This is a genomic window from Sporosarcina sp. FSL K6-1540, from assembly GCF_038620285.1.
GTDB lineage: Bacteria > Bacillota > Bacilli > Bacillales_A > Planococcaceae > Sporosarcina > Sporosarcina psychrophila.
This window is the reverse complement of record NZ_CP152018.1, coordinates 57,672-173,014: the sequence shown is the minus strand read 5'-3', so window position 1 is coordinate 173,014 and position 115,343 is coordinate 57,672. Positions and strand designations below refer to the sequence as shown.

Genomic DNA, 115,343 nt, shown 5'->3' with positions numbered 1-115,343 from the left:
AGATTAGCGGGACTGGTTGTCGATTCATTCATTGGGCAACAGGAAATTGTGTTGAAATCGCTTGGTAATTATTTGCAAAGTGTATTCGCGATATCCGGTGCAACGATTCTTGGAAATGGACAAGTTGCACTCATTGTCGATTGCAACGCATTGATTAAATAAGCGGGGGTGAAAAATATGACTGATAAACTCAATCAAAAAGAAATGAAAGTAATTGTTTTTCAATTGTTAGATATGGAATATGCCATCAGTGTCGATATCGTTCAGTCAATCGAAAAAGTGCTTTCGATTACCCGGGTTCCCAAAACGCCAGCTTATGTTAAAGGAGTTATTAACCTTAGAGGGATCGTTACGCCAATTGTCGACTTACGTGAGCGGTTTGGTCTCGCATCAAAAGAGATGGATGATAGTACAAGAATAATAATTGTCACTTTAGATGAATATGATGTAGGGCTGATTGTAGATGCTGCGAATGATGTACTCGACATTCCAGTTAATGCAATCGAACCACAACCAGAAGTCGTCGGTACTATAGAGTCAGACTTCATATCCGGCGTCGCTAAAGTGGAAAAACATCTTCTTGTTATGCTGAATCTAGATAAAGTTCTTGAGCCCGTGAAGCGGGTGGCATCAGATGAATTCTGATAATAAAATTACGGACATGCATCTTGATGTCTTGAAAGAAGTGGGGAATATTGGAGCGGCACACGCGGCAACTTCATTGTCACAACTGCTTAACCGTAAAATTGATATGCATGTTCCGAATGTCAAACTTGTGTCATTTGATGAGATGTTTGACCTTGCCGGTGGTGCTGAAACAATAGTAGCTGGAATCTTCCTCCGGATTGAGGGAGATTTGTCCGGCAGTATGTTTTTTGTACTACCCGTGGAATCAGCAAATCACTTCATTAGAAGATTAATTGAGGACGAGACATTCGATTTTGCCTCTCCTAATCTTCTTGAAATAGGAGTTTCCGCCATGCAAGAACTTGGCAATATTCTTTCAGGTTCATATTTGTCCGCACTGTCCGATTTTACGGGCTTGAAAATTTATCCTACAGTACCTTCGTTAAGTGTCGACATGGTTGGTGCAATCGTCAGTTTCGGGCTTATTGAAATCTCTCATTATAGCGATGAAGTCATCGTTATTGACACGCAGATTCGTGAGGAAGGTGAGGAAGGAATTTCAAGTGTAAACGGTCACTTTTTCCTGCTTCCGGACCCCCCATCTTACGTTACTATTTTCCGTTCACTAGGTGTAATGTGAGATGATGATTTTGAACGAGGTAATTCGGGTAGGAATCGCGGATATGAATATCGTCAAGGAACCGATGACAATTAGAACTTCAGGTCTGGGTTCATGTGTCGGAATTGTACTCTACGATGAGCGTAAAAAGATTGCGGGAATGGTACATATCATGCTTCCGGATTCCAGTCTTGGTAAATCGGATCGCATTAATGTCGCTAAGTTTGCGGATACCGGCATTTACGCGTTGATGGAATTGCTCAAGGCGGAAGGTGTCAGACCGATGGCTTTGAAGGCGAAAATTGCGGGTGGTTCACAAATGTTTCAATTCGGTTCAAGCGACACGATTCGCATTGGTCCGCGAAACGTTGAAGCCGTTAAACAAGAATTGAAACGATTGTCTATCCCAATTATTGCTGAAGACACAGGGGGCTCGAGCGGCCGTACAATTGAATTTAATCCTAGAGAATCAATGCTTAACATCCGAACAGTAAATTTAGGAACGAAGGAAATTTGAAGATAGAGCGGATGAATTCTTCCGCTGGATAATTAAGCATGGTGGCTGATTAGTTCAGTCGCCTTTTTTGCACCGAGAAACTATAAATCTCTTGGTCTATGTATAACCAGTGGAAAGTGCTAGTTTACGTCCAGTCCCCCAGCGTCTAGAGGGCCGGTTCATAAAACGCCTTTGAACAGGCACTTGCGCATTTTTTCTGTTTCTTTGCTATAATATGAGTAACTATGACGGAATCACCATGGAAAGTGAGGGATTCGATGTCGAAACAGGATTTGATGGAGGAAGCCGTATGTTGGGACCTGTGGATTCGTAATCGTGATCCCGAAGCAGGAGACATACTTGTCCGTAAGTACACGCCGCTTGTCAGCTATCATGTGCAACGGATTAGCTCTGGATTGCCCCGTAACGTTTCTCGTGACGACATAATGAGTCTAGGACTTCACGGTCTATTTGATGCGTTGACGAAATTCGATCCAGGCAGGGATTTAAAATTTGATACGTATGCATCTTTTCGTATCCGTGGCACCATTATCGATGGCTTGCGGAAAGAAGATTGGTTACCGCGTTCTTCTAGGGAAAAATCCAAAAAACAAGAAGAAGAAATTATGAAGCTTGAGCAAAAGCTGCAACGTCATGCTACACCAGAAGAAATTGCTGAGCACATGGGAATAAGTGTAGATCAGGTATATCAGACTGTCCATGAACATTATTTTTCAAACGTCCTTTCTATTGATGAGAAAGTCAATGACGATGACGATGAAGGACAAAAGTCGTTTATCATAAAGGATGAAGGTACAAAGACTCCTGAGCAGAAGACTATGATGACTGAATTGATTGGTGACTTGACCACTAAAATCAATGAACTAAATAAAAATGAACAGCTTGTATTGAGCTTTTTTTATACAGAAGAAATGACTCTTACAGAAATCGGTGAGATTTTAGGTTTATCTACGTCGCGGATTTCTCAAATTCACTCGAAAGCGCTATTCAAACTTCGCAAACTATTAGCAACTGAAATTGTTGATGGAGGGATCTTATGAGTTTGAAGGGGATTGAACTGCAAATTGCGATACCCAAGACCTTCGATGCGGGAAAAATCGCAGAACAAAAGCACCAACAAACCCAATTAAACTTAGATCATGCCAATTCACTTATGGAACGGCAAGCGTTAAAAGGCAAAGAAACTGTCTTGGAATCGGAAGAGGCAGCGAAGGCGGCGGCAGACGGACATCGACAGGAACATAATCAAGGAGAGTTGCAAAACGGAGACCACCAACAAAATGAAGAGGAAAAGAAGACGATACACCCCTATAAAGGTGCGTTTGTTGACTTTACAGGCTAATGACGATGATAACGATTTTTTTAGTGTTTCTATTCATCATACAAATAATAAGTTTTTACTTCCTAGCTTTGCTTTACACTAAAGTTACGAAGTTTGATGATCTCGAAAAAAAACAGCGCAAGCTTATGACTGAAATGGATAATTCGATTGTCGCATACTTGTCGGAGTTGAAAGACGAGAATGAGCGCTTAATTGAACAGCTTACAGTCCATGCTCAACAACCTGACTTCAAAAAAACAACTGTAAGTGCTTCACAAGAGTCTGCGGCATCAGAAGAAGTTCGACCAGTAATTCGTACCAGCATACCTAAAATGCCAGTTAATCTTGCTCTCAAGTCTTATAAGGCAGCAGGACAGGCCACTGAGGAGTCTAAGGCGCCAGTTGAAGCCGAGGATGCAAGAACACAGGTAATTAGACTGTACGACGCGGGGCAGTCCATAGAAGAAATTGCTAAGCAACTAGGCAAAGGGCGTACAGAGATAGAGTTAATCTTGAAATTCAGATGAAGTATATATGTTAAACAAATGAATACCTATATAAACTAAACGAAGGTGCCTTACAAGGGCAGTCGACGTGAATTTAATAGGATTCTTCAATATAAACTATGAAGGTTGCAATAAAGATAATCATATGGTATATTATCGAATGGTAATACTACACACGTGGACGGACGTCAGGAATGGTGCCGAGAGGTCGTTTTGGCGGATGAGGTGCACGGAGGGAATTAAACCAAAACAGGAGGAATACAAAATGTCAGTTATCTCAATGAAACAACTGCTTGAAGCCGGAGTACACTTCGGTCACCAAACACGCCGCTGGAACCCGAAAATGAAGAAATTCATCTTCGTGGAACGTAACGGAATCTACATCATCGATCTACAAAAAACGGTGAAAAAACTTGAAGAAGCTTACGCATTCATGCGTCAAGTTGGTGCTGATGGCGGTAAAGTTCTATTCGTCGGTACTAAAAAACAAGCACAAGATGCAATTAAAGAAGAAGCTGAACGCGCTGGAATGTATTATATTAACCAACGCTGGCTTGGTGGAACACTTACAAACTTTGGCACAATCCAAAAACGTGTTGCACGTATGAAACAAATCGAGAAAATGGAAGAAGACGGTACATTTGACGTACTTCCTAAAAAAGAAGTTGGACAACTTAAGAAACAACACGAACGTCTTGTGAAATTCCTTGGCGGAATCCGTGATATGAAAGCAATTCCGGATGTTATGTTCGTTGTTGACCCACGCAAAGAACGCATCGCGGTTGCTGAAGCAATCAAATTGAACATTCCACTAGTTGGAATCGTTGACACGAACTGTGATCCAGACGAAATTGACTACATCATTCCTGCGAATGATGATGCAATTCGCGCAGTACGTCTATTGACTAGCAAAATGGCTGATGCTTTGCTTGAATCAAGACAAGGCGAAGACGAAGAAGCGACTCAAGAAGAAACTGTAGCTGCAGAGTAAATCCAGTAAATGAAAAGACGATAAGCGGCTTATACCCTTATCGTCTTTTTTCGGAATTGATGGCATAAATAGGAGGAATGGAAAAAAATGAAAATTACAGCGCAAATGGTTAAGGAATTACGGGAAAAAACAGGTACAGGTATGATGGACTGTAAAAAAGCGTTAACAGAAACAAACGGTGACATGGAAGCGGCAATTGATTTCCTACGTGAAAAAGGTCTTTCTAGTTCTGCTAAGAAAGCGGATCGTATTGCTGCAGACGGTACAACGTATATTCATGTTGACGGTAACGAAGCAATTATTCTTGAAGTGAACGCAGAAACTGATTTCGTAGCTAAAAATGAAGGTTTCCAAACACTTGTAAACGATCTTGCTGTACACCTTCTTGCTACAAAGCCTGCTACAGTCGAAGAGGCAGTTGCATCTACATTGCCAAACGGATTGTCAGTAGCGGATCATATTTCAAACACTGTTGCTAAAATTGGTGAGAAAATTACACTTCGTCGTTATGAAATTCGTACGAAAACAGATAACGATGCTTTCGGACCATATTTGCACATGGGTGGACGAATCAGTGTTCTTACTATTGTTGAAGGTTCAACAGATTCAGATGCAGCAAAAGACGTTGCAATGCACATTGCAGCATTGAATCCGAAATACGTTTCACGTGACCAAGTTTCTGCTGAAGAAGTTGAGCACGAACGTAAAATCCTTACAGAACAAGCGCTTAACGAAGGTAAACCAGAAAACATCGTTGCGAAAATGGTTGAAGGCCGTATCGGTAAATACTTCGAAGATATTTGTGTACTTGATCAGGCATTTGTTAAAAATTCCGATCAAAAAGTTGGCGATTTCGTGAAATCAACTGGCGGTACATTGAAAGAATTTATCCGTTATGCAGTTGGTGAAGGTATTGAAAAACCTGAAGATAACTTCGCAGATGAAGTTATGAGCCAAGTTAAAGGTAACTGAGCCGTTATAGACTAACAAATGGGGAACACATGCGTGTGTTCCCCATTTTTCAAGAGCTAAGAAAGTATAAGTTTTTCAACATGGAACAGTGTCTAGCTCCAGGCGCCTAGGAGATTGGGGCATAAGCCAGTCCGGCTATGTGTGCAAAGAACGCCACGTCACCGGCCCATCTTATGCATGTCGTGGGCCACTACAGGCTGCGTTCATTTATAATAGGCGCTTGTGCTTTTCTTAAGAAAAAAGAATAGATGGAGGATACAAATGAGCAATCCAAAATATAAACGTATCGTCTTGAAATTAAGCGGAGAAGCACTTGCTGGTGATCAAGGTTTCGGTCTATCGCCAGAAGTTATTAAAAACGTTGCAATACAAGTGAAAGAAGTTGTTGACCTAGATGTCGAAGTTGCCGTTGTTGTCGGAGGCGGAAATATTTGGCGCGGTAAAGTTGGCAGTGAAATGGGAATGGATCGTGCGACAGCAGATTACATGGGCATGCTCGCTACGGTTATGAATTCCCTTGCTCTACAAGATTCACTTGAGAAAATTGGCGTTGAAACTCGTGTCTCTTCATCAATTGAAATGAGACAAGTTGCGGAGCCATACATACGCCGCAAAGCAATCCGCCATCTTGAAAAGAAACGGGTCGTCATTTTTGCAGCAGGTACGGGGAATCCGTATTTCTCAACTGATACGACAGCAGCGCTCCGCGCAGCTGAAATTGAAGCGGACGTCATTCTTATGGCGAAAAACAATGTGGACGGCGTTTATTCAGCTGACCCGGCTAAAGATAAGAATGCAGTTAAATACTTAGAACTATCGTTTTTGGATGTCATTAACCAAGGGCTTGAAGTAATGGATTCAACGGCTTCAACTCTATGTATGGACAACGATATCCCACTCGTAGTATTCTCTATTATGGAAAATGGAAATATTAAGAGAGCCGTCCTAGGTGAATCGATCGGGACGGTCGTCAGGAGGAATTTATAATGGCTAACGAAGTAATGGATCAAGCGAAAGATCGTATGGAAAAAGCAATTGGTGGATATACGAGAGAACTAGCTTCTATTCGTGCAGGACGTGCAAGTGCTGCAATGCTGGACAGATTAACTGTTGAGTATTACGGTGCTCCTACTCCAATATCACAGATGGCTGGTATTTCAGTACCTGAGGCACGTCTGCTTGTCATTCAACCCTATGACAAGACAATACTTGCTGATATTGAAAAGGCAATCATGAAATCGGATATCGGAATTACACCTTCTAATGATGGTAGCGTTATCCGCCTTGCTGTTCCAGCATTGACAGAAGATCGCCGAAAAGAACTTGTGAAATCTGTGAAAAAAGAAGCAGAGGAAGCAAAAATAGCGATACGTAATGTTCGTCGTGATGCGAATGAAGATTTCAAGAAACTTGAAAAAAGTAGTTCAATTACTGAGGATGAACTACACCGTTATGGTGAAGAAATCCAAAAGTTGACGGATTCACAAATCGTGAGAATCGATGAAATTGCAAAAGATAAAGAAAACGAAATCATGGAAATCTGATAGAAGAACTTTCTATATTCCGAGACGTCCTTATTTCAGGACGTCTTTTTCTTTGCTTAGGAAATTATAAAGTTCTTGGCTTGTGGATAATTCGTGAATGGTGCTATTCCACGTCGAGACACCAACGCCCCTGAACAGGCGTTTCCGCATTTGTTCTTTATGAACAGCAATAAAAAATGAAATTAACCGTCTAATTTGTTACGATAGAGTATGTACTTGCTCTGATAGTAGCTGAGTGGAGGAAACGATATGCTGGAAAAAATATTTGGGAAAAAAACTGTGGTGGCAGCTAGTTCAATTTCGGACCGAATGACAACTGTTAAAAGCAAGCATATCCCTGCCCACGTGGCGATTATTATGGATGGCAACGGCAGATGGGCGAAACGGCGTAATTTACCAAGAATTGCAGGTCATCATGAAGGGATGAAAAAGGTTCGTGTAATAACACGTATTGCAAATGACCTTGGTGTAAAAGTACTTACACTTTACGCCTTCTCAACGGAAAATTGGAAACGACCGAAACTAGAAATAGATTTCTTGATGAAACTTCCAGGAGAGTTTCTTAGTACCTACCTCCCCGAACTAATTGAGCAAAACGTGAAGGTTGAAATGATTGGAAACTTTGATATGTTGCCTGAACATACGAAAAAAGCAATTAGTAAAGCAATTGAAGAAACAAAGCACAATGACGGTTTAACATTGAACTTTGCCATGAATTACGGCAGCAGGCTTGAACTTGTCGAATCTGTCAAAGAAATTGTGGCACTGGTAGCGGACGGTTCAATTAATCCTGAAGATATTGATGAGTCACTCATTGGATCCCATTTAATGACAGCTCATTTACCGGAACCAGATTTACTGATCCGCACAAGCGGCGAAGTCAGGTTGTCCAATTTCATGCTATGGCAGCTCGCATATGCCGAGCTTTCTTTTACAGACGTGTTGTGGCCAGATTTTGATGAAATATGCATGCTGAATGCGATTGAAGAATTCCAATTGCGAAATAGACGTTTTGGTAGTGTAGAAGGGAATGGAGACGTTTGAAACAGAGGATACTAACGGCAATCGTTGCGCTTATCTTTTTCGTTCCACTAGTTGTAATAGGTGGGTTGCCCTTCACGATTGCAGTTTATGCAATTGCAACAATTGGGTTATATGAACTTTTACGGATGAGGGACATTCAATTAATTTCAATTGAAGGTATTTTGACATGGGTTGCGCTTGCAATATTACTTATGCCTGCCAATTGGAGCGGCACCGTCTTCGAAATGGTTGGTTATACAAAAATCGAAATGACATTTGCTATTGTCCTTATGCTATTGATTTATACAGTTGTTGTTAAAAATCGATTTACGTTCGATCATGCAGCTTTTTCTGTGTTGGGTGTGTTGTATGTCGGAATTGGGTTTTATTATTTGATTGAAACGAGATTATTCGGAATCGAATATGTCGTATATGCTTTGATGGTAATTTGGGTTACGGATTCCGGTGCCTATTTCACAGGTAGAAAAATAGGTAAGCGTAAATTGTGGCCGGAGATCTCCCCGAACAAGACAGTGGAAGGTTTTGTAGGCGGTGTATTGTCAGCTGTTGTTTTTGCTTGCATCTTCCAAATCTACTTCCCTATTGCTTCTACATATATCATACTTATTGTTGTGACGATTATTGCATCGATTGTAGGGCAATTGGGCGACCTTGTCGAATCGGCACTAAAAAGGCATTATGAAGTGAAGGATTCAGGAAAGCTCCTGCCAGGTCATGGTGGGATTCTAGACAGGTTCGATAGTCTCCTTTTTGTACTGCCATTACTTCATTTTCTACACTTTGTAGGATAAGGGAAAGGGTGTCTACATGACAAAGAAAATAAGTCTACTAGGGGCTACAGGCTCCATCGGTATACAGACACTGGATATCATTGGTTCCAACCCCGATAAATTTAAGCTCGTATCTTTTTCAGCTGGTTTGAATATCGATAGTGTAAGGGAAATTGCTTCAGCGTATCATCCACAAATGATATCTGTAATAAGATGTGAAGATGCCGAAATGCTGAAAACGGAATTTCCCGCTATCGAATTTGTTTACGGAGATGATGGCCTTGTTGAAGTTGCGGCACGTACGGGTGCCGATATACTGCTTAATGCCGTCATCGGCAGTGTTGGGCTTAAACCAACACTTGAAGCAATCCGCGCTGGGATAACTATCGCTATTGCCAATAAGGAAACACTTGTCGCAGCAGGAGAAATCGTTATGAGCGAAGCCCGTAAATACGGTGTACCGATTTTACCTGTGGATAGTGAGCATTCAGCACTTTTCCAAGCGTTGAACGGTGAAGATCCGAAACGTATTTCTAGGCTTATTTTGACGGCTTCAGGCGGAAGTTTCAGGGATCTTACCCGGGCAGAACTTGCAAACGTGACGCTTGAACAGGCTCTTGCCCATCCTAATTGGTCAATGGGCAATAAATTAACAATCGACTCGGCGACCATGTTGAACAAGGGGCTTGAAGTGATTGAGGCACATCATCTTTTTGCAATGCCTTATGAAAAAATTGATTGTTTGCTTCATAAGGAAAGTATCATCCATTCGATGATCGAGTTCGAAGACACAAGTGTCATGGCACAACTTGGTTCACCAGATATGCGCGTACCTATCCAATATGCTTTGACCTATCCAGATCGGATTCCGATGCAAAACGCGAAACCGCTTCGTCTCGAAGAAATTGGAATGTTGCATTTCGAGAAAATGGATCTAGTTCGTTTTAAGGCGTTGGGACTTGCATATGCTGCTGGTAAAGAAGGTGGTACAATGCCAGCTGCCATGAATGCTGCAAATGAAGTGGCTGTAGCGTTGTTTATGAATGGTCGTATTCCATTTGTGCAAATTGAAGACATCATTGAACGGGTAATGGAGGCGCATCGAACAATTCTAACTCCGAGTCTTGAAGCAATTTTGGAAACAGATTCGCTTACTCGAAAAATGGTGTATGCTATGGTAGAATGAGTTTTTTAGAAACGGCCAAAGAGGTCAGTGAAGGTGGTTTTTCATGGAAACCGTTATTTCGTTTATAATCGTATTCGGTACTTTGGTCTTTTTTCATGAACTAGGACATTTCTTGTTTGCGAAAAAGGCTGGAATCATGGTGCGTGAATTCGCAATAGGATTCGGCCCTAAAATTATTGGTATTCAAAAAGGTGAAACGTTATATACAGTTAGACTTCTGCCGCTTGGTGGTTATGTCCGGATGGCAGGGGAAGACTTTGATACGGTTGCATTACAGGCTGGTTATCGTGTAGGTCTATTAATTAATGCTGCGAATGAAGTTGAAAAGATTTACTTGAACCGCAATGTTGCGAATCCTGACGTTCTATTCCTTGAAACCGAGTCATCTGATTTGGAAAAGGAACTATTCATCGAAGGCTATGATGAAGAAGGGCAGCTTGTCCGTTACAATGTATCTAGAAAAGCGGTTATCTATGAGAAGGGGCAGAAAACACTTATTGCCCCGTATGATCGCCAATTCGAATCGAAGTCTCTCGGCGGCCGAGCAATGACTATCTTTGCAGGTCCATTGTTTAACTTTATTCTGGCGTTTTTCATATTCCTTACGATCGGACTGTTACAAGGTGTACCGACATATGAACCCGTTATTACAAACGTGGTTAGCGGTGATCCTGCACAGGTTGCTGGTATGAAAGATGGAGACTTCGTTAAAGTGGTCGATGGCAAACCCATCGAAACATGGCAGGAGTTTGCTGAAATCATTCAAAATAGTCCCGGTATACTGCTCCAGCTTGAAGTGGATCGTAACGGTGATTCGGTGATGATGGATGTTGTACCAAAGACACTTGAAGAAAAAGGTAAAGAATACGGCCAGATTGGCGTGAAGTATACAAGCCCAGTAGAGAAAGGTGCATTAAAAGCAGTTCAACATGGGGCGGAAGAAACAATTGTATGGTTTAAAAGAATAGCCGATTTACTCGGGCAGCTTGTAACAGGTCAATTGTCATTCGACGCCTTATCAGGACCTGTAGGTATTTACCAAGCTACTGGGGAAGTAGCGCAGCACGGTATATATAGTCTTATGAACTGGGCGGCAATTTTAAGCATTAACCTGGGGATTATGAACTTGTTGCCATTGCCAGCACTTGACGGCGGAAGGCTATTGTTCTTCCTGTTTGAGGCAATTCGTGGTAAGCCAATCGCCAAACAAAAAGAAGGAATGGTCCATTTCGTAGGGATTGTTCTGCTGATGTTACTTATGCTTATAGTAACCTGGAATGATATACAGCGCTTTTTCTTTTAAAGAAAAGCGCAAGGCGCCGTTTAGCCCCGACAAGCGCTGTAGGGCCAGTCGGAAAAGGCGTACTTTGCCTTTATCGACAGGACCGAAGCGACTTGGCTTAGGTCGGCACGTATCTCTGAGCGCCGTAGCGAAATAAATGGGATTCTTTATATTGACCTATATACCAAGGAATTCCAAAAACAATACTTAAGGTGGGAACATAGATGAAACAATCGCGAACATTCATACCTACGATGCGTGAAGTACCTTCTGATGCCGATGTAAAATCACATCAATTACTTTTACGCGCAGGTTTTATCCGACAAAATACAAGTGGAATTTATTCATTCCTACCTTTGGGAAAGAAAGTACTTCAAAAAGTCGAGACAATTATCCGTGAAGAGATGGAAGCAATCGAAGCTGTAGAAGTATTTATGCCTGCTATGCAACAAGCGGAACTGTGGCAGGAAACTGGCAGATGGTACTCATATGGTCCTGAGCTATTCAGAATGACTGATCGGCATAAAAGGGAATTCGCCCTCGGTGCGACTCATGAAGAAGTAATTACTTCACTTGTTCGCGATGAAGTGAAATCTTATAAGAAGCTACCACTGACAATGTTCCAAATACAGACGAAGTTCAGGGATGAACAGCGTCCACGTTTCGGACTTCTGCGAGGACGCGAATTCATCATGAAAGATGCGTATTCCTTCCATGCGACGGAAGAAAGTCTTGATGAGAAATACCAGGAAATGATGCAAGCCTATACGAATATCTTTACAAGGCTTGGGCTTGATTTCCGTGCAGTTATGGCAGACGGTGGATCAATCGGTGGTACAGATACACATGAATTCATGGCGCTGTCTGACATTGGTGAAGATACAATTGCATATAGTGATTCTTCTTCATATGCAGCTAACATTGAAATGGCTGAAGTGAATGTCAACTATGAAAAACTGGATGAAGCATTGCGGGAAGTAGAAAAAGTCGCAACGCCTGATCAAAAAACAATCAGCGAAGTTGCTTCATACCTGAATGTCGATGCAACTCGTCTTATTAAGACACTTATCTTCAAAGCAGATGATGAGCTAATCGCAGTCCTTTGTCGTGGAGATCATGAAATCAATGATATTAAGTTGAAAAATGTACTTGGGGCCTCAGAAGTTGAGTTCGCAGCTGAAGGTGATGTTACTGAGCTTCTTTCTTGTGGGGTTGGTTCAATCGGGCCAGTTAAACTTCCTCTTGATCTTAAAGTGATTGCAGATCACTCAGTCGCATCAATCGTCAACGGTGTATGCGGAGCAAACGAAGACGGTTTCCATTTGACAAATGTCAATCCAGAACGTGATTTTGCTGTGGATCGCTATGAAGATCTTCGTTTCATCCTCGAAGGAGACGCGTCTCCGGATGGCAAGGGTACCATTAAGTTTGCCAAAGGAATTGAACTTGGACATATATTCAAATTAGGTACGACATATAGTGAACCGATGGGCGGAACATTCCTTGATGAAAACGGCAGATCGAAACCGTACATCATGGGCTGTTATGGCATTGGCGTATCACGTATACTTGCAGCTGTTGCGGAACAGTTCAATGATGAGTACGGATTGAAATGGCCGAAGAAGATTGCGCCATTTGATGTCCATCTAATTGCCGTAAATCTTAAAGATGAAAGTCAGAAAGAATTGGCTGACGAATTATATAGTGTTCTAAAATCTTACAGATATGATGTCCTGTATGATGATCGTCCTGAACGTGCAGGGGTTAAATTCGCAGATTCAGATTTAATTGGTCTACCGATTCGCATTACAATCGGGAAAAGAGCTTCAGAAGGAATTGTCGAAATCAAATTCAGACAAACCGGGGAAACTGCTGAATGGCAAAAAGAAGAACTAACTGAAAAGTTACAAGCATTTTTCACAGCTGAATAACTATTGAGAAGGGAAGGCCGCATGTCGGTACTTCCCTTCTTTTTCGAAAGATTAAGAAAGAATGTGTTTTTTGACCTAGAACAGTGTCTAGCTCCAGGCGCCAGCCGCTCGGTCATAAGCAATCCAGCTATGTGGCAAAGAGCGCCACGTCCCTGGATCGACTTATGCCTGTCGCGTCCAGACGGCGCCTTGCGCTTTTCTTACTGATGAAGGATTGGAGAGGCTTATGGACGCTATAAATAAACTATATATCTTGCTGCAACAAATCGAGATGACAGATGATCAATATGTCATTCACTTTGAACATGCGGAACTTAACCGTGTGAACATTCACCGAAAATCAAGAGTGTGGCAATTTAATTTAACGCTCGACAAGCCATTACCAGTAGATGTCTATACAGTGTTTTCGCAACGTATCAATAAAACATTTGCGGCAATTGCGAGGGTTAAGCTTCATATTACATCCAGAAACCAGGAAGTAGATGGGCAATTACTAACGGATTATTGGCCATTTATCATCGAAGAGTTGAGTGATATGTCTCCGCCAATCAGAGAACTTCTTATTGGACAAAAGCCGGTCATGACGGGTGGTAAAATGACGCTTTCTTGTACGAATGATTTGGAACTACAAATGATGAAAGGCAAATATGCTGGACTCATCACGGATGTGTATACATCATTCGGATTTCCGCGGCCTGTCGTCGATTTCAAATTGACAGATGAAGATAGCGGAGCGGAAGCTGCCCGTGAAGCATTTATGGCGCAACGGCTAGCGGAAGAGGAAGCGTATGGTAAAAAAGCGCTTGAAGATTTAAAACTAAGGGAAACATCCCAGAAAGAAAGTGGCACTGTATCTGGACCATTCCGTCTCGGAACGCCAATTAAACCAGATGAGCCTATGCTCGAAATTCAGCAAATTCAGGACGAAGAACGTCGCGTGACAATAGAAGGCTATGTGTTTGATACGGATGTTCGTGAACTGCGGAGTGGACGCTCACTGTTGACGATTAAAGTAACAGATTACACGGATTCAATTCTTGTTAAAATGTTCTCGCGTGATAACGAAGATGCGGAAATGATGAAGGCGCTGAAAAAAGGGACATGGATTCGAGCCCGCGGCGGTATCCAAAACGATACGTTCGTACGGGATCTTATTATGATGGCTCAAGACGTTATGGAAGTGTCTCCTATTATCAGACAAGACAAGGCGCCGAAGGACCGAAAACGGATTGAACTGCATGCACACACGACGATGAGTCAGATGGATGCCGTTGTATCTGCATCTGCACTTGTTGAACAAGCGGCGAAATGGGGACACCCCGCAATCGCAATTACAGATCACGCGAACGTTCAATCATTTCCAGAGGCGTATAACGCTGGGAAAAAACATGGTGTGAAAGTCATTTTCGGACTAGAAGCAAATCTAGTTGATGACGGAGTGCCTATCGTTTTTGATGAACAGCATAGAAAGCTTGAAGATGATTCATTTGTTGTATTTGACGTTGAGACGACAGGGCTTTCAGCAGTGTATGACAGAATCATCGAGCTGGCTGCAGTCAGAGTGAAAAATGGTGAGATTATTGAGACGTTCGAAAGATTCTCAAATCCGCATCATCCGCTATCATCGACAACGACCAGATTGACGGGAATTACCGACGAAATGGTAAAAAATGCACCGGAAATTGAGGATGTCACGAAAGATTTCGTCGAATTTATTGGCGATTCGATTCTTGTTGCTCATAATGCGAAATTCGATATGGGCTTCTTTTATCAAGCATGTAAAAAGGCGGACTTGGAAGCCGCGGCCTATCCGGTTATCGATACGCTCGAACTGGCCCGCTTCTTGTACCCAGAAATGGGTAATCACAGGCTTGGTACGTTAGCGAAAAAGTTCGGAATCGAACTGACTCAGGCTCACCGAGCAATCTATGATACCGAAGCGACTGCACATCTGTTCCTTCGTTTGTTAAAAGATGCGGAAAGCAAAGGCATCGAATACTTGGATGACTTTAACCGCCATATTGGTGAAGGTGACGTCTACAAACGGTCCCGTCCATCGCATTGTACACTTTTAGCGGTGGATGATGAAGGATTGAAAAACCTGTTCAAACTTGTTTCGTACTCACATATGGATTATTTCTACCGTATTCCGCGTATTCCGCGTTCATTGCTAGTTAAATACCGTAAAGGGCTGCTTGTTGGCTCTGGTTGTGATAAAGGTGAAGTGTTCGAGGGGCTTATGCAGAAACCGATGGAAGAAGTAGAGGAAATTGCGAAGTTTTATGATTACCTTGAAGTCCATCCCAAACCAGTTTATTCGCATTTGCTTGAACTTGAATTGATTCGCGATGAGTGGAATATGGAAGACATAATGCGGAAACTAATCAAGCTTGGAAAAAAGGTTGGTTTACCCGTTTGTGCAACTGGAAATGTCCATTACATTGATGAAACGGATGCAACATTCCGCCAAGTACTTGTCAGATCACAAGGTGGAGCCAATCCGATGAACAGGCATTCGCTACCGGCGGTCCAATTCCGGACGACGGATGAGATGCTGGAAGAGTTTGCGTTTCTAGGTCAAGAAGTCGCGGAAGAAATAGTCATCGACAACCCGCATGCAATTTTAGAAAGAATCGGTAACGTAAAGCCAATCAAAGATGATCTTTATACCCCTACAATCGAAGGTGCGGATGAAGAAGTACGTGAACTGACGTATTCAATGGCGCACGGAATCTATGGTGAGCAATTGCCGGAAATCATCGAAGCACGTATTGAAAAAGAACTAAAATCGATTATTGGTCACGGCTTTGCGGTTATCTACCTTATTTCGCATAAACTCGTGAAGAAATCGCTAGATGAAGGGTATCTGGTTGGGTCTCGGGGGTCTGTCGGTTCGTCGCTTGTTGCTACGATGATGGAAATCACCGAAGTAAATCCAATGCCGCCACATTATATTTGTCCGACCTGTAAGGTAGCCGAGTTTTTCGATGATGGATCTGTCAGTTCTGGCTACGATCTTCCAGACAAAATGTGCCCAACATGCGAAACGCCATTCAAAAAAGATGGTCAGGATATCCCGTTTGAAACTTTCCTTGGATTTAATGGGGATAAAGTTCCCGATATTGACCTCAACTTCAGTGGTGATTATCAAGCACATGCTCATAATTATACGAAGGAACTGTTCGGTGAAGATTTTGTTTATCGTGCAGGGACGATTGGAACAGTCGCTGAGAAGACCGCCTATGGCTATGTACGCGGCTATATGAATGATAATAATTTGAACTTCCGTGGCGCTGAAATTGATCGACTGGTACAAGGTTGTTCAGGCGTTAAAAGGAATACGGGGCAGCATCCCGGTGGAATTATCGTTGTTCCGGATGATATGGATATATTCGATTTTACACCCATTCAGTTTCCGGCGAATGATTTGAATTCGAGTTGGAAGACGACTCATTTTGACTTCCATTCCATTGACAATAACTTGTTGAAACTCGATATTCTTGGTCATGATGATCCGACAATGATTAAAATGTTGCAGGATTTATCCGGCATTGATCCACTTACGATTCCACCGGATGATAAAGGCGTCATGGAATTATTCAGCGGTACAACTTCGCTTGGCGTCACTCCGGAGCAAATCGGTTGTAAGACGGGTACGCTTGGTGTGCCTGAGTTTGGGACAAGATTCGTACGGCAGATGCTTGAAGAAACGAAGCCATCGACGTTTTCGGAACTGATTCAAATTTCCGGATTGTCTCATGGTACGGACGTTTGGCTCGGCAACGCCCAGGAATTGATTCAGAACAAAACTTGCGAATTGAAAGACGTTATTGGTTGTCGTGATGATATTATGGTGTACCTGATCTATCAAGGGCTAGATCCGTCGATGGCCTTTCAGATTATGGAATTTGTCCGTAAAGGCCGCGGGTTGACACCGGAGTTTGAAGCGGAAATGAAAGCTCAAAGCGTACCTAACTGGTACATTGAATCTTGTAAAAAGATTAAATACATGTTCCCGAAAGCACACGCAGCTGCCTATGTATTGATGGCGCTACGCATCGCATACTTCAAAGTGCATCATCCAATTCTGTACTATGCAACATACTTCACAATACGGGCAACGGACTTCGATCTACTGACGATGACGAAGGGGTCTGCGTCGGTTAGAGCGCAAGTTAAAGAGATTAATGCAAAAGGGCTTGATGCAACGCCGAAAGAAAAGAGCTTGCTCACGGTACTTGAAATTGCGCTGGAAATGTGGGAGCGCGGTATTTCATTGGCAAGACCAGATTTGTATAAATCCGACGCAACAACATTCCTTATTGAAGGCGATACACTGATTCCGCCATTTAATTCAGTTCCTTCTCTTGGAACGAACGTTGCGAATTCAATTGTTGAAGCAAGGAAAGACGGAGAATTTCTTTCGAAAGAAGATTTCCAACAGCGCGGCCGTGTTTCGAAGACAATTGTCGAGTATATGGACGCATTAGGTTGTTTGGAAGGTATGCCTGATGCGAATCAGCTGTCCCTCTTCTAGGATTTTTGCTGGGTTTTTCGAAATACAATATGTAGCGTTGTTTAACATCTATTGTATAATCCCCGCAAAGGAAGCTGGAATTATGCAAACAAACCGAACTCTTCTTGTTCGGTTTGTTTGCACCAGCAAATATCGTATGGTATGATGGGAACAACTTTTGTAATAGTCTTGCGCAAAAAGAGTGGGATTTCCCGCTCTTTTCTGTTGTTCTGTACTGTTTTTTAATTTTATTTGGTAGAAGTTCAGGCTTTCATCAAATAAAGTTAGAGCCTCCGGCGGATGCCACAGATTTTGTAGTGAATTAAATCTACCTAATCTTGGCGCAAATACGCCGAGGCGTATTTGATTAATATTTCGGGAGGGCTAAGATGAGTAATATTACGGAAGAAGTCGCAAAAATCGCCGGTCCAATTGTAGAGGAACTAGAATTGGAACTTGTCGATGTAGAGTTCGTTAAAGAAGGAAGAGACTGGTTTTTACGGGTCTATATTGATACACCTAACGGAAGCATCGATATTGATCAGTGCTCTCAAGTTAGTGAAAAGTTGAGTGAAGAGCTTGACCGTACTGATCCAATTCCGCAAAACTACTTTCTTGAAGTGTCTTCACCAGGCGCAGAGCGTCCGTTGAAGAAGGAAGAAGATTTTCAAAAAGCGATTGGACAGTTCGTATTCATTAAAACGTACGAAGCCATTAAAGATATGAAAGAGTTCGAAGGTTATTTATTGGCATATGGTCCTGAAGGCGCTGAAGTTGAAATGCGCATTAAGACTAGAAAAATAAAAGTTGTAATCGAACTGGATAAAATCGCACTTGCCCGTTTGGCAATCGACTTTTCCGCATAATTGAATAGTAGGAGTGATTAACATGAGTAGTGATCTACTCGATGCATTGACAGCCTTAGAAAAGCAAAAAGGTATTTCTAGGGACGTATTAGTGGAAGCAATCGAAGCGGCACTTGTAACCGCATATAAACGCAATTTTAATCAGGCACAAAATGTGCGCGTTGACTTGAACCTTGATAAAGGAACAATGAAAGTTTATTCAAGAAAAGACGTTGTCGAAGAAGTCGAAGATGAGCGTCTACAAATCAGTCTTGAAGATGCACATAAAATCAACCCATCTTATGAACTTGAAGATGTTGTTGAAGAAGAAGTGACGCCACGCGACTTTGGTCGTGTTGCAGCACAAACTGCGAAGCAAGTTGTTACGCAGCGTGTGAGGGAAGCGGAACGTGGCATCATCTATGAAGAGTACGTCGATAGGGAAGATGATATCGTCAACGGTATTGTTGAACGCCTTGACGCACGAAATTTGTATGTTGGTCTTGGGAAAGTCGAAGCTGTTTTACCAGTAGGGGAACAGATCCCGACAGAAAAGTATCAACCCCATGATCGTATCAAAGTCTATATTACAAAAGTTGAACGTACATCACGTGGTCCGCAAGTGTTCGTATCAAGAACACATCCAGGACTTCTTCGCAGACTGTTTGAAGTTGAGGTTCCTGAAATCTTTGAAGGTATCGTTGAAATCAAATCGATTGCACGAGAAGCGGGAGATCGTTCTAAAATTTCAGTTCATACGAATAATGATGCAGTAGATCCGGTTGGTTCATGTGTAGGCGCAAGAGGTGCACGGGTTCAATCGATTTCAAATGAACTAAATGGCGAGAAAATCGATATCGTCGAATGGTCAGAGGATCCAGCTATATTCGTAGCAAATGCACTGAGTCCTTCAAAAGTAATTGACGTTCAGGTAAATGAAGAAGATCGATCGACAACGGTTGTTGTACCTGACTATCAATTGTCACTTGCTATCGGGAAACGTGGTCAAAACGCTAGACTTGCTGCCAAGATGACTGGTTGGAAAATCGACATTAAGAGCGAAACGGATGCACGCGAACTTGGGATTTATCCGTCAGCCACTAGTGCGTTAATCATAGAACAAGTCCAGTTGGATGGGGACGCGAACGAAAGCGACCCGTACTTCGTTGAAGATGAAGTAACAGAAGACGTTGGAACTGAAACAATCGATCTGTATACGGATACGGAAAACGAAGACTGAGAGGAAAGGTTGAGCACACATGACAAACATGAAAAAAATTCCTTTGCGTAAATGTGCGGCGACAGGCAATATGTTTCCCAAAAAGGAAATGATTCGCATCGTCCGCCCGAAAGAAGGGGAAGTTTCAGTCGATCTCACTGGCAAGAAATCAGGCCGCGGGACATATGTGTCAAAATCCGAAGAAGCAGTTGAATCCGCGCGCCGTAACAGATCGATTGAAAGTCAACTTGGAACGGCCGTACCTGAACAGGTATTTGAGGATCTTCTCCACGCGATCCGCCGGGAGGCATTAAAATGACAGATCCGAAAAAGATTTATCAAATGCTTGGCATGGCGGCGCGGGCAAGAATGCTTATTATGGGTGAAGATTTGGTTGTTCGGGAAATTCGTGCCGGCAAAGCACGTCTTGTAATTATTTCAGAAGACGCATCTAAAAATACATTGAAGAAATTAACTGATAAAAGTGCATTTTACAACGTTGAGAAGCATGTTTTCGGGACTCGAGAAGAGCTTGGACATGCAGTTGGAAAAGAGTCGCGAGTGGTGCTTGCGCTAACGGACAGCGGTTTTGCTAAAAAGGTGTCCGGGCTACTCAACGAATATAACCGGGGGTGGACTAATGACGAAAATACGAGTACACGAATACGCGAAACAAGTGAATCGGACGAGTAAAGAAGTTATTGATGAGCTTGGAAAGATAAATGTAAGTGTTACAAATCATATGTCGACATTAGATAATGATTCGATTACAAAGCTGAATAGTAAATTCAGTGGCAATGTCACTAAACCAAGTGCGCCAAAAGTAGAAACGAAGGGTGCTGAACAAAAAATGGCTCCAAAACCATCACAAGGTTCGACAGGCGGCAATCGCCCAGCGCAAGGCTCAACAGGCGGCAATCGCCCATCACAAAGCTCAACAGGCGGCAATCGCCCATCACAAGGCTCAACAGGCGGCAATCGCCCATCACAAAGCTCAACAGGCGGCAACCGTCCATCACAAAGCTCAACAGGTGGCAACCGTCCATCACAAAGCTCAACAGGTGGCAATCGCCCATCACAAAGCTCAACAGGTGGCAACCGTCCAGCACAAAGTTCAACAGGTGGCAACCGTCCAGCACAAAGTTCAACAGGTGGCAATCGCCCATCACAAAGCTCAACAGGTGGCAACCGTCCAGCACAAAGTTCAACAGGCGGCAACCGTCCAGCGCAAAGCTCAACGGGTAGCAATCGCCCAGCGCAAGGTTCAACAGGTGGCAACCGTCCAGCACAAGGCGCACCAAGTGGACAAGGCGGACGCCCAGGTGGCGGAGGTCCAAGTCGTCCAGGTGGCGGTCGCGGTGGACGTCCACCGGCACGTGGTATAAACCAAGGGCGTAGAAGATATCGTCCAGCGAACCCGATTCCAAAAGTGGAAAAACCGTTACCGGAAAAAATCACTTTCTACGAATCACTGTCAGTTGCTGAACTAGCGAACAAACTAGGCCGGGAACCGTCTGGAATCATCAAAAAACTCTTCATGCTTGGTATCATGGCTACAATCAACCAAGAATTGGACAAAGATGCGATTGAACTCATCTGCGCAGATTATGAAGTTGAAGTAGAAGAAGAAATTCGTATCGATGTAACTGATCTTGAAACGTACTTTGAGGAGCATGAAGAAACAGCTATTGCTTCAATTGAACGTCCTCCAGTCGTTACAATCATGGGGCATGTTGACCACGGTAAAACGACACTTCTAGACTCGATTCGTAATACGAAAGTTACACAAGGCGAAGCGGGCGGTATCACACAGCATATTGGTGCCTACCAAATCGAAGAAAAGGGCAAGAAAATAACATTCCTTGATACACCAGGTCACGCGGCGTTCACAACGATGCGTGCACGCGGTGCGAAAGTGACTGATATTACGATTCTTGTTGTAGCAGCGGATGATGGTGTTATGCCACAAACAATCGAAGCAATCAACCATGCGAAAGCGGCTGAAGTTCCGATTATCGTTGCAGTGAATAAGATGGATAAGCCTTCTGCAAATCCAGACCGTGTTATGCAAGAATTAACAGACCAAGGACTTGTTGCTGAAGCATGGGGCGGAGATGCAATTTTCGTACCAATCTCAGCATTAAAAGGCGAAGGAATTGACCAGTTGATTGAAATGGTTCTTCTTGTTGCCGAAGTCGCTGAACTAAAAGCTGATCCAAACATCCGCGCACGCGGAAGTGTTATTGAAGCTTCTCTTGATAAAGGTCGCGGTGCTGTTGCAACGCTTCTTGTACAAGACGGAACGCTTCGTGTAGGTGATCCAATCGTAGTTGGTAACACATACGGTCGTGTACGTGCGATGGTAAGTGACATTGGACGCCGCGTGAAAGAAGCTGGCCCATCTACACCGATTGAAATTACAGGGTTAAGCGATGTACCTCAAGCTGGAGATCGTTTTGTTGTCTTTGAAGACGAGAAAACAGCACGCCAAATCGGGGAAACTAGAGCTGGTGAAGCGCTGCAAGATCAACGCGTTGAGAAAACACGTGTAACACTTGATAACTTGTTTGATCATATGAAACAAGGCGAAATCAAAGAATTGAACTTAATCGTAAAAGCAGACGTACAAGGTACGGTTGAAGCGATGGCATCTTCACTTATGAAAATTGAAGTTGAAGGCGTCAACGTTAAAATCATCCACACAGGTGCTGGCGCGATTAATGAATCTGATATTTCACTTGCTGCTGCATCAAATGCTATCGTTATTGGATTCAACGTTCGTCCAGATGTCAACGCGAAACGCGCGGCTGAAGAAGAAGGCGTTGAAATCAGACAACACCGTGTTATCTATAAAGTGATTGAAGAAATCGAATTGGCAATGAAGGGTATGCTTGACCCTGAATACGAAGAAAAAGTTATCGGCCAAGTTGAAGTACGCGAAACAATTAAAGTGTCTAAAATCGGAACGATTGCGGGAAGCTATGTGACGAGCGGTAAGATTACTCGTGATTCAAGCGTTCGTATCGTTCGCGACAACATCGTCATCTTCGAAGGCGAAATAGATACATTGAAACGCTTTAAAGACGATGCAAAAGAAGTAGCAAAAGGCTATGAATGTGGAATTACAATCAAAAACTTTGACGATATACATGTAGACGACGTTATCGAAGCCTTCATCATGGAAGAAATTAAACGAGTATGATTGTCTATGCGGAATGTTCATTCTTCATTCCGGAGGCGGCTTCATTGAAAGAGAAGCGGTCTGTTTTAAAACGGATGACGGACAGAGTCAAAAATGACTATAATGTCTCCATCTCAGAACTAGATCATCAGGATCTGTGGCAACGAACAACAATCGCTCTTGTTGCTGTTGCCTCATCAAAAGATGCAGCTGAGCGTGAGGTTAGGCGGGCAATCCGACTTTTGGAGTCAAATCCAGAATGGGAATTGTCCAACTTAACGCTCGACTATTATTAAAACGGGATTGGGGTGACCATCCATGACAATGCGTGCTAATCGTGTTGCAGAGCAGATGAAAAAAGAGCTTGGTGAAATCATCGGTCAAAAAATTAAAGATCCACGAATCGGTTTTGTTACAGTAACTGATGTCGAGGTGACTGGTGATCTTCAACATGCAACGATTTACATTTCTGTTCTTGGAAAAGATTCGGAAAAAAAGGATACACTAAGAGGGCTGAATCAGGCGAAAGGATATATTCGTACTGAAATCGGCCAGCGAATCAGGCTTCGGATAACACCCGAACTTAAGTTCGAATATGATACTTCCGTTGCATACGGAACTCGAATCGAATCACTTCTTAAACAGGTGAAAAACGAAGACAATGAAGTAGAAAAAGAGTAGGGTGCCGCTAAGATACGACGGGCATAAAGTGGGCCAGCGTCGCGGGGTACTATCCGCAGAGCTGGACTGATTTATGACCCTAGCATCTGGTACCCGGGGTCTAGCCAGTGGAAAAAGAGTAGGGTGTCGCTAAGATGCTTTATGACCTTGCATCTGGTACCTGGAGACTAGCCAGTAACAAAAAGGAGGAAGTCGGTGTCCACAAGGACTTTCCGGCTTCCTCCTTTTTACATATAGTAAGAATTGTGAAGGTGGTGGCGTGTATGAATGGAATACTTCCCCTGTGGAAGGAAAAAGGAATGACTTCGCATGATTGTGTATTCAAGTTGCGGAAGATTCTCGGTACGAAAAAAGTGGGACATACCGGTACACTTGATCCAAGCGTAGAGGGCGTATTGCCGATTTGTCTAGGACAGGCAACAAAGGTCGCTGAATATATAACAGATTCTGGCAAAGAATATATTGCGGTTGTATCCATTGGGACTGCAACTGAAACGGAAGATGCGGATGGAGCAGTCGTAGCTTCGGATTTATCACCAAAACATATTACACGAACGGAAATTGAAGCAGCGCTCGCCAAATTGACAGGCGAAATCGTCCAAATTCCACCGATGTATTCTGCTGTAAAAGTGAATGGTAAAAAGTTATATGAATATGCTCGAAAAGGCATTGAAGTTGAAAGGCCTGAACGGAAAGTGTTCATTCGTGAAATCGAATTGTTGGATCCTGTACAATGGTATGAAGGTGAAACAGTTTCATTCCGCATCCGAGTTGCTTGCGGCAAAGGAACGTACATCCGCACGCTTGCAGTCCAGATAGGGGAGCTACTGGGTTTCCCGGCGCATATGGCCGCATTAGTCCGTACATCGTCAGGAACGTACGTGCAGGACGATTGCCGTACATTGGATGAAGTGAGGGCTCTTCAAGAAGAAGGGCAAATAGCCTCGATACTTCGTCCGCTTGAAGATGCACTAAGTGATTTTACTGCGATTGAAATCCCTGAGGAGCTTCTGGAGAAAGTAGAAAATGGACAAGTGTTGCCGGAGCATCCACTGCTGGACACGGAAGAGGCACTCGTGTTTATGAATGAAGGCAAGGCACTTGCAGTATACAGGAAGCATCCTACCAAGCTTGGTCTTATGAAGCCTGAAAAGATGTTTCCATTGAACAGGTAAGGGGCGATACTAATGGACATCTACAAATTGCATTATCCAGAAACAATTACGATTGACGATGATGCGAATTACTCCCTTGCGATTGGTTTCTTTGACGGCTTGCATAGAGGTCATCAGACAGTGATCAACGAAGCGAAAAGAAAGGCCGAAGAACTAGGTATCCGCTCGGCTGTTATGACATTCGATCCGCATCCCTCTCATCTATTTGGTGATGGTGAAAATAAGGTAGGTTATATTACGCAGTATAAGGAAAAAGCTAGGCTACTTAGTGCAATGGGGATCGATGCTTTGTTCATCGTAACGTTTGACTGGGCACTTGCTTCGCTTTCGCCTAAGCAATTCGTAGATATTTTCTTGAAGGAACTACATGTTTTGCATGTTACTGCAGGGTTTGATTTTACATTCGGTTCGAAGGGCGCGGGCACCATGGAGCAGATGGCTGCTTTGTCAGACGGGGCATTCGGTACAACTGTTATCGAAAAAGTAACAGATGATGAGCAAAAGATTTCCTCAACACGGATTCGTGAGCTTTTGTCTAAAGGTAATGTTGAAGAGACAGAATTGCTTCTTGGCAGACCTTTTCGGACAGTGGGTATAGTCGTTGACGGCGAGAAAAGAGGAAGGCTGCTCGGATTCCCCACTGCCAACGTTATGCCAGAGAAAAGTACAGTGTTGCCTGCAAATGGCGTCTATGCAGTGCGTTTTACTGTGGATGAACAAACATATGAAGGTGTGTGTAATGTTGGCGTTAAACCGACGTTCCATGATCCAAGTGATAGACAGGCCGTCGTAGAAGTGCATGTACTCGATTTTACCGGAGACCTCTATGGGAAAGAAGCATTTGTAGACTGGGTGGGACATATCCGCCCTGAGCAAAAATTCGGTTCCATTGATCTGCTTGTCGAACAGATCGCCAAAGACAAAAAAAGCGCACAAGAGATTCTAGCAGCACGCGGATGATTGTTGCATTTCCAAAATAGGCGTGGTACTATAAATACGTGCCAATGTGCACAAACCATTCCTTGGCATCGCGAATCACCAACGCTTGCTCGGGAACCGGGGATATCTTACTATATGGAGGTGAAGAAGATGGCTATCACACAAGAACGTAAAAATGAATTGATCAGTGAATACAAAATTCATGATACTGATACTGGATCAGCAGATGTACAAATCGCTGTCCTTACAGAAGAGATCAATAACCTGACAGAACATTTCCGTCTTCATAAGAAAGACAACCACTCACGTCGTGGTCTTTACAAAATGATCGGAACTCGTAAAAGACTTTTGAGATACTTACGAGACAATGAAGTTCAGCGTTACCGTGATCTTATTGCTAAACTCGGCCTTCGCCGTTAATAAGATGACTATCGAAAGTGGGCCTCGTGCCCGCTTTTTTTTGTACGTATTTTTAATTGCGTTTAACTCGTTATGACCGCCATGGGCCCTATTATGCTCGCCATGAACTTACTCGTAAAAAACCATGTCAATGCCTTTACTTTGAACATAAAGCACTACGACATGCTTATGCATTCACAGTGGCGTTGTATTAGTAGGTGGCAGTCTCCCGCCCTAAGACTGGCGGCGAGGCAGATTGCAGGAATTCTTTATGTCCTTTACTTCCGTGTTTCATTTCCTACAAAAAAGTCCATAACACCACTAATTTCGCCCATTCTATACTAGAAACCACAATAAAGTGGTATACTGTACAAATGTGCCATGATGACGGTTAATGATGATAAAAACTTGTGTTCACTGAGCGCTATCACTTACACTACTACTAAGTACATACACGTATACAGTCGAGGCTGGGATATGGAGAGGGGTTCAATTATGACCGAGAAAAAAGTTTATACACTAGATTGGGCAGGACGACCGTTGACAATTGAAACGGGACAACTTGCTAAACAGGCTAACGGAGCAGTACTTGTACGCTACGGGGAAACAACAGTACTTTCAACTGCAACATCTTCTAAAAATTCACGAGGATTAGATTTCTTCCCTCTTACAGTGAATTATGAAGAACGCATGTATGCTGTTGGGAAAATTCCAGGTGGCTTCATTAAACGTGAAGGACGTCCATCAGAAAAAGCGGTCTTAACGAGCCGACTAATCGACCGTCCAATCCGTCCTTTATTCGCAGACGGGTTCCGCAATGATGTACAAGTTATTTCACTTGTTATGTCAGTTGATCAAGATTGTTCATCTGAAATGGCAGCAATGCTCGGTTCTTCACTTGCATTGTCGATTTCTGACATTCCTTTCGAAGGACCAATCGCTGGTATTCAAATTGGATTAATCGACGGGAAATTCATCGTTAACCCAACACCGGCACAATTGGAGAAGAGTGAACTTGACCTTGTTGTCGCTGGTACGAAAGATGCGATCAACATGGTTGAAGCAGGCGCACAAGAAGTTGCGGAAGATATCATTCTTGAAGCAATTATGTTCGGACACGGTGAAATCATTAAACTGATTGAATTCCAAGAAAAAATCATTGCTGAAGTCGGCAAAGCGAAAACGGAAGTTGCACTATTCACATTGGATGAAACAATTATGTCCGATATTAAAAATAGCTGTGAAACCGATCTTGTTAATGCAATCCAAACTGTTGAGAAGCATGCGCGTGAAGATGCTATCAATGCAGTGAAAAACGAAGTAATCGAACGCTACAAAGAAAACGAAGCGGACGATGCGACGATGAAACAAGTAAAAGGCGTTTTGGATTATATGGTTAAAGAAGAAGTACGTCGCCTTATTACGGATGAAAAAATCCGTCCTGATGGCCGTGGCCTTGACGAAATTCGTCCACTTGCATCTGAAGTAGGCATCTTGCCACGTACGCACGGTTCAGGTCTCTTTACTCGCGGACAAACGCAAGCGCTTAGTGTTTGTACACTTGGAGCCCTTGGTGAAGTACAAATCATCGATGGTCTTGGTCTTGAAGAAACAAAACGTTTCATGCACCATTATAACTTCCCGAACTTCAGTGTTGGTGAAACGGGTCCAATCCGTGGACCAGGACGTCGTGAAATTGGGCACGGTGCACTTGGGGAACGCGCATTATCAGCGGTTATCCCGAATGATACTGATTTCCCGTACACAATTCGTCTAGTAGCTGAAGTACTCGAGTCAAACGGTTCATCTTCACAAGCATCGATCTGTGCGTCAACAATGGCCATGTTAGATGCGGGTGTTCCACTTAAAGCTCCAGTTGCGGGTATCGCAATGGGTCTTGTGAAAAAAGGGGACAACTACTCTGTTCTTTCCGATATTCAAGGGATGGAAGATCATCTTGGCGATATGGACTTCAAAGTAGCAGGAACTGACAAAGGAATCACTGCGCTTCAAATGGATATTAAAATCGATGGTCTTTCACGTGAAATCTTGGAAGAAGCATTGACACAAGCAAAAGTAGGTCGCTTGAAAATTCTAAACCATATGATCACAGCAATTTCAGGACCGCGTGAAGAGCTTTCAGAATATGCTCCGAAAATTATCGTTATCAAAATCAATCCAGACAAGATTCGTGACGTAATTGGGCCAGGCGGAAAAGTCATCAACAAGATCATCGAAGAGACGAATGTTAAAATCGATACTGAACAAGATGGTACGATTTATATCTCTTCTCCAAACAATGAAATGAATACCAAAGCGAAAGCGATGATTGAGAATATCGTTCGCGAAGCAAAAGTTGGCGAATACTATATGGCGAAAGTGAAACGCATTGAGAAATTCGGTGCCTTCCTTGAACTATTCCCAGGTAAAGACGGACTGCTCCACGTTTCTGAAATTGCAGAAGAGCGGACTAAAGTGGTTGAAGATGTCTTGAAAATGGGCGATGAAATGTTCGTAAAAGTAACTGAAGTTGATAACCAAGGACGCGTTAACTTGTCTAGAAAAATTGTCATTCTTGAAGAAAAAGAAGCAGCTGAAAAAGCGAATAGCTGAATCGACATACAGCACTAGAATGGAAAGCCCCTCTTCAAGTGAAGATGAGGGGCTTTTTCTTCATTGTCCAGTCTCTAGCGACCACACGCTCGGGTCATAAGTCAATCGGGAGGGATTGAACTGCATCCCTCCTTGTTGTCGCAGGACGCGGCGACTTTAGACTGCCTTCCTCTTGTGGTGAACTTAAGCTGAGTTCTCTAACTCGGTCCGCTTGCGCTTTTCTTCATCCATCAAATATACTATAAAAATAGAATAGAGTTTAAAAGGGGGATTCCAAGAATGATAGAAACACATGTATGCCGAAATGGCGTCAGAATCGTCCATGAAAAAATGCCGCATGTACGCTCGGTTGCATTAGGGATATGGGTAGGTGCAGGTTCAGGAGATGAGATGGAATCAGAAGCTGGAATCGCTCATTTTATTGAACATATGCTCTTTAAAGGAACGCCATCACGAAGTGCGCGCACGATAGCAGAGGAATTTGATCGGATTGGCGGAGACGTTAACGCCTTCACATCGAAAGAGATGACTTGTTATTACACGACGGTACTCGGACACCAGGCACCTCGCGCGCTATCCATCTTAACGGATATGTTTTTCAATTCGACGTTTGATGAAGTAGAAATTGAGAAAGAAAAGTCGATTGTCCTTGATGAAATTGCAGCAGTCGAAGATGCACCGGATGATGATGTAGACGAACGGTTATGGAGCGTTATGTTTCCAGAACAACCGATTGGTAAACCAGTTCTCGGTGATGAATCGACAATCAATACGTTCAACCGCAAAATGATAGATGACTTCATGGGTCGCACGTATACGCCTGATCAAGTTGTTATTTCAGTAGCTGGCAACTATGACAATCGATTAATACAGCTGATTGAAGTTCAATTCGGTTCATTCAAAAAGGACGAGAAGATTGAACGGGCGACACCAGTAGCGTTACCTGAATTCCACGGCGGTATTACGCTGAAAGAAAAAGATATTGAACAAGCCCATATCTGTCTTGGCTTTACAGGGCTTACTGTAGACGATAAACGAATTCCAGAGTTGATTGTGTTAGATAGCATAATAGGCGGCTCGATGTCCTCGCGACTATTTCAGGAAGTCCGTGAAGAACGTGGTTTGGCCTACTCAATTCATTCCTATTTCTCCGCGTATAAAACGACGGGTGCATTCATGATATACGGTGGAACTTCCCCAGAGAATCTCAGAGAATTGTCCGATACGATTGATGAAGTAATTCAATCGATATTGACGGCAGGCGTTACAGAAAACGAATTGCATAATGCGAAAGAGCAGTTAAAAGGCGGGTTCCTGCTAGGTCTTGAAAGTTCAGAAGCAAGGATGCACCGCAACGGTAAAAATGAACTCATTTTAGAGGAGCATAAATCAGTCGATGAAGTTGTAGCTCTTATCGATAATATCGAATTAAATCAGGTTTATAGAATGGCAAACGACATCTTTAGTGGGCAACGGGCAACATCCATCATCGCCCCAAAGGATGTTCTAAAAGAATTTAATAGATGATTGCTAGCGTTAGTCAGTTTTCCCGTGCTCATCTCATATGATGGATGGAGACGAAGGAAAGGGGAATGACGATGCTACTTTCAGAACTTGCTCAGAAGGAGCTTATTCAAGTTGAGGACGGGGTCCGCTATGGTTATTTGGCGGATACCGACCTTATTTTTAACGGGAGAACAGGGGATATTATCGGATTTGAAATAAAGAAGAAGTTCGGTCGGTTTTCATTCAAGAACCGTCAAGAACCTTCGGATGAATTCATACCTTGGCACGAAATTGTCTTGATTGGAGAACATCGTATTCTATTCGGAAAAACGCATAGTATGGATGAGTTGGCTAGCGATGAAAGATAATAACTGGCTCTTCATAGGGACGGACAGCAGATTGGCGGCTTGCAGCGACATCATGTTTGAAAGAGGATTTGCCACTCAACACATTGGAACCGATCATTATTCGGATGAACTTGGTGAAGTGATTGCGAACTATTCGCCAAGGCAAATTGTTTTCCCGATTTTACAAATGAAAAACGAAATTCCTCCTTTATTGCTAGAAGAGGGAACGGAACTCTATACAGGAGTCGCCTCGGAACCATGGCTGAAGCCTCTAAGAGAGGAAGGATTGTCACTCCATTGCTATCTAAAAGAAGAGCAATTCATCTGGCAAAATGCGAAGCTGACTGCCGAGGGATTCATCCATGAATACTATGCGCGCACAAAACGGTGCATTTCAGGGACTCCTTTCTCCGTGGCGGGCTTCGGCAAGGTTGGTAAGGCGACAGCACATGCATTGGCATCTTTAGGGGCTGTTGTGACTGTCGTTGCTAGGTCTGAAGCTCAGATTGGTGAAGCTTGTTATCACGGATATAAGACGGAGCAGTTAACGGACGATTGGGCAATGAAAGAGGGAATGCTGATTAACACGATTCCCGCAAAATGGCTTGTGGCTACTGAGAACCCCAGACTGCACATTTATGACCTTGCGTCAGCCCCGGGCTGCCTAAAGGCGCAACTTTCATCTGAATACTATACAGTACTCCTCGGATTACCGGGAAAACACTTTCCTGTAGATGCAGCAATCGCTTTGGCGGATGCGCTCGAGAGAATGTATAGAAGATGAAAGGGGAACACGATGCTAAAGGGAAAGAGGATAGGCCTTGGGATTACGGCGTCACATTGTACGTATGAGGAAATTATACCAGTCATTGATGCGCTAAAAGACGCGGGAGCAACCGTTGTGCCCGTTATCACTCACTCTGTTTTGACAGCCGCAACGCGTTTCGGAACTGGGGAAGAATGGATTGCACGAATTGAAGCCGCAACGGGTGAAAAAGTTATCTCTACAATTGTAGGAGCTGAACCATTCGGACCGAAAACTCCTGTCGATTGTATGGTTATCGCACCGATGACTGGGAATTCCATGAGCAGATTTGCTAACGCGGCAACAGATTCACCTGTCTTAATGGCTGCAAAAGCTACGTTACGGAATGAAAGTCCAGTACTTATAGGTATTTCAACAAACGATGCACTTGGCTTAAACGCAATGAACCTCATGAAGCTACTCAATATGAAAAATGTGTTTTTCATCCCTTTTGGGCAAGATGATCCAGTAAAAAAACCAAATTCACTTATCTCCGATTTCACGCTTATGGTACCTGCTACAGCTGCAGCTCTTGAAAAAAGACAACTTCAACCGTTATTAATTATTCATGACAAAAAATAAAAATACAGAGCAGAATAATCGGATATATGATATAATTCCTCCAATGAACTGCTAACGATGTAAGGGACAGAAGTATTTATGTTAATCATGCTGTTTTTTGTAGCAATTTGGAAAACAGTATAAAAAATGCATGTCCTGATTATTTATGCATCCGTATAAGCTGAAAGGGAGATAGAGATGAAAAAGGTTAATGTTGCAATAGTCGGTGCTACGGGAGCTGTGGGTACAAAAATTCTTGAAAAATTACTTGAACGTAATTTTCCAGTCCAATCAATTAAGCTGCTAGCCTCTAAGCGATCTGCAGGTGCAGAAATTACGGCAGGTGGCCATAAATATATTGTTGAAGAAACGGTTCCAGAATCATTCGAAGGCATTGACATCGCATTTTTCAGTGCGGGCGGATCTATTTCAGAAAAGTTTGCACATGAAGCAGTAAAAAGAGGAGCGGTCGTCATTGATAATACGAGCGCATTCCGGATGATAGAAGACATTCCGTTAGTTGTTCCTGAAGTGAACGCGGGAGCTTTAAGCGGACATACAGGAATCATTGCCAACCCAAACTGTTCGACGATTCAAATGGTGACTGCGCTGCAACCGATTCGTGAGAAGTTTGGATTGGATCGAATTATTGTTTCAACGTATCAGGCAGTATCAGGTGCCGGATCTGAAGCAATTGAAGAGTTGGAAAGTCAAAGTTTGCAGTTTGAAAACCGCTCGAAAATAGAAGCAGCTATTTTACCATCTGCTTCAGCAGAACGGCATTATCCAATCGCATTCAATGCGATTCCTCAAATTGATGCCTTCGATGCTTCAGGATATACACTTGAAGAGCTCAAAATGATGAATGAAACCAAAAAAATATTTGGTGATCAGAAATTGTCCGTGTCAGCGACATGTGTACGTCTACCTGTCGTAACAGGGCATTCTGAGTCGGTTTATATTGAAATTGGTAAAGAGGGAGTTTCTGTAGAAGAACTTCACGCTCTACTTGAAAATGCACCAGGCGTCGTCGTCCAAGACGATCCATCTAAACAATTGTATCCGATGCCATTATTTGCAGAAGGAAAAGACGAAGTGTTTGTGGGCCGTATAAGAAAAGACCCAGAACACCCGGCTGGATTCCATCTGTGGATTGTATCGGACAATCTCCTAAAAGGGGCGGCACTTAATTCGGTGCAAATCGCAGAAACTCTGCTTAACTAATAAAACAAAGTAAAGGGCTGATAACAATGGAGCTTGGACGCGTATCGACTGCAATGGTCACCCCTTTTTCATCAACGGGAGACATTGACTACGACAAAACTGCCAAACTGATTGAACACCTGATTGCGAATGGGAGTGATTCATTGGTCGTATGTGGTACGACTGGTGAATCTCCTACGCTTTCCGTAGAAGAGAAGGAAGCACTTTTTACGTTCACGATAAAAGAAGTAAACAAGCGCATACCAGTCATCGCGGGGACTGGTACGTTTTCTACAAAGGAAACCGTCAAGCTTACACGGATGGCGGAACGGGTTGGGGCTGACGGTATTATGCTCGTTGCACCTTACTACAACAAACCTGATCAAAAAGGAATGTACGCCCACTTCGCGCATGTCGCAGGTGAAACTAGCCTACCGGTGATGTTGTATAATATTCCGGGGCGCTCAGCTGTCAACATGCTTCCTGAAACGCTCATCGCTTTATCGAAAATAACAAATATCCGAGCAGTAAAAGAAGCGAGTGGAAACCTGGAGCAGATGGTGGACATTATTTCAGGGACGGATGAGGGATTTTCAGTTTATAGCGGGGACGACTCATTGGCATTACCGACCTTGGCGATAGGTGGAAAAGGTATCGTGTCGGTCGCTTCTCACGTTGCAGGCAATGAAATGCAGCAGATGATTGCTGCATTCAAAGATGGGCGAACAGAACAAGCTGGGGCGATGCATAGAGCGTTGCTACCTTTATTCCGTGCAATTTTTACCGCTCCCAACCCAGTGATGGTGAAATACGCGCTAGAAAAACTGGGTGTTGAAACTGGGGGAGTTAGATTGCCGTTGATAGCGCTCGAAGGCAATGATGAACCCTTTGATAACGTCTGGAAAAACTATAGAAAAAACCTTCATATTTTCAATTAATCGGAGCCGGTATCAATTACCGGCTTTTTTTGTTTGTACAGATAGCTTCAGTCCCGTATAATGAAATATAGTCGTTATGGACGGGAATTATTAATAGGAGGAAACAAAGTGACAAAAACAAAAAATGAACTAATTAGAATCATTCCACTCGGTGGAGTTGGAGAAATCGGGAAAGCAATGTACGTGGTCGAAGTTGATGACGAACTGTTCATCGTTGACGCGGGGCTTATGTTCCCTGAAGGAGAAATGCTTGGAATTGACATCGTCATTCCAGATATAAGTTATATTGAAGAAAACAAAGACCGCGTAAAAGGGATTTTCCTGACGCACGGTCACGAAGATGCAATCGGCTCGATTTCCTATCTTCTGCAAAAAGTACAAGCACCTGTCTATGGTTCTAAATTGACAATCGCATTGGCGAAAGAACATTTGAAAGAAATGCCGGCACCCTCGAACGTTAAGTTTTTTGAAGTGACGAACAAAAGCCGAATGAATTTTAAAGGTACGTACGTAACATTCTTCCATACGACACACAGCATACCAGATTCACTCGGAATCGTATTCCATACAAGTGAAGGGGCAATTGTCCATACCGGAGAATTCAAATTCGATCAGTCTGCTAAAGGGAAGTACCGTCCCGACATTGCGAAAATGGCGGCACTTGGTGAAGAAGGTGTCTTCATCCTAATGTCGGATTCTTCCGAAGCAGAGCGTCCCGGTTATACGACATCTGAGTCGGTTATCGAAAAAAGTCTATCTAAAACGTTCCACGGAGCAGAAGGTAGAATTCTTGTCGCGCTTTATGCGTCGAATTTTATCCGTATTCAGCAAGTATTCGATACGGCATTGGAAACAGGTAAAAAAGTGGCAGTCGTTGGGAAGAGTCTAGAAAGTTACTTCGAAGTCGGCATGAAACTCGGTTATTTAACGATTGAAGATGACATTGTTATCCCAGTCAAAGAAATCGAGAAGTATGATGATGATAGAGTTGTTATTATCGTGACAGGTAACCAAGGCGAGCCGCTTGATGCGCTTGAGAAAATTGTACGTAAACAGCATAGAGACTTACGTATCAAAGAAACAGATACAGTTCTTATTACGTTTACACCATCTCCTGGGATGGAAGTTTCGATGTTCCAGACAATGAATGATCTTGCAAAAGCTGGTGCAAATGTTCTTACTTCAAGTAAGAATGTCCACGTTTCAGGGCATGGTAGTTCGGAAGATTTGAAATTGATGCTGAACTTAATGCAACCTAGCTATTTCGTTCCAATCCAAGGCGAGTATCGGATGCTTATTGCGCATTCCAAACTTGCACAGGAGACAGGACTTCAGAAATCACAAATATTTATTGCAGATAAAGGCGACATTGTCGAATATAAAAACAATAAAATGCGCATGAGTGGACGAGTTCAAGCAGGTAATATTCTGATTGACGGAATTGGGGTAGGGGACGTTGGAAATATCGTACTCCGTGATCGTAAACTACTTTCACAGGATGGGATCTTTACAGTTGTTGTCACACTAAACCGTAAACAGAAACGCATCGCTGCAGGACCGGAAATCGTCTCTCGTGGATTCGTCTATGTACGTGAATCCGAAGAGCTTCTTGAAGAGTCTGCAAATCTTGTCAGAAAAATTGTTGAGAAGTATGTGAATAAAGAGACGTTCGAATGGACAAACATTAAACAAGAGATACGCGATACACTTAGTTCGTATCTGTATCAGCAAACGAAAAGAAGACCAATGATTATTCCTATAATTATGGAATACTAATACAACAACTATATTTATTGAACATATGAATACTTTCACACCTGTATAAACTGAGCAAAGGTGCCTTACAAGGCATCCCTGAGCGCGGAAACGGGTAGAAGGAAATCTTTATTTCAGAGTATATAGAATCGATAATAATGCTACAAAGGGTTTCCTTGCCGTCTGACCGGCGGGAAACCCTTTTTTTGAAAAGGAGGTACCATAAATACATGGCTAGAAAATCAAGTAAGAAGAAAAAGAAATCAACCGCGCAGAAAAAGAAGTCATCCGATTTGCATCCGTTGATCTATGAAGTGATGGGCTTGGTGATGATTGGTCTTGCCATCATCATTATATTTGAATTCGGAATTGCTGGGAGAGGCCTCTCTTCTTTGTCTAGATTTATTTTCGGTAACTGGCATGTTGCGATCCCACTCTTGCTCATTGTTCAGGCACTTATGTTCATGATAAAACAGAAGGTAGGCGGTTGGAGAAACCGTGTTGTAGGAGGATGTTTATTCATCCTGGCAAGTTTTGTTCTGTTTAGTCATGTCCATTTGTTCAAGGAACTGTATGAAAGCCGTGTTCTTATGTCGAATTCGGCGCTTAAAGAAACATGGAAAGTGCTTATCACAAATGATGGCATCACATCAAGGAGTGGAGCGCTCGGGGGAGGAATGACGGGGGCAATTCTATTTGCCATGTTCTACTCGCTGTTTGACTCGGCTGGGGCAACAGTTGCAGGTATTTTATTGTTTTTAATCGGTATTGTTCTCTTAACGGGCAAAGCGCTTGTTCCATATGCAGCCGAACATTTCCCGAAACTACTTAAATCGATGAAAGATTCAATTCCCAAAAAAGGATCAGCAGTTAAAAAATCTTCGAGCGAATCAAGAACGACTCGCTCGAAGAGAAAAGCTAATACAGCTGATGAACAAGCTGTGCAAAATCTACCTCCGCTCCAACCGGAAATCGAAGAGGTTGTATCACAACCAATCATTTCGGCCTTTAGTGAAAGGAGAGATAAGCCTGTTGAGGACGAGCAGGCGGCAGTTGTAGAAGAAGGGCAACTACAAGAACAACAGGAAGTTGCCGTAGAAGTCAATGCTTACACAGGTGTCACAGGAGAAGAGGAGAATGAATCTTACATCTTGCCTCCACCGTCATTACTGAAACAAACGCCCATTATCGATCAATCGGAAGAGTACAATTCGATTCAGGCGAATGCGCAAAAACTTGAACGAACTTTCCTTAGTTTCGGCGTGAAAGCGAAGGTTACTGAGGTGCATCTTGGACCGGCTGTCACGAAGTATGAAGTGTTACCGGATACGGGCGTCAAAGTAAGCCGTATCGTGAGCCTCGCTGACGACATAGCACTTGCACTAGCAGCAAGTGGAATTCGTATCGAAGCCCCGATTCCAGGGAAGTCTGCAATCGGTATCGAAGTCCCAAACAGTTCGGTTGCTGTTGTCAGTCTGAGGGAAGTCATTGAAGCAAAAGAGAATAATCGTCCTGATTCAAAATTAATGATTTCACTAGGGCGTGACGTAACAGGACAGGCGATGCTGGCAGAATTGAATAAGATGCCGCACGTTCTGATTGCCGGTTCAACAGGTAGTGGTAAAAGTGTATGTATCAACGGCATTATTGTCAGTATCTTAATGCGTGCAAAACCGCATGAAGTGAAAATGATGATGATCGATCCTAAAATGGTTGAGCTCAATGTCTATAACGGTGTTCCACACTTGCTTGCCCCCGTCGTCACGGATCCACGGAAAGCATCTCAAGCACTGAAGAAAGTTGTTTCTGAAATGGAAAGACGTTACGAATTGTTTTCTCACACAGGAACTAGAAATATTGAAGGATACAATGAACATATCGAAGTCTGGAACGAAGAGAATGAGGAAAAGCATCCACGCATGCCGTACATCGTCGTTATTGTGGATGAGCTCGCGGACCTCATGATGGTCGCCTCCAGCGATGTGGAAGATTCAATCACACGGCTCGCACAAATGGCCCGTGCTGCTGGGATTCACTTGATCATTGCGACACAACGACCGAGTGTTGACGTTATAACAGGCATCATAAAAGCGAACATCCCATCTAGGATTGCATTTGCAGTGTCATCGTCAATCGATTCAAGAACAATTTTGGATGGCGGCGGTGCGGAAAAACTACTTGGTAGGGGGGACATGCTGTTCCTTCCGGCGGGTGTCGCAAAACCGGTCCGGATTCAAGGGGCGTTCGTGACGGATGCAGAAGTTGAGGCAGTTGTCGATTTTGTTATTGAGCAGCAGAAAGCTCAATATCAAGAAGAAATGATTCCAACAGAAATAGAAGAAGTAGCACCACATGAAGAAACGGATGACTATTACGATGAAGCTGTTCAACTTGTGACGGACATGCAGACAGCTTCCGTCTCCTTATTGCAGCGTCGTTTCAGGGTCGGCTATTCGAGAGCCGCACGCATTGTAGATCAGATGGAGATGCGGGGTATTGTAGGACCACCTGAAGGCAGTAAACCGCGTCAAGTGCTAATGAGTAAGGACGAAACGGATATTTAATCCTGAAAAGAATGGCAGAATAGGTATATTTGAGCACATCAAAAGAACACATTGATAATATTTTTCGAAGTATTGTTTATTTTATATGACGAAAGTGATATAGTATGGATGATTAGTAGTGACGTTTAACATCAGAGGTCTGACCTCGTTGAGGGGGAGATGTAATGATGGTAAAGGCGGACCAAAGGCATCTATATGTCCAGGTGATTGAACGTCTGAAAAAGGACATTGAATCGGGAATATTCAAAGAGAATGAGCGGTTCCCTTCGGAATTTGAACTCGCTCGTACGTTGGGTGTCAGCCGTGCAACACTCCGTGAAGCACTTCGTGTATTAGAGGAGGATAAAGTCATTGTCCGTAAACATGGTGTTGGAACATTCGTTAAACCAAAACCATTGTTTTCATCTGGCATTGAAAACTTAACCAGTGTTTCTTCTATGATTCGTGATGCGGGGATGGAGCCAGGAACGATTTTTATGGACGTTTTAGAGACGATACCATGTGATGAAAGTATCGCAAAGTTCGGATGTAGTGAAGATGAGCGTCTAGTTACAATTAAAAGAGTAAGGACTGCGGACGGCGACCCGGTCGTCTATTGTATTGATAAGGTTCTTTCAAAAAATCTTTCGTCTGGAACGGACGAGTTATTGAATAATTCCCTATTCGACGCAATCGAAAAGTCAGGTACAATCCGTATTGTTCAAGCTGTGGCGCACATTGAACCTGTTGGATACGATGATGAAGCATCGTCCATCCTGAGGTGTGGGATTGACGTTCCACTCCTTGTCCTCCGACAACATCATTACAGTGAGGAAGGCGAAATGGTCCTCTACTCGAAAAATTATTTTCGAGCTGATAAATTCAGCTTCCACGTAGTACGCAAAAGGGTATAAGACGTTAATACGTCCTACTAATATGAAGAAAACAAGGGGGTTCCAACAATGGGCAAACGTAAATTTGGTTTAGCTTTATCGATGGTTCTAGCTGCAAGCACACTACTTGGCGCATGCGGAACGGATAAAGCGAAAGACAAAGAAGGTACTACAAACGGTTCGAAAGAAGATACTTTTTCAATCGCAATGGTAACTGATACAGGCGGTGTTGACGACAAATCGTTCAACCAATCTGCTTGGGCAGGAATTAAAGAATACGGCAAAGAGAATAACTATACAAAAGGCGATGGCGGTTTTGATTATTTACAATCAAAAGAAGACGCTGAATACCTACCAAACTTAAACAAACTAGTTCAACGTGATTTTGATCTAATCTATGGAATTGGTTTCCTTTTGAAAGAGTCAATCGAGGAAGTTGCAACACAACGTCCTGACAACAATTTCGCACTTGTTGACGAGGTTTCTGACCTTCCAAACGTAGCAAGTCTTATGTTCAAAGAGCAAGAAGGCGCATTCCTTGCGGGTGTTGCAGCTGCTCGTATGACGAAATCCGATAAAATCGGTTTTGTCGGCGGTATGGAAATTCCCGTTATCGAACGTTTTGAAGCTGGATTCATTGCAGGTGTTGCTGCAGTGAAACCTGAAATAAAAGTGGATGTACAGTATACAGGCGACTTTGCAAAAGCTGAACTTGGTAAAGCAACAGCAAACCGTATGTACTCTTCAGGCGTAGATATTATTTTCCACGCTGCCGGCGGTTCTGGTAATGGTGTATTCTCTGAAGCTAAAGAACGTAAAAAAGCAGATCCAGATGCATATGTATGGGTAATCGGCGTTGACTCTGACCAATACGATGAAGGTAAAGTAGGCGACGATAACATTACATTGACTTCAATGCTTAAACGTGTTGACATTGCAGTTAAAAACACGGCGGATCTAGCTGCTAAAGGCGAATTCCCTGGCGGTGAAGTAACAACTTTCGGTCTTGCTGACAACGGTATTGCACTTGCTGATTCGCACGGAGCAATTCCACAAGATGTATTAGACGAAGTTGAAAAATTCACTAAGCAAATTGCCGACGGTGAAATCGAAGTTCCAGAATTCAGAGCTAAAAAATAATAAAAGAAATAAGCAATCATGAAGGCCGATTTATTTCGGTCTCCATGATTCTCCTTTAAATTACTAGAAGAAAAGATGCCGTTCGAGGTTTCTTTTCTTCTGTTAATTTAACTTCATTCAGCAATTTTTTGTACTGAAAGCGAAGTGTCAGCAACAGAAGTCTCCCACTTCTATAAATGGTGAGATGAATGCAAACGAAGCCTACAATTCAGTGGGGGTTCAAACCCCTGCTGAATTGTAACCCAAAGCCTCCGGCGGATGTCACAGATTTTGTAGAGAGTTAAAAGCTCAATTCAAAATCTTGACGCAATCACACCGAGGCGTGATTGATTCTTACATACGCAGACGCGAGGGAGTGGACCCAGTGGAATATGTTATTGAAATGTTGAATATTCGAAAAGAGTTCGGTAATTTTGTTGCGAACGACGATATTACGCTTCAGCTTGAAAAAGGTGAAATCCATGCTTTATTAGGCGAGAACGGAGCAGGGAAATCTACGTTAATGAATGTGCTGTTTGGGCTTTACCAGCCTGAAGGTGGAGAAATTCGGGTACGAGGAACAGCGACGGCTATTACAGATCCGAACGTCGCGAACAGATTGGGGATCGGAATGGTTCACCAACATTTCATGCTTGTTGAAAATCTAACTGTCACTGAAAATATTATTCTGGGTAATGAACCGAAAAAAATGGGCATGATCAACGTTAAAGACGCTGCAAAAAAAGTGGCCGAGATTTCGCAATTATATGGACTTGATGTAGATCCTTATGCAAAAATCGAAGATATATCGGTCGGTATGCAACAGCGGGTAGAAATTTTGAAAACGCTTTATCGTGGAGCAGAAATTCTTATTTTCGATGAACCGACTGCATCTTTGACACCGCAAGAAATCACGGAATTAATTTCAATTATGAAGAAACTGATTGAAGAAGGAAAATCGATTATCATCATCACACACAAACTTCAGGAAATAATGGATGTCTCCGATCGGGTGACGGTTATCCGCAAAGGTAAAGGGATTGGAACAGTTATTACTTCAGAAACAAATCCGGAAGAGCTAGCAACATTGATGGTAGGACGTCAAGTAACATTTAAAACGGAAAAAGGGCCGTCCTATCCGGCCGAAGAAGTTCTCCATGTAGAAAACCTAGTTGTTGAAGATTATCGCGGTATACCGAAAGTGAAAGGGTTAAATCTATCCGTTCGTAAAGGTGAAATCGTAGGAATCGCGGGAATTGACGGCAATGGACAGTCAGAATTGATTGAGGCAATCGCGGGTCTTCGTAAAGTGAAAAGTGGAAAAATTTTCATAGATTCAAAGGATGTAACTGGGAAAAAGCCACGTGAAATAACAGAATCCGGTCTCGGTCATATTCCGCAAGACCGCCATAAGCATGGCCTTGTTCTCGATTTCACTGTTGGCTATAATGTGGCGTTGCAAACGTATTACAAAGAACCTTTATCCAAAAAAGGCATTATGAATTATAAACTCGTATCTAAGAAAGCAAAAGAAATCATCGACATGTTTGACGTGCGGACACAAGGTGAGCATGAGTTAGTCCGTTCGCTTTCAGGCGGTAATCAGCAAAAACTTATTATTGGACGAGAAGTAGATCGTAACCCGGAATTACTGATTGCAGCACTTCCAACACGTGGTCTTGATGTTGGTGCAATTGAATTCATTCATAAAAAGTTAATTGAACAACGTGATAATGGAAAAGCAGTTCTTCTCATTTCATTTGAACTAGATGAGGTCATGAACGTTTCTGACCGAATTGCAGTTATTTATGACGGAGAAATCGTTGATACAGTTATTCCAACGGAAACAACAGAGCAGCAACTCGGCCTTCTTATGGCAGGACACTCCAGGGACAAGGGCGCTGTTACGCTGAAAGAAGGTGATGATAACCATGTCGAATAGGTTTGTAAATATACTGGTACCCATCATCTCGATTATTTTGGGATTGTTAGTGGGAGCAGCCGTAATGTGGTTCAGCGGATACGATCCGGTTGCTGGCTATATCGCGTTATGGAAAGGGATCTTCGGGGATATGTATTCTATCGGAGAAACAATCAGGCAAATAAGCCCTTATATACTAGCGGGTCTTGCGGTTGCATTTGCATTCCGTTCAGGGCTTTTCAATATTGGGGTAGAAGGACAATTGATTGTTGGTTGGTTTGCAGCGGCATATGTCGGTATGGCATTTGAATTACCGAAATTTATCCACTTACCACTTGCCCTTATTGCAGCAGCATTAGCAGGAGCACTATGGGGACTGATTCCAGGTATTTTAAAAGCAACGCTTCATGTACACGAAGTTATTGTTACAATAATGATGAACTACATCGCACTTCATACAGTAAATGCGTTGATAAAAGCGGTTTCTGAAGGTGGATATAAGACAGAAAAAATCCACCAGACGGCATCGTTACGTTCAGAATTCTTATCTAATCTAACTGACTTCTCTACATTGCACTACGGAATCTTTGTCGCACTGGCGATGGTTGCAGTTATGTGGTTCATTTTGGAGAAAACGAAAACTGGATATGAGCTAAAATCGGTCGGATTTAACGACCATGCTTCTCAATATGCGGGAATGAATGTGAAAAAGAACATTATTCTTTCAATGGTTGTTTCTGGCGCTTTTGCAGGGCTTGGAGGAGCGATGGAAGCTCTTGGGACATTTGGTAATATGGTGACGCGTAGTGCATTCACAGGTATTGGGTTTGACGGGATTGCAGTTGCACTATTAGGTGCTAATACGCCAATAGGTGTTATCTTCGGGGCATCCTTGTTTGGTTCGTTAAAATACGGAGCCGGAAATATGCCGAATGAGGCAGGGGTGCCAGTTGAAATTGTTTCAATTGTAATTGCACTTATCATATTCTTTGTTGCATCGGGCTATATCATCCGTGTTCTTCTTAGCAAGATGAAAAAGAAAAAGGAGGCAAAATGATATGAGTTTTCTTGAGATAATTTATTTCATCATTCCGTTAACCATTTCATACGCTGCCCCTCTTATTTTCACTGCAATCGGAGGCGTGTTCTCGGAACGTGCAGGTGTAGTTAACATTGGGCTTGAAGGACTCATGGTAATGGGTGCTTTTATCGGTATTATATTCAATCTAACTTATGCCGATACATTTGGTTCTTGGACACCATGGCTTGCCTTACTTGTAGCAATGGTTGTTTCCGCAATCTTCTCCATTATGCACGCGGTCGCATCGATTACATTCCGTGCTGACCAAGTAGTATCAGGGGTTGCCATTAACATGCTAGGGATTGCTATTGCTTTGTTCTCTGTAAAAATGATTTTTGACAAAGGACAGACGGATTTCATCCAACAAAGCATTCCGCGTTTCAACGTTCCAATTTTACATGACATTCCGGTTATCGGACCAATGTTTTTCACTGGGATTTATGGTTCATCGATATTGGCAATTGGCCTTGCTTTTTTAGCTTGGTTCATCATTTATAAAACACCATTTGGTCTTCGTCTAAGGTCGGTTGGGGAACACCCGATGGCTGCTGATACAATGGGCATCAACGTAACTAAAATTCGCTATATTGCGGTTATCATTTCAGGTGGTCTTGCTGGTATTGGTGGCGCTATCTATTCTCAAACAATGACGAATGATTTCAGTCATGCGACAATTAACGGACAAGGATTCATGGCACTTGCTGCAATGATCTTTGGTAAATGGCATCCGATTGGTGCAATGGGAGCTGCATTGTTCTTTGGTTTCGCACAAGCACTTGCTATCAGTTCATCAAGCATATCGTACTTGGAAAATGTTCCGGCTGTTTATTTCCACATTTTGCCGTATGCATTAACCATTCTTGCGCTAGCAGGATTCATTGGAAGAGCAAATGCACCAAAAGCGAGTGGACAACCGTATATCAAAGGAAATCGTTAAAAAGTGAAAATGCCCCGATAGTCTGTTACGTTGGACTTAGGGGCATTTTTGGGCCTTCAGCATACGATATTTCATATAAGTTACGATGCATCCGCTAGTTTATTTGCATCTTTTGACTTATGGAATGTATAGTGAAGTGAGGATTCCGCATATTAACTAAAACAGAGGTGTTTATATGTTCAAAAAAGTTGAGCTACAAGAGGGCGTCACATTATATATCCGCAAGTCAGAACAGTTCAAAACTGTCAATTTCTCGGTCAAGTGGAAAACGGCTCTTGATGAAAAGAAATCGGCTCCTCGCGCAGTATTGGCGAATATTTTAGAAGAATCTAACGGTCGATATAGGTCACAAACTGAGTTCCGCAATGCGTTAGATGAATTATACGGAACAGTATTGTACACAGATGCTGGAAAACGTGGAGAAACGCATATCGTGTCTCTATCAGCTGAATGTGTAAATGACGAATATCTATCTGAAGGTGGCGTGCTTGAAGAAGTACTAAGCTTGATCAAAACAGTCATTTTTGACCCGAATGTCGTGGACGGACAGTTCGATGAAACAGTTGTTAACCGTGAAAAAAGGTCAGTGAAAGAGCGAATTCGTTCGCTTTACGATGACAAGACACGTTATGCTCAAAAGCGTATGCTTGAATTATTACGTCCCGATAGCGCCGCATCTGCACCGTCATATGGAACGGAAGAGGATGTAGATGCACTTACATCTGCAGACCTATTTGCAGCATACGAAAGTATGCTAAACGAAGATGAAATTGATATCTACGTTGTCGGTGACATTGACGAAGATGAAATGACAGAAAAAATCAGGTCACTATTAACATTCAATAGCCGTAAAGTGCATGAACGTCAAACTGCTACACAACAAACGGCGACTCAAGAAAGGGAAGTCCGTCATGTTCGCGAAAAACAAGACATGAAACAAGGAAAACTCCATTTAGGCTTCACCACTCCAGTTACATTCCGTCACCCTGATTATGCGAAAATGCAAATGACAAACGGAGTTTTCGGCGGTTTTGCGCATAGTAAGCTTTTCATTAACGTCCGTGAAAAAGAAAGCATGGCGTATTACGCATCTAGTTCCTATTCTTCGCATTATGGACTTCTCTATGTAATGGCGGGAATTGATGCTGAACTGGAAGAAAAAGCCGTAAAACTTATTAGTGAACAACTTACTGCACTTCAACAAGGTGAAATTACAGACCTTGAAATGGAACAGACAAAAGCCTTACTTGCTAACGGTATTAAAAGTGCGTTTGATTCTGCAAGAGGACAGATTGAAGTATTTGATCAATACAAAGAGCTGGATGAAAATTTCACAGCAGATACAATCATTGCAGGCTGGGAATCCGTTACAAAAGACGATGTTAAAAATATGGCATCTGAAATTAAACTAGAAATCGTCTATCTGTTATCGGGCAAGGAGGCTAATTAATGATGAAGAATATTCACTTCGATAATTTACAGGAAACATTATATAATGAAAAACTCGACAATGGTTTGGACGTCTATATTTTACCGAAACGTGGATTTTCGAAAACATTCGTGACGTTCACGACTAAATATGGTTCAATCGACCGGACATTTATCCCGCGTGGAAAAACAGAGGAAGTGACAGTTCCTGATGGCATTGCCCATTTCCTAGAGCATAAAATGTTCGAAAAAGAAGATGGGGACGTATTCCAAAAGTTTAGTGTGCACGGTGCATCTGCCAATGCGTTTACATCATTCACACGAACTGCTTATTTGTTCTCTGCTACGGATAAATTATATGACAATACTGAAATTCTTCTTGATTTTGTACAGGAGCCGTACTTCACGGAAAAGACTGTTGATAAAGAGAAGGGTATTATTGCCCAGGAAATAACGATGTATGATGATCAGCCGGATTGGCGTCTCTATTTCGGTACGATCGAAAACCTGTTTCATGAACATCCCGTGAAAATTGATATCGCTGGTACGGTCGCATCGATTCAAGATATCACGGCGGACTATTTGTATGAATGCTATGAAACGTTCTATCATCCGTCCAACATGGTGCTTTTCGTTGTAGGTGCTGTTGATCCGGAAGAGATGATGGCATTCATCAAGAAAAATCAAGATGCAAAAACATTCGATGATCCTGCAGAAATTGTACGTAGTTTCCCTACTGAAAAGGATACCGCAGCAATCACTGAGCGGAAGCTTGCAATGGACGTATCGAAGCCGAAATTGAATATTGGTATGAAATGTACTAATACAGATATTGATGGAGAAGAGATGCTCATTCAGGAACTTTCAGCGGGTCTAGTTCTGGATATCCTGTTTGGCAGATCATCCGAATTCTATACAGAAACGTATAATGATGGACTTATTGATGAGTCGTTTTCTTATGATTTTACAATGGAGAATGGCTTCGGTTTCGCAATGATTGGTTCTGATACAGACCAGCCGGAACAACTCGAAAAAGCAATCCGAACAACTGTGAAAAACACCGTTGAAACATGGCCAATCACGGACTTGGAACTTAATCGAATGAGGAAAAAGAAAATTGGTCAATTCATGCGTTCTTTGAATTCTCCGGAGTTTATCGCCAACCAGTTTACTCGCTATACGTTTAACAACATGAATTTGTTCGATGTTGTTCCAACACTTGAGAAATTAACGCTCGAAAACTTGAAAGATGCATTCCAAACGTTTTCGGATGAAAGCGGTTATACGGTCTATTCAATTGTTCCAGCTGATAAGGCAGAATGACGGAACAGAAATACTGCGTTGTACTTGGTGCATCAGGTGGAATAGGCGATGCGATTAGTCGAACATTAGCGGCTGCAGGCTGGTCGCTATTCCTTCATTACAATGAAAATGCTGCACATGCTACTCTTTTGAAGCAGGAACTGAGTATGACCTATCCGCAATTGAGTTTTAAAACAGTCCAAGCAGATTTCAGTGCACAAGATGGAGCAGAATTACTCGTCCAACAAGTTCGTACTATTAGTGCTGTTGTTGTTGCAAATGGGCAATCGATGATGAAACTGTTGACGGAAACAAGCACTGAAGACATGGATGCACTATGGAAAGTCCATGTACAAAACCCCGCACGATTTATAAGTCTGGTATTTCCACAATTACGCAAGTTTGAGCAATCGTACGTTGTCATGATTGGCTCGATATGGGGTAATACGGGGGCGGCAGGAGAAGTGATGTACTCCGCTGTGAAGGGGGCGCAACACGCATTTGTGAAAGCATACGCGAAAGAAGCCGCCTTTTCAGGAATACGCGTCAACGCTGTGGCGCCTGGGTGGATAGAAACGCGAATGAATAGTGACATACCATTAGATGAACGACAGATGGTTATCGATGAAATACCACTTATGAGTTCCGGGACACCAGCACATGTCGCTGAAGCAGTTAATTTCCTGTTAAGCGGCAAGGCGGATTATATGACAGGTGAAATTATGAAAGTGAACGGCGGCTGGTATATTTAACTTAATTCAGTTTAAGCCTCCGGTGATAGCACGAATTTTGAAGTGCGTGGAAAGGCAACAAGGGGGGATGTAGTTCAATCCCTCCCCGTAGCATACCTGCATCATGGAGGCATGCAAGCGCAATTCAAAATTTGTACGCAATGTAATTGATTGGGGAAGGGGATTAAAACAATCCCCTTTTTCCTTTTCATAATGCATTTAATCAGCTATCATAGAACTATATTACTTCTTGTGCGTCATATAGTAGTGCGTGTTCAAAAAAAAGGACAAAGGAGTGTGTGTCTGATGGGTGAATGGTATCTTGAATATGAAATTCAGGTTAACCGGCCTGGCCTTCTGGGTGATATTTCGTCGTTGCTCGGAATGTTGCGCGTGAACATTGTTACAATTAATGGTGTTGATGGCGGACATCGTGGAATGCTGCTACGAACTGACAACGACGACCAGATAGCGCGTTTTGAACAAATCGCCGAGACGATGGAAACGATTCATGTAATAAAAATCCGTGAGCCAAAGTTGCGCGATATTCTAGCGGTCAGGCACGGACGTTATATACAGCGTGATGCAGACGAAAGGAAAACGTTCCGTTTCCTTCGAAATGACCTTGGGATTCTTGTTGATTTCATGGCTGAAATATTCAAACAGGAAGGCCATAAATTGATTGGTGTTCGCGGGATGCCACGAGTAGGGAAGACGGAATCAGTCGTAGCGGCAAGTGTTTGTGCTAATAAAAAGTGGATATTCCTTTCGTCGACGATGATTAAGCAAACGTTGCGGAAAAACTTAGCGGGCGATGAGTTTTCAAAAGATAATATTTTCATCTTGGACGGTATCGTTACGCGTAAGGCGGAGGACGAACGTCACATGCAACTTGTCAGGGAAATGATGCGAATGCCCTCTATAAAAGTTGTGGAGCATCCGGATATGTTTGTTCAGCATTCGGAATACAGTATTGAAGACTTTGATTATATTATTGAATTAAGAACAGAACCAGATCAAGAAATTACATATGAAATGATGGAAAAAAACCATATGATGTCCGACCATGGAATAACGGATGGATCGGGTTTATTCAACTTCTGATAGGCAGGTGTTTTTGGTGACCGGATTAGGTGATCGTCTCAAGCAGGCGAGAATGGCTAAAGGATTTACATTGGATGATTTACAGTCAATAACGAAAATACAGAAACGGTACCTCTCCGGTATCGAAAATGAAGATTACAGCATGATGCCTGGATCTTTTTATGTACGGGCATTCATCAAACAATATGCAGAGGCAGTAGGTCTAGATTCTGATGAAATGCTATCTATGTATAAAAATACGTCTCCTGAAGTGCCATCCGAGGAAGAGGCGGGTCAGCGTGCTTCGTCGACATTGACACGTAAAAGAGGTTTAAGAAATAATGATCAGTTAAATGAAATGATGCCGAAAATCATCGTCGCTTTATTTATTATCGTTATAGTGGTTGTTATTTGGACCCTCTATCAAGGGTCATCTGGCAAGAAAGATGATGTGAATGGCGTCGAAACGAATCAACCGGTAATAATGGAAAATAGTAAACCAACTCCTCCTAAGAAAGACACGGAAAAAGTAGAAGAAAAGCCTGTGGAGGAAGAGGTAGAACCGGAAAAACCGGAACAGACTTTAGCTTTTGAAAGCGCAAGCGGAGAAACATCAGTGTACGGACTAACTGGAGCAGAATCGTTCAAACTTGAAATCCGTTTAACCGGGGGATCTTGGATTGGTGTAAAAGATAATTCCGGAAAAGAATGGATGACACCTGCACGTATTATGGTAGCAGGGGAATCGATTGAATTTGATGTGACGGCTACCGATTCTGTACGAATCCGTGTTGGGCGTCCTAAGTCTACAGAAATATATGTCAACGGTGTGTTACTTGAATACGGTGTGCCACCACAGGATACTGTTCCACAAAATATTATGATTGAATACAAGAAAGAGTAATAGTCATCTACTTTAGATGACTATTTTCTTTGAAAGGAAAGGTGTATTTTATGAATTTGCCAAACAAAATAACCGTATCACGCGTTCTGCTCATTCCAGTTTTTATGGTTTTCATGCTGGTTGATTTTAAATTGGGCACTATAACTATCGCTGGTACAGAAATGATGAAAGAACATTTAATCGGTGGACTTATTTTTATTATTGCATCTATAACAGATTGGCTTGATGGGTATATCGCTCGGAAAAATAATCTTGTTACCAATATGGGGAAATTTTTGGATCCGCTGGCGGACAAATTGCTTGTTTCTGCTGCTTTGATCATACTTGTTGAACTTGGAATAGCACCGTCATGGATTGTCATCATTATTATTAGCCGGGAATTCGCTGTGACGGGTCTTAGGCTTATCCTTGCAGGCGGCGGGGAAGTCGTAGCGGCCAACCAGCTCGGGAAAATTAAAACGGTGGCACAAATCTTAGCCATTACTTCGCTGTTGTTGAATAATATATTTTTCGAGTCGATTGGTGTACCATTCGGTGTCATCATGCTTTACATCGCGCTCTTCTTTACAATTTGGTCAGGTTTCGATTACTTCTATAAAAACAGACGTGTACTGGTTGATTCAATGTAAGGGGATGAGTAGCTATGAAGGCAGAAATTATTGCAATTGGCTCAGAGTTATTACTTGGACAAATTACGAATACGAACGCTAAATTCATTTCGTTAAAACTCGCAGAAATTGGTATCGATGTTCATTATCAGACGGTTGTGGGCGACAACCCGGATCGTTTGGATGAAGTGATTGAAATTGCAATGAAACGTGCAGATATTCTAATCTTTACAGGCGGACTTGGACCGACGAAAGATGACATGACAAAAGAAACCATCGTGAAACATATCGGTACAACATTAGTCAGCGATGACGAGGCACTTCTTTATATTCAGCAATATTTCGAACGTAGCGGTAGGGTTATGACGGAGAATAATAAGAAACAGGCACTAGTGTTTAAAGGCGCGAAAGTCTTAACAAACCGAAAAGGAATGGCACCCGGAATGGCTGTTGAAAAGGATGAAGTACGCTATATCCTTCTCCCAGGTCCACCGCATGAAATGGAGCCGATGTTTACGGATGAGGCGATTCCTTATTTGTTAGGTGTTACTGGCAAACAGGAAGTTATCACATCGCGAGTTCTGAAGTTTTACGGTATTGGGGAGGCGGAGCTTGAACACCGGATTCAATCTATTTTGGAAAAACAAACGAATCCGACAGTTGCTCCGCTGGCAACAGCTGACGCGGTCACATTGCGCCTCACTGCAAAAGCAAAAACGACCGATGCAGCGTTGAAGCTGATTGCGCCTATAGAAGAGGAGATACGTTTACTAGTTGGAGACTACATCTACGGAACTGATGATGATACATTGGCATCCAAAGCTGCAGAACTTCTCATTCGAAACGGTTGGACAATAGCTGCTGCGGAAAGTCTGACGGCAGGTCTATTTATGGCAGAACTGGCCGGTGAACCAGGGATTAGTTCGTCACTAGAAGGTGGCATTGTCGTCTACAATGAGAAATCGAAAGTAGAACAACTTGGTATTGAGCAGTCCCTACTTGCGGAGTATGGTGTCGTCAGTGCAGAATGCGCGGCTGCCCTTGCGGAAAACGTGAAACGAACGTTCAAATCGGATATTGGAATTGGTTTAACAGGTGCGGCTGGCCCAGATCCACATGATGGGAAGCCAGTCGGCACTGTGTGGATTGGTATCGCTTCTACGAATGCAGAGACAGAGACATTTAAGTTGTTACTATCGGGTTCAAGAAACGCAAACCGTCTCAGAGCAGCAAGATTTGCGCTCTATTATCTGATTAAACACCTAACTACAAAAGAAGGCCAAAGTTAAGATTTAAGCCGTTTTCTCAATTAAAAATGTTAAACACCCAGGTATTCTCACTTATATATTTAATTCGAGAAAATTAATCGAATAAATGTTCGCTTTTTGATTGAGTATTTCTCATTAAAGGAGTATACTAGAGGTAGTAAGAAAAACAGAAACATTACCTTGAGGGAGGAAATAAATTGAGCGATCGTAAAGCCGCCTTAGAAATGGCGTTAAAACAAATAGAAAAGCAGTTTGGTAAAGGATCTATTATGAAACTGGGTGAAAAAACAAACCTGGAAGTTGAAACTTCTTCTACGGGCTCCCTTGCTCTTGATGCTGCACTCGGCATAGGCGGATATCCACGCGGCCGTGTCATTGAAATATACGGACCTGAAAGTTCTGGTAAAACGACTGTTGCCCTTCATGCCATTGCAGAAGTACAAGCAGCTGGAGGAACTGCTGCATTCATCGATGCTGAACATGCGCTCGATCCGATTTATGCGCGTAAGTTAGGCGTTAATATCGATGAATTATTACTTTCTCAGCCTGACACGGGAGAGCAAGCGCTTGAAATCGCTGAAGCGCTTGTACGAAGCGGGGCAGTTGATATTTTTGTCGTGGACTCCGTTGCTGCGCTTGTACCTAAAGCAGAGATTGAAGGCGAGATGGGAGATTCGCATATCGGGTTACAAGCCCGTCTTATGTCACAAGCATTGCGTAAACTTTCCGGCGCCATTAATAAGTCAAACACAATCGCGATATTCATTAACCAAATCCGTGAAAAAGTCGGCGTTATGTTCGGAAGCCCTGAAGTAACTCCAGGCGGGCGCGCATTGAAATTCTACTCTTCAGTACGCCTAGATGTAAGACGTGGAGAAGCGATTAAACAAGGCAATGACATAGTGGGAAATAAAACACGAATCCGCGTTGTGAAAAATAAAGTTGCACCTCCGTTTAAAACAGCGGAAGTTGATATTATGTACGGAGAAGGAATTTCCCGAGAAGGAGAAATTATCGACCTTGGTGCCGAAGCCGAAGTTGTCCAGAAGAGTGGATCTTGGTATTCCTATGAAGGAGAACGACTCGGACAGGGACGAGAGAATTCGAAACAATTCTTGAAAGAAAACCCGGATATCCGTTCGGAAATCGCCAACAAAATTCGTGAATCATATGGACTTGCAAGCTCAAACTATGTGATTGGTGCTCATGAAGTAGACGAAGACGAAGAGTTGGAACTGCTACTTGGTGAAGAATAAGTTAGACAAAAAGCCGATTCGTCCTCTTAGTAGGGCGTGATCGGTTTTTATATATTCTCCGAAAAAACTATTATTATTCCAAGAATAATGTGTCTCAAAGACCTGTGTATCCTTGACATGTCAAATTTACATAGATACAATTAGAATTGTATAATTTCATTCCATTGAAATGAATTTGGCAGTATGTTGTACGTCGATATATGAGCCGACTGAAAATGAAAAGAATAGCAAGAGGAGGTGACCTGGATGTCATTAGGATTGATTATCTCCGCTTTGCTCGGTCTGCTCGTTGGTGCCGTTGTTACCTATTTCTTTAATAAGAAAGTGAACGATTCAAAAGTGAGTGGTGCCAAATTTACGGCAGAACAAATCGTCGAAGAGGCGAAGCGTGAAGCGGATGCTCTTAAAAAAGAGGCACTACTAGAAGCGAAGGATGAAACTCACAAACTGAGAATTGAAGCGGAATCAGAGATCCGTGAACGAAGGGCGGAACTGCAAAAACAAGAAAGCCGTCTTTTGCAACGGGAAGAAAATCATGACCGTAAAGATGAAGCTCTCAATAAAAGAGACGCAGGTCTGGAGCGCAAAGAAGAAGCGCTTACCGGAAGACAACAGCATATCGAACAGATGGAACAAAAAGCGGAAGAACTTGTTTCGGTTCAGAAAACTGAACTTGAAAAGATATCATCACTGACACGTGATGAGGCGAAAAGGCTCATCCTTAGTGAAGTGGAGAAAGAACTTGCTACAGATATCGCTGTAATGACAAAAGAGTCAGAGCAACGAGCAAAAGAGGAATCGGATAAAAAATCGCGTGAAATCCTTTCCATCGCTTTACAACGTTTTGCAGCAGACCACGTTGCTGAAACGACTGTGTCGGTAGTTAATCTACCGAACGATGAAATGAAGGGCCGTATTATCGGTCGTGAAGGACGTAATATCCGAACACTCGAAACGTTGACAGGAATTGACCTAATAATCGACGATACTCCAGAAGCGGTCATCTTGTCAGGCTTTGATCCGGTACGTCGGGAAACTGCACGACTTGCATTAGAGAAACTTGTACAAGATGGACGAATTCACCCAGCACGCATTGAAGAGATGGTTGATAAATCGAGACGTGAAGTGGATGAACTCATCCGCGAAACTGGAGAACAGACAACTTTCGATATTGGCATTCATAATCTACACCCAGATCTTATTAAAATCATCGGAAGATTGCGTTTCCGCACAAGTTATGGCCAAAACGTCTTGAAGCATTCAACAGAAGTTGCTTATCTAGCAGGTTTATTGGCGGCAGAACTTGGAGAAGATGTTACGCTTGCACGACGTGCTGGACTCCTTCATGATATCGGAAAAGCGATTGACCATGAAGTAGAAGGAAGTCACGTTGAAATTGGTGTTGAACTTGCAACGAAATACAAAGAACATCCTGTTGTTATTAACAGTATCGCATCCCATCATGGGGATACTGAAGCGACATCAGTCATTGCCGTATTGGTTGCAGCAGCAGATGCATTATCCGCTGCAAGACCAGGAGCGCGCAGTGAAACGCTTGAAAATTATATCCGCAGACTGAAAAAACTTGAAGAGATTTCTGAATCGTACGACGGTGTGGAGAAATCATTTGCCATCCAGGCAGGACGCGAAGTTCGAATTATTGTCCGCCCAGACCAAATCGATGATATTACAGCCCATCGTCTAGCACGAGATATCCGGAAACGGATTGAAGAAGAGCTCGATTATCCAGGACATATTAAAGTAACGGTCATCCGTGAGACACGGGCGGTCGAATACGCAAAATAAAGAAAAGGGGGTTTCCGTGCATTTCGGTCCGGGAGCCTCTTTTTCTATTGGGAGAGATTATTTTATGAGAGTATTATTTATAGGTGATATTGTAGGATCGCTAGGACGAGATATGGTATTTGACTATTTACCACGACTCAAAAGGAAGTATAACCCTGATGTTATTATTGCGAACGGGGAAAATGCAGCAGCCGGGAGAGGAATCACAAAAGCGATATTCGATGACCTGCTCCGTGCTGGAGTAGATGTTGTAACAATGGGTAATCATACATGGGACCAAAAAGAGATTTACGATTTTATCGATGATACAGATTACCTTATCCGTCCTGCGAACTTTTCAGATGAAGCACCTGGTAAAGGGATGACGACAATTTCACGTAATGGTGTGACATTATCTATCATCAATTTGCATGGCCGGACATTTTTACCTCCGCACGGCGATCCGTTTGAAAAGGCAGAGGAATTGGTAGCGGAAGCAAGAGAGATTTCTCCGCTTGTCTTCGTTGATTTCCACGCCGAAGCGACAAGTGAAAAAATCGCAATGGGTTGGCATCTTGATGGGAAGGCATCTGTTGTTGTAGGAACGCACACGCATGTCCAAACAGCGGATGACCGCATTCTGCAAGGTGGAACAGCCTATTTAACTGACGCCGGCATGACGGGCCCTTACGATGAAATCCTGGGTATGAAAAAAGAAGACGTCATCTATCGTTTCCGTACGAATTTACCAGTTCGTTTTGAAGTTCCTAAATCAGGACGTACCCAATTGAACGGACTCTTTGCAGTATTAGATGATGAAACAGGAAAAGCTATCAGAGTTGAACGTGTTGCCATCAATGCTGACCGTACATTCAAAGGCTGACATGCGTCTAAACATCACCTCCGAATCATAGGATGGTTTATGGAGATTTCCGATCCATAGACACCGAAAAATAAGGAGGAATCATGTTGAACCCATTGAAAGTATCATCTCGCTCGAATCCGAATTCTGTTGCAGGAGCACTCGTTGCAGTTATCCGGGACCAGGGATACGCAGAAATGCAGGCAGTAGGTGCTGGTGCCTTAAATCAGGCAATAAAGGCAATTGCAATTGCACGTGGATTCGTCGCTCCAAGTGGCGGAGATCTCATCTGTGCACCCGCTTTCACTGATATCGAGATTAACGGTGAAGGACGTACAGCATTGAAATTACTTGTTGAAAAACGACAGCGTAATATGTAAATTAGAAAGAGTCAAGACCACAGGATAAGTTAATTTCCTGTGGTCTTTTAGTTGTATCACGAGAGAAAGTTCTTTTTTTGAAGATAAGACTAAGTTTTTAGCTTTGAATGGTGTCTAGGCTTCAGGCGCCAGACGCTCGGGTCATAAGCCAGCCCAGCTATGCGGCAAAGAACGCCGCTTCGCCGTTCCGTCTTATGCCTGTCGCGTCTAAAACGGCGCCTTCCGCTTTTCATAACTGTGACAAACAACCGACAAAGCTTTGACTTCTTGTACAGGTGGTCAACAATTAAGTATAATGAAATCATACGTTAAAATTCCCAAGGCTTTGTATGAAAGGGGACAAGTTAAATGAACGAGGAACAGCGATTAAATGAAGGACTAGTGAAGCCGAAACTAGCAAAAACTGCTGACAAGGACTATAGCCACTATTTTCAGACAGCCTACGCACCGCCTTCTTTGAAAGACGCTAAAAAACGTGGCAAAGAAGAAATCGCTTACTACGATAACTTTGAAATTGACGAGCGTTTCCGTGAAATGGGGGCGTATCGGAAGTTTTATATACGGACATATGGTTGCCAAATGAATGAACATGACACAGAAGTGATTGCTGGTATTTTAATAGGCCTTGGATATGAACCGACAGACACCGTTGAGGATGCGAATGTCGTGTTGCTCAATACATGTGCCATTCGTGAAAATGCCGAAAACAAAGTGTTTGGGGAGCTAGGTCATTTACAATCGTTGAAAAGAAGAAATCCTGACGTCTTAATCGGCGTATGTGGTTGTATGTCGCAAGAAGAATCAGTTGTGAATAAAATTCTTAAAAAGTATGATCAGGTTGATATGATTTTCGGAACACATAACATCCACAGGTTACCCCATATTTTAAATGAGGCCTATTTATCAAAAGAAATGGTCATAGAAGTGTGGTCAAAAGAAGGTGATATTATTGAGAACCTTCCAAAAGTCCGTCACGGAAACATTAAGGCTTGGGTCAACATTATGTATGGCTGCGACAAGTTTTGTACGTATTGCATCGTGCCATACACGAGGGGCAAGGAACGAAGCAGACGTCCGCAAGATATTATCCAGGAAGTACGGCAGTTAGCGGCAGAGGGCTATAAGGAAATTACGTTGCTTGGTCAGAACGTTAACGCGTACGGAAAAGATTTTGACGAGACGAGTTATCGTTTTGGCGATTTAATGGATGATTTAAGCAAAATCGACATACCGAGAATCCGTTTCACAACTAGCCATCCCCGTGATTTCGATGACCATCTAATCGAAGTGCTGGCGAAGGGTGGCAATCTAGTCGATCATATTCACCTTCCCGTTCAATCGGGTTCCAGCGATATTTTGAAAATTATGGCGCGAAAATATTCACGTGAACATTATCTTGAGCTCGTGGGGAAAATTAAGAAAGCGATACCGAACGTTACATTAACGACGGATATTATCGTTGGATTCCCGAATGAAACGGACGAGCAATTCGAAGAGACAGTATCCTTGTACAGGGAAGTTGGTTTCGATATTGCTTACACGTACATTTATTCGCCACGGGATGGCACGCCGGCTGCAAAAATGGCTGACAATATTCCGATGGACGTGAAAAAAGAGCGTTTACAGCGATTAAATAAAGTCGTCAATGAATTATCCGCAGAAGCGATGAAACCTTACAAAGGTAAAATCGTTGAGGTACTTGTTGAAGGCGAAAGTAAGCGTAATCCGGAAGTTCTCGCTGGATATACGGAGAAGAGCAAACTCGTCAATTTCAAAGCACCCCAATCTGTAATTGGTAAAATAGTTAATGTGAAAATAATAGAGGCCAAAACATGGTCACTCGACGGTGAGTTTATCGGCGTAGTAGAAAAGGAAAAGGTGATGTCATAATGGAAAAGTTATATTCAAAAGATGAAATTATCGCAAAAGCACGCGAGATCGCAATAATGATTGCGAACACAGAACAAGTGGAGTTTTTCAAGCGGGCAGAAGAGCAAATTAATGAAAATCAAAAAATCCGTGAAAATATTGCAAGCCTAAAATCATTGCAAAAGCAGGCAGTCAATTTCCAACAGTACGGAAAAGAAAGAGCGTTGGGTATCATTGAAGGTAAAATCGAAAAAATCCAAGGTGATATTGACGAAGTTCCTATTGTTCAGGAATTTAAACAATCACAAGGCGAAGTGAATGATTTACTTCAACTTGTATCGAACACAATCGCAAACACTGTCACAGATGAAATCATCAAAGCGACAGATGGCGATGTAAGACGTGGAGAAACTGGTTCTTATATAAAAAATACGACATATGAAAAACTATAAGTAAGTATACCAATCGGTGGGAAAATATTTCCTGCCGATTTTTCTCACTCTCTGGGCTTCTGTTGCATAAGATGGATTGAAGCGAATGGAGGAGGAATCGAACTGAAAAATTTACGTCAGATCGTGACGAAGACGGTTATTGCCAAGGGGAAGAAGCGGACTGAGACGACTGTGACACTGAAGCCGCCAAATAGTCCGACGAGTATACTCGGATGTTGGGTCATCAACCATACACATCAGGCGAAAAAGGTCGGTAAATTCATCGAAGTTACCGGTAAGTTCGACGTCAATGTTTGGTATTCCCATCAAGAACATTCAAAGACATCTGTGTTTACGGAGTCAATTCCTTACAAGGACCGGATTCGTTTGCATTATCGAGACGAACCGACATCTGGGCATGAAGAAGTCATCGTTGATGTTATCCAGCATCCGAACTGTACAGAAGCGGTTATTTCGGAATGTGGTGAGAAGTTCTGCATTACGATCGAACGAGAATTGATGGCAGAAGTTGTTGGCGAAACAAAAGTCTGTATTACGGTCCATCCACAAAGTTTTGAAGAGGAATGGTCATTCCGTGATGAATCATCATCACATGATCATGACCACAGTCCAGGACATGAGCAAGCGCAAGTGCGGGGCAGTGACCAAGGGCATAGTCAGAAACAAGGTAGAGAATCATCGTCATTTTGAGAGCCGGCAAACACTACCGGCTTTTTTTCTTTTTGATGGATTTCGTGGGTGTGCAGGTACGCACCCTTCATAGCCGAAGTTTATGATGATAAATGTGTAGTTGAGATTAGAATTGCAAAGTTGCCATTAGAGCGGTGAAGTTGCGGTTAGAATCGTAAAGTTGCAATTAGAACGGTGGAGTTGCAGTTAGAAACGAAATGTTGCAATTTGAATTAACGAAGTTGCAATTACACAAATACCGGACTCTTCGTTGTCCGGTATTTGCTTAGATTTTTGAAGACCGTAAAAATCACGCAGAACTTGGGCTCTTCGTTGCCCAAGTTTGTTATAATAATAAAAAATAGAATTTGTAGCGAGGTTAAAAAATGACAACACACACACCAATGATCCAACAATATTTAAAAGTGAAATCGGAACATAAAGATGCCTTTCTGTTTTTTAGATTAGGCGATTTCTATGAACTGTTTTTCACGGATGCGGAAGAAGCATCTCAAATTCTTGAAATTACATTAACCAGTCGGGATTCTGGGAGTCGAGATCGGATTCCGATGTGCGGTGTACCCTATCATGCGGCTGCAGGTTATATAGAAACGCTTGTTCGTAAAGGGCATAAAGTGGCTATTTGTGAGCAGACGGAAGATCCAAAAGAAGCGAAAGGCATCGTCAAAAGAGAAGTCGTTAAAATCATTACCCCTGGTACGATGACAGAAGGAAAAACAATTGATGCGAACACGAATCATTTCATCGGATCGGCTGACATTATTGATGGCAATAAGTATGCACTCGCATATCTTGACCTAGCAACTGGTGAAGGTAAAGTGGAGTCTGTGGAAGGCGACGAGCGGACGCTGATTGCCGAAATTGAGGCACTGGGTATGAAAGAAGTCGTTGTCGATGAAGGACTGCATCTCGCTCTCAGTGATAGCATGGCGAAACGCAGTATTGTATTGTCCATCGAGTATGGCGAGGAACAGTTCGAGATGGAGAATCTTTTTGGTGCAATTCCAAACGAGGTCAAGGAAGCGTGTAGCATGCTCGTATCTTATGTTAGGCGCACACAGAAAACGGCACTCGATCATATACGTCCATTCGAATTTATCCAGAAACAAACGAAACTATCCATTGATGCCAATTCAATGCGTAATCTGGAACTCATCCAATCAATTCGCAATGGTAGCAAGGATGGCACGCTTTACTGGTTGCTTGACGAGACTGTTACAGCGATGGGCGCCCGTAAATTAAAAATGTGGATTCATCAGCCACTAGCTAAGAAAAGAGCAATTGAAAATCGACTGGATGCAGTAACTGAACTTATTGAAGAGTTTTTTCTGCGGGATGAATTGAAGACAAGCCTAAAAGAAGTATACGATTTAGAGAGACTCGCTGGGCGAATTTCGATGGGAAGCGCGAGTGGGAGGGATCTTGCACAACTTCGTAACTCACTCCGTCGTGTCCCAAACATCAAAAAAGCACTTCATGAATCAGAAAGACCGTTACTGAATCAGTTTTCCGAACGAATTGACGGTTGCGAAGAAGCGCTACACATTCTTGAACTAGCAATTGCTGAAAATCCGCCACTATCCGTTAAAGAAGGCGGCATCATCAAGGATGGCTACGATGAAAAACTCGACCAATACCGTGATGCTTCAAAAAATGGTAAGGCGTGGCTTGCAGAACTTGAACGCGAGGAACGCGAGCGGACAGGCATTAAATCGTTAAAAATAGGATACAACAGAATATTCGGCTATTATATAGAGATTACGAAATCCAATATCCACCTTGCCGATTTGGAACGATATGAAAGAAAGCAGACGCTTGCGAATGCTGAACGTTACATAACTCCTGAGCTAAAAGAGAAGGAAGATCTTATCCTCAATGCGGAAGCGGGAGGACTAGAGCTAGAGTATCAGTTATTCAGTAAGGTTCGGGATTCCATGAAAACACATATTAGGCATATTCAGCATCTTGCAAGTGTCTTAAGCGAACTGGATGTCCTTCTTTCATTCGCAGCGGTTTCGGAAAAGCGTAACTACGTAAAACCAGTATTTCACGATGGAAAAGCATTGGAAATCAAGAACGGGCGTCATCCGGTCGTTGAAAAGATGATTGACCATTCTCTTTATGTTCCTAATAACTGCAAATTGACTGATGAAGCGAATATGTTGCTTATCACGGGACCAAATATGTCCGGTAAAAGTACATACATGCGGCAAGTAGCGCTCATTGTCGTGATGGCGCAGATTGGCTGCTACGTACCTTGCGATCAGGCGTCACTTCCTGTTACCGATCAAATATTCACAAGAATTGGTGCAGCGGATGACCTAGCTTCAGGACAAAGTACGTTTATGATGGAAATGATGGAATCTCAATTCGCAATCGCAAATGCAACTGCACAAAGTCTTCTCCTTTTTGATGAAATCGGACGCGGTACTTCAACATATGATGGTATGGCATTAGCGCAGGCGATGATGGAACATATTCACAATGAAATTGGAGCGAATACACTGTTTTCTACCCATTATCATGAGCTGACCAATTTGGATAATGAACTATCTCGACTTGAAAATGTTCATGTCGCTGCAATGGAACAGGATGGAAAAGTCGTCTTTCTCCATAAAGTGATGGCGGGGCCGGCTGATAAAAGTTACGGAATTTACGTTGCGGATCTTGCAGGTCTACCCGAATCGCTTCTCAACCGAGCAAAAACATTACTCACTACATTTGAAAATGTGGAAAAACGAACGGTTCATGAAGATGAACCAACGCAATTGAACTTTTTTGATATTCAACACGATGAGCAGGTTACCTTGTCGGCAGAAGAGCAAGATGTGCTGACTAATCTGAACGATGCTGATCTACTTAATATGACACCGTTCCAGGCACTGCAATACATCCATGAATTGAAAGAAAAGCTCAGACCTAAGAAAGGGTGAGACCGATAGACATCATCAAAGTGATGGACGATACGCTGTCCAATAAAATCGCTGCGGGCGAAGTCGTCGAACGTCCTGCTTCCATCGTGAAAGAGCTCGTTGAAAATGCGATTGATGCAGAAAGTACTGTGATTGAAATTGGACTTGAGGAAGCCGGTCTACTGACAATTCGTGTAACAGATAACGGCAATGGCATGTCTAAAAAAGATGCTGTTCAAGCGTTTGAGCGGCATGCAACAAGTAAGATATCAAATGACCATGATTTATTCCGAATTCGTACGCTTGGGTTCCGGGGAGAAGCACTTGCGAGTATTGCATCCGTGTCCAAGATAATTATGTGGACTTCTGACGGAGAAACAGAAGGCACAGAAGTCCAAATTGACGGAGGTCGACTTGTCAAACATGATAATGCGGCATTCCGCAAAGGAACGGACATTACTGTTTCTCAATTGTTTTTCAATACGCCTGCACGCCTAAAATATATGAAAACAATTCAAACAGAACTGGGCCATACAATCGATCTCGTCAATCGACTTGCACTAAGCCATCCTACAATTGCGTTTAAACTCTCGCATTACAGTCAAGTACTATTGCAGACAGCGGGAAGCGGAGATCAACGCCGTGTGCTTTCAGATATCTACGGTATAGCTGTCGCCCGTAAAATGGTGAGCTTCGCGGGCGAGAATGCGGATTACAAAGTTTCGGGTCATGTAACATTGCCCGAAATGACACGTGCGTCAAGAAACTATATGACGTTAATCGTCAATGGCAGATGGGTGAAGAGCAATGCGATCAATCATGCAATTCTAGATGCATTCCATACGTATTTGCCGATAGGACGCTCTCCAATCTCGGTTATCAACGTTGAAGGGGATCCCTATTTGACAGACGTCAATGTGCATCCTTCCAAACAACATATCCGCATGAGTAAAGAGGGTGAGTTACTGGCGCTCATTAAAGAATCTATTCAGAAGGCTATTCGGAAAAACACAATCGTTCCTGACGCTATAAAAAAAGAACCTGCCAAGAAAAATCAATCTGAACAAGTAAATATGTGGAATCAATTCCGAACAGAAAGGCCAACAACAGTGGCAGCACCGTCAGTGCCGTCAATGCAACCACTAGAAAAACCAACGTACGATTCTTATGATCTTCCTGAAAATGATCCCGTTGAACAAACGCCTTGGATGGTCAATGAACCGCAGATTGCCCTAGAAGAAGTTGAACAACAAGAAGTAGATAAAAAATTCCCGGCTCTAGCGCCAGTAGGGCAGGTTCATGGTACCTATATTGTTGCGCAAAATGAAGACGGTTTCTTCATGATTGACCAGCATGCAGCCCAAGAACGAATAAAGTATGAGTTTTTTAGGGATAAATTGAGTGAGACGGATAATGAAGAACGTCAAATGTTACTAATTCCTCTTATGTTCCATTACTCAGCAGACGAGAAAACGAAAATTGAGGAAAACATGAGTATGTTGCAGGAAGTCGGTATCTTCCTAGAGGAGTTTGGACCTTCTTCCTATGCGGTAAAAGAATATCCATCTTGGTTTCCAACAGGAGAAGAGACGGTTATCATCGAAGATATTATTGAGCAAGTGTTGACTACACGAAAAATTGATATCGGTAAATTGCGTGAAGAAGCAGCCATTATGATGAGTTGTAAACGCTCCATCAAAGCAAATCACCATTTGACACTAGCAGATATGGAAAGGCTGTTGAATGATCTATCTGCAGTCGACAATCCATTTACTTGTCCACATGGCAGGCCAGTGCTTATCCATTTCACGACGTATGAACTGGAAAAAATGTTCAAACGAGTGATGTAGGCAGCAGATTGAGGAAGTATATATTCGTACTCCTTGTTTAATCGTGCTGAATGCGTGTACACGTGGATTGTTTGAGTCGCTAGCCAAGGATTCGGAACTTAGCGACAGAGACCTCTTACCGCTCTACAGAGGTGATTCGCCGTATTAAATGTTGCGGAAACGTGACTGGAACGAGATATTCCCTATCAAAATGTTCATATTTATTGAGACAAAAGCGAAGGACGGTGCATTCCAATGAGAGAAGCGACACTTGAAATGTCAGATGGTTTTTTAATTCATGCCATCGTGATGAAACCAGAAGGTAATCCGGTTGGACATATCCATCTTCTTCACGGCATGTCCGAACATATTGGCAGATATGTAGAATTTGCATACTATCTCGTGGAGAAAGGATATATCGTATCTGGTCACGACCACCGGGGACATGGCAAGACGGCTAAAATGAACGGAACGAAAGGGCATTTTGCCGATGAGGACGGCTTTGACCACGTTGTTCAAGATGCTTTCGAAGTCATTTCGAAACTTCGGGAGCAGTATCCATCCCCGCGTTTCGTTCTGTTCGGTCATAGTATGGGATCGTTCGTCGCACGGAGATATGTCCAACTCCATGGCAGTGAAGTTGATCTGGCAATATTTTCAGGGACAGGCGGAGACCCTGGTGCAAGCCGCTTCGCAGGGCAGGCAGTTGCTTATCTGCACGGCAAGAAAAACGGTTTTGATCAGCCAGATAATTTCCTAAACAAACTCGTTTTTGGTGGTTTCAATAAGTCGGTTCATCAACCGAAAACGCCATTTGACTGGCTTTCCACCGATACTGAAGCAGTTGAGAAGTATCTGATTGACCCCGCTTGTGGAGTAGTCCCAACCACCCGTTTTTTTGCGGATTTATTCAAAGGACTTGGAGAAATCCATGACATAGATGAAATAAATAAAATCCCTAAAAAACTTCCTATTATCCTCTTTTCAGGGAGTGAAGATCCGGTAGGTGACAGTGGAAAAGGGGTTTGGAGTGTAGCAAAGCAATACAATAAGGCGGGCCTAGAAGATGTTACGGTACTTTTGTTTGAAGGTGGCAGGCATGAAATGCTCCATGAAAAGAACCGTCAACACGTATTCAAAACCGTTTATGACTGGATTGAAAAAAATGAGCAAATATCCTGAAGTAATCGCAATCGTCGGACCAACAGCATCTGGAAAGACGTCGTTAAGTATTGAACTTGCCAAAATAATTGGCGGGGAAGTCATTAATGGTGATGCGATGCAAGTATACAAAGGGCTTGATATCGGGACAGCCAAAATCACAGTAGAAGAGATGAATGGCATCCCGCATCATTTATTCGATGTAAAAGAACCGAATGAACCTTTTTCTGTTGCAGAGTACCAAACGGATGTACGAAAGTGGATAAAAGATATACAGGGCCGTGGAAAAACTCCAATCATCGTAGGGGGTACCGGATTATACATTCAATCCGTACTGTTCGATTTCCGTTTTACAGAAGAAGCGGCGGATCTAGAAGTAAGGAAACGCTTGGAGCAGGAACTTGCTGAAAAAGGGGCCGCATATCTGTATGGAAAACTGGTTGAGCTTGACCCGGTGAGTGCTGAAAAAATTCACCCGAATAATCATCGCCGGCTTGTTCGAGCGCTTGAAATCATTGAAGTTACAGGTAAAACAAAGGAAGACCATGAAGACGACGCAGGACACGCATCTCTTTATGACCATCTCATTGTTGGTCTTGAAATGGACCGCGATGTGCTCTATGAACGGATTGGTCTCCGTGTCGACATAATGATGGAGAAAGGTCTTCTAGAGGAGGCTAATCGATTATGGGATGAAGAAATTCGTGGCGTACAATCTGTACAAGCGATTGGCTATAAAGAACTTCATCAATATATCGAAGAGAAGTTGTTACTAGACGACGCTGTTGAATTAATTAAAAAAAATACGCGTAACTACGCAAAACGGCAAATGACCTATTTCCGCAACAAACTGGCCATCAGCTGGGTCGATGCAGAATTGGGAACTACTGAAATTGTAAATAGAATTTTGGCAATCTTGAAGGGTTTCGATAATCCGGGTCGAATAAAGTAAGTGGAGCACTAGAAATATAGCTATGACAACTGGAGGATTCGGCGTATGAAACAGGTTAACATGCAAGAAACGTTTTTAAACTCGTTACGAAAGAATAATACATTTGTAACGGTATTCTTACTGAATGGATTTCAATTGAAAGGACTTATTAAATCGTATGACAATTATACCGTCTTGCTTGAGTCGGACGGCAAGCAACAACTAATTTATAAACATGCGATCTCCACATATGTCCCAACGAAACCGGTAATTTTAAAAGACGAAACGGAATAACCAAAAGCGAAAGCGCCTGGTCAGAGGCGGCAGACATAAGACGTGCCGACGAAGCGGCGTTCTTTGCCGCATAGTTGGACCGACTTATGACCGAGCCTCTAGGCGCTGAAGTCTAGACATAACCAAAAGCGGAAGCGCCTGTAACAAATGAATGTAGCTTAAGTGCGCCACTTCCTGTGGCAACAGCTGCATGACCCACATCCTGTGGGCCCGCGGCAGACATAAGACGTGCCGACGAAGCGGCGTTCTTTGCCGCATAGTTGGACCGACTTATGACCGAGCCTCTAGGCGCTGGAGTCTAGACGTAACCAAAAGCGGAAGCGCCTGTTCAGAGATGGCAGACATAAGACGTGCCGACGAAGCGGCGTTCTTTGCCGCATAGTTGGACCGACTTATGACCGAGCCTCTAGGCGCTGAAGTCTAGACGTAACCAAAAGCGGAACAGGGAGTAAAATCCCCGTTCCGCTTTTGGTTTTAATGAATTTTTCCATTTGGCAATTTCCATTGGAAAACAAGCGAGAAAATACGTAGACCGGCTGTCATCACAAGTAACGCATAAAGTGCCAGATCACTCTTGAATAGCCCGAGGCCGACTATAAGACCGGCGAGTGCAGCCCACACTGCGTAGATGTCCCGTTTGAAGACGAGTGGCTTCCTTCCTGCGAGCAAGTCACGGATGACACCACCACCTGCTCCCGTTAGAACTGCTGCAACCATAACTGCATAAATTGACATGTTCAGTGATATGGCAAGCATGGCGCCTTGAATGGCGAATGCAGCCAATCCGATTGCATCAAAGTAATTACCCCATCTATTCCAATGGGAAAGAAGATACCTAGAAAAAAAGAAAATAATGGTTATCAAAATACTTGCTACAAAAAATAAGAATTGCTGATCCCATAATACAGAGACAGGCACACCTATTAAAACATTACGAACTGCACCACCGCCAAAAGCAGTGACCATACCCAATATATAAACGCCAAAAATATCATATTCCTCTTCCATCGCAACAATTGCGCCCGAGATAGCGAATGCTGCCGTACCGATAAAACTAAAAACATCCCAAGCCACTTCATTTCCTCCATTCAATATACCCTTAAGAATTCTAACAGATAACAATTAATAATCAATGACGAAAACCTTGTAAACGTTGACCTCTACGGACAGACTGATAAGATAATGAAGTGACTATTTAATGAAATGAGGAATACCAATTATGTTTACAGAACAAGACGACCTTTTATTTGAGAATGCGGAAGCGATCGAAGAGAAACTTGCACCATTTTTCAAAGGTATCGAAAAAACTGCCTTTTACAATCAACGGAAAGTACTCGCTGCGTTCCGTAAAAATACGGTGAGCGATTTTCACCTGACTGGTTCAACAGGTTACGGCTATGATGACGCGGGCCGAGATGTATTAGAACAAGTATACGCTGACGTTTTTGGAGCAGAAGATTGCCTAGTACGCAATCAAATTATATCTGGAACACATGCTATTTCAATCAGTCTTTTCGGAATCCTGCGACCAGGTGATGAGCTCCTTTATATTACAGGGAAACCTTATGATACATTGGACTCCATTGTTTCTGGAAAAGGGAAAGACACGGGTTCACTGCATGATTATGGCATCACCTATAAACATATCGATTTGAATGAAGATGGTACAGTCGATTTTGAAGAAGTCGCTAAAAACATTCACAGTAAGACGAAAATGATTGGTATCCAGCGGTCAAAAGGCTATTCAGACCGTCCATCTTTCATGGTGGATGAAATTGGTGAAATGGTTCGTAAAGTGAAGGCCATCAATCCTGACCTCGTTGTGTTTGTCGACAACTGTTATGGCGAATTTGTCGAGGAACAAGAGCCGATTCAAGTCGGTGTTGACTTAATGGCAGGTTCACTGATCAAAAATCCGGGTGGAGGTCTCGCAAGAACGGGTGGTTATATCGCTGGGCGTGCAGACCTCGTTGAAAAGTGTGCATACCGGATGACTTCACCAGGTCTAGGGGCAGAAGCCGGGGCATCGCTGGATACGCTGCGGGAAATGTACCAAGGATTTTTCCTAGCGCCACATGTTGTCAGTCAAGCCGTAAAAGGAGCGCTTTTCACCGCAGCACTTCTAGAAAGTTTCGGACTCAACACATCGCCGCATTACACAGAAAAAAGAACCGATCTAATTCAGTCGGTATCCTTTGAAAATGCCGATCAAATGATTGCGTTCTGTCGGTCAATTCAAGAAAACTCGCCTATCAATGCGCACTACGCCCCTGAGCCGTCGTATATGCCCGGCTACACCGACGATGTCATCATGGCGGCAGGGACATTCATCCAAGGCTCCAGCATCGAACTGACGGCAGACGGCCCCATCAGACCGCCCTATACGGCGTATGTCCAAGGTGGCTTGACGTACGAGCATGTAAAAGTAGCCGTGCTATCTTCAATCGGTAAACTAGTTAAGGAAAACTTAATCGGGAATTAAATTAAACGAACTGACACGGCAATCAGTGGAACTGTGAGGGCAATGCGGAAAACTGTAATGGCAACGCCGAACTGTCATGGCAATCAGCGAAACTGTGAGGGCAAAGCGGAAAACTGTGAGGGCAAGACGGTGAACTGTCACGGCAAAGCCGAAAACTGTCACGTCAACGCTACAAATAAAAAGGGCTGTTTCCTTCAATCGAAGGAAACAGCCCTTTTGCATACTTAGAATTAATGAATCATACGATAAACGCCAACTACCTTACCTAGAATTGATACGTTATCAAGGATGATTGGATCCATTGAAGCATTCTCAGGTTGCAGACGGAAATAATCTTTTTCTTTAAAGAAACGTTTCACTGTAGCTTCATCGTATTCGGTCATTGCCACGACAATCTCGCCGTTATTTGCTGTCTGTTGTTGTTTAACGACAACATAGTCGCCATTCAAAATTCCGGCCTCAATCATACTGTTACCAACTATTTCAAGCATGAACAGATTGTCTTCCGATGTACCAAAAGATTCAGGTAGTGGGAAGTACTCTTCTATATTTTCAATAGCTGTAATTGGAAGACCAGCCGTAACTTTACCGACAAGAGGTACGTGAAGAACGCCGGGTTTCAACGTTTCTAAGCCTTCTGGATCGAGTACTTCAATTGCTCTCGGTTTTGTCGGGTCTCTTCTAATGAAACCTTTGCTTTCCAATCGCGCTAAATGCCCGTGAACAGTCGAACTTGATGCCAAACCGACAGCCTCGCCAATTTCTCTCACGGATGGTGGATAACCTTTTTTCTTCACTTCAGATTTAATGAAAGACAAAATATCTTCCTGCCTTTTTGAAATTTTTTGCATCCTATTCACCTCTCACCTTATATTCTGCTAATTTCCGAAAGTCGTAAAATAAATTCCCGACAATCTAGTCTTTTCGATAGATTCATTATATCAGTCTCTTGTATAAATGGCAAACACAGGTTCGAATAAGTGTTGACAAACTCATTTTCCTTTTCTATAATGAGAACAAGCATTCCGAACAAGTATTCGTAAGGGGGGAGTAATGATGACTTTTATTAAAAGAAATAGCTATGTTGTACTTATTATCGTTTTATGTATGGTTTTTGCAATTATAGGTGTAAGTAAATACGAGAAGGAACAAATGGTCACGAAAATAACAATTACTGAAGGGGATACGCTTTGGGGTCTCGCTTATCTTCACTCGGATAATATGTCTACAGATAAATGGATCAAAGAAGTGATAAAATTGAATGACCTATCATCTGCTACAATAAAAAGAGGCGAGGATCTACTTTTGCCTGCTGTACGGACTGTGGGGGAAAACAATACACAACTGGCGGGTGTTAATCGATGACAGGGCACTATAAAAGATGTGTCATCTATTGCCGGGTGAGCACTGAGAAAGAAACGCAGGAAATGTCACTGGTGAGGCAAGAAGAGGAGCTTGTGGACTTGGCAACTGAACTCGGTCTCGAACATGTCGCGACATTTATGGATAAGCATAGCGGTTTTGACATTGACCGTGAGGGGCTTCTAAGTCTGCTGGATTACATCCGTGACGAGGAAGTCGATGCAATCCTAATCCAAGACGAAACAAGACTTGGACGTGGAAATGCAAGGATGGCAGTTTTACATCTATTGGCAAAAACGGACACGGCGATTTATTCACATAATGATAGCGGACCTATAGCACTAAATGAAATGGATACAATGTTACTTGAGATTTTAGCTATCGTCGAAGAGTACCAGCGCAAACTACATAACGCCAAAATTAAAAGGGGCATGAAACGCGCAGTAAGGGAGGGCTATCGACCCGAGCGTAACTTGAAAAATAGGGGTAACGTGGACGGTCGTGAACGGATTGAAGTGCCGATAGCTGAAATCGTTTCATTGAGGGACAAAGGACTAACCTATGAAGAAATTACTGGTGTCTTGAAAGGACTGGGGCATGATATTAGTAAAGCGACCGTGCATCGCAGGTATAAAGAATATGAGGTGGAGCAGGAAGGCTGATTTATTGCACTTTCTGCTCTTTTTGTATACGTTTGTAGTCATAAACTATAATGGAGGAAATAATATGCTATCAGCTGATAAAATGAAACGAATTAATGAACTATCAAAAAAATCGAAGACGGCAGGTCTGTCGGTCGAAGAAGCCAAAGAACAGACACAACTGCGAAAAGAATATCTAGAGACATTTCGTTCATCAATGCGCAATACAATTGAGAATGTCAAAGTTCTTGATACTGAAGGCAATGATGTGACACCTGATAAGGTGAAAGACGCCCGTGGCGGAAAATATCTAAACTGAGCTTTGCATTAACTGCACGAATTGTCTAAACTAAGATATGTAGATAATTACATATGACGGGAAGGATGTACACAATGACTAAACAAATTGATCAGCTAGCCATTAACACAATCCGTACGCTCTCTATTGACGCAATCGAAAAAGCGAATTCTGGACACCCAGGTTTACCAATGGGGGCTGCTCCAATGGCCTATACGCTTTGGACGAAGCATATGCATCACAACCCTTCAAATCCACAGTGGTTTAACCGTGACCGTTTCGTTCTCTCGGCAGGACACGGCTCAATGCTTTTATACAGTCTTCTTCATCTTGGTGGTTATGGACTTCCGATGGATGAAATCAAGAACTTCAGACAATGGAACTCTAAAACACCGGGACATCCCGAATACGGTCATACAGTCGGTGTCGAAGCAACAACTGGCCCACTTGGACAAGGTATTGGTATGGCAGTCGGAATGGCAATGGCAGAACAACACCTTGCTGCAACGTACAATCAACCAAGTTTTGACGTTGTCGACCACTACACATATGCTCTATGCGGTGATGGCGATCTCATGGAAGGCGTTGCTGCTGAAGCAATTTCACTTGCAGGTCACTTGCAGTTAAATAAACTGATTGTCCTATATGATAGCAATGATATTTCACTAGACGGCGAGCTTGACATGTCTTTCTCTGAAAATATTCGTAAGCGCTTTGAATCATATGGTTGGAATTACATCCGTGTTGAAGACGGTAACGACATTGGCCACGTTTCATCAGCTATCGAAGAAGCTAAAGGCAATGTCGGAGGTCCGACAATGATCGAAGTTAAAACGGTCATCGGATACGGATCACCAAACAGATCTGGAAAATCAGATGCGCATGGTATGCCACTTGGTGAAGATGAAATGAAATTGACAAAAGAATATTATAAATGGACGTTCGAAGAAGATTTCCATGTACCTGAAGGCGTCTATGAAACATTCCAAGAATCTGCCGAGAAATTGGGCGTGCAAAAAGAACAGGAATGGAACGAACTTTTTGAAAAATACGAAACGACACATGCGGACCTTGCGAAGCAATTGAAAGATGCAATCGAGCGTAAACTACCTGAAGGCTTCGAAAAATCTTTGCCGACGTATGAAGCGGGTTCATCCCACGCGACACGTTCTGCATCTGGTGACGCTATCAATGCGATTGCTAAACAGCTTCCTTCGTTCTTTGGTGGAAGTGCGGACCTTGCAGGTTCTAACAAGACGACAATTAAGGGAGCAGGAGATTTCCTTGCTACCGATTATTCCGGCCGTAATATTTGGTTCGGTGTTCGTGAGTTTGCAATGGGAACAGCGTTAAACGGAATGACTTTGCACGGCGGATTACATGTATTCGGTGGGACGTTCTTCGTGTTCAGTGACTACGTACGTCCCGCTATCCGACTTTCATCTCTGATGGGTATACCTGTCACATACGTATTCACACACGACAGCGTAGCTGTTGGTGAAGACGGTCCTACACATGAACCAGTTGAACAACTTGCTGCGCTTCGTGCGATGCCTGGATTGTCAGTTATTCGTCCGGCTGACGCTAACGAAACTGCAGCTGCTTGGAATATTGCAGTGTCGTCGAAGAACTCGCCAACTGCACTAGTATTGTCTCGTCAAAACTTGACTGTCCTTCCGAAGTCAGCTGAACTTGCGATGGAAGGCGTCAAAAAAGGAGCTTACATCGTATCCCCTGCAAGCAAAAAACAAGCGGACGCAATTTTAATTGCAACCGGTTCTGAAGTTAGCTTAGCGGTATCTTCACAGGCGAAACTATTAGCTGAAGGAATCGATGTTACTGTTGTTTCAATGCCTTCGTGGGACCTGTTTGAGAAACAAGACGATGCATACAAACAAAGCGTATTGCCGAAAGACGTAAAAAAACGTCTTGGTATCGAAATGGGTGTTTCATTAGGGTGGCATAAATATGTTGGTGACGAAGGCGCGATCATTGCGATTGATACTTTCGGAGCAAGTGCACCTGGAGATACTGTCATCAAAGAATTTGGTTTCACAGAGGACAATGTTCTTGCAACTGTGAAAATGTTAATCAACAACTAAAAATAAATCAAACAGTCCCGATCGCCGAAGAAACTCTGGCAATCGGGACTGTTTTTCAAGACTACTTGACAGAATTTTTAGTTATCCATCTTTTCCGACAATAATAGTGCAGTTCTATTCCGCAATATGACAACCTTTTTATATCAAACCATGTAGGATTAACTCTAGGGGGTGGCGATATTGCGATCATACGGAATTTATAAAGTGAAAGAAATGTACCAGCCATTCGTCATTGGACGTGAACGGCTGTTGTATGACCTATTAAAAGAAGATGAGCAGAATAATGATTGTATGCCTGAAGTCCATTACTTATGTGACAGGCTTGAAGAGAAAATGATTGATGAGGCTATCATTGCAAACCTTGGCGAAGGATTTACGTCGATTGAATCCCGAAATGGGGAATACAAACTGACGCATCCCGTCAAAGGATCCATTCTTATTTCGTTATCATCGTATTCGCTTAATGTCTTTTGCGACGGATCCCGCATGCTCGATTTAGATTTGTTTGTTGCCTTATCTGGGGCGGCAGATCGCTTCTTCGCTGTTATGGATGGGCACGGGGAATGGGGATGGCTGAAACCGGTCAAAACGACTGATTTTCGTTCATATGAAGAAGCCGCATATCTTTGACATGATATTTATAGGATAGGGACAAAAAGGACCCAAATCTCAAAAATAGGGTCTATTTTGTCTGTTTAAATAGTGTGAAGTAAGAAATGCTATTATGCGATGATTAGAATATTTAATTGTGGTCCATTGCTATTCACTAGTGCAATGTTGTATAATCCATCATGGTAGAGTAAAATCGAATAACTGAAGTAGAGGAGGTATAGCGGATGACTACAGTATGGTGGATCGTTTTGATCATCGTCGCGCTATTAGCAGGTGTGGCCCTCGGATTTTTCATTGCACGTCAATATATGATGAAATATTTGAAAGATAACCCACCGATTAATGAAGACATGTTACGTATGATGATGATGCAAATGGGACAAAAACCCTCACAGAAAAAAATCAATCAAATGATGAACCAAATGAACAAAGTAAGTGACAAAAAAGATAAAAAGGTTAAAAAGTAATTACGTAATACCCGTTATTAATTGGGTTGTAAAGGATTAGTGAAAAGGAAAGCCTGCAAATTTTTATACATAGGTTAATCTTTCACCTGAAATTTACTCGGATTACTTAAACTTTCTACCGATCACTTAATAAGCCATTTTTTCTGTTGAACGCTTGGCAGGAAAGATGGTTTTTTGTTGTCTAGGAATATATTGATTTCCTACTGAGGATAAGTAAACGCTCGGGTGTATGATCAGTCGTGTGAAGTTTATGCTCGGTAGGCGTGGTATATGATTGGTCGTGTGAAGTTTATGCTCGGTCAGCGTGGGATATGATTGGTCTTGTGTCGTTAATGCTCGGTTGGTATGGTATATGATCGGTCGTGTGTCGTTAATGCTCGGTTGGTATGGTATATGATCGGTCGTGAGTAGTTAATGCTCGGTTGGCGTGGTATATGTTGGTCGTGTGTTGTTAATGCTCGGTCGGCGTGGGATATGATTGGTCGTGAGTAGTTAATGCTTGGTTGGCGTGGGATATGATTGGTCGTGAGTAGTTAATGCTTGGTTTGTGTGGGATATGATCGGTGGTGTGTCGTTAATGCTCGGTTGGTATGGTATATGATCGGTCGTGAGTAGTTAATGCTCGGTTGGCGTGGTATATGTTGGTCGTGTGTCGTTAATGCTCGGTCGGCGTGGGATATGATCGGTCGTGTGCCGTTAATGCTCGGTTGGCATAAGATATGATTGGCTGTGGATAGTTAATGATCGCTTCGCATAGGATATGATTGATAGCGGGGCATTTATGATCGGTAGCAAGGTATTTACGTTTGGTCACGCAAAAAAAGTTAAACAAAAACCCCGAATTTCGGGTCTTTTTTCAAAGTGTCCGAAATTCGGGGTACAGTTCAATGGTTCATAACTTGTTTATTTCTTCAATCTCTAAATTTAAACCGTCCTAGAAATTCCTGTACTGTTTTTTCGTATTGCACAGGATTATCATTGAACGATTTGGCGTGGGCACCTTTTTTAAAAAGTTTCAACATTTTGTCGCCTTGCTTTGCTTCGTACAATTCCTCTGTCATATAGGGAAGGATGAAATCGTCTTCCAAACTGTGGATGAACAGAACCGGTTTAGTAATGTTTCTGACGACTTCTCGCGGAGAGACAAGGTTCAGGGTGTAGCCATCGCGCATTTTAAGAAAGACGTTGGCAACACGTAGAGCCATTGATGATCGTATAGGCGTATTTGTCCGTAAAATATGAAGAATCTGCTCGGAGAAATCAGAAAACGGACAATCGACGATATGAAAATTTGCTTCATCCTTAAAGGTTCCCGCATATAATATCGTCGTTGCAGCACCCATTGATTCACCGTGGATGCCGAGCAATGCCCGCTTTCCAATTCGTTCCCGTACCGCACGGACAATTACCTGTAAATCAATCTTTTCATAATATCCAAAACTTGTCGTCCTTCCTCCTGAATCACCATGTCGTCGATGATCATAAATGACAGAATTAAATCCAAGACGTTCAAAAAGACGGGCATATTTCATCGAATTGATTTTATTTTCCGTTACGCCGTGACAAATGATTACCGTTCTTGCCGTTTCAAGTGGTTTCAGAAAGACCGCTTTCAATAAATAACCGTTTGGTGACTCAATCCACATATTGTCTTTGCGCACTGTTTCATACCAATGTTCATCGAACCGTTTCGAAATAATTTCACGTTCTAAAATAAAGTTGGAATCCTTCAACTTCAAAAACATCAGTCTATTCGTTGCGAGAAATCCGAAAATGCTCAGTAACGCTGTAACAATGCTAGAGATCACACCGGTTATATAAAGAACGCGCCGTTTCAACCCACTCAACTCCCTTTACAGTTGATCGTTCTCAAACAATCTGTACATTCCTGTGTCAATTGGCCGTGACACATGCGGCGCAATCACTTGGACTGCTTGACAAACTTTTTTTACATCGACACCGGTTTCGATGCCGAGCGTATCGAGCATGTTGACAACATCTTCAGTCGCAACATTGCCTGTTGCACCAGGTGCGAATGGACAGCCACCCAAGCCGCCTGCAGACGTATCAAAACGGTTGATACCTGCTTGTAGCGCAGCAAAAATATTTGCTATCGCCATTTTGCGTGTATCGTGGAAATGAGCTGTCAACAGTACGTCTGGAAATTCCTCTTTCAATGTCTTGAACAACTCATAACTTTCACGGGGATTCGCCTTCCCAATCGTATCCGCGACACTAAGTTCGTTCGCACCCATGGCGACAAATCGTTTACAAAGTGCGACGACATCCTCTATCTCTATCTTCCCTTCATACGGACAATAAAACGCAGTTGAAATACAAGCCCGTATAAAAACGTCATTTATTTTTAATTTCGCAAAGACGGGCTGAAGCGCATCGATGCTTTCAGCGGTTGTTCGGTTAATGTTTTTTTTGTTAAATGTATTGCTCACCCCAACGAACACGGCAATACTGGTCGCACCAGCTTCAATTGCAAGCTCAGCACCTTTGTCATTCGGTGCAAGGACGAATTGCCTGCCGACCTTTTTTGACTTTTCTACAATCGTTTTTGCATCCGCCATTTGCGGCACCCATTTCGGTGATACAAACGAAGTTAGCTCCATTTCTTGAATGCCTGCCCCTTGTAAAGCCTCAATAAATGCTAGCTTATCATTTTCATTGACATGTTTCTTTTCGTTTTGAAGCCCATCGCGTGGACCAACCTCGATTATTGTGACGTTGTTTGGTAAAATGAACATATCATCCCTCCTCTAGTATATTGTAATGAAGGGATGCATATACAGGCAACTTAAATAAGGGAATGGGGGAAAAGAAATGTCGAAAGAAGTCGTAATCATCAGTGCGGTTCGTTCTGCTATCGGATCGTTCCTTGGTTCATTGAAAGATATACCGGCAACAGATCTTGGGGCGACAGTTATTAAAGAGGCATTGAAACGTGCAGGGGTGGCACCAGAGAGCGTTGACGAAGTAATCATGGGGAATGTCCTACAGGCTGGATTAGGTCAAAATCCGGCGCGACAAGCGGCAATGAAAGCGGGACTACCTGAAACCGTTCCTGCTCTGACAATTAATAAAGTTTGTGGCTCTGGATTGAAAGCTGTGCATCTTGCACGTCAAGCAATTATTGCAGGAGATGCGGATATTATTGTCGCAGGCGGTATGGAAAACATGAGCCAAGCCCCATACATAATGAAAAATGGCCGAGAAGGCTTTAAAATGGGGGACCAAAAAATTATCGACAGTATGATTTCAGATGGACTTTGGTGTGCATTCAATGATTATCATATGGGCATCACAGCAGAAAATCTTTGTGATCGATATTCAATTACCCGTGAAGAGCAAGATACATTTTCGGCAGCATCACAACAAAAAGCGGCGGCAGCAATTGAAGCCGGAACTTTCGCAGAAGAAATCGTTGCGATTGAAATCCCGCAGCGAAAAGGCGATCCTATCCTTTTCGATCAAGACGAATACGTCAAAGCCGGAACAACTGCAGACAAGCTCAGTAAACTGCGACCGGCATTCAAAAAAGATGGCAGTGTAACAGCCGGAAATGCTTCAGGTATTAACGACGGTGCAGCAGCATTCGTTATTATGTCGAAAGAAAAAGCAGACGAGCTTGGCTTGACGCCACTAGCAACAATCGTAGCGAATGGTAATGCGGGCGTCGATCCTTCAGTTATGGGTCTGGGTCCTGTGGAAGCCGTTAAAAAAGCACTCACTAAAGCCAATATGCAACTATCCGAAATTGATTTGATAGAAGCGAACGAAGCATTTGCAGCACAGTCAATCGCGGTCGGAAAAGAACTTGAATTTGACGCATCAAAACTGAATGTTAATGGCGGTGCAATCGCACTTGGTCATCCAATCGGGGCTAGTGGGGCACGCATCCTAGTTACACTTCTCCATGAGATGAAACGTCGTGATGTGAAATCCGGACTTGCCACGCTATGCATAGGTGGGGGACAGGGAGTCGCAACAATCGTTACACGATAATGAACGAGAGTAGGTGATATGAATGGCGAAAAAACGTAAACAAACTGCACCTCAGCCGAAAAAAAGAGACAATGAAGGATCGGTATTTTCCGATGCACTTGATGATGATATTCTTGAAAAATTGAAAGCGGCAAAAAAGGCATTGTCAGCTGCTGAAGAGACGAAAGAAGAGGAACGCCAAGAGCAAATTCGCCTTGAACGCAAAGAACGTGAGAAAAATAAAAGTTTTGGAGAACTGCTTCAAGAGTTCGGAGATACTGGATCGAAGTTTTAATTGGTAGCACCGGCTGCAATTCGGCTGGTGCTTTTTTTGGGGTGTCCTTGTTCCCGAACTATGCAACGAGAGCGGTAGAGTGCCCAACCATTTAGCTGAACTATCCAACAAACGCGGTGGTTTCCAACCATTAAGCTGAAGTGTTCAACGAACGTGGTAGAGTGTCCAACCATTATGTTGAAGAGTCCAACGAACGCGGTAGAGTGTCCAACCATTCCGTCGAAATGTCGAACAAACGCGGTGATTTCCAACCAGTACGCCGGAGTGTCCAACGAACGTGGTGGTTTCCAACCATTAAGCTGAAGTGTCCAACAAACGCAGTAGAGTTTCCAACCATTACATCGAACTCTCCAACAAACGCAGTAAACCGTCCAACAAACAAAAACACTGCCCCTTGGGTTACGGGACAAGCGTTAGATTCTTTTCTTTGCCATTTGCTCTTGCGCCATTCTCACCATTTCTTTCACCATATTGCCACCAATCGAGCCGCCGATTTTCCCCGCCTGTTCCGACGTTAGTTTTCCGTTATAGCCCTTCGATAGTGGAATGCCGAGTTCCTCCGCAATTTCGAATTTCACGTTATTGGGTGCAGATTTATCCACGTCGTAGCCTTGGGCTTGCATGACGTCCGCTTTCAGCTGATCTAACGCTTGTCGTGCACCAGGTACCAAAATTCTATTATTGCTAGCCATTTTATCTCCTCCAGTAAGCTGTAGTGTCCCCAAAATACAGGAAAACACACTGCAAATCGAATTCAGTACACTCTTTCGCAAGTAAACAAATTTTACTTCTTTCATTTATCAATCAATTGGTTGATAATAATTGTACACAAACCGTGTGATGGGACATAAAAGGAGAAATTAATGTTGTCTATAACTAAACTTAAAAATAGTATCGGAACTACTGGTGTCACTTACGTTGTAATTGCATTATTGACCGCGATTGCCAGCGAGATTAAAGTGATTCCTTTCAACGGGGAGAATTTCCGTTTCGGATTAGGAAGTATTACGTTCTTTTTACTCATTCTTATTCGTCCTTCTATTCCATTGATTCGAACGGGTCTTATCACGGGGATCACGGTGGTTTGTTTCCGATTAATTGGCGATTTTACGACTGAGACTATTTCATTTTGGGCAAGTTTACAAAATCACCTGCCTGCATTTTTGTATTATGTGCTATTTGCAATCGGATTTAGCATTATTAAAATTGAACCATACAAAGCGTTTCCATTACTTTTGGGCGCATGGGCTCTCCTTTTTGAATTTATCGGAAATAGCGCGGAGCATCTTATGCGCTATTTATTGTCAATGCATGTGGATTTAGGTTTTCGTGAATGGGCATTAATAGCTGTGACGGCTTTGTTTCGCAGTTTTTTTGTAGTGGGACTTTATAGCATGATCACGGTATCGGAACAAAAGAAACAGATGCAAGAAATGCTTGGCGTGGGTGCAGACTTATATGCGGAAAGTCTTTATCTACAAAAGTCATTGGACCATATTGAGCAAATCACGGCAGCGAGTCATGAGTTGTATCGGAAATTAAAAAAGGAAAAACTTCAAGAGTTAAGCGTGCAAGCATTGCTTATCACGCAAGAAATACACGAAGTGAAAAAAGACACGCAGCGGATTCTTTCTGGGATTTCCAGTATATCTACAGAAAAAAGAAATGATGTCCTCTTACTTTCGGAAGTGCTAAGCTTGGTTGTTACCGCAAATGATAAATATAGTATTTTGCTTAGGAAAAAAATCGCTTTTCAACTATCGCTTTCAGTTGATTTCGAGACGACTCAACAAATCCCGTTGCTCGCACTATTGAATAACCTTACCGCAAACGCAGTTGAATCCATTGAGCAGAAAGGCGAAATTACAGTAACGGTATACGAAGAAGCGGCATACACCCATTTCATACTAAAAGACACGGGAATAGGGATTTTAGAAGAGGATTTGCCAATTATTTTTGAAGCGGGTTATACGACGAAATTTAACAATCATGGCGTTGCCGCAACGGGAATCGGCTTGTCTCATGTGCAACATATAATACAAACGCTTGAAGGTCAAATTCAAGTAGAGTCTATGGATGAAGGGACGATTTTTCAAATCCGAATTCCAACGGAGAACATTAGAAAGTGAGATGAATCAAGTTGCGCTATTTTATTATAGATGACGATACGGCCAGTCGGAAAATGTTGGCGAAAATAATTACGGAAGGTGAATTAGGTGTTGTCATTGGTGAAGCGGAAAGCGGGGTCAAGTCACTCTCACTTGTCCATTCAACAAACCCAGATTTTGTCTTGATCGATTTATTAATGCCTGAACTTGATGGAATCGAAACGATGGAACATTTAAGAACACTGGGATTCCAAGGCCAATTCATTATGATTTCTCAAATTGTAAATAAGGAAATGGTTGGGGAAGCTTATGAAAAAGGTGTTGAGTTCTTTATACATAAACCAATTAATCGTGTTGAAGTGCAGAGCATCCTAAGGAAAATGTCAGAACAGTTCCGGCTGAAAAATTCGTTAATGTCTATTCGAGAATCATTAGCTCATATCGGTTCAACTGGAGTTTTACCGAAGAGGAAGAGCGTAAAAGAAATTGTTTATTCATTGTTAAATGAGTTAGGTATTATCAGCGAACCAGGTAGTGAGGATATGGTTTTGATGATGGAGTTTTTAATGAATCGTAAAGAGTCGAGCACTCAATTTCCTTCATTGAAAGATCTTTATGAGGCTGTAGCTAGTTCAAATACAACAGAGAACAAGGATATAAAGAAAGAAAGTAAGTCGATTGAACAACGAATCCGGAGAACGATTCTAACAGCAGTCACGAATTTGGCTTCATTAGGGTCAATCGATTATATGAATCCGAAGTTTGAATATTATGCGCCTCGCTATTTTGAATTTGAGGAAATACGGCGACGGATGAAAGAAATTGATCAAAACAGTAATGAATCAACGAAAGTGAAAATAAATATAAAGAAATTCCTTCAAGTGATGTACTTTGATACGGTTGAAAAACACAATCAATCTTAACGTACAAAACTAAGTTCATTAGGAAGAATACTGTAGTTATTACATTACGAAGAAGGTTTTAACTAATCTATTAAAACAAAATGTCGGATTTTGTCGGATTTTATAATGCCCACATATAATTGCTTACAAGTTCTAAAAAACGAATTCGTAAGCGTTTTCATATTATGAAAAGAGGTGGGTACATGAAAAAATTTAAATTTACATTGGCGTATCAAATTTTACTAGGTTTAATATTAGGAATTACAGTCGGAGCAGTTTTCTTTGGCAACCCTGCAGTTGAAAAGTATCTGCAACCCATAGGGGACATGTTTATCCGGATGATTAAAATGATTGTTGTTCCCATTATTATTTCAACTTTAATCGTTGGGGTTGCGGGTACAGGGGATTTGAAAAAATTAGGTAAACTCGGTGGTAAAACACTCCTTTACTTTGAAATTGTTACAACAGTTGCGATTATTGTTGGTTTGTTAGCAGCAAATCTATTTAAACCAGGTGTCGGTTTGGATATCTCTACAATGGAAAAAGGGGATATTTCACAATACGTACAAACAACTGAAGAAGTATCGAATAATGGCATTATGGATATTATCGTGAACATTGTTCCGAGCAATATTATCCAGTCGATGGCTGAGGGTGACATGCTCGCAATTATTTTCTTCTCTGTCCTATTTGGTTTAGGTGTTGCGGCAATTGGTAAGAGAGGGGAGCCAATACTTGCCTTCTTCCAGGGAACCGCAGATGCGATGTTCTGGGTAACGAATCTTATTATGAAATTTGCCCCATTTGGTGTGTTTGCATTAATCGGTGTAACGGTTTCAAAATTTGGACTAGAATCCTTAATTCCGCTCGGGAAATTACTCGTTCTGGTGTATGCAGTTATGGCGTTCTTTGTAATAGTGGTACTAGGAGCTATTGCTAAAATGTGCGGGACAAGCGTTTTCCACCTTATCAAAGTCTTGAAAGATGAGCTATTGTTGGCTTATTCCACATCAAGTTCGGAAACGGTATTACCAAAAGTGATGGAGAAAATGGAGAAATTCGGATGTCCGAAAGACATTGTTTCCTTTGTCATCCCAACAGGCTATTCCTTTAACTTGGATGGCTCTACACTTTATCAAGCACTTGCAGCGATCTTCATTGCACAAATGTATGGAATTGAATTAAGTATTATGCAACAAATTACGTTGATGGTCGTGTTAATGGTTACTTCTAAAGGGATTGCGGGTGTACCTGGCGTTTCCTTCGTTGTACTACTCGCGACGCTTGGAACTGTGGGAATTCCGCTTGAAGGACTTGCCTTCATCGCTGGGATTGACAGAATTCTAGATATGGCAAGAACAGTTGTCAATGTAATCGGTAACTCATTGGCAGTCGTTGTAATGTCCAAGTGGGAAGGCCGATTTGATGGCGGTATGGAGAAAGAATACATGGCGACAATTGGTAAACCTAGCGTAAGTCAATAAAAAATCGTCAATACCAAACACTATAGTACACAAAAAAGCATGGCCCTCAAACTAAGAGGACCATGCTTTTTTTCCATTCCCCAATAAAGGGGGTGCACTCGGAAAATTTGATAGTTTTTTCAATCATACAAACTGTTCTTTCTGACGAATAATAATGTAACTCTCGTCAGTGCAGTTTGATAGGGCTGACTCAATTAGCCATTTCGGCGATGCAGTCGCAAGATGGTTGGTACGCGATCTGCTTTTTGAAGTCAGTCTTCAAGTTGCACTTCCACAAAAAACGTAACGCTCACTGCTTGTAAACACATAGAGATTGGAACCTAATCACTCGGTTCTTGAAAAGTGTACCTCTCGCCAGCAAAGCAAATTTTCCGCCAAGGCTGTGCAATTCAACGTCAGGATCGCCTGTAGGTTACTCGTTTACTAAGGGTCATCCTCCGGTAGTTCCGCCTTGTAATCTACCTATACCCGGGCGAAATTAAGATAAACCACTTTAAACAGAAAAATTTTTTACTACTATATGTTGAATAAATGAATACCTATATAAACTGAACGAATCTATAGATTGCATTCTCTAAAAAACACTTGAAAATTAGGAGTAAGAAAGAGAGTTTTTAGATTTCATAAACTAATGCTTGATTATGTAAGCCTTTTCATTGTATAATTTACTAAACCGATTTAGTAAACCGTTTTATTGAATTAATTATAGAACTAATAGCAGCTCGAATTGGCATAAAGGAGGAATTATGTGTCTTCAAATTTTAGTATTCTAACACTTGGTGATGGTCTTATTACGATGAATCCGGCAGATACTGGTCCTTTACGATTTGTAACAAATTTTTCTCGTAAAGTGGGCGGGGCAGAATTGAATTTTGCAATTGGATGCTCTCGTCTTGGTCTTAAGTCAAAATGGGTGAGCCGTTTAGGAAATGACGAGTTTGGACGGGTCATTTACAATTTCGCGCGTGGTGAAGGCATCGATGTGACGAATGTCGAACTCATGGATGGGTATCCTACCTCGCTAAACTTTAAAGAAATTCAAGAAGACGGTTCGGGCAAGACGTTTTATTATCGTCATCAGTCTCCTATGCTTACAATGGAGCCAAAAGATATTACGAAAGACATGTTTGAAGGAGTTGATGTGATTCATCTCACCGGCGTGTTTTTATCGATAAATCCAAAAAATATTGAAATCGTGAAACAAGTTCTTGAAATTGCAAAAGAAGCAGGAATTCCAGTCTCATTTGATCCGAATCTACGGTTGAAAATGTGGACGATTGAAGAAGCAAGAGCGACGTTTATGCAAATATTCCCGTATGTAGATATTCTCTTGACAGGACTCGATGAAATCGAACTAATTCTTGAAGATTCTTCAGATGAAGCACTAATTGACTGTGCAAAGCGTTTCCAAATAAATCAGTTCGTGATAAAAGATGGTGCAAACGGTTCAAGAGTTCTCACGGATGGTACTTGGTATGAAAAAGAAGCATTTAAAGTCAATCCTGTGGACACAGTTGGTGCAGGTGATGGATACGATGCAGGTTATATCTACGCATATTTGAATGGTTTTTCTCCGCAAGAAAGACTTGAATTGGCAAATGGCGTCGGAGCTCTTGTTACAACTGTATCCGGGGACAATGAAGGACTTCCTTACTTAGAAGAAGTATTGCCCTTCATCCGACAAGAAAAAGGTATCGAAAGGTGAGGTGGACAAGATGAAAGCTGTTCAAGTCAGGAAAGCGTATGACCTTGTCATCAATGAAGTCGAACAACCGAAACTAGTTTCTACTACGGATGTACTGGTGAAAACGAAGCGCGTAGGGATTTGTGGATCGGATATGCATATCTACCACGGAACAAATCCGCTTGCGACATTGCCGCGCGTGGTCGGGCATGAAGTAACGGGCGAAGTGGTGGAAACGGGAGTGGATGTCACAACGCTTAAAGTCGGAGACCATGTCGTCGTAGAACCGATTAGTTACTGCGGCGAATGTTACGCATGCCGCAAAGGACGTCCGAATGTCTGTGAACAGCTATCGGTGTTCGGCGTGCATGAAGACGGCGGGATGAGAGAGTATTTCGTTCTTCCTGAAAAGCAACTTCACGCAGTCGATTCGACGCTTGATTGGAACGAAGCTGTTATGGCGGAGCCTTACACAATCGGCGCTCAAGCGACATGGAGAGGTCAAGTCGGGAAAGGTGATACTGTTCTTATCCAAGGAGCAGGACCGATCGGAATCTGTATCTTGAAATTCGCCAAACTACAAGGTGCATCTGTTATGATGACCGATTTAAGCGAAGAACGTTTGGCATTCGCACGGGAAAACGGAGCGGATAGGATAGTTCAAGTAGGGTCGGAAGATGTGAAAGAATGCGTGAAAGAGTGGACGCAAGGCGAGGGAGCAAACGTCGTCATTGATGCAGTGTGTCTGCCGATGACATTCGAACTGGGGATTGACGTTGTTTCGCCAGCTGGAACGGTTGTTGTCCTTGGTTTCGATGAAAGACCGGCTCAAATTCCACAGTTATTAATAACAAAAAAAGAAATAACCATTGTTGGCTCAAGATTGCAAACGAACCAAATGCCAAGAGTTGTTGAATTGTTAAACACAGGGAAACTTCGTCACGATGGATTAATCACACATACATTTGCACTTGCTGATGTTCAAGAAGCATTTACATTTGTGGAGAATAATCCAGATAAAGTTCGCAAAGCTGTTATTGTATTCGACTAAGGGAGGCTAACAATCATGTCAAAGTTTGAAACTCATGCACAAATAGCGGAATCTAAAGTTGTTGCGGTCATTCGTGGAAGTGATGCTGAGGAAGCCATCCAGTTGTCAAAAGCGGCTGCTGAAGGTGGTATCCGGGCAATCGAATTGACGTATACGACGCCAAACGTTCAAAAAGTGTTCGAAGAGTTGCAACATGAGGACATCCTTTTAGGGGCAGGAACAGTTTTAGACCCCGAAACCGCACGTCATGCCATTTTGGCTGGTGCAAAGTTCGTCGTAAGTCCTCATTTCAATAAAGACGTTGCACGTATTTGCAACCGTTACGGCATTCCGTATTTCCCGGGTTGTATGACGATTCGTGAAATGGTGGAAGCGCTTGAATCAGGTTGTGACGTATTGAAACTGTTCCCTGCAAACGACTTTAAGCCGTCATTCATTAAGTCAGTGAACGGGCCATTACCGCAAGTGAAGATTATGCCAACAGGTGGTATCAATCTGGACAATATAAATGATTGGCTTGCTGCGGGTGCAGTTGCTGTTGGAATCGGTAGTGATTTGAATAAAGCATACAAAACGGGTGGGTACGAAGCAGTAGTGGAACTGAGTAAACAATATATAAACAAAATTTCACAATAAAAGGAGTGGCATAATGAATATTACATTTCGTTGGTATGGAAGAGACAATGACACTGTCACACTCGACCACATAAAGCAGATCCCTGGCACAAAAGGTATCGTATGGGCATTGCACCAAGTGCCTGCCGGAGAAGTTTGGAAAAAAGAAGCCATTAAAGAAGAAGTCGATTACATTAAATCATTCGGTTTCCATGCGGATGTTGTTGAAAGTGTAAACGTTCATGAAGCTATCAAAATTGGCAATGAAGATCGTGCTAAATACATTGAAAATTATAAAGAGACAATCCGTAATCTTTCAGAGTTCGGTGTTAAAGTTATCTGTTACAACTTCATGCCAATATTTGACTGGACACGTACGGAAATGTTCCATCCGCTAGAAGACGGATCTACGGCGTTATTTTATGAAAAGGCAAAAGTGGACGGCCTTGATCCAAAAGAGTTAATCCGTACGGTAAGTGAAGCTTCAGATCTGACGCTTCCAGGTTGGGAACCGGAGAAATTGGATAAGATTACAGATCTTTTCGAAGCATACAAACAAGTGGACGAAGAGCAACTTTGGGCAAATCTTGAGATTTTCTTAAAAGAGATCTTACCTGTTGCAGAAGCTTGCGGCATAAAAATGGCGATTCACCCGGATGATCCACCTTGGTCGATTTTCGGTCTGCCACGCATTATGACAGGTCCAGAAAGTTACGAAAGACTGATTGCTATTTCTGACTCCGAGTCAAATGCATTTACAATGTGTACGGGCTCAATGGGCGCAAATCCGGAGAATGATATGGTTCAAGTCGCGAAGAAATACGCTTCACGTGCTCCATTCTCGCATATCCGTAATGTGAAAATTTATGATAACGGTGATTTCGTAGAAACATCTCATTATACGCAAGATGGCTCAATTGACGTAAAAGGTGTCGTCGAAGAACTAAATAGGCAGAACTACGATGGATACGTCAGACCTGACCATGGTCGCCATATCTGGGGAGAAGTTTGCCGACCAGGTTACGGATTGTATGACCGTGCTTTAGGCATCATGTATTTATTAGGATTATGGGACGCATATGAAACGAAAAAAGCGAATGGTGAATCATGATTCCAATTCATAACAACCTAAATGGACGGGTAGCCGTCATAACAGGTGGCAGTGGTGTTTTATGTTCAGAAATGGCGCGTGAATTAGCGCGCCAAGGTGTTAAAGTGGTAATTCTAAACCGCGACGCTGAAAAAGGTCAGAAAATCGTTGACAGCATTAAAGAAGCTGGAGGTACAGCCATTGCATTAGCGGCGGATGTGCTGGATAGAGCATCATTGGAGCGTGCACGGGTTGAAACCGTTAAACAATTCGGCCAAGTAGATTTGCTCATTAACGGAGCAGGTGGCAATCATGCTGATGCGATAACCGATCCGGAGATCTATGATGAACAAGAAGAGGGTAAAACTTTTTTCGATTTGGATGAAAACGGTTTTTCTGAAGTGTTTTCTACAAACTTTACCGGTACTTTTTTGGCAACACAAGTATTCGGAAAAGAACTATTAAAATCAGAAACACCTTCTATATTGAATCTCTCATCAATGAGTTCATATACGCCATTGACGAAAGTACCAGCGTACAGTGCAGCAAAAGCATCTATCAATAATTTTACGATGTGGCTAGCTGTTCACTTCGCGGAAACAGGGATGAGAGTAAATGCGATTGCTCCTGGTTTTTTCCTAACAACTCAAAATCGTGGTCTGCTGCTCAATGAAGACGGTAGCCATACTGCACGGTCAACTAAAATTATTACAGCTACACCGATGAAACGATTTGGTAAACCTGAAGATTTACTTGGTGCAATGCTGTTTCTTGTTGATGAATCGTGTTCTGGTTTTGTTACAGGAACAACAATTCAAGTAGATGGAGGCTTCATGGCTTACTCCGGTGTATAATGGTGTAAAGTTAGATAATGGAGTTGGATCATTTGAAGAACATAACAATCGCGGATGTAGCAAAATTAGCAGGGGTATCTAAAAGTACAGTTTCTCAATTTTTAAATAAACGATATGAGTATATGAGTGAGCTTACACGAGAACGAATTGAATTGGCAGTCGAAGAATTGGATTATCGTCCAAACATAGTAGCGCGCAGTTTAACGCAGAAGTCTACTTTTACCGTCGGTGTCATTGTCGCAAATATACTTCATTCGTTCTCTACTCATATTATCCGGGCGATTGAAAACAAGTTTTATGAACATGGTTTTCATATAATTGTCTGTAATGCGGATGATGAACCGGAAAAAGAAAAGGAATATATCGAGATGCTCATGGCGAAACAAGTGGATGGGATTATCATATTTCCAACAGGTGGGAATATCGACTTATACAAAAGAATGAAAAAATCTGGTTTTCCACTTGTTTTTATGGACAGGACAATCGCGGATCTCGGGATTGAAACTGTTCTACTCGATAACGATAAAGCGGCAGAATTGGCTGTTAACCATTTCGCTGAAAGCGGTTACAGCAAGATTGCCATTGTTACTACGTCGATCATTAGAAATATAAGTCCACGAATTGAACGTATTCAAGGATATAAAAGAGCGTTAGTGAGTCATCAGTTGAATGTAAACGCAGACTATGTGAAGACAGCTGACTCGGATGCCATATCATCGGCTCTTGATGAATTGTTCGAGCTTGTTGCTCCACCAGAGGCCATATTGGCGGGGAATGATTTCGTGCTCATGGAAGTACTGAAGTATATAAAAAATCATAATTTAATAATCCCGGCAGATGTAGCTGTTATCGGTATTGATGACGTGCCATTTGCTAGTTTTTATACACCCTCAATTACGACCATTTCACAGCCGATGATTGAAATGGCTAATCTAGCTGTTAAATTACTCATGAAGCAAATGAATGAAAAAGAACACGGGGAACCTGAGGTATATCGTTTACAACCAACGTTAATTGCAAGAGGATCTTGTTGATGCAGTCTGCCGAAGGATGATTACCGTTGCTAGTTATGATAAAACAGGTTAGTACATAAAATCACAATTGGTAGCATCAATTGCTGTATATCAAAGAAATAGAGATGAACTCTAGAATAGTAGCGAACATCTTTTAAAACTATACCAACACTGTAGTTAACAGGGGGAGAAAGTTATGCCATTAGTAATTGTCGCTTTAGGGATTATTGTTTTACTCATATTAATCATGAAATTTAATATAAATACATTTATTTCATTAGTGGTTGTTTCATTCTTAATCGCTTTAGCTTTAGGTATGCCAATAAATGAGATTGTTAAATCAATTGAAACTGGCATGGGGGGAACGTTAGGTAGTATCGCATTAGTCTTTGGGTTAGGAGCGATTCTTGGTAAGCTAATCGCCGATTCTGGTGGTGCTCAACGTATTGCAATGACGTTGATTGAAAAATTCGGATTGAAGTATATCCAATGGGCTGTTGTAGTGGCCTCATTTATACTAGGGATTGCATTGTTCTTTGAAGTAGGTCTAGTATTATTAATTCCAATCGTTTATCAAATTTCTAAGCAAATAAAAGTACCGTTTTTATACTTAGGACTTCCAATGTCGGCCGCGTTATCAGCTACACATGCATTTTTACCGCCACATCCAGGTCCTACAGTTATTGCCAATGAATTCGGCGCAAACGTAGGATTGGTATTGCTTTACGGTTTCCTAATCGCAATTCCAATCGTCATTATCGCGGGTCCTATATTCACAAAGTTCGCGAAAAAATTTGTACCAAAAGCTTTTGATAAAGATAGTACAAGCGGTAGTATTGCTTCGATAGGGGAAACAAAACAATTTAAACTAGAAGATACACCAGGATTTGGTATCAGTGCTTTCACGGCATTATTCCCGGTTATTTTAATGGCTTTCTCAACAATCGTCAAATTGTCTAGAGACGCAAATGATACGGAAAACGTGTTTTTTGACCTAGTTACAATGATTGGATCTCCAACAACTGTTATGTTGCTGTCTGTATTACTGGCAATCTATACAATGGGTATCGCACGGAAAATTCCAATGAAACAGCTTATGGAATCAGCAGAAAACGCAGTCAGAGCTATTGGTATGATGTTACTAATTCTTGGTGCAGGTGGCGCACTTAAGCAAGTATTGATCAATGGTGGAGTTGGCGATTATGTCGCTGTCCTTTTTGAAGGTAGTGCAATATCACCGTTAATTTTAGCTTGGCTGATTGCTGCTGTTATAAGAGTAGCACAGGGATCGGCAACGGTTGCAGCATTAACGACAGCTGGACTCGTCATTCCAATGATGGCAGGTACAGATGTCAATTTAGAATTAATGGTATTAGCAACAGGTGCAGGTAGTATCATTGCTTCACACGTTAACGATACTGGTTTCTGGATTGTTAAAGAGTCCTTTGGCTTAACGATGAAAGAAACATTCGCAACTTGGACTGTGCTAGAAACTGTTATTTCAGTGAGTGGTCTCGGTTTCGTTTTACTTCTAAGCTTATTTGTTTAATAGGGGTATGAAATTAGTAAGAATATAAAAAGAGGAACTGTCCGGAAGGCTGAATGTCATTCAGCTTTTGCGGGCAGTTTTTTTGCAGGTAGTGATAGTTCCATAAACAAGAAAAAAGCATGATCCTTATACAAAGGGGATCATGCTTTTTCCATACCCCGATAAAAAGGGGGTGCACTCGGAAAATTTGATAGTTTTTTAATCACACAAACTGTTCTTTCTGACGAATAATCATGTAACTCTCGTCAGTGCAGTTTGATAGGGCTGACTCAATTAGCCATTCCGGCCATGCAGTCGCAAGATGGTTGGTACGCGATCTGCCCTTTTGAAATCAGTCTTCAAGTTGCACTTTCACAAAAAACGTAACGCTTACTGCTTGGTTAACACATTAGAATTGGAACCTGATAACACGGTTCTTAAAAAAGTGTACCTATCGTCAGCAAAGCAAATTTTCCGCCAAGGCTGTGCAGTTCATCGTCGGAATCACTTGTAGGTTACTCGTCTACTAAGGTTCATCCTTCGGTAGTTTCGCCTTGTAGTCTATGGATACCCGTGTTGCATTAAGTTAAACCATTTTGAGAAAAAACATTTAAAATTGCAAAGTTATAGTAAGTGTACAGATCTTTGAAAAACCATTCGAGTAAAAAGATTCAAGATCTACATTCTAAATGGGGATTGCTATGATTTGGTATTCGGGGAGAGGATGGTGACTAAAGAGTGAAAATTAATATGCGTTTATCGTAAAGATAGTGATTGTCATGCGGTTTGCACTTATGGTTGCTGTGTAGAAACAATCGTGACTATCACGACTACTTGCCAGCACAGCTACCGTTTCTTAGGTATTCATACGGAAAATATTTAGTCAGATTCATGCAGTTAAGATTTTTCTTTTGATTTAAATGAGTAAAAAGAATAACATGATTTCAATTAACCGGGAGATGTGGATTTTTTCACTTACTTACACTTGTTCTTTTTTATCAAACGTCTCCAAGAACTGTTGAACGTTACCATAGGTTTTCAAGTTCTTTGTATTTATGCCTAGCTCTACAGTGGTCATGGCTAATTGCGGTCTTACACCTGTAATAACAGTTTCAATTCCGAGCAACTTTAAGATATCGATTATTTGAAAAACATGTTGAGCGACATAGGTATCAATCGCATGAATTCCTGAAAAATCAATTACCAACAACTCGATATTTAACTTTGTTACTTTCGGAATTACGGTATTTGTAATGTAAGCCGATCTTTCTTCACTAAAGTCACCAATTAGGGGCAAAATTGCAATACCATCTCTAATTGGAACAATGGGTGCAGCTAGTTGCAAAATTTCTTTTTCAATTGCTTTAATTACTTTTTGATTACTTTCATTAAACTTTTTCGTAGTGTTACGAATTGCATCGTCAAAAACAAATGTAATTTTCTCGTAAAGTTTAGCTACTCCTTCTGTATCATATTGCTCCAGTAGCCCCTTTTTTTGAATTTCTTGCATAAGAGACAGGCGAAAAGTACTTATTATTTCGATAGTATCTTTAAGTAAAGTACCATCTTTGTAATAGTAGTTATCGATGTCATATTCTAAATTCATATCCTCTATTTCTTCATTACTTGAAAGAAGTGTTTTTGAAAACTCGCTTATTAAAACTGTCAATAGCTCTTTGTGTTTTGCAATTTGCTCTTCTGTCAAATGTAAATGCAATTTAGCTATAGCTTGTTTTAAACACTTGTCCGTGAGAGCTAATTTCTCTGTCTCCATGTAAACTCCAACTGATTGCATTATTTGTCCATTCCTCTCTCATTTCGGGTAGCCACTTATAGAAGTTTCCCTGTGTTATGCTAACTTTTTATATTTCAGTAGGGAAGGAAATGACAACTCTATTCCTAGTATTTGGTGTTGTTTAACGAATACCCTTTTCAGGATAAACGTAACTTAGTAAATAGAGGTTTCATAATTATTCCAACCTCTCCATTTTACCACAATAAACACTTGTCAGGATAATTCAGTGTGACAGACACCGAAATAGTAGCTACCAAAATGCTAATCCAAAGCATATAAGGATGAGAAGTTCGATGACTACTGAACAATTGACAGCAAAAGACCGTTTGCTAGAAGTGCTATTATTAAGTTTGGGACAACATAGTTGAAGAATTACATGTAACAGATTTATATATATTTCGTCTGATTGAAAAGTAGGTTATTTAGAGGAGGCAACATGGATGGGAGATTATGCACTTGAACGATTCTTACTGGGAGTTATTTTGTTCGTATTGTTCCTAATTGCTATCTTTTTAAGAAAGCGTGGCAGAATAGTAATTTCCTTATTATTCATTGCCATATTGATTGGTTACTGGGTGTTTTATGGTATTCGAGAACAAGTCTTACAGAACAGGTATGAAGAATCTATTGAAATAGTTGACACTTACCTTCAGGATAAATATCCGAATGAAACATGGACAATTGATACAATTGTAGAAGAAGGAAGAAAAATAAGGCCTACAAAGGTGAAAGTGATTTTTGATAATGAACAAAGTGTTGACTATATTTATAAAGTTTACGAAAAGAATCGAGTCATTTTATATGAATACGGTTACCCCGAAAACATGGATACTACTAATTTCATGCATGATGAAACGCATAATAATTAGAGATAACAGGTCGGATGTTATATCAATTTAATTTGCATTCCGCAAACATTAACGTTCAACATTAGAATTAATGTATTCCGGATCTCGCTCTGTTAGATGATTTCTCCATCTTCTAAGTGGCAGTTTAATTGAAGATGCGAAAAAAAATCTATAACCTTTATTGTAGTAGAAAAAGCATTAATTAAGGGGGAGAAGATGAGTAAATTTAGAGGGATAATCTTAGAAGGCTATTCGAATGCTGGAAAGACTTCTGTTTTGAAATCGCTGAAAAAACTTCAGGCATGTGATGATACCGAACGCAGTGTTGTCATTCTTAGTGAGCATTATTCGCAAATATTACACAAAGTAAATGGTGAATTAAAGTGGTTGGGTCGTGAGGAACACTTACAACTCTTAACAGAAAGAGTTATGATGTTGAAAAAGTTAAATGATTGGTCAAGAGAAATTGGACAATCATCCGAGCGTTCAAAAGGTTTATTCTTTATATTAGAAAGGTTTCATTTAAATCATCGAGTAGCATTCTCGCATACTATTTTAGATGAAATTAAGCAATTAGAAGTCGAGTTGTTTGAAATGGGAGCAAGATGTGCCTTACTAACTGTATCCCCAGAGAACATAGAACAAAGAATAAGTAGTAGAAATCCCAAAGAATGGGTAGGGAAAACTGAAGAAGAAATGAAAATGGCTTGTGATTTATTATTAAAACAACAACAAGAGTATAGAAATCAAGCTGTAAACTCAATCATTCCTACAATTGAAATAAATACCGATAAAAAAGATTGGGAGTCCTACGCAAAACAGGTTTACTTCGTGAACTAACTGGGTGCGAATCCTAAGTCTTTGATATGACTCTTACCGTTTGGATTAACAATCCTAATTCAACTTTAAGGGGCTTTAGTAAAAAACGGACAGCAAAATCCCCTCTCGTGTAAATTATAATACGTTGTCATCGGAATAGAGATTGTACTGTGCGATTGTATTATAAATGCAAGCGGCAAATAGCCCCACCTTACTATAGATGGGGGGCTTGTTGTATCATTTTGATACATATTAAAGACGATACACGTAATAGGTAATGTCGCTGACTAATGCATCAATTTGTCCAAGGCTTTACGTCTGTCGGATACGCATCGGTTGCATTCCATTTTCATTCGCATTCTCCGCGATACTGTAGATAATTGCGCTCTCCCTAATACCTTGCGGTGTATTGGAGAAAAGAAAATGCCATCTGTCTGAGTATCGCAGAACCGCCAAAAGTAACGGTTTCGATCTCTACGAATACCTGAAGAAACTTTTACAGATATAAGCGATATATAGTAAATGTGTTTTCGAATTAAGTACGCTAATTCTTTTAAATTCGGGCTTACATCATTTTAGCTCATTGCCGCTTCTTCGTTTTCTTATTATTATGTCTCTCGGCCGGTGTCAAGGGTTTGTTTGCAAGTTCATGATCAAACTCCCTTGATAAATTCTTCTTAGCCGCTTGCTCATCACTAACGTTACCACTTAAATTGTTCTTCGGGCTGTTACTCACTATAAACACCTCCATGATTTTAGTTTGCCACTTGGTGTCCATTGTATGCATTTTTATTAAATCTTACGGTCATTGTTTTGCAAATGATTATCTCTTCGAATGCAGTTACTTAGAATAGCGTTAACAGGTAAAACCTCCAATCCTGATCAAACTAAGCGCAAGATACGGGATTTATTTTTAATTAGAAATAGAAAATGGTCTACCGGTTTTTAAATAAGATTGCATTATAGTTGAAGAGAAATTTATTTTACAAATAGACATATAAGAACGTACATTCGTGTTATGATTTATTTGATACTACTAACAAAGGAGGATAATCGTGAAATTAAAAAACATTAACATTCAAGAACGGATGAAACATTATAATGTGCAAGGTTTAAGTATCACATTGCTTGAGGGCGATGAAATTAGTGGAACAGAAAATTATGGCTTATTAGAAGTGGAAAGCAATAGAAAAGCAAATGAAGATTCTATTTTTAGTGCGTGTTCAATTAGTAAGTTCTTAACAGGAATACTTGTAATGAAGCTAGTAGAAGACGGGCTTCTAAATTTAGATGATGATGTGAATGAAAATCTTAAAACGTGGAAAACACCGAAAAATGACTTTACTAAAAATAAAAAAGTGACATTGAGGAACTTACTAAGTCATCAATCTGGAATTAAAGACCCTGAAGGTAGTTTTCCTGAACTGAACTCGAAAATAGCTGTTCCTTCGATGGTTGAATTATTAGAGGGGAAAACACTTTATTGTAAAACTCCAATTGACGTCAAGTGTGAACCAGAAAGTGAATTCCATTATTCGGATGCCGGTTTCTGTATTATTCAACAACTTATAGAAGATGTTGCGAAAAAACCGTTTCATCAAGTTATGAAAGAGCAAATATTTAAACCATTAGGTATGGAAAATAGCCATTTCAATAAAACAGTATTGGAAGTGGATAGGCAAAATTTTTCTTGTGGTCACAATAAAAACGGTGAATTAGTAGATGGGAAATATCCTATATATCCTTATCCAGCAGCTTCTGGATTATGGACAACTTCTATGGATTTAGCTGAATTAGTTCTTGAGTTAATGAAGGCTGTAAAAGGTGAAAGCAAGGTTGGCATTTCGGAAAGTTTAGCAATAGAAATGATATCCCCACAAAGAGGTAAAAGTTGGACTGGATTAGGTGTGTTTCTTGAAGGCTCTGAAAAAGAACTAGAAATTACATCACTTGGTTGGGGAGTGGGTTTTCAATGTATGATGGTGGCCTTTCCCTATTTAGGGAAAGGGGCGGTCATAATGACGAATGCAGAATTGGGTGTTCATCAACTCGAAGGTATTATTGGAGAAATATATAAGTCTCTTTTGTCTTGAAAAGCGTTAAGATAGTAGAAAAATATACAGATAGCCTTAGCAAATCCAACTCATATATCTGAAGTTGTGTAGTTCATCAACGGAAATTTAGACCACAATAATAGTCCGATTTATTCTGAAGGTTTTTTGTCCTATTTGAATTAGATAAGCCATAAGAGGAAAGGTTATGATAGTAGAGACAGTAGAAGGTCAAGTAGTACGGATTTGTCGGTTTAGCACGGTTCTGAGAGGGGGAGGAACACAATCTACCGCAAGAGAGGTTAATTCTTTCTTCATAAAGATAAACACCTTGTTTGAAGAAAAAGGAATAATTGGAACGCACATTTTTAATAGGCTAAAATTATGCGTTCCAATTATTTTATATAAGTAGCCATGATTTAGATTCGTTATTGTCAGTTTTTCATTTTAATAATAATTATATAGTAAGTATAACTTTACCTTGAGCGTGACCTTCCAGGAAGTATCTGAATGCTTCAGATACTTCGCTTAACTTATACCGTTTATCAATTATTGGTTTTACTTTGCCAGTCTCAAGTAATTCTTTTACATACATTAGATCATTTTGGTTTGCTCTCTGTAAAAGGTTACTTATTTTCTTACTTCCAGTCATTGAAATAAAAGGTCCAAAAACTAAAGATCGAAACATTTGGGATTCGGCTCCACCTACGTGAACAAAATTCCCATTTGGTTTTAATACACGTTTATAAGCTGAAATGGAATTAGACCCGTTAACACCAAGAATCAAATCATAACGCTCCTTTGTTTGGGTGAAATCCACTTTTGTATAATCAATGATTTGGTCTGCACCTATTGAACGCACTATTTCTACATTTCTTGTACTGCATACACCTGTTACTTCAGCCCCGAATGATTTTGCTATTTGTACCGCGAAAGTACCGACGCCTCCAGATGCGCCATAAATTAATACCTTCTGTCCTGCCTTAATCATTCCTTTATCACGTAGTCCCTGTAAGGCTGTCACACTTCCCATAGGTGAGGCAGCAGCTTGCTCGAAGGAGATGTTGGTTGGCTTTAAAGCTATAGCAAATTCCTGGACAGACACATATTCAGCAAAACCACCCCAGCCACTACTAGAGAGGTCACCGAATACCTCATCACCTGGTTGAAACTGCTTAACATTCTTGCCAACAGCTTCAACTACACCCGCTATGTCACCTCCCGGTATAGCGTATTTCGGTCTCAGTAGCCCGAAAGCAAAGCGAGCTAAGAACGGTTTGCCTTTCAAAAGAACCAAGTTACCAAAGTTCAAGGATGCTGCATGAACTTTTACCAGTACTTCATTCTCTAAAGGCAAAGGCTTTTCTATCTCTTTTAATTCAAGTACGTCAGGTGATCCATATTTGTGACAAACGATAGCTTTCATAAAACTTCCCCTAATTTCCTTAGATTTATTTGTATAACAAAGATATAAATGACCCAAAACGAGAGATAGTAAAGTGTTATTATTAATATGGAATTACAAGTTGAAAGATACTGAAATATTTTAGGTTGGAAGTATTTTGAATAATGGATAGTGAAATGTGTGTGGAGATTACACTTTAACTATCGGGCCATTTTGCAGGTTAGTATGATTAAGCATGAAACAAACCGACTAGGATTCCGTCTAATCCTAAAAGGGGGTGGGAACGATGAGAAGATTATTTATCGTTGTTTCTATAATTTTGATTTTCGGACTATTTGGCTGTGTAACAAATAACAACAATGAAGAAAATGTAAGTGGTAAACCGAAAATCGCCAATGAGTCTAAACAGGTGGATGATTTCAAAGTATCAATAAATGTTGAAAAAGACCTTAATGTATATGCCACAATTACTTATATAGGAGAAGCAGCCGAAAAAGATATATATCATGGTGGAAGTATTTTTTTCTTTAATGTTTATCAACAAAATGGTAGTTTTGAATATTTTGGTGCTATGAATCAACCATTATTAACAACAACACTGATTCGAAATGAGCCTCACAGAGTAAAATTTAAAGGGATAGAAAAACTTGAATTAAAGACGGGTACTTATGAATTTGAAGCTATCGCTAATATATCCTTGGATTCTGATGATGTATTAGGAACAAAAATTGAAATTCCTGTTTCTAAAATTGAGGAAGTTAAATAATTCCTTCTTCAACTAACAAGTGCTTTACTTGAAAATCGTTGAGCGACTTAGATGATTCTATTTTCTTGTTGAACTAAAGTAGCATGTTTATTTCAATAAAGTTACATTATGCTAAAATACAAGCGTTATATATTAGGTTTTGAAAGAAAGGAAAAACAGATGAAAAAGATTTTTTTATTTTTTGGAATTGGATTTTTATTTTTATTCGCAGGTGCGTTTGAGGTTACGAAATTAAGAACATTTCAATTACTTGGAGAGTTAACATACCAAGTTGAAACGGAAAAAAGGTCGTTGCTTTAACATTTGATGACGGTCCGACAAAGAACGTGGATCAAATTCTGCCTTTGTTAGATAAATACAAGTCAACAGTGAAAAACGAATTCTTTGCGTTGTAATTCAGAGGGAGATTTTTTAAACCTATTGGATTTCCATTTCGTTTAGATAGCCTATTTATCAGCATTGTCTAATCCACCATCCATGGATGAGTCTCACTCCTCGATCTTTCCTTATGAAAAATCCTTTTTATATTGGACGGCCATGTAAATTCCACTAGCTAAAAATGCCAATGTATATTTGAACAAGAAAAAGATGTTCCACATATATTCGTTTGGGAAAATTATGTCACATAGAACAATTACCAAGAGCATATAGTAACAGCTTTTCAAAAAGATTTTATTTGTCCGTTCGTCGTCTTGCCCAATCTTCTTATAACATACATAGGTAAAAATCGCACTACCCATAAGCAGTAAAAAACCAACTCCAATGAGAATATTCCAATTTCCCGTAGATTGTTCAGCCCAGGACTTTAAAGGGGAAAAAATCGCATTAGAGATATCTGTAGATTTAATTGTCAATTTAATCACTTCCTTTCAGATAAGTAAAAATATCGTTTACATCAACACTAAAAAAATCGGCAATTCGAAAAGCCAACAGCATAGTCGGAAGATAATTTCCTTTTTCCATCACGAAGATGGTTTGTTTGGAAACACCGACTTTCTCAGCTAATTCTTGCTGAGACATTCTGGCAAGTACACGATATTCATAAACCTTGTTAGATATCGAATCCCCAAAATCTTTCTTCATGACCATCACCTCTTGAATTGAATTATAAACTCGATTTTAATAAAAGTAAAGTAAACTTATACAAAATAGTTCAATACCTTTATTTTTGCTTGGATTACTTTGATTTAACAATAGCCAGACTGTAGAAAGTACCTGACGAAATTCATGATTCCGTCAGGTTCACATATCGATCTGGTGTAATTTATGGTTTTTTGGTGGTGCATTTTATGATATTTAGTGGTTCAAAAAACGTTTAGAGTGGTGCGATCATACTATCGAATAAATTAATGCCTATGAAACTTTCACTATATTTTTTTTATAAGTACTCAGAAGTGTAAAATGTTTGTCTTTGAGCTCTTCAACTTGTGGTGATACCTGGTATCGAATGCGACAATGACACTATTGATATCGTATTGGAGTTAGTTTAGTGTTGGATGGTAGGTATGCGTTGCCAAAAGTTTGTGTTAAATTATTTGGCAATAAAGTAGAAGGTGGTATTAGATTGAGTAGAATGGAACGTAGGAATAAACAAGCACGATTAAGCAGAAGTAAAGAATGGTTTAAATCGAAAAAACTCATCAGTAGACTAGTAGTCGTCTTCATAGGTATTATCTTTTTTGGTCTATTGGTATTTACGATTTTAATAACGTTTAGCGATGTTAGTAAATTGGACATCGTTGAACCAAGACCTACATACATTTACGATATAAATGGCGAGGTAGCTAGTAAAGTGTCTAACTCGAAAATAGAAGGAGTGAGTTTGGATCAAATTCCAACAGAACTCATCGAAGCTTTCGTCGCTACAGAAGACCAACATTTTTATAAGCATAACGGAATTAATTACTTCGGTATTACTAAAGCATTCATGAAAAATCTAGTTAAAGGTGAAGTGGTTGCTGGTGGTAGTACAATTACTCAACAACTCTCGAAAAATGTATTTCTAACATCAGAAACTACTTATACGCGTAAATTCAAAGAACTTATATTCACAAAGAAGATAGAACGAACATACTCAAAAGATGAAATTATGGAACGCTATCTAAATCAAATCTATTTTGGGGAAGGCGCATGGGGCATTCAGAGAGCAGCACATGTCTATTTTGGTAAAGATGTGAGTGAACTAACATTAAACGAATCAGCTACACTAGCTGGACTAGTCAAAGCTCCGTCTAACTTATCGCCCTATAAAAACATGGGAAAAGCGCTTGACCGAAGAAATATCGTGCTGTCGTTAATGAAGAGCGAAGGCTACATCAGTCAGCAGGATTTGGATAAAAACCTTGATCAACCGATCGTATTAACGGATAAAGAGACGATAGATTATAAAGGGAAATATCCGTATTATGTGGACTATCTTATCGAGGAAGCAGTAAATATGTACGGTTTGACTGAGAATGAAGTGTTGTCTGGGGGACTTCACATTTATACCGAACTTAATCCTGTTATTCAGGACGCTACGGAAGAGGTCTATCAAAATGAAGACAATTTTCCAGATAGTAAGCCCGATCAACTTATTCAAAGTGGGTCCGTATTTCTTAATCCTAAAACGGGTGGGATTAGCGCGTTAGTTGGAGGAAGAGGAGACTATACGTACAAACGTTTTAATAATGCGACAAATTTAGTAAGGCAACCCGGATCAGCGTTAAAACCGCTTGCTGTTTACACTTCTGCATTGGAGCAGGGGTATGACTTTGACGATATGCTGGTTGATGAACCAATCAATATAGATGGCTACCAACCACAAAATATTGATAAACGATACCGCGGACATGTGACACTGTATGATGCACTAATAAACTCTTATAACATACCTCCAGTTTGGCTATTAAATGAAATCGGAATTGAAAAAGGTTTTAGTACAGTTGAACGGTTTGGTATTCCTTTAGAAAAAGAAGATCATAATCTCGGGCTAGCATTGGGTGGCTTGCACCAAGGAACGTCACCCTTGTTAATGGCCCAGGCTTTTTCCGCATTTCCTAACGATGGAATAATGATGCAAGCTCATGCTATATCAGAAATAAAGGATGCAGAAGGAAAAATAATTGGTAAGTGGAGTGACAAGTCTTCGCAGGTTACAGAACCGGAAGTTGCTCAAAAGATGACGTATATGCTAAAAGGGGTTGTGGATAACGGAACAGCTAGAAATGCACAGATACCCGGAATAGACGTAGCTGGAAAAACCGGTACTACACAACTACCTTTCCCTGGTGTAGCTGGTTCAAAAGATCACTGGTTTGTTGGATATACGCCAGATCTCGTTGGTGCGACTTGGTTAGGCTATGATAAAACGGATCAAGCCCATTACTTGACGGCAACAAGTGGTGTCACAGTGACAACAATCTTTCAACAAATAGTATCTAAATCCATAAGTGAATTGCCTAACAAGGAATTTAATTTGCCATTGGTTGAAAAGAAGAAAAAGAAACAAAGTAAAAGGAAAGAAAACGGGCAGAAGAAAGATAAAGAAAACAAAAAGGATAAAGAGGATAAGAAAGATAAGGGGAAGGACAGAGACAAAGAACATAAAAAGGATATGGAGGACAAAAGAAACAAGGACAAAGATAAAGACAAAGACAAGGACAGGGACAGGGACAAAGACAAAGACAAAGACAAAGACAAAGACAAAGACAAAGACAAAGACAAAGACAAAGACAAAGACAGGGATAAAGACAGAGGCAGAGACAGAGACAAAAAGGATAAAGATAATGAGTGAGACATGATTATTTGAATGTATGAACTGTTTGACTTCTTGTTTAGGGGAATATTGCATCAACCAAAAAATTCTATGATTAAAGAAACAAAGGTAGCGAGTTGCTTGAAAAAATCTCGTTCGATGCAGGAATGGAAGTGCACACAAGGCGTCAACTTGTCCGTGGGATATGGCGAGGAACACACTGAGCGAAGAGTATCTGGATATAGATGCTTTTTACCAGGTGACGAAGTTATTGGAGGCTATTTTTAGTCGACAAAGAGAGCTTCGGAATATTGTATGGCAGAGTATGGGCTAGATGATAAAACCTAATCAAGGACCCAGCTGTATCAAGTTGAACGGATAACAATCATTAAAGGGGAGATGCATTATGCACGTTATTGATAAGTTATTAAAAGAATATAATCTTGTCCATAAAAAAGAAGATCTATTGAAAATGACAGCTTCATCTATTGGAATGGTTAAAGAACTAGTAGACGAGGCGGATATTCCAATAGGGCATTCTAAATTTGGTGGTTTACCCGATTTACCTGCTCACTTTTCATTTCCCAAATACCATAATGGATATCTATCATTTTTAGCACAATTGAATCTAAGAGAAGCTAGCCCTTTTGATAAGGAAAACCTACTTCCGAAAACAGGAATTCTCTATTTCTTTTATGATGTAGTAGATCAACCTTGGGGATTTGATAAAGAAGATAAGAATTGTTTCAAAGTTCTTTATTTCGATGGAGATGTAAAAGAGTTAACACGCACACCATATCCCGAAAAGACAGAAGATTATTTCCAATTGCCTGTATTTAAAGCAATGTTTAATGAATTATTATCCTTTCCGGAAGAGTTTTCGGGGATAGTATTGAACGAAGAGGAATTAGATAACTACTTTGATTTCAGAGGGAGTATGATGCAACAAGTAGAAAGGTACAGTGGATCAATTGCTTCTCCAATGCACTATATGTTTGGAGAACCTTTTGCCATACAGAATAACGTGTTTGAAGAAATTATTTATTATGATAACGATGAGAAAATAAATTGGAACTCGAAGGAAATCAAACAGAAACGTAATGAAATGGTTTTATTGTTTCAAATGGATAGTGATGATGATTTAGATGTCATGTGGGGCGATGTTGGGATTCTTTACTTTTGTATCGATAAAAACGACCTTCAGAGTAAACAGTTTGATAAAGCGAAGTTTACTCTTCAATGTCATTGAGTAGAGGGCACTACCCTTCACATAATATCAAAGTAAAAAGGATTGCCTAGTATCCTGTCTTGAACTGAGCCTCGAATAGTGGACACTTTAAAAAAAGTGACCCATTCGAGGTTTTCTGTTTTAAATTTTCGGATACGCTTTTTCAGTCAAAACATTCATGTGGACGCCAGACACTAACGTTCATACTTCCTTTCTCAAAAAGTAAACAAAGCCAGTTCCTAAAAAAAGCACAAAACTTCCCAAAATTACGGTGAATAACGTGATAGGAGAAACATTTAATGCACCAAAACTTTCAGCTGAATTGGACATCATCATCTCAAATGGTTGTGCCCATGGATAGTATGGAGCGAACCTTTCTGAGTTGACAATCAACATATTCGGTATCGTAAAAATCACATTGACTGCAAGTGGTGCGGCGAAGCTCGACCATGCAACAGATACAAACATTTGTAAAGCGATTAACGGTAAGCAGGCAATCCATCCTCCGATGACACTTGTGGAAATGGTGCCCCAAGGAATGTCAGCCGGGAATCCTTTTATCCATCCAATGAGGAAAAGACCCATAATAAATAAGATTTGTGTGGCCGCAATCAGAAGGCTAACAATAAGGATTTTCACTAGATACACATTTTTTCTAGAAACCGGAAGTGAAAGAAGCTGCTTCCACCCACCTCCAACATGCTCATATCGACAAACAAAACTTGAAAAGATCCCAGTTAATAACGGTAAAAAAAGAATAGCGTGACTAATTGTCATCATACCAAGCGTTGCGGTCCATTGGTGTTGTTTGGAAACTGGAATTTCACTTAATTCACTCAGCCCAAGCAACAACGATAAAATCGGACTCACGAAAATGAGCATCCATATCGAGGACTTTCGTAACTTTAGAAACTCAGATTGAAATAATTTCCCCATTTATTTCACGTCCTTTCGATTAAAATCTAGGAGACTTATGAAATAAAGTAGAATTCCCGTTCCAAGGCCAGCAAAAACCGAGTACATTGGTTTTTCCCATTCATTCATTAACAACGGCCATTTCCATGGAACCCAGTCGGCAAAGTTCATTGAATACATAGAGATGATTGCACCGAGAATTCCAAGTGTTAATGGAATGGCTTGATTTTTCAATGTAATCGCCAACCAAATTTGCAAAATGATAAAAGGTAAGGCAGCAAGACATGGAAAGAAACACATTTTGAGTAAATATAGAAACGGTATATCCGTGCCGAATTTTAATGCAATGCCAAGTACAATCGTACCAACCGCTAAGAAGAAACAAGAAATCAAAAGGAGGAAAATGGACAGAAGCACTTTACCTGTAAATACTTGAGTTTTTGAAATGGGCAATGCCAAGAGTTGCTTCCAAGCATTTGTCTGATGCTCAATATTGGCAATCATTGATGTCAATATCGTTAAGCCGATGAGAATCGTGATGATAGATAACATAGAAACCTCACCAATTAGCCCCACCCATAAATCATCCTTGTAAACTTCTGTGAGCCAATCATACCGTATTCCAAAATTGACGGCTTCCAGGCCAATGACCCCCATTGGTCCAAGAAGTACGAGAAATAGGATCATTTTTCGCTTGATTTTAAGAAACTCAGAGGCCATTATCCGCGTCATCACAAACTGCCCTCCTGTCCGGTTAATTCTAAAAAGATTTCTTCCAATGATTTTTTCTCTTCTTCTACTCTGTAAATTGAATAATCGTTTTGAACGAGGGATTTCACAATTTTAGCGACTTTTTCATCTGAACCATTTTCAATTGAAAGCTGATTGTGAACGAGATCCGTAGTATACCCATGTGTCAATAATGTCTTCCAAGCGGATTCCGCGTCATTTATTGTTAACTTAATCTTGCTCGTAGACTGCTCTCTTAGTTTCGAAATGGAATCTTGAAAAATCATTTGGCCTTTTGAAATAATGCCTACTTGTGTCGCCATTTGGTCGATTTCTGAAAGTAAGTGGCTCGATAGGACAATCGTAATCCCGTGATCCTTTGGCATACTTTTAATAAGTTCACGAATCTCAATAATTCCCGATGGATCCAGTCCGTTCGTTGGCTCGTCCAAAATGAGCAGTTCAGGATTCCCAAGTAAAGCAGTCGCAATGCCAAGCCGTTGCTTCATGCCTAAAGAGAACCCTTTTACAGGTCGTTTCGCATCCTTTGTCAGACGGACGATTGAAAGGACTTCATCAATTCTAGATTTTGGCACGTCCAATAACAGGCGCACCGTTTCTAAATTTTCACGGGCGGATAAATGTCCATAATAAGAAGGATATTCGACCAGTGATCCAACCTTTTTTAAGATGGAGAGTTTTTCTTTTTTAACATCCTTGCCGAAAATATGGATTGAGCCTTTTGTCGGTCGAGCAAGCCCGAGAAGCATTCGAATGGTCGTCGTTTTTCCGGCACCATTCGGCCCTAAAAAACCATAAATCTCACCCTTTTTCACTTTCAAATCTACATCATTAACAACTCTTGTCGAGCCAAACTTTTTCGTCAGCTTCTTCGTTTCAATAATAAAATCATTCATTTCTCTCACCTCATTTACAGCTTACCGTGTGAAGGTTAAAGTGAGGGGGTGATCAAGTTTAAATTTCGTTTAAAATGAAGAAGAATATTTTGATAAGCTAATTTATGATTATACAAATACTTTTAAATGGAGGTAACCAATGAAGATAGATAGGTTACTAACAATGACCATGATGTTGATTAATCGTAAAAAAGTAAAAGCGCAAGAATTTGCTGAGTTCTTTAATGTGTCTGTTCGTACTGTTTATAGGGATATTGATACACTCAGCAATGCAGGAATTCCCGTTATTAGTTATCAAGGTGCAAATGGTGGAATTGGTCTGCTTGAAGGCTACAGAATAGATAAGCAAATTCTTACGGAGGAAGAGATCACATCCATCTCGATTGCTTTAAAAAGCATACTTACTTCCCATGAAGACCTTTCCGCTAAAGCGGTATTAGAAAAATTAGAAGGACTTGCGGAAAAGAAGGGACAGCAAGCTTTCGACTATCTATTCGTAGATGACAGTCCGTGGGGGCAAAACGCTCGTTTGAAAGAAAAGGTAACATTGCTAAAAAACGCGATTACGACAACAATTTGTGTCCGTTTTTCTTATTCAAGTAGTGAGGGGAACGTCACATTCCGCTCCATAGAGCCACATACGCTCATCCAAAAAGGGAGGATTTGGTATGTGTATGGATATTGCCTTCTCAGGAACACGTTCCGACTATTTAAGTTAGCGAGGATAAAGGATCTTGAGATGTGTAATACATCTTTTATTCGTAAAGAAGTGAATAATGATGAACTTCCCTGGGATAAGGCATGGTATGCACCGAGCAAGGTGGTCACGTTAAGAATGGCATTTCATCCAGACTATCGCTTAAAAATTGAAGAGCTATTTGGTTTGGATTCGATAGAGGCCAATCAATCCATTGTGAAGATAGAAATACCAGAAGATGAATGGTTATACGGGTTTATCTTAAGTTTTGCTGATAAAGTGGAGGTGCTTGAGCCTGCTCATATAAGAGAAAAGATTCAACAAAAGGTAAGACACATCATTGATGTATACGAAAAAACAATTAAACCAATATGACATACTGCTGTCAAGTTTAGGTTGATATAGTTGAAACAAACCTAAAAAGGCGGGGAGAAAAAGATGATGAATCCAGTAATAAAAAAGAAAGACCGGTTTACTATTATAGGTATTTCAGTAAAGACGACAAACGCTAATGAAATGACAGCAGGTGCGAAAATTGCGGGATTATGGGAACGGTATTATGGACAAAAATTATTTAATGAGATTCCCAATCCTATCAATACATTTGTAACTTATGGCCTGTATTCAGACTATATAGATGGTGTGAATGGAGAATATAGTATAACTGCTGGATTAGAAGTAAGTGACCATAGCGAGATTCAAGAAGATTACGTTGTTAAAACAATACCAGCTGCAACATATCTGGTATTTACGTCTGAAGAAGGACCGATTTCAGAAATCGTAATTAAACTATGGCAAGATATTTGGAACTGGTTTGAACAAGAGGAAGTGGAGCGGACGTATACGGGTGATTTTGAGGTATATGATGAAAGATGCCAGAACCCACAAAATGCACTGGTGGACATTTACATAGCCATTAAAGCATAAAAAAATTTAAAAAGCTTGTAACCTTTCCTAACAATAAGGAAATGGATACAAGCTTTATTTCATTTTAAATCTGTTGAATAGTCATAATTGTTCCGTGTTCGCTTGTTTCAATATTCCAGTCCAACTGCATGTCCTTTAGCATAAGTGAAACGATAGAGAGTCCTATGCCAACACCTTTATGACTCGACCTCTCTCCCATTCCAGGCCCATGATCTTCAATCACAATTTTTTCATTTTCAATTCGAACCGCTACAAACTGTCCGCTTTTCGCGTGACGGTAAATATTTTGAAACAGGTTATCCAAAACACGGTGGACCCACTGAGGATCGACATCCCACATCAACCGTTTATCCGGAATCGTTAACTCAATATCAAACTGAAGATTTTCAAAGGTAGGATACCAGGCCGCAAATGAATTTCGAACGAGTCGAACCATATCTACATTTTCTGGATAGTACGGATACTTTCCCGTTGTCAACAACGTGTACGAGAGTAGATTTTCAATAAGCTCGCCCATATAACCTACTTTTTCATCAATGAAGTCTAGAGACTCCTGTCCCTTTGTACTGAGTGGTTCTTTCTTTAAACGATAAGCGTGCCCACGTATTGTTGTAAGGGGGGTACGTAAATCATGCGATAGATTCGCAATGAGTTCTTTTCTAAGCTCTTCTTCCTCCATCTCACGTATTCTACTCATTTCTAGTTCTTGAACCATCCGATTGAAGGAGTGTTCAAGACGGCCGATTTCGTCTTGTTTGGACACTTCAATAGTCGTTGGAATTCCATTCGCTTCAGGCGTTGCCATCACTTCTTGCAAATGAAGTAGTCTTTTTCGAATCCGATAAAAAAAGAGCGTAGAAATTAATATAAATAGAGCAAATATAAACAAAAGAGCCACTGGGAAAAAATAATTATATTTTGCTCTTAATTTGTCATTTGGACTCACCATATCCGGACGTGGGATTTGTAACACCATAAAGCCTTCTTGTTGTTCATGCCCAATAAAGGCGACAATGGTAAATGGATCGACTGTGTATCCACGATTTTTTTTCATGAAATGAATGGCATCCAATGCTGTCCATGTGTCGGGTACAGCAATCGATTCAGGAAACTTATCTTTTGTCTGGCCTCTATCATCAACCCAATACATAGATGCTTCTTGATAAACATTTTTTAATTGTGATAATCTTTGATGGATTTGCTGTTCAGAAGCACCTGATAAACCTTTGGCTGTTTCAATCCACATTTCTTCTAAATCCGTTCCATTATAGTATCGAACTGAAGACTCAGCTTGTTCGATACTATTATAATAAATAATTGATAAAACAGGCATGGAAAAAGGGAGTATCATCATCGCAACCAAAATGATTAACAAATACTGCGCCAATAATGACTTTCGCAGTTTTTTCATTGTTTCACCCTATAGCCGAGGCCACGAATTGTTTCGATAATTTTAGGCGAACTTGGCTCTTTCTCAATCTTTTCTCTCAAGTAGCGGATATGGACCATCAAGGTCTTATCCCCTTCAAGATAAAATTCTCCCCATACAGCCTCGTAAAGCTGTTCTTTTGTCAAAATTTGATTTGGATGTTCCAATAAATACATGAAAATTTGACGCTGTTTGGCCGTCAACAAAACTTCTTCACCGTTATCTTTTAAAATTCGGTTTTCCATTATGTTAACCGTTAAATGACCAATCTGAATCTCTTCAGGTAACGTCCGTCGATTCCTTCTTAGTAACACTTCAATTCTTGCAGCAAGCTCTTCAGGATGAAACGGTTTCGTCACATAGTCATCTGCGAACTGTAGCCCTTGTAACTTATCATCCACAGCGGTCCGAGCCGACAACATCAGAATTGGAATCTCGGGATGATTGCTTTTCAGTCGCAGTCCTACCGTAAACCCATCTAGCCCAGGAAGCATCACGTCTAAAATGACTAAGTCCGTATTACCAAACGCTTCTTCCATCCCATCCCCGGAAGTAAGCCAGCGTACCAAATAACCACGCTGCTCCAAGTCCTCTTTAACAATGCTACCAATTTCTATATCATCTTCAATATATAATATTTCCTTCACTACCATTCCCCACCTTTATCAATGTAAGAGGTCCGAAAAACTTTCTAATGTGACTACTCATCTTTACTATATCCTATCATAATGGGATTCTCGTCTATGTATAAAGCATTGGATTTTCCGAGGTTATCGATAGCCTTCAAATCGACGGATTGTTCCAGGGGGGTAATCATTTGAGCGGTTGAAGAGGAAGTAAAGAATGGAAGTAACTGTGTGATTCGCCCTTCCTTAGTTTACTTCAATAAAGGGCTAATAATATATGTGACATATGAAAAGGGAACACCTCAAATATAAACCAATCTAGAAAAAAGAATTATTCGAACATTCATGCGTGTTGAGTTGGTAACTGTGGTAAAATTCTGTTAATTAATAAAGTTACTATTGAACTACGACAATTGACTTAGCTAGCACTATATTGCAAATGGGAATTATAGGGTGATGGTTCTTGTGAAAAGTGGCGGATTAAATTGATTATCTATAACGAACCATCGTCTCGTTTTTTAGAACATATTCTGGATAATGAAATTGGTTATGTACTACAGAACAACGTAAAGAACCTCATGAATAAATCCATTTCCGCCAGTGAACTAAGGTCATGGGAAAATCCCCTTCCACAAATGGCTTGATGGAAGGGGATTTATGATAGATTAATGGATGTTGTTAAGTGAATGATGCTCAAATAATTACTATAGAACCCCACGCTATAAAAATTTCCCGATGAAGAAGCAAAAAATGCAGTGGAACAAGCACTGGATGCTGGCTATCGTTTGATTGATACTGTAAAAAGTATTTCACTATATATTGCTATTAAATAGAGCTTAATTTCAAGTATTGTGCGCATACTATTCAGTAATTACAATACAATTCTATAATAATAGAAAGTAAATCAACACCTCTGTGTTAGTAGAATGGTAGAACTCATTAGTTGACGTTTTCCTTGTTTCACTTTAATATATGTCATATCAAAATAAATTGATTTGTAGGAGTGTCTATGTATGATAAAACCGCTGGATGTTTGCGATACAACTTTACTTGACTATGAGAAGAAATTTAAGGCTTTGTCTGATCGCAACAGGCTCTATATAATGCGTATCTTATCAACTGAAGGAAAAACGTGCGTTTGCGACTTGAGTGGACTACTTGAATTGACTCAATCCAAATTATCTTATCATCTAAAAATTCTATTAGATGTTAACTTTATTTCTGTTGAGAGAGTTGGGAAGTGGAATTATTATTCAGCTAATCCGACTGAGATAAAGAAGGTTTTATCTCCGGATCTTTGTTGTCTATTTTATCCTGAATAAATATTTGCCCAACACATCAAAAAAACTTGATGTATATGTCGACCAAACCGATTTTGTCTTACTCGGTAGACCGAGTAGCAGCTAAAGAAAGCAGCTCGGAATATGAAATCATTCTTAAAGCTATGTCAATTCAATTAAACGATTGAAATAAATATAGAGCAAAGTCGAAATAGAATTGACACGTTTTAATCTAAAGGAGGAATGAACATGAAAAGTCAAACTGCATGTTGCTCAACTGATAACTTTCCTGTTCAAATAAAAAGTAAGAAAAAAGAGTTCCCTTCACTACCGGTTGCTGTCATTGGAGCTGGACCAATCGGATTAGCAGCTGCTGCGCACCTAGCCAACGCCGGAGAGAAATTCATCGTTTTGGAAGCTGGGCCAAGCGTAGGACATCATGTCCTAGAATGGGGCCACGTCCAGTTGTTTTCGCCATGGCAATATAATATTGATAAGGCAGCCAGAGTACTCCTTGATAAGCAAGGGTGGGATGCGCCCTTCAATGATGAGCTGCCCACTGGCAAAGAGTTGGTGGAAAATTACCTACTACAAGTAGCTGAATTACCACAAATTAAACCTTCAATCCAGCTGAATACTAAGGTGATTTCCATAAGTAAAAAAGGGCTTGATAAGATGAAGTCAACCAATAGGGAGAACGTTCCTTTTGTGTTATATGTTAATAATCAAGGGGTAATGGAGCAGATTGAAGCGAAAGCGGTAATTGATGCGACCGGAACATGGGGGCAACCGAATTCCGTGAATTCTGCTGGTGTCTGGACTGAAGTAGAAAAGTCTCTTGAAAACCAAATACATTATGGTATTCCAAACATGAACAGTAAAGAGCGTGAAAGATTCATCGGAAAAAAAATTGCCGTCATCGGTGGCGGTCATTCAGCAATCAATACGATTCTGGAGCTTTCCAAGCTGAATGAAGAACGTTCAGATTTAAAAATTACGTGGATTCTTCGCAAAAAAAATGTGGAAGAAGCATACGGTGGCAAAGAGAAAGATGCACTGCAGGCACGTGGTGAACTTGGAACAAGGATTCATCAATTAGTGAATTCAGGCAAGGTTCAGGTGTACACGCCTTTTAGAATCTACAATGTAGAGAAAAAAGAGGGGTCAATGAAGCTGAATGGAGAATTAGAAGGTGAAAGTTATTCGATAGAAGGACTGGATGAGCTGATCGTCAATACGGGTAGCCGACCAGACTTTTCTTACCTAAGTGAAGTAAGACTAGCTATTGATGCAGCAACAGAAAGTGTTGGAGCACTTGCTCCACTCATTGATCCGAATCTTCACAGCTGTGGGACCGTCCGTCCTCATGGTGAAGAGGAGTTGAGACAACCGGAGAAGAACTTTTACATCGTCGGTATGAAGAGTTATGGACGCGCTCCTACCTTCCTAATGGCGACGGGGTATGAACAAGTGCGCTCAGTTGTGGCCTATCTGACAGGTGATTTTGAAGCGGCGAAGAACGTGGAACTGGACTTGCCGGAGACCGGGGTATGCAGTATAAACCTTGCGACGAACATAACAGAAGAGTCTTGTTGCAACGCTACAACCGACAGCTGTTAAAGAGTGAGCTATCGATGACCGTAAACCATGGAGGTAACTTGACGGAAGAATACTTTCGCGCATATATATCGCTGGTCATAAATTCAAGAAACTATACCTTGGAAAAAGCAAAGCACTTTATGGTAGAAAGATTTTTAACAGGATACCCAACTACATATGGTCCAATAACTGGTGCAAGTTATATTAATGCCGTAAAAGTTTTGAGTTTAGATTGATGCTAGTCGTTGATGTTGGCTGCCTGTGCACCGCGCAACTATTTAAGTATTCCTATGAAAATACCTTTGTGTTTTTTTAGGAATGTCTGTCATATTGGAAGTACCCCTTGTTATGTTTTTTTGTTTTGTAAGTACTTAACAACTAAAGCATAATCCAAGGGGTATTTTTGGTCTTTTCACTAGAATTGGCTAGTTATTTTTTTGTTTCATGCGAAAATTGGTTTTACAAATTAGAATATTCCGGTTATGTTGTACTTATATTAAATGTACGTACATTCTGCATCTTAGAACAACATATTCATTGGGGAATTTGGAAGTGGGGGAGGACTGGGGTTTGTGAAGAATATAGCCATTTTAGGTAGTAGCGGAGGGAATCTATATAATTTAGGGGGAAAATACCCGGATAAATTAATAATAGATATTTTAAAACAGTGTGATACGGCAGGTATTAATGTTAGCGCAATACAGTTTGTCGGTGCAGAAGTATCAATGGATGCGGCTAAAAATACTACTAAAGCATCCTTGTATACTCTTGAAGAAGGAAAACCTAAAATAATTTACAATGGGTCATTAAAAGATACCAATCAAGAGGCAACTAAGATGGACTTAGAAATAGCCAGACAAATTAGGAATGGTGGTATAGACGGATTAATACTAATGAGTATTGATTCTGAAAATGCAAATAAACATGCAATTAATGCTGCGGTAGAAATGAAGATTCCTATTGTGGGAACTGGAGGAACCGCAATGGCAAATGTTAGCTCCAAAGGGGCTAATGTGATATCTACATCTGGCACTACAGGCACAACTAACAGGACTAGGGCAATATCGTTCGTTTTTTCATTATCCAAACATTGGGGTATTAAGTTTCGTCCTACATTTGGGAAAAGTAATGAAAATTACAATGAGCAGGCAGGAGGTAATCCATTAAGAAGAATCAATATTCGTGGAATCATGATATCTTCTATTCCCGCTTTTATCTCAATGGCTTTAATTCTTGCCTTAAGTAAGATTCCGATATTATCCGGATTAGGTGATGTTTTTGATATTTTAATACAGGCACTTCCGGTAGTTCTAGCGGCCATAGCTGCAAAGCAAGTCTCAGATCTTGATGAAGTGTCGATTATTGCAGGAATAATAGCTGGTGTACTTTCGATTGATGGAGGTATTATTGGGGGGATTTTGGGAGGTATAGGAGCAGGGCTATTAGTACAGTTTTTATTTATGAAATGTGTACAATGGCGTTTTCCAATGACTACAGTTAATATAGTCGCTGGTGGGTTTTCAGGTATAATATCTGGCTTGGTAGTTTACTATATTTTAGGACCTTTGGCTTTGGCCGCGGGAGACTATATCAAACTGTTAATAGAGCTAACGATAGCATTTAATCCTATACTTGCTGGAGCAATTGCGGGATTATTGATATGGCCTGCAATATTAGCCGGGGTATATCATGCCGCAATTTTGCCGATTGTATTATTAGAGATGGAGCAAGCGGGCGTTAGTTTCTTAGGTGCCGTTGATATGGTTGCCCTGGTTATGGTAGCGGCTGGGATTAATCTCGCGAATATTCTTTTCCCTAGGAATAAAAGCGAAGCAGCTATTGCAACACCAGGTTTAATGATAAATCTAGGTTTTGGAACTTTCGTTGAATCTGCCTATCCATTTATGTTTTCAAGTAAAGTAGTTTTTGTAGGGGCAATTTTGTCCGGTGGGATTGGTGGAATGATTGTAGGTATGTTTGACATTAGAGGAACGGCTTACTTACCATCTTTTGTAGCTCCATTTGCTTCAACGAATTCCTTTGGATTAATTACTGCTATGTCGGCGTCATTATTTTGTGCATTTATAATCACAACTTTTGCGAACAAATTATTAAAAACAAAAAAAGCGTAAGGAGTTTATCTTATAGGAGGAATTTAGAAGAAGATTAGAGGAGATATGAATCAAAAAAACATGCTATGTTAAAGGTATGGAACGCAATAGTGGAACATGGTGGTCAAACATTGTTGAGTACTGGAATTACTGGTGATGATGCTCGTTTGGCGAAGGCAGTTGTAGATTCTGGAGTAAAACTTCTCGAACCAAACCATCCGGCAGTTGTACTTGCCTGAGGGCATAAAGGTGTGACTACAATGCATGAATCAGAAAATATTAGACACGAGATTGAATTGAAGGAAATGGCGAAAGTGGTTAAAGGGGTTAGAAATACGGTAGGTAACGATCCCTTCATTACTATTGGAATTCTCGGAGGATTCACGGAGCTAATACTTGTGGAATTAGAAGATGAAGACTTTAAATTAATGTCAGTTAATGGTGCAGATGGTCTACACGCTCATAAGTCTAATCTTGAAAATCTTAAAGAGTTAGTTAAGAAAGCACATAAATTTGGTTTGACTGTTGATGTATATATAGGTCATCCAGATGATTTATACACTTTTGGAATTCCAACTAAAACACGACGGTTGGCAAAAGCATTTAGTGTATCACCTGCACCCCATTTACCGTCATCGATGGTGGCAAAACG

The 115,343-nt window shown here is 41.4% G+C and carries 108 protein-coding genes and 1 pseudogene (2 of these 109 cut by a window edge); 93 read left to right on the top strand and 16 right to left on the bottom strand.

Annotation, left to right across the window (positions count from 1 at the left end; genetic code table 11):
- The 60 genes from MKY15_RS00805 to hfq all read left to right on the top strand — a co-directional run.
- Positions 1-162: the 3' end of a chemotaxis protein CheA gene (locus MKY15_RS00805; RefSeq protein ID WP_067211199.1), read on the top strand. Its footprint begins 1,860 nt before the window's first position; 162 of the gene's 2,022 nt are visible here — the last part of the coding sequence; its start codon lies off the left edge, out of view; its stop codon occupies positions 160-162.
- A gap of 15 nt (positions 163-177) precedes the next feature.
- Positions 178-645 carry a chemotaxis protein CheW gene (locus MKY15_RS00800; RefSeq protein WP_067211196.1) on the top strand — a complete coding sequence of 156 codons (468 nt, stop codon included), beginning with the start codon at positions 178-180 and terminating at the stop codon, positions 643-645.
- Complete coding sequence (locus tag MKY15_RS00795) at positions 635-1,267, top strand: chemotaxis protein CheC (protein ID WP_338655890.1); 633 nt, start codon at positions 635-637, stop codon at positions 1,265-1,267. The genes MKY15_RS00800 and MKY15_RS00795 overlap by 11 nt, the downstream gene beginning before the upstream one ends.
- A 1-nt stretch (position 1,268) precedes the next feature.
- On the top strand, positions 1,269-1,763 hold the full coding sequence (locus tag MKY15_RS00790; RefSeq protein WP_338655891.1) for a chemotaxis protein CheD: 495 nt from the start codon (positions 1,269-1,271) through the stop codon (positions 1,761-1,763).
- A 257-nt stretch (positions 1,764-2,020) separates the two neighbouring features.
- The gene (locus MKY15_RS00785) at positions 2,021-2,803 is read left to right on the top strand and encodes a FliA/WhiG family RNA polymerase sigma factor (RefSeq protein WP_342538736.1); all 783 of its coding nucleotides are present in this window, start codon (positions 2,021-2,023) and stop codon (positions 2,801-2,803) included.
- The gene (locus tag MKY15_RS00780) at positions 2,800-3,105 is read left to right on the top strand and encodes an RNA polymerase subunit sigma (protein WP_187045381.1); all 306 of its coding nucleotides are present in this window, start codon (positions 2,800-2,802) and stop codon (positions 3,103-3,105) included. Before MKY15_RS00785 ends, MKY15_RS00780 begins: the two co-directional genes overlap by 4 nt.
- 5 nt (positions 3,106-3,110) lie before the next feature.
- On the top strand, positions 3,111-3,611 hold the full coding sequence (locus MKY15_RS00775; RefSeq protein ID WP_342538735.1) for a hypothetical protein: 501 nt from the start codon (positions 3,111-3,113) through the stop codon (positions 3,609-3,611).
- A 244-nt stretch (positions 3,612-3,855) separates the two neighbouring features.
- Positions 3,856-4,581: a 30S ribosomal protein S2 gene (rpsB, locus tag MKY15_RS00770; protein ID WP_067211184.1), complete on the top strand. Its 726-nt coding sequence runs from the start codon at positions 3,856-3,858 to the stop codon at positions 4,579-4,581.
- An 87-nt stretch (positions 4,582-4,668) separates the two neighbouring features.
- Positions 4,669-5,553, top strand: a complete 885-nt coding sequence (tsf, locus tag MKY15_RS00765; protein WP_067211181.1) for a translation elongation factor Ts — start codon at positions 4,669-4,671, stop codon at positions 5,551-5,553.
- Between the two features lie 261 nt (positions 5,554-5,814).
- Positions 5,815-6,540: a UMP kinase gene (gene pyrH / locus MKY15_RS00760; protein WP_067211178.1), complete on the top strand. Its 726-nt coding sequence runs from the start codon at positions 5,815-5,817 to the stop codon at positions 6,538-6,540.
- On the top strand, positions 6,540-7,097 hold the full coding sequence (gene frr, locus MKY15_RS00755) for a ribosome recycling factor (protein ID WP_067211177.1): 558 nt from the start codon (positions 6,540-6,542) through the stop codon (positions 7,095-7,097). The genes pyrH and frr overlap by 1 nt, the downstream gene beginning before the upstream one ends.
- 249 nt (positions 7,098-7,346) lie before the next feature.
- Complete coding sequence (locus tag MKY15_RS00750; RefSeq protein WP_187045379.1) at positions 7,347-8,141, top strand: isoprenyl transferase; 795 nt, start codon at positions 7,347-7,349, stop codon at positions 8,139-8,141.
- Entirely contained in the window at positions 8,138-8,932 is a 795-nt protein-coding gene (locus MKY15_RS00745) for a phosphatidate cytidylyltransferase (protein WP_187045378.1), read from the top strand. Before MKY15_RS00750 ends, MKY15_RS00745 begins: the two co-directional genes overlap by 4 nt.
- 16 nt (positions 8,933-8,948) lie before the next feature.
- Positions 8,949-10,097 carry a 1-deoxy-D-xylulose-5-phosphate reductoisomerase gene (locus MKY15_RS00740; RefSeq protein WP_342538732.1) on the top strand — a complete coding sequence of 383 codons (1,149 nt, stop codon included), beginning with the start codon at positions 8,949-8,951 and terminating at the stop codon, positions 10,095-10,097.
- Between the two features lie 43 nt (positions 10,098-10,140).
- Positions 10,141-11,400, top strand: coding sequence for an RIP metalloprotease RseP (gene rseP / locus MKY15_RS00735; protein ID WP_338655896.1), 1,260 nt, complete (start codon positions 10,141-10,143; stop codon positions 11,398-11,400).
- 203 nt (positions 11,401-11,603) lie between these two features.
- The gene (locus MKY15_RS00730) at positions 11,604-13,310 is read left to right on the top strand and encodes a proline--tRNA ligase (protein WP_067211165.1); all 1,707 of its coding nucleotides are present in this window, start codon (positions 11,604-11,606) and stop codon (positions 13,308-13,310) included.
- A gap of 226 nt (positions 13,311-13,536) precedes the next feature.
- Positions 13,537-17,847: a PolC-type DNA polymerase III gene (locus MKY15_RS00725; protein WP_067211163.1), complete on the top strand. Its 4,311-nt coding sequence runs from the start codon at positions 13,537-13,539 to the stop codon at positions 17,845-17,847.
- Positions 17,848-18,215: 368 nt separating this feature from the next.
- Positions 18,216-18,692, top strand: a complete 477-nt coding sequence (rimP, locus tag MKY15_RS00720; RefSeq protein WP_067211160.1) for a ribosome maturation factor RimP — start codon at positions 18,216-18,218, stop codon at positions 18,690-18,692.
- A 22-nt stretch (positions 18,693-18,714) separates the two neighbouring features.
- Entirely contained in the window at positions 18,715-19,911 is a 1,197-nt protein-coding gene (nusA, locus tag MKY15_RS00715) for a transcription termination factor NusA (protein WP_187045374.1), read from the top strand.
- Positions 19,912-19,930: 19 nt separating this feature from the next.
- Positions 19,931-20,209 carry a YlxR family protein gene (locus MKY15_RS00710; RefSeq protein ID WP_067211155.1) on the top strand — a complete coding sequence of 93 codons (279 nt, stop codon included), beginning with the start codon at positions 19,931-19,933 and terminating at the stop codon, positions 20,207-20,209.
- Positions 20,206-20,583 carry a YlxQ family RNA-binding protein gene (locus MKY15_RS00705; RefSeq protein ID WP_067211153.1) on the top strand — a complete coding sequence of 126 codons (378 nt, stop codon included), beginning with the start codon at positions 20,206-20,208 and terminating at the stop codon, positions 20,581-20,583. The genes MKY15_RS00710 and MKY15_RS00705 overlap by 4 nt, the downstream gene beginning before the upstream one ends.
- Entirely contained in the window at positions 20,531-23,092 is a 2,562-nt protein-coding gene (gene infB / locus MKY15_RS00700; RefSeq protein WP_342538731.1) for a translation initiation factor IF-2, read from the top strand. Before MKY15_RS00705 ends, infB begins: the two co-directional genes overlap by 53 nt.
- Entirely contained in the window at positions 23,089-23,367 is a 279-nt protein-coding gene (locus MKY15_RS00695) for a DUF503 domain-containing protein (RefSeq protein ID WP_067211147.1), read from the top strand. Before infB ends, MKY15_RS00695 begins: the two co-directional genes overlap by 4 nt.
- 22 nt (positions 23,368-23,389) lie before the next feature.
- Positions 23,390-23,752, top strand: a complete 363-nt coding sequence (gene rbfA, locus MKY15_RS00690) for a 30S ribosome-binding factor RbfA (protein WP_067211145.1) — start codon at positions 23,390-23,392, stop codon at positions 23,750-23,752.
- A gap of 263 nt (positions 23,753-24,015) precedes the next feature.
- Positions 24,016-24,927 carry a tRNA pseudouridine(55) synthase TruB gene (gene truB / locus MKY15_RS00685; RefSeq protein WP_340740388.1) on the top strand — a complete coding sequence of 304 codons (912 nt, stop codon included), beginning with the start codon at positions 24,016-24,018 and terminating at the stop codon, positions 24,925-24,927.
- 12 nt (positions 24,928-24,939) lie between these two features.
- Complete coding sequence (locus MKY15_RS00680) at positions 24,940-25,887, top strand: bifunctional riboflavin kinase/FAD synthetase (RefSeq protein WP_342538729.1); 948 nt, start codon at positions 24,940-24,942, stop codon at positions 25,885-25,887.
- Positions 25,888-26,016: 129 nt separating this feature from the next.
- Positions 26,017-26,286, top strand: coding sequence for a 30S ribosomal protein S15 (gene rpsO / locus MKY15_RS00675; protein WP_067211137.1), 270 nt, complete (start codon positions 26,017-26,019; stop codon positions 26,284-26,286).
- A gap of 474 nt (positions 26,287-26,760) precedes the next feature.
- Positions 26,761-28,878, top strand: coding sequence for a polyribonucleotide nucleotidyltransferase (gene pnp / locus MKY15_RS00670; RefSeq protein WP_067211135.1), 2,118 nt, complete (start codon positions 26,761-26,763; stop codon positions 28,876-28,878).
- A 279-nt stretch (positions 28,879-29,157) separates the two neighbouring features.
- Entirely contained in the window at positions 29,158-30,405 is a 1,248-nt protein-coding gene (locus MKY15_RS00665) for a pitrilysin family protein (RefSeq protein WP_342538728.1), read from the top strand.
- A gap of 71 nt (positions 30,406-30,476) precedes the next feature.
- Positions 30,477-30,752: a YlmC/YmxH family sporulation protein gene (locus MKY15_RS00660; protein ID WP_067211130.1), complete on the top strand. Its 276-nt coding sequence runs from the start codon at positions 30,477-30,479 to the stop codon at positions 30,750-30,752.
- Entirely contained in the window at positions 30,742-31,515 is a 774-nt protein-coding gene (locus tag MKY15_RS00655) for a dipicolinate synthase (RefSeq protein ID WP_342538727.1), read from the top strand. Before MKY15_RS00660 ends, MKY15_RS00655 begins: the two co-directional genes overlap by 11 nt.
- Positions 31,516-31,527: 12 nt before the next feature.
- Positions 31,528-32,118, top strand: a complete 591-nt coding sequence (locus tag MKY15_RS00650) for a dipicolinate synthase subunit B (protein WP_187045368.1) — start codon at positions 31,528-31,530, stop codon at positions 32,116-32,118.
- A 177-nt stretch (positions 32,119-32,295) separates the two neighbouring features.
- A complete protein-coding gene (locus MKY15_RS00645) occupies positions 32,296-33,321 on the top strand; it encodes an aspartate-semialdehyde dehydrogenase (RefSeq protein ID WP_067211122.1) in 1,026 nt (341 codons plus the stop codon).
- A 26-nt stretch (positions 33,322-33,347) separates the two neighbouring features.
- The gene (gene dapA / locus MKY15_RS00640) at positions 33,348-34,238 is read left to right on the top strand and encodes a 4-hydroxy-tetrahydrodipicolinate synthase (protein ID WP_342538726.1); all 891 of its coding nucleotides are present in this window, start codon (positions 33,348-33,350) and stop codon (positions 34,236-34,238) included.
- 108 nt (positions 34,239-34,346) lie between these two features.
- Positions 34,347-36,014 (top strand): ribonuclease J, encoded by a 1,668-nt coding sequence (locus MKY15_RS00635; protein WP_067211116.1) that lies wholly within the window; start codon positions 34,347-34,349, stop codon positions 36,012-36,014.
- Positions 36,015-36,223: 209 nt separating this feature from the next.
- Entirely contained in the window at positions 36,224-38,557 is a 2,334-nt protein-coding gene (locus MKY15_RS00630; protein WP_187045365.1) for a DNA translocase FtsK, read from the top strand.
- 164 nt (positions 38,558-38,721) lie between these two features.
- Entirely contained in the window at positions 38,722-39,450 is a 729-nt protein-coding gene (locus MKY15_RS00625; RefSeq protein WP_067211112.1) for a GntR family transcriptional regulator, read from the top strand.
- A 48-nt stretch (positions 39,451-39,498) separates the two neighbouring features.
- Entirely contained in the window at positions 39,499-40,569 is a 1,071-nt protein-coding gene (locus MKY15_RS00620) for a BMP family protein (protein ID WP_340740383.1), read from the top strand.
- Between the two features lie 364 nt (positions 40,570-40,933).
- Entirely contained in the window at positions 40,934-42,490 is a 1,557-nt protein-coding gene (locus MKY15_RS00615; protein ID WP_187045363.1) for an ABC transporter ATP-binding protein, read from the top strand.
- Positions 42,480-43,526 carry an ABC transporter permease gene (locus tag MKY15_RS00610; RefSeq protein ID WP_187045362.1) on the top strand — a complete coding sequence of 349 codons (1,047 nt, stop codon included), beginning with the start codon at positions 42,480-42,482 and terminating at the stop codon, positions 43,524-43,526. The genes MKY15_RS00615 and MKY15_RS00610 overlap by 11 nt, the downstream gene beginning before the upstream one ends.
- 1 nt (position 43,527) lies before the next feature.
- Positions 43,528-44,487, top strand: a complete 960-nt coding sequence (locus MKY15_RS00605; protein WP_338655906.1) for an ABC transporter permease — start codon at positions 43,528-43,530, stop codon at positions 44,485-44,487.
- Positions 44,488-44,662: 175 nt separating this feature from the next.
- Positions 44,663-45,937 (top strand): pitrilysin family protein, encoded by a 1,275-nt coding sequence (locus MKY15_RS00600; protein ID WP_187045360.1) that lies wholly within the window; start codon positions 44,663-44,665, stop codon positions 45,935-45,937.
- 2 nt (positions 45,938-45,939) lie between these two features.
- Positions 45,940-47,238 (top strand): pitrilysin family protein, encoded by a 1,299-nt coding sequence (locus MKY15_RS00595; protein WP_067214010.1) that lies wholly within the window; start codon positions 45,940-45,942, stop codon positions 47,236-47,238.
- Entirely contained in the window at positions 47,235-47,969 is a 735-nt protein-coding gene (locus MKY15_RS00590) for an SDR family oxidoreductase (RefSeq protein ID WP_342538723.1), read from the top strand. The genes MKY15_RS00595 and MKY15_RS00590 overlap by 4 nt, the downstream gene beginning before the upstream one ends.
- A gap of 285 nt (positions 47,970-48,254) precedes the next feature.
- A complete protein-coding gene (locus tag MKY15_RS00585; RefSeq protein WP_067211096.1) occupies positions 48,255-49,052 on the top strand; it encodes a DUF3388 domain-containing protein in 798 nt (265 codons plus the stop codon).
- 52 nt (positions 49,053-49,104) lie between these two features.
- On the top strand, positions 49,105-49,935 hold the full coding sequence (locus tag MKY15_RS00580) for a helix-turn-helix domain-containing protein (RefSeq protein WP_067211093.1): 831 nt from the start codon (positions 49,105-49,107) through the stop codon (positions 49,933-49,935).
- 50 nt (positions 49,936-49,985) lie between these two features.
- Complete coding sequence (gene pgsA, locus MKY15_RS00575; protein ID WP_067211090.1) at positions 49,986-50,564, top strand: CDP-diacylglycerol--glycerol-3-phosphate 3-phosphatidyltransferase; 579 nt, start codon at positions 49,986-49,988, stop codon at positions 50,562-50,564.
- 14 nt (positions 50,565-50,578) lie between these two features.
- Complete coding sequence (locus tag MKY15_RS00570; RefSeq protein ID WP_342538722.1) at positions 50,579-51,832, top strand: competence/damage-inducible protein A; 1,254 nt, start codon at positions 50,579-50,581, stop codon at positions 51,830-51,832.
- Positions 51,833-52,008: 176 nt separating this feature from the next.
- Entirely contained in the window at positions 52,009-53,067 is a 1,059-nt protein-coding gene (gene recA / locus MKY15_RS00565) for a recombinase RecA (protein WP_067211085.1), read from the top strand.
- 246 nt (positions 53,068-53,313) lie between these two features.
- Positions 53,314-54,873, top strand: a complete 1,560-nt coding sequence (rny, locus tag MKY15_RS00560) for a ribonuclease Y (protein ID WP_067211083.1) — start codon at positions 53,314-53,316, stop codon at positions 54,871-54,873.
- A gap of 64 nt (positions 54,874-54,937) precedes the next feature.
- Positions 54,938-55,735 carry a TIGR00282 family metallophosphoesterase gene (locus MKY15_RS00555; protein ID WP_342538721.1) on the top strand — a complete coding sequence of 266 codons (798 nt, stop codon included), beginning with the start codon at positions 54,938-54,940 and terminating at the stop codon, positions 55,733-55,735.
- Positions 55,736-55,821: 86 nt separating this feature from the next.
- A complete protein-coding gene (locus MKY15_RS00550; protein WP_067211081.1) occupies positions 55,822-56,094 on the top strand; it encodes a stage V sporulation protein S in 273 nt (90 codons plus the stop codon).
- Positions 56,095-56,442: 348 nt separating this feature from the next.
- On the top strand, positions 56,443-57,984 hold the full coding sequence (gene miaB / locus MKY15_RS00545; RefSeq protein WP_342538720.1) for a tRNA (N6-isopentenyl adenosine(37)-C2)-methylthiotransferase MiaB: 1,542 nt from the start codon (positions 56,443-56,445) through the stop codon (positions 57,982-57,984).
- On the top strand, positions 57,984-58,415 hold the full coding sequence (locus MKY15_RS00540) for a RicAFT regulatory complex protein RicA family protein (RefSeq protein WP_342538719.1): 432 nt from the start codon (positions 57,984-57,986) through the stop codon (positions 58,413-58,415). Before miaB ends, MKY15_RS00540 begins: the two co-directional genes overlap by 1 nt.
- Before the next feature lie 123 nt (positions 58,416-58,538).
- Complete coding sequence (cotE, locus tag MKY15_RS00535; RefSeq protein ID WP_231885693.1) at positions 58,539-59,105, top strand: outer spore coat protein CotE; 567 nt, start codon at positions 58,539-58,541, stop codon at positions 59,103-59,105.
- Positions 59,106-59,470: 365 nt separating this feature from the next.
- Positions 59,471-62,038 (top strand): DNA mismatch repair protein MutS, encoded by a 2,568-nt coding sequence (mutS, locus tag MKY15_RS00530; protein ID WP_342538717.1) that lies wholly within the window; start codon positions 59,471-59,473, stop codon positions 62,036-62,038.
- Between the two features lie 5 nt (positions 62,039-62,043).
- On the top strand, positions 62,044-63,867 hold the full coding sequence (gene mutL, locus MKY15_RS00525; protein ID WP_338656809.1) for a DNA mismatch repair endonuclease MutL: 1,824 nt from the start codon (positions 62,044-62,046) through the stop codon (positions 63,865-63,867).
- 234 nt (positions 63,868-64,101) lie between these two features.
- Complete coding sequence (locus MKY15_RS00520; protein WP_338655910.1) at positions 64,102-65,028, top strand: alpha/beta hydrolase; 927 nt, start codon at positions 64,102-64,104, stop codon at positions 65,026-65,028.
- Positions 65,012-65,959 (top strand): tRNA (adenosine(37)-N6)-dimethylallyltransferase MiaA, encoded by a 948-nt coding sequence (gene miaA / locus MKY15_RS00515; protein ID WP_342539809.1) that lies wholly within the window; start codon positions 65,012-65,014, stop codon positions 65,957-65,959. The genes MKY15_RS00520 and miaA overlap by 17 nt, the downstream gene beginning before the upstream one ends.
- 45 nt (positions 65,960-66,004) lie before the next feature.
- Positions 66,005-66,232: an RNA chaperone Hfq gene (gene hfq, locus MKY15_RS00510; RefSeq protein ID WP_067211068.1), complete on the top strand. Its 228-nt coding sequence runs from the start codon at positions 66,005-66,007 to the stop codon at positions 66,230-66,232.
- A gap of 474 nt (positions 66,233-66,706) precedes the next feature.
- Here the strand turns inward: hfq and MKY15_RS00505 are convergent, their stop codons facing one another.
- Positions 66,707-67,306, bottom strand: a complete 600-nt coding sequence (locus tag MKY15_RS00505; protein ID WP_067211066.1) for a trimeric intracellular cation channel family protein — start codon at positions 67,304-67,306, stop codon at positions 66,707-66,709.
- A 145-nt stretch (positions 67,307-67,451) separates the two neighbouring features.
- Here MKY15_RS00505 and MKY15_RS00500 point away from each other — a divergent pair, with 145 nt between their 5' ends.
- Positions 67,452-68,714, top strand: a complete 1,263-nt coding sequence (locus MKY15_RS00500) for a methionine gamma-lyase family protein (RefSeq protein WP_340740377.1) — start codon at positions 67,452-67,454, stop codon at positions 68,712-68,714.
- 230 nt (positions 68,715-68,944) lie between these two features.
- Here MKY15_RS00500 and lexA read toward each other — a convergent pair whose 3' ends face one another.
- Complete coding sequence (lexA, locus tag MKY15_RS00495; RefSeq protein ID WP_067211062.1) at positions 68,945-69,565, bottom strand: transcriptional repressor LexA; 621 nt, start codon at positions 69,563-69,565, stop codon at positions 68,945-68,947.
- Between the two features lie 205 nt (positions 69,566-69,770).
- On the opposite strand from lexA, the gene MKY15_RS00490 reads away from it, so the two are divergent.
- The 6 genes from MKY15_RS00490 to MKY15_RS00465 all read left to right on the top strand — a co-directional run bounded on the left by MKY15_RS00490 (position 69,771) and on the right by MKY15_RS00465 (position 74,196).
- Complete coding sequence (locus tag MKY15_RS00490; RefSeq protein WP_067211060.1) at positions 69,771-70,079, top strand: LysM peptidoglycan-binding domain-containing protein; 309 nt, start codon at positions 69,771-69,773, stop codon at positions 70,077-70,079.
- Positions 70,076-70,738 carry a recombinase family protein gene (locus MKY15_RS00485; protein ID WP_067211058.1) on the top strand — a complete coding sequence of 221 codons (663 nt, stop codon included), beginning with the start codon at positions 70,076-70,078 and terminating at the stop codon, positions 70,736-70,738. The genes MKY15_RS00490 and MKY15_RS00485 overlap by 4 nt, the downstream gene beginning before the upstream one ends.
- Before the next feature lie 64 nt (positions 70,739-70,802).
- Positions 70,803-71,036, top strand: a complete 234-nt coding sequence (locus MKY15_RS00480; protein WP_067211055.1) for a DUF896 domain-containing protein — start codon at positions 70,803-70,805, stop codon at positions 71,034-71,036.
- Positions 71,037-71,110: 74 nt separating this feature from the next.
- Positions 71,111-73,117 carry a transketolase gene (tkt, locus tag MKY15_RS00475; RefSeq protein WP_067211052.1) on the top strand — a complete coding sequence of 669 codons (2,007 nt, stop codon included), beginning with the start codon at positions 71,111-71,113 and terminating at the stop codon, positions 73,115-73,117.
- 180 nt (positions 73,118-73,297) lie between these two features.
- Entirely contained in the window at positions 73,298-73,747 is a 450-nt protein-coding gene (gene sirA, locus MKY15_RS00470; RefSeq protein WP_067211050.1) for a sporulation inhibitor of replication protein SirA, read from the top strand.
- Between the two features lie 206 nt (positions 73,748-73,953).
- Complete coding sequence (locus MKY15_RS00465; RefSeq protein WP_067211048.1) at positions 73,954-74,196, top strand: YneF family protein; 243 nt, start codon at positions 73,954-73,956, stop codon at positions 74,194-74,196.
- A gap of 911 nt (positions 74,197-75,107) precedes the next feature.
- Here the strand turns inward: MKY15_RS00465 and MKY15_RS00460 are convergent.
- A complete protein-coding gene (locus MKY15_RS00460; protein WP_067211046.1) occupies positions 75,108-76,034 on the bottom strand; it encodes an alpha/beta hydrolase in 927 nt (308 codons plus the stop codon).
- 15 nt (positions 76,035-76,049) lie between these two features.
- Positions 76,050-76,952, bottom strand: a complete 903-nt coding sequence (locus tag MKY15_RS00455) for a hydroxymethylglutaryl-CoA lyase (protein WP_187045351.1) — start codon at positions 76,950-76,952, stop codon at positions 76,050-76,052.
- A 76-nt stretch (positions 76,953-77,028) separates the two neighbouring features.
- Here MKY15_RS00455 and MKY15_RS00450 point away from each other — a divergent pair, with 76 nt between their 5' ends.
- Both MKY15_RS00450 and MKY15_RS00445 read left to right on the top strand, forming a co-directional pair.
- Positions 77,029-78,210, top strand: a complete 1,182-nt coding sequence (locus MKY15_RS00450; RefSeq protein WP_340740375.1) for an acetyl-CoA C-acetyltransferase — start codon at positions 77,029-77,031, stop codon at positions 78,208-78,210.
- Between the two features lie 22 nt (positions 78,211-78,232).
- Positions 78,233-78,484, top strand: a complete 252-nt coding sequence (locus MKY15_RS00445) for a DUF3886 domain-containing protein (RefSeq protein WP_067211039.1) — start codon at positions 78,233-78,235, stop codon at positions 78,482-78,484.
- Between the two features lie 172 nt (positions 78,485-78,656).
- On the opposite strand, the gene MKY15_RS00440 is transcribed toward MKY15_RS00445, so the two are convergent.
- Together MKY15_RS00440 and MKY15_RS00435 are read right to left on the bottom strand one after the other, a co-directional pair.
- A complete protein-coding gene (locus MKY15_RS00440; protein ID WP_342538715.1) occupies positions 78,657-78,866 on the bottom strand; it encodes a hypothetical protein in 210 nt (69 codons plus the stop codon).
- A gap of 31 nt (positions 78,867-78,897) precedes the next feature.
- Positions 78,898-79,176, bottom strand: coding sequence for an alpha/beta-type small acid-soluble spore protein (locus MKY15_RS00435; RefSeq protein ID WP_342538714.1), 279 nt, complete (start codon positions 79,174-79,176; stop codon positions 78,898-78,900).
- A gap of 174 nt (positions 79,177-79,350) precedes the next feature.
- Between MKY15_RS00435 and MKY15_RS00430 the strand changes: the two genes are divergently transcribed.
- The 10 genes from MKY15_RS00430 to MKY15_RS00385 all read left to right on the top strand — a co-directional run bounded on the left by MKY15_RS00430 (position 79,351) and on the right by MKY15_RS00385 (position 90,834).
- Positions 79,351-80,613: a sensor histidine kinase gene (locus MKY15_RS00430; RefSeq protein ID WP_342538713.1), complete on the top strand. Its 1,263-nt coding sequence runs from the start codon at positions 79,351-79,353 to the stop codon at positions 80,611-80,613.
- An 11-nt stretch (positions 80,614-80,624) separates the two neighbouring features.
- A complete protein-coding gene (locus tag MKY15_RS00425; RefSeq protein ID WP_067211031.1) occupies positions 80,625-81,515 on the top strand; it encodes a response regulator in 891 nt (296 codons plus the stop codon).
- Between the two features lie 182 nt (positions 81,516-81,697).
- Positions 81,698-82,978 carry a cation:dicarboxylase symporter family transporter gene (locus MKY15_RS00420; protein ID WP_067211029.1) on the top strand — a complete coding sequence of 427 codons (1,281 nt, stop codon included), beginning with the start codon at positions 81,698-81,700 and terminating at the stop codon, positions 82,976-82,978.
- 748 nt (positions 82,979-83,726) lie between these two features.
- The gene (locus tag MKY15_RS00415) at positions 83,727-84,683 is read left to right on the top strand and encodes a sugar kinase (RefSeq protein WP_187045347.1); all 957 of its coding nucleotides are present in this window, start codon (positions 83,727-83,729) and stop codon (positions 84,681-84,683) included.
- A gap of 10 nt (positions 84,684-84,693) precedes the next feature.
- A complete protein-coding gene (locus MKY15_RS00410; protein WP_342538711.1) occupies positions 84,694-85,713 on the top strand; it encodes a zinc-binding alcohol dehydrogenase family protein in 1,020 nt (339 codons plus the stop codon).
- Between the two features lie 15 nt (positions 85,714-85,728).
- Complete coding sequence (locus MKY15_RS00405) at positions 85,729-86,349, top strand: bifunctional 2-keto-4-hydroxyglutarate aldolase/2-keto-3-deoxy-6-phosphogluconate aldolase (protein ID WP_340742520.1); 621 nt, start codon at positions 85,729-85,731, stop codon at positions 86,347-86,349.
- Between the two features lie 13 nt (positions 86,350-86,362).
- The gene (gene uxuA / locus MKY15_RS00400; protein WP_342538710.1) at positions 86,363-87,439 is read left to right on the top strand and encodes a mannonate dehydratase; all 1,077 of its coding nucleotides are present in this window, start codon (positions 86,363-86,365) and stop codon (positions 87,437-87,439) included.
- The gene (locus MKY15_RS00395; RefSeq protein WP_342538709.1) at positions 87,436-88,272 is read left to right on the top strand and encodes an SDR family oxidoreductase; all 837 of its coding nucleotides are present in this window, start codon (positions 87,436-87,438) and stop codon (positions 88,270-88,272) included. Before uxuA ends, MKY15_RS00395 begins: the two co-directional genes overlap by 4 nt.
- Before the next feature lie 32 nt (positions 88,273-88,304).
- On the top strand, positions 88,305-89,306 hold the full coding sequence (locus MKY15_RS00390) for a substrate-binding domain-containing protein (RefSeq protein WP_067211013.1): 1,002 nt from the start codon (positions 88,305-88,307) through the stop codon (positions 89,304-89,306).
- A gap of 175 nt (positions 89,307-89,481) precedes the next feature.
- Complete coding sequence (locus tag MKY15_RS00385; protein ID WP_067211010.1) at positions 89,482-90,834, top strand: gluconate:H+ symporter; 1,353 nt, start codon at positions 89,482-89,484, stop codon at positions 90,832-90,834.
- A 958-nt stretch (positions 90,835-91,792) separates the two neighbouring features.
- On the opposite strand, the gene MKY15_RS00380 is transcribed toward MKY15_RS00385, so the two are convergent.
- Entirely contained in the window at positions 91,793-92,608 is an 816-nt protein-coding gene (locus MKY15_RS00380) for an STAS domain-containing protein (protein ID WP_067211008.1), read from the bottom strand.
- Positions 92,609-93,048: 440 nt separating this feature from the next.
- On the opposite strand from MKY15_RS00380, the gene MKY15_RS00375 reads away from it, so the two are divergent.
- Together MKY15_RS00375 and MKY15_RS00370 are read left to right on the top strand one after the other, a co-directional pair.
- Positions 93,049-93,477, top strand: coding sequence for a hypothetical protein (locus MKY15_RS00375; protein ID WP_342538708.1), 429 nt, complete (start codon positions 93,049-93,051; stop codon positions 93,475-93,477).
- 195 nt (positions 93,478-93,672) lie between these two features.
- Positions 93,673-94,296 carry a hypothetical protein gene (locus tag MKY15_RS00370; protein WP_342538707.1) on the top strand — a complete coding sequence of 208 codons (624 nt, stop codon included), beginning with the start codon at positions 93,673-93,675 and terminating at the stop codon, positions 94,294-94,296.
- A 559-nt stretch (positions 94,297-94,855) separates the two neighbouring features.
- On the opposite strand, the gene sspO is transcribed toward MKY15_RS00370, so the two are convergent.
- Positions 94,856-95,011: a small acid-soluble spore protein O gene (sspO, locus tag MKY15_RS00365; protein WP_255428466.1), complete on the bottom strand. Its 156-nt coding sequence runs from the start codon at positions 95,009-95,011 to the stop codon at positions 94,856-94,858.
- A 319-nt stretch (positions 95,012-95,330) separates the two neighbouring features.
- On the opposite strand from sspO, the gene MKY15_RS00360 reads away from it, so the two are divergent.
- A complete protein-coding gene (locus tag MKY15_RS00360; protein WP_187045336.1) occupies positions 95,331-96,368 on the top strand; it encodes a serine hydrolase domain-containing protein in 1,038 nt (345 codons plus the stop codon).
- Positions 96,369-96,783: 415 nt separating this feature from the next.
- Here the strand turns inward: MKY15_RS00360 and MKY15_RS00355 are convergent, their stop codons facing one another.
- A complete protein-coding gene (locus MKY15_RS00355; RefSeq protein ID WP_342538705.1) occupies positions 96,784-97,752 on the bottom strand; it encodes an NAD(P)-dependent alcohol dehydrogenase in 969 nt (322 codons plus the stop codon).
- A gap of 265 nt (positions 97,753-98,017) precedes the next feature.
- On the opposite strand from MKY15_RS00355, the gene MKY15_RS00350 reads away from it, so the two are divergent.
- Together MKY15_RS00350 and MKY15_RS00345 are read left to right on the top strand one after the other, a co-directional pair.
- On the top strand, positions 98,018-98,497 hold the full coding sequence (locus MKY15_RS00350; RefSeq protein WP_187045335.1) for a hypothetical protein: 480 nt from the start codon (positions 98,018-98,020) through the stop codon (positions 98,495-98,497).
- A gap of 159 nt (positions 98,498-98,656) precedes the next feature.
- Positions 98,657-98,862, top strand: a pseudogene (locus MKY15_RS00345) (polysaccharide deacetylase family protein); the annotation flags it as partial.
- 141 nt (positions 98,863-99,003) lie between these two features.
- Here the strand turns inward: MKY15_RS00345 and MKY15_RS00340 are convergent.
- Both MKY15_RS00340 and MKY15_RS00335 read right to left on the bottom strand, forming a co-directional pair.
- Positions 99,004-99,351, bottom strand: a complete 348-nt coding sequence (locus MKY15_RS00340) for a DUF2178 domain-containing protein (RefSeq protein ID WP_187045334.1) — start codon at positions 99,349-99,351, stop codon at positions 99,004-99,006.
- Between the two features lies 1 nt (position 99,352).
- Positions 99,353-99,580 carry a helix-turn-helix transcriptional regulator gene (locus MKY15_RS00335; RefSeq protein ID WP_187045333.1) on the bottom strand — a complete coding sequence of 76 codons (228 nt, stop codon included), beginning with the start codon at positions 99,578-99,580 and terminating at the stop codon, positions 99,353-99,355.
- Between the two features lie 490 nt (positions 99,581-100,070).
- On the opposite strand from MKY15_RS00335, the gene MKY15_RS00330 reads away from it, so the two are divergent.
- The gene (locus MKY15_RS00330; protein ID WP_342539808.1) at positions 100,071-102,272 is read left to right on the top strand and encodes a PBP1A family penicillin-binding protein; all 2,202 of its coding nucleotides are present in this window, start codon (positions 100,071-100,073) and stop codon (positions 102,270-102,272) included.
- A gap of 367 nt (positions 102,273-102,639) precedes the next feature.
- The gene (locus tag MKY15_RS00325) at positions 102,640-103,482 is read left to right on the top strand and encodes a YwqG family protein (RefSeq protein WP_342538704.1); all 843 of its coding nucleotides are present in this window, start codon (positions 102,640-102,642) and stop codon (positions 103,480-103,482) included.
- Between the two features lie 180 nt (positions 103,483-103,662).
- Here MKY15_RS00325 and MKY15_RS00320 read toward each other — a convergent pair whose 3' ends face one another.
- Genes MKY15_RS00320 through MKY15_RS00310 form a run of 3 tightly spaced genes read right to left on the bottom strand, consistent with a single transcriptional unit; the run spans position 103,663 to position 106,022 of the window.
- Complete coding sequence (locus tag MKY15_RS00320) at positions 103,663-104,397, bottom strand: ABC transporter permease (RefSeq protein WP_187045331.1); 735 nt, start codon at positions 104,395-104,397, stop codon at positions 103,663-103,665.
- Positions 104,398-105,108, bottom strand: coding sequence for an ABC transporter permease (locus tag MKY15_RS00315; protein ID WP_187047934.1), 711 nt, complete (start codon positions 105,106-105,108; stop codon positions 104,398-104,400).
- Positions 105,108-106,022 carry an ABC transporter ATP-binding protein gene (locus MKY15_RS00310; RefSeq protein ID WP_187045330.1) on the bottom strand — a complete coding sequence of 305 codons (915 nt, stop codon included), beginning with the start codon at positions 106,020-106,022 and terminating at the stop codon, positions 105,108-105,110. The genes MKY15_RS00315 and MKY15_RS00310 overlap by 1 nt, the downstream gene beginning before the upstream one ends.
- A gap of 139 nt (positions 106,023-106,161) precedes the next feature.
- Here MKY15_RS00310 and MKY15_RS00305 point away from each other — a divergent pair, with 139 nt between their 5' ends.
- Both MKY15_RS00305 and MKY15_RS00300 read left to right on the top strand, forming a co-directional pair.
- A complete protein-coding gene (locus tag MKY15_RS00305; protein WP_187045329.1) occupies positions 106,162-107,094 on the top strand; it encodes a YafY family protein in 933 nt (310 codons plus the stop codon).
- Positions 107,095-107,160: 66 nt separating this feature from the next.
- Positions 107,161-107,646, top strand: a complete 486-nt coding sequence (locus tag MKY15_RS00300) for a GyrI-like domain-containing protein (protein WP_342538703.1) — start codon at positions 107,161-107,163, stop codon at positions 107,644-107,646.
- Positions 107,647-107,710: 64 nt separating this feature from the next.
- Here MKY15_RS00300 and MKY15_RS00295 read toward each other — a convergent pair whose 3' ends face one another.
- Positions 107,711-109,057 (bottom strand): HAMP domain-containing sensor histidine kinase, encoded by a 1,347-nt coding sequence (locus MKY15_RS00295; RefSeq protein ID WP_187045327.1) that lies wholly within the window; start codon positions 109,055-109,057, stop codon positions 107,711-107,713.
- Positions 109,054-109,728 carry a response regulator transcription factor gene (locus MKY15_RS00290; RefSeq protein WP_342538702.1) on the bottom strand — a complete coding sequence of 225 codons (675 nt, stop codon included), beginning with the start codon at positions 109,726-109,728 and terminating at the stop codon, positions 109,054-109,056. Before MKY15_RS00290 ends, MKY15_RS00295 begins: the two co-directional genes overlap by 4 nt.
- Before the next feature lie 986 nt (positions 109,729-110,714).
- On the opposite strand from MKY15_RS00290, the gene MKY15_RS00285 reads away from it, so the two are divergent.
- The 5 genes from MKY15_RS00285 to MKY15_RS00265 form a co-directional block, all read left to right on the top strand.
- Positions 110,715-111,023, top strand: coding sequence for a metalloregulator ArsR/SmtB family transcription factor (locus tag MKY15_RS00285; RefSeq protein ID WP_187045325.1), 309 nt, complete (start codon positions 110,715-110,717; stop codon positions 111,021-111,023).
- A gap of 207 nt (positions 111,024-111,230) precedes the next feature.
- On the top strand, positions 111,231-112,601 hold the full coding sequence (locus MKY15_RS00280) for an NAD(P)-binding domain-containing protein (protein ID WP_342538701.1): 1,371 nt from the start codon (positions 111,231-111,233) through the stop codon (positions 112,599-112,601).
- Positions 112,602-112,615: 14 nt separating this feature from the next.
- Complete coding sequence (locus MKY15_RS00275; protein ID WP_342538700.1) at positions 112,616-112,816, top strand: hypothetical protein; 201 nt, start codon at positions 112,616-112,618, stop codon at positions 112,814-112,816.
- Positions 112,817-113,152: 336 nt separating this feature from the next.
- Positions 113,153-114,712, top strand: a complete 1,560-nt coding sequence (locus MKY15_RS00270; protein ID WP_342538699.1) for a PTS sugar transporter — start codon at positions 113,153-113,155, stop codon at positions 114,710-114,712.
- 239 nt (positions 114,713-114,951) lie between these two features.
- Positions 114,952-115,343 carry the 5' portion of a hypothetical protein gene (locus MKY15_RS00265; RefSeq protein WP_342538698.1) on the top strand. The gene runs 112 nt beyond the window's last position, so the window shows 392 of its 504 coding nt (coding positions 1-392); its start codon is at positions 114,952-114,954; the stop codon falls past the right edge of the window.

What these genes read in the sequence shown, in the direction of transcription:
- MKY15_RS00385 (WP_067211010.1), top strand. Translation starts at nt 89,482, where the DNA reads ATGCCATTAGTAATTGTCGCTTTAGGGATTATTGTTTTACTCATATTA.
- MKY15_RS00455 (WP_187045351.1), bottom strand. Translation starts at nt 76,952, where the DNA reads ATGTTCATTTTACCAAACAACGTCACAATAATCGAGGTTGGTCCACGC.
- MKY15_RS00275 (WP_342538700.1), top strand. Translation starts at nt 112,616, where the DNA reads ATGACCGTAAACCATGGAGGTAACTTGACGGAAGAATACTTTCGCGCA.
- MKY15_RS00705 (WP_067211153.1), top strand. Translation starts at nt 20,206, where the DNA reads ATGACAGATCCGAAAAAGATTTATCAAATGCTTGGCATGGCGGCGCGG.
- MKY15_RS00780 (WP_187045381.1), top strand. Translation starts at nt 2,800, where the DNA reads ATGAGTTTGAAGGGGATTGAACTGCAAATTGCGATACCCAAGACCTTC.
- MKY15_RS00485 (WP_067211058.1), top strand. Translation starts at nt 70,076, where the DNA reads ATGACAGGGCACTATAAAAGATGTGTCATCTATTGCCGGGTGAGCACT.
- MKY15_RS00295 (WP_187045327.1), bottom strand. Translation starts at nt 109,057, where the DNA reads ATGAAAAAACTGCGAAAGTCATTATTGGCGCAGTATTTGTTAATCATT.
- dapA (WP_342538726.1), top strand. Translation starts at nt 33,348, where the DNA reads ATGGAGCTTGGACGCGTATCGACTGCAATGGTCACCCCTTTTTCATCA.
- MKY15_RS00490 (WP_067211060.1), top strand. Translation starts at nt 69,771, where the DNA reads ATGACTTTTATTAAAAGAAATAGCTATGTTGTACTTATTATCGTTTTA.
- MKY15_RS00450 (WP_340740375.1), top strand. Translation starts at nt 77,029, where the DNA reads ATGTCGAAAGAAGTCGTAATCATCAGTGCGGTTCGTTCTGCTATCGGA.
- MKY15_RS00600 (WP_187045360.1), top strand. Translation starts at nt 44,663, where the DNA reads ATGTTCAAAAAAGTTGAGCTACAAGAGGGCGTCACATTATATATCCGC.
- miaB (WP_342538720.1), top strand. Translation starts at nt 56,443, where the DNA reads ATGAACGAGGAACAGCGATTAAATGAAGGACTAGTGAAGCCGAAACTA.
- MKY15_RS00410 (WP_342538711.1), top strand. Translation starts at nt 84,694, where the DNA reads ATGAAAGCTGTTCAAGTCAGGAAAGCGTATGACCTTGTCATCAATGAA.
- MKY15_RS00290 (WP_342538702.1), bottom strand. Translation starts at nt 109,728, where the DNA reads ATGGTAGTGAAGGAAATATTATATATTGAAGATGATATAGAAATTGGT.
- MKY15_RS00300 (WP_342538703.1), top strand. Translation starts at nt 107,161, where the DNA reads ATGAATCCAGTAATAAAAAAGAAAGACCGGTTTACTATTATAGGTATT.
- tsf (WP_067211181.1), top strand. Translation starts at nt 4,669, where the DNA reads ATGAAAATTACAGCGCAAATGGTTAAGGAATTACGGGAAAAAACAGGT.
- MKY15_RS00610 (WP_187045362.1), top strand. Translation starts at nt 42,480, where the DNA reads ATGTCGAATAGGTTTGTAAATATACTGGTACCCATCATCTCGATTATT.
- MKY15_RS00520 (WP_338655910.1), top strand. Translation starts at nt 64,102, where the DNA reads ATGAGAGAAGCGACACTTGAAATGTCAGATGGTTTTTTAATTCATGCC.
- uxuA (WP_342538710.1), top strand. Translation starts at nt 86,363, where the DNA reads ATGAATATTACATTTCGTTGGTATGGAAGAGACAATGACACTGTCACA.
- MKY15_RS00335 (WP_187045333.1), bottom strand. Translation starts at nt 99,580, where the DNA reads ATGAAGAAAGATTTTGGGGATTCGATATCTAACAAGGTTTATGAATAT.
- MKY15_RS00725 (WP_067211163.1), top strand. Translation starts at nt 13,537, where the DNA reads ATGGACGCTATAAATAAACTATATATCTTGCTGCAACAAATCGAGATG.
- MKY15_RS00680 (WP_342538729.1), top strand. Translation starts at nt 24,940, where the DNA reads ATGGACATCTACAAATTGCATTATCCAGAAACAATTACGATTGACGAT.
- infB (WP_342538731.1), top strand. Translation starts at nt 20,531, where the DNA reads ATGACGAAAATACGAGTACACGAATACGCGAAACAAGTGAATCGGACG.
- MKY15_RS00500 (WP_340740377.1), top strand. Translation starts at nt 67,452, where the DNA reads ATGTTTACAGAACAAGACGACCTTTTATTTGAGAATGCGGAAGCGATC.
- MKY15_RS00645 (WP_067211122.1), top strand. Translation starts at nt 32,296, where the DNA reads ATGAAAAAGGTTAATGTTGCAATAGTCGGTGCTACGGGAGCTGTGGGT.
- MKY15_RS00285 (WP_187045325.1), top strand. Translation starts at nt 110,715, where the DNA reads ATGATAAAACCGCTGGATGTTTGCGATACAACTTTACTTGACTATGAG.
- MKY15_RS00435 (WP_342538714.1), bottom strand. Translation starts at nt 79,176, where the DNA reads ATGGCTAGCAATAATAGAATTTTGGTACCTGGTGCACGACAAGCGTTA.
- MKY15_RS00540 (WP_342538719.1), top strand. Translation starts at nt 57,984, where the DNA reads ATGGAAAAGTTATATTCAAAAGATGAAATTATCGCAAAAGCACGCGAG.
- MKY15_RS00605 (WP_338655906.1), top strand. Translation starts at nt 43,528, where the DNA reads ATGAGTTTTCTTGAGATAATTTATTTCATCATTCCGTTAACCATTTCA.
- MKY15_RS00800 (WP_067211196.1), top strand. Translation starts at nt 178, where the DNA reads ATGACTGATAAACTCAATCAAAAAGAAATGAAAGTAATTGTTTTTCAA.
- MKY15_RS00420 (WP_067211029.1), top strand. Translation starts at nt 81,698, where the DNA reads ATGAAAAAATTTAAATTTACATTGGCGTATCAAATTTTACTAGGTTTA.
- rpsB (WP_067211184.1), top strand. Translation starts at nt 3,856, where the DNA reads ATGTCAGTTATCTCAATGAAACAACTGCTTGAAGCCGGAGTACACTTC.
- MKY15_RS00790 (WP_338655891.1), top strand. Translation starts at nt 1,269, where the DNA reads ATGATGATTTTGAACGAGGTAATTCGGGTAGGAATCGCGGATATGAAT.
- hfq (WP_067211068.1), top strand. Translation starts at nt 66,005, where the DNA reads ATGAAACAGGTTAACATGCAAGAAACGTTTTTAAACTCGTTACGAAAG.
- MKY15_RS00570 (WP_342538722.1), top strand. Translation starts at nt 50,579, where the DNA reads ATGAAGGCAGAAATTATTGCAATTGGCTCAGAGTTATTACTTGGACAA.
- MKY15_RS00630 (WP_187045365.1), top strand. Translation starts at nt 36,224, where the DNA reads ATGGCTAGAAAATCAAGTAAGAAGAAAAAGAAATCAACCGCGCAGAAA.
- MKY15_RS00350 (WP_187045335.1), top strand. Translation starts at nt 98,018, where the DNA reads ATGAGAAGATTATTTATCGTTGTTTCTATAATTTTGATTTTCGGACTA.
- MKY15_RS00320 (WP_187045331.1), bottom strand. Translation starts at nt 104,397, where the DNA reads ATGGGGAAATTATTTCAATCTGAGTTTCTAAAGTTACGAAAGTCCTCG.
- MKY15_RS00730 (WP_067211165.1), top strand. Translation starts at nt 11,604, where the DNA reads ATGAAACAATCGCGAACATTCATACCTACGATGCGTGAAGTACCTTCT.
- MKY15_RS00620 (WP_340740383.1), top strand. Translation starts at nt 39,499, where the DNA reads ATGGGCAAACGTAAATTTGGTTTAGCTTTATCGATGGTTCTAGCTGCA.
- MKY15_RS00665 (WP_342538728.1), top strand. Translation starts at nt 29,158, where the DNA reads ATGATAGAAACACATGTATGCCGAAATGGCGTCAGAATCGTCCATGAA.
- MKY15_RS00625 (WP_067211112.1), top strand. Translation starts at nt 38,722, where the DNA reads ATGATGGTAAAGGCGGACCAAAGGCATCTATATGTCCAGGTGATTGAA.
- rny (WP_067211083.1), top strand. Translation starts at nt 53,314, where the DNA reads ATGTCATTAGGATTGATTATCTCCGCTTTGCTCGGTCTGCTCGTTGGT.
- rpsO (WP_067211137.1), top strand. Translation starts at nt 26,017, where the DNA reads ATGGCTATCACACAAGAACGTAAAAATGAATTGATCAGTGAATACAAA.
- nusA (WP_187045374.1), top strand. Translation starts at nt 18,715, where the DNA reads ATGAGTAGTGATCTACTCGATGCATTGACAGCCTTAGAAAAGCAAAAA.
- mutS (WP_342538717.1), top strand. Translation starts at nt 59,471, where the DNA reads ATGACAACACACACACCAATGATCCAACAATATTTAAAAGTGAAATCG.
- MKY15_RS00655 (WP_342538727.1), top strand. Translation starts at nt 30,742, where the DNA reads ATGAAAGATAATAACTGGCTCTTCATAGGGACGGACAGCAGATTGGCG.
- MKY15_RS00580 (WP_067211093.1), top strand. Translation starts at nt 49,105, where the DNA reads ATGGCTAAAGGATTTACATTGGATGATTTACAGTCAATAACGAAAATA.
- MKY15_RS00445 (WP_067211039.1), top strand. Translation starts at nt 78,233, where the DNA reads ATGGCGAAAAAACGTAAACAAACTGCACCTCAGCCGAAAAAAAGAGAC.
- MKY15_RS00375 (WP_342538708.1), top strand. Translation starts at nt 93,049, where the DNA reads ATGGGAGATTATGCACTTGAACGATTCTTACTGGGAGTTATTTTGTTC.
- MKY15_RS00695 (WP_067211147.1), top strand. Translation starts at nt 23,089, where the DNA reads ATGATTGTCTATGCGGAATGTTCATTCTTCATTCCGGAGGCGGCTTCA.
- lexA (WP_067211062.1), bottom strand. Translation starts at nt 69,565, where the DNA reads ATGCAAAAAATTTCAAAAAGGCAGGAAGATATTTTGTCTTTCATTAAA.
- miaA (WP_342539809.1), top strand. Translation starts at nt 65,012, where the DNA reads ATGAGCAAATATCCTGAAGTAATCGCAATCGTCGGACCAACAGCATCT.
- MKY15_RS00595 (WP_067214010.1), top strand. Translation starts at nt 45,940, where the DNA reads ATGAAGAATATTCACTTCGATAATTTACAGGAAACATTATATAATGAA.
- MKY15_RS00315 (WP_187047934.1), bottom strand. Translation starts at nt 105,108, where the DNA reads ATGACGCGGATAATGGCCTCTGAGTTTCTTAAAATCAAGCGAAAAATG.
- tkt (WP_067211052.1), top strand. Translation starts at nt 71,111, where the DNA reads ATGACTAAACAAATTGATCAGCTAGCCATTAACACAATCCGTACGCTC.
- MKY15_RS00660 (WP_067211130.1), top strand. Translation starts at nt 30,477, where the DNA reads ATGCTACTTTCAGAACTTGCTCAGAAGGAGCTTATTCAAGTTGAGGAC.
- MKY15_RS00650 (WP_187045368.1), top strand. Translation starts at nt 31,528, where the DNA reads ATGCTAAAGGGAAAGAGGATAGGCCTTGGGATTACGGCGTCACATTGT.
- rimP (WP_067211160.1), top strand. Translation starts at nt 18,216, where the DNA reads ATGAGTAATATTACGGAAGAAGTCGCAAAAATCGCCGGTCCAATTGTA.
- MKY15_RS00480 (WP_067211055.1), top strand. Translation starts at nt 70,803, where the DNA reads ATGCTATCAGCTGATAAAATGAAACGAATTAATGAACTATCAAAAAAA.
- MKY15_RS00785 (WP_342538736.1), top strand. Translation starts at nt 2,021, where the DNA reads ATGTCGAAACAGGATTTGATGGAGGAAGCCGTATGTTGGGACCTGTGG.
- MKY15_RS00280 (WP_342538701.1), top strand. Translation starts at nt 111,231, where the DNA reads ATGAAAAGTCAAACTGCATGTTGCTCAACTGATAACTTTCCTGTTCAA.
- MKY15_RS00380 (WP_067211008.1), bottom strand. Translation starts at nt 92,608, where the DNA reads ATGCAATCAGTTGGAGTTTACATGGAGACAGAGAAATTAGCTCTCACG.
- frr (WP_067211177.1), top strand. Translation starts at nt 6,540, where the DNA reads ATGGCTAACGAAGTAATGGATCAAGCGAAAGATCGTATGGAAAAAGCA.
- MKY15_RS00740 (WP_342538732.1), top strand. Translation starts at nt 8,949, where the DNA reads ATGACAAAGAAAATAAGTCTACTAGGGGCTACAGGCTCCATCGGTATA.
- MKY15_RS00310 (WP_187045330.1), bottom strand. Translation starts at nt 106,022, where the DNA reads ATGAATGATTTTATTATTGAAACGAAGAAGCTGACGAAAAAGTTTGGC.
- truB (WP_340740388.1), top strand. Translation starts at nt 24,016, where the DNA reads ATGAATGGAATACTTCCCCTGTGGAAGGAAAAAGGAATGACTTCGCAT.
- MKY15_RS00305 (WP_187045329.1), top strand. Translation starts at nt 106,162, where the DNA reads ATGAAGATAGATAGGTTACTAACAATGACCATGATGTTGATTAATCGT.
- MKY15_RS00750 (WP_187045379.1), top strand. Translation starts at nt 7,347, where the DNA reads ATGCTGGAAAAAATATTTGGGAAAAAAACTGTGGTGGCAGCTAGTTCA.
- MKY15_RS00710 (WP_067211155.1), top strand. Translation starts at nt 19,931, where the DNA reads ATGACAAACATGAAAAAAATTCCTTTGCGTAAATGTGCGGCGACAGGC.
- MKY15_RS00555 (WP_342538721.1), top strand. Translation starts at nt 54,938, where the DNA reads ATGAGAGTATTATTTATAGGTGATATTGTAGGATCGCTAGGACGAGAT.
- MKY15_RS00325 (WP_342538704.1), top strand. Translation starts at nt 102,640, where the DNA reads ATGCACGTTATTGATAAGTTATTAAAAGAATATAATCTTGTCCATAAA.
- MKY15_RS00465 (WP_067211048.1), top strand. Translation starts at nt 73,954, where the DNA reads ATGACTACAGTATGGTGGATCGTTTTGATCATCGTCGCGCTATTAGCA.
- MKY15_RS00370 (WP_342538707.1), top strand. Translation starts at nt 93,673, where the DNA reads ATGAGTAAATTTAGAGGGATAATCTTAGAAGGCTATTCGAATGCTGGA.
- pyrH (WP_067211178.1), top strand. Translation starts at nt 5,815, where the DNA reads ATGAGCAATCCAAAATATAAACGTATCGTCTTGAAATTAAGCGGAGAA.
- rbfA (WP_067211145.1), top strand. Translation starts at nt 23,390, where the DNA reads ATGACAATGCGTGCTAATCGTGTTGCAGAGCAGATGAAAAAAGAGCTT.
- MKY15_RS00585 (WP_067211096.1), top strand. Translation starts at nt 48,255, where the DNA reads ATGGGTGAATGGTATCTTGAATATGAAATTCAGGTTAACCGGCCTGGC.
- MKY15_RS00355 (WP_342538705.1), bottom strand. Translation starts at nt 97,752, where the DNA reads ATGAAAGCTATCGTTTGTCACAAATATGGATCACCTGACGTACTTGAA.
- MKY15_RS00395 (WP_342538709.1), top strand. Translation starts at nt 87,436, where the DNA reads ATGATTCCAATTCATAACAACCTAAATGGACGGGTAGCCGTCATAACA.
- rseP (WP_338655896.1), top strand. Translation starts at nt 10,141, where the DNA reads ATGGAAACCGTTATTTCGTTTATAATCGTATTCGGTACTTTGGTCTTT.
- MKY15_RS00775 (WP_342538735.1), top strand. Translation starts at nt 3,111, where the DNA reads ATGATAACGATTTTTTTAGTGTTTCTATTCATCATACAAATAATAAGT.
- MKY15_RS00405 (WP_340742520.1), top strand. Translation starts at nt 85,729, where the DNA reads ATGTCAAAGTTTGAAACTCATGCACAAATAGCGGAATCTAAAGTTGTT.
- pgsA (WP_067211090.1), top strand. Translation starts at nt 49,986, where the DNA reads ATGAATTTGCCAAACAAAATAACCGTATCACGCGTTCTGCTCATTCCA.
- MKY15_RS00590 (WP_342538723.1), top strand. Translation starts at nt 47,235, where the DNA reads ATGACGGAACAGAAATACTGCGTTGTACTTGGTGCATCAGGTGGAATA.
- MKY15_RS00795 (WP_338655890.1), top strand. Translation starts at nt 635, where the DNA reads ATGAATTCTGATAATAAAATTACGGACATGCATCTTGATGTCTTGAAA.
- MKY15_RS00330 (WP_342539808.1), top strand. Translation starts at nt 100,071, where the DNA reads ATGGAACGTAGGAATAAACAAGCACGATTAAGCAGAAGTAAAGAATGG.
- pnp (WP_067211135.1), top strand. Translation starts at nt 26,761, where the DNA reads ATGACCGAGAAAAAAGTTTATACACTAGATTGGGCAGGACGACCGTTG.